Annotated in this window: 75 protein-coding genes, 1 pseudogene and 1 riboswitch; of the genes and pseudogenes, 40 read left to right on the top strand and 36 right to left on the bottom strand. The window is 66.5% G+C overall.

Going from position 1 to position 80931, the window contains the following annotated elements; all coding sequences use genetic code 11:
* From F615_RS0109870 to F615_RS0109825, 9 genes are all read right to left on the bottom strand, one after another.
* Positions 1 to 243, bottom strand: a 243-nt coding sequence (locus F615_RS0109870; protein WP_026330208.1) for a hypothetical protein, incomplete at its 3' end; no start/stop codon positions are given.
* A 203-nt stretch (positions 244 to 446) separates the two neighbouring features.
* Complete coding sequence (locus F615_RS0109860) at positions 447 to 1955, bottom strand: tripartite tricarboxylate transporter permease (RefSeq protein ID WP_019561019.1); 1509 nt, start codon at positions 1953 to 1955, stop codon at positions 447 to 449.
* Positions 1956 to 1980: 25 nt separating this feature from the next.
* Positions 1981 to 2445 carry a tripartite tricarboxylate transporter TctB family protein gene (locus tag F615_RS0109855; protein WP_026330207.1) on the bottom strand — a complete coding sequence of 155 codons (465 nt, stop codon included), beginning with the start codon at positions 2443 to 2445 and terminating at the stop codon, positions 1981 to 1983.
* A gap of 156 nt (positions 2446 to 2601) precedes the next feature.
* Positions 2602 to 4401, bottom strand: a complete 1800-nt coding sequence (tfpB, locus tag F615_RS0109850; RefSeq protein WP_026330206.1) for a type IV pilus assembly ATPase TfpB — start codon at positions 4399 to 4401, stop codon at positions 2602 to 2604.
* A complete protein-coding gene (locus F615_RS0109845) occupies positions 4398 to 5171 on the bottom strand; it encodes a methyltransferase domain-containing protein (protein ID WP_019561016.1) in 774 nt (257 codons plus the stop codon). The genes tfpB and F615_RS0109845 overlap by 4 nt, the downstream gene beginning before the upstream one ends.
* A complete protein-coding gene (locus F615_RS0109840) occupies positions 5168 to 5671 on the bottom strand; it encodes a DNA-deoxyinosine glycosylase (protein ID WP_019561015.1) in 504 nt (167 codons plus the stop codon). Before F615_RS0109840 ends, F615_RS0109845 begins: the two co-directional genes overlap by 4 nt.
* Positions 5668 to 6474, bottom strand: coding sequence for a TatD family hydrolase (locus F615_RS0109835; protein WP_019561014.1), 807 nt, complete (start codon positions 6472 to 6474; stop codon positions 5668 to 5670). Before F615_RS0109835 ends, F615_RS0109840 begins: the two co-directional genes overlap by 4 nt.
* Before the next feature lie 13 nt (positions 6475 to 6487).
* Positions 6488 to 7162: a lipoprotein-releasing ABC transporter ATP-binding protein LolD gene (gene lolD / locus F615_RS0109830; protein ID WP_026330205.1), complete on the bottom strand. Its 675-nt coding sequence runs from the start codon at positions 7160 to 7162 to the stop codon at positions 6488 to 6490.
* A complete protein-coding gene (locus F615_RS0109825; protein ID WP_019561012.1) occupies positions 7155 to 8411 on the bottom strand; it encodes a lipoprotein-releasing ABC transporter permease subunit in 1257 nt (418 codons plus the stop codon). The genes lolD and F615_RS0109825 overlap by 8 nt, the downstream gene beginning before the upstream one ends.
* Positions 8412 to 8494: 83 nt before the next feature.
* Here F615_RS0109825 and F615_RS0109820 point away from each other — a divergent pair, with 83 nt between their 5' ends.
* The 6 genes and pseudogenes from F615_RS0109820 (at position 8495) to F615_RS0109790 (ending at position 15493) form a co-directional block, all read left to right on the top strand.
* Entirely contained in the window at positions 8495 to 9427 is a 933-nt protein-coding gene (locus F615_RS0109820; protein WP_019561011.1) for a hypothetical protein, read from the top strand.
* An 8-nt stretch (positions 9428 to 9435) separates the two neighbouring features.
* On the top strand, positions 9436 to 11148 hold the full coding sequence (gene recJ, locus F615_RS0109815) for a single-stranded-DNA-specific exonuclease RecJ (RefSeq protein ID WP_019561010.1): 1713 nt from the start codon (positions 9436 to 9438) through the stop codon (positions 11146 to 11148).
* Positions 11149 to 11242: 94 nt separating this feature from the next.
* Complete coding sequence (locus tag F615_RS18185) at positions 11243 to 12460, top strand: PQQ-dependent sugar dehydrogenase (RefSeq protein ID WP_019561009.1); 1218 nt, start codon at positions 11243 to 11245, stop codon at positions 12458 to 12460.
* A 73-nt stretch (positions 12461 to 12533) separates the two neighbouring features.
* Positions 12534 to 13630: pseudogene (locus F615_RS0109800) on the top strand (PQQ-dependent sugar dehydrogenase).
* 46 nt (positions 13631 to 13676) lie between these two features.
* On the top strand, positions 13677 to 14552 hold the full coding sequence (locus tag F615_RS0109795) for a 3',5'-nucleoside bisphosphate phosphatase (protein WP_019561006.1): 876 nt from the start codon (positions 13677 to 13679) through the stop codon (positions 14550 to 14552).
* A 14-nt stretch (positions 14553 to 14566) separates the two neighbouring features.
* Positions 14567 to 15493: a DMT family transporter gene (locus tag F615_RS0109790; RefSeq protein ID WP_026330204.1), complete on the top strand. Its 927-nt coding sequence runs from the start codon at positions 14567 to 14569 to the stop codon at positions 15491 to 15493.
* A gap of 10 nt (positions 15494 to 15503) precedes the next feature.
* Here the strand turns inward: F615_RS0109790 and F615_RS0109785 are convergent, their stop codons facing one another.
* Positions 15504 to 16472 (bottom strand): LysR family transcriptional regulator, encoded by a 969-nt coding sequence (locus F615_RS0109785; RefSeq protein WP_019561004.1) that lies wholly within the window; start codon positions 16470 to 16472, stop codon positions 15504 to 15506.
* Between the two features lie 120 nt (positions 16473 to 16592).
* Here F615_RS0109785 and F615_RS0109780 point away from each other — a divergent pair, with 120 nt between their 5' ends.
* Together F615_RS0109780 and F615_RS0109775 are read left to right on the top strand one after the other, a co-directional pair.
* Positions 16593 to 17192 carry an FMN-dependent NADH-azoreductase gene (locus tag F615_RS0109780; protein WP_019561003.1) on the top strand — a complete coding sequence of 200 codons (600 nt, stop codon included), beginning with the start codon at positions 16593 to 16595 and terminating at the stop codon, positions 17190 to 17192.
* 33 nt (positions 17193 to 17225) lie between these two features.
* Positions 17226 to 18098, top strand: coding sequence for a pirin family protein (locus F615_RS0109775; RefSeq protein ID WP_019561002.1), 873 nt, complete (start codon positions 17226 to 17228; stop codon positions 18096 to 18098).
* 9 nt (positions 18099 to 18107) lie between these two features.
* Here the strand turns inward: F615_RS0109775 and hpaR are convergent, their stop codons facing one another.
* From hpaR to gntR, 5 genes are all read right to left on the bottom strand, one after another.
* Positions 18108 to 18623 carry a homoprotocatechuate degradation operon regulator HpaR gene (gene hpaR / locus F615_RS18180; protein WP_019561001.1) on the bottom strand — a complete coding sequence of 172 codons (516 nt, stop codon included), beginning with the start codon at positions 18621 to 18623 and terminating at the stop codon, positions 18108 to 18110.
* A 76-nt stretch (positions 18624 to 18699) separates the two neighbouring features.
* Positions 18700 to 20355, bottom strand: coding sequence for a sensor domain-containing diguanylate cyclase (locus tag F615_RS0109765; protein ID WP_019561000.1), 1656 nt, complete (start codon positions 20353 to 20355; stop codon positions 18700 to 18702).
* A gap of 209 nt (positions 20356 to 20564) precedes the next feature.
* Positions 20565 to 22604, bottom strand: coding sequence for an NADPH-dependent 2,4-dienoyl-CoA reductase (locus tag F615_RS0109760; RefSeq protein WP_019560999.1), 2040 nt, complete (start codon positions 22602 to 22604; stop codon positions 20565 to 20567).
* Between the two features lie 180 nt (positions 22605 to 22784).
* A complete protein-coding gene (locus tag F615_RS19415) occupies positions 22785 to 24422 on the bottom strand; it encodes a GGDEF domain-containing protein (RefSeq protein WP_019560998.1) in 1638 nt (545 codons plus the stop codon).
* Positions 24423 to 24530: 108 nt separating this feature from the next.
* Positions 24531 to 25556: an HTH-type transcriptional regulator GntR gene (gene gntR, locus F615_RS0109750; protein WP_026330203.1), complete on the bottom strand. Its 1026-nt coding sequence runs from the start codon at positions 25554 to 25556 to the stop codon at positions 24531 to 24533.
* 205 nt (positions 25557 to 25761) lie between these two features.
* Here gntR and F615_RS0109745 point away from each other — a divergent pair, with 205 nt between their 5' ends.
* From F615_RS0109745 to F615_RS18170, 5 genes are all read left to right on the top strand, one after another.
* Complete coding sequence (locus F615_RS0109745; protein WP_026330202.1) at positions 25762 to 26250, top strand: gluconokinase; 489 nt, start codon at positions 25762 to 25764, stop codon at positions 26248 to 26250.
* Positions 26247 to 26780, top strand: coding sequence for a TRAP transporter small permease (locus F615_RS0109740; protein WP_019560995.1), 534 nt, complete (start codon positions 26247 to 26249; stop codon positions 26778 to 26780). The genes F615_RS0109745 and F615_RS0109740 overlap by 4 nt, the downstream gene beginning before the upstream one ends.
* A 16-nt stretch (positions 26781 to 26796) precedes the next feature.
* Entirely contained in the window at positions 26797 to 28077 is a 1281-nt protein-coding gene (locus F615_RS0109735; RefSeq protein ID WP_019560994.1) for a TRAP transporter large permease, read from the top strand.
* A 64-nt stretch (positions 28078 to 28141) separates the two neighbouring features.
* Positions 28142 to 29152: a TRAP transporter substrate-binding protein gene (locus F615_RS0109730; protein WP_019560993.1), complete on the top strand. Its 1011-nt coding sequence runs from the start codon at positions 28142 to 28144 to the stop codon at positions 29150 to 29152.
* Positions 29153 to 29281: 129 nt separating this feature from the next.
* Positions 29282 to 29905: a DUF502 domain-containing protein gene (locus F615_RS18170; RefSeq protein ID WP_019560992.1), complete on the top strand. Its 624-nt coding sequence runs from the start codon at positions 29282 to 29284 to the stop codon at positions 29903 to 29905.
* Positions 29906 to 30486: 581 nt separating this feature from the next.
* On the opposite strand, the gene F615_RS18165 is transcribed toward F615_RS18170, so the two are convergent.
* Positions 30487 to 31632: a response regulator gene (locus tag F615_RS18165; protein WP_019560990.1), complete on the bottom strand. Its 1146-nt coding sequence runs from the start codon at positions 31630 to 31632 to the stop codon at positions 30487 to 30489.
* Positions 31633 to 31861: 229 nt separating this feature from the next.
* Between F615_RS18165 and F615_RS0109710 the strand changes: the two genes are divergently transcribed.
* From F615_RS0109710 to gloA, 3 genes are all read left to right on the top strand, one after another.
* Positions 31862 to 33520: a methyl-accepting chemotaxis protein gene (locus F615_RS0109710; RefSeq protein WP_019560989.1), complete on the top strand. Its 1659-nt coding sequence runs from the start codon at positions 31862 to 31864 to the stop codon at positions 33518 to 33520.
* A gap of 77 nt (positions 33521 to 33597) precedes the next feature.
* Complete coding sequence (locus F615_RS0109705) at positions 33598 to 34419, top strand: SDR family NAD(P)-dependent oxidoreductase (protein WP_019560988.1); 822 nt, start codon at positions 33598 to 33600, stop codon at positions 34417 to 34419.
* A 69-nt stretch (positions 34420 to 34488) separates the two neighbouring features.
* Positions 34489 to 34884 (top strand): lactoylglutathione lyase, encoded by a 396-nt coding sequence (gloA, locus tag F615_RS0109700; protein ID WP_033371204.1) that lies wholly within the window; start codon positions 34489 to 34491, stop codon positions 34882 to 34884.
* 3 nt (positions 34885 to 34887) lie between these two features.
* On the opposite strand, the gene eda is transcribed toward gloA, so the two are convergent.
* Together eda and edd are read right to left on the bottom strand one after the other, a co-directional pair.
* Entirely contained in the window at positions 34888 to 35523 is a 636-nt protein-coding gene (gene eda, locus F615_RS0109695) for a bifunctional 4-hydroxy-2-oxoglutarate aldolase/2-dehydro-3-deoxy-phosphogluconate aldolase (protein ID WP_019560986.1), read from the bottom strand.
* A gap of 2 nt (positions 35524 to 35525) precedes the next feature.
* Positions 35526 to 37337 carry a phosphogluconate dehydratase gene (gene edd, locus F615_RS0109690; protein ID WP_026330200.1) on the bottom strand — a complete coding sequence of 604 codons (1812 nt, stop codon included), beginning with the start codon at positions 37335 to 37337 and terminating at the stop codon, positions 35526 to 35528.
* Positions 37338 to 37571: 234 nt separating this feature from the next.
* Here edd and F615_RS0109685 point away from each other — a divergent pair, with 234 nt between their 5' ends.
* On the top strand, positions 37572 to 38204 hold the full coding sequence (locus tag F615_RS0109685) for a gamma-glutamylcyclotransferase (protein WP_019560984.1): 633 nt from the start codon (positions 37572 to 37574) through the stop codon (positions 38202 to 38204).
* Positions 38205 to 38217: 13 nt separating this feature from the next.
* On the opposite strand, the gene F615_RS18160 is transcribed toward F615_RS0109685, so the two are convergent.
* Positions 38218 to 38862 carry a nucleotidyltransferase family protein gene (locus F615_RS18160; RefSeq protein WP_019560983.1) on the bottom strand — a complete coding sequence of 215 codons (645 nt, stop codon included), beginning with the start codon at positions 38860 to 38862 and terminating at the stop codon, positions 38218 to 38220.
* Positions 38863 to 39046: 184 nt separating this feature from the next.
* Between F615_RS18160 and pdxH the strand changes: the two genes are divergently transcribed.
* Positions 39047 to 39688 carry a pyridoxamine 5'-phosphate oxidase gene (gene pdxH, locus F615_RS0109675; RefSeq protein ID WP_019560982.1) on the top strand — a complete coding sequence of 214 codons (642 nt, stop codon included), beginning with the start codon at positions 39047 to 39049 and terminating at the stop codon, positions 39686 to 39688.
* Between the two features lie 7 nt (positions 39689 to 39695).
* Here the strand turns inward: pdxH and F615_RS19410 are convergent, their stop codons facing one another.
* From F615_RS19410 to msrA, 6 genes are all read right to left on the bottom strand, one after another.
* Positions 39696 to 42392 (bottom strand): PAS domain-containing hybrid sensor histidine kinase/response regulator, encoded by a 2697-nt coding sequence (locus F615_RS19410; RefSeq protein WP_019560981.1) that lies wholly within the window; start codon positions 42390 to 42392, stop codon positions 39696 to 39698.
* Positions 42393 to 42467: 75 nt separating this feature from the next.
* Positions 42468 to 42989 (bottom strand): DUF3299 domain-containing protein, encoded by a 522-nt coding sequence (locus F615_RS0109665; protein WP_019560980.1) that lies wholly within the window; start codon positions 42987 to 42989, stop codon positions 42468 to 42470.
* A 9-nt stretch (positions 42990 to 42998) separates the two neighbouring features.
* Positions 42999 to 43259 carry a hypothetical protein gene (locus tag F615_RS0109660; RefSeq protein WP_026330198.1) on the bottom strand — a complete coding sequence of 87 codons (261 nt, stop codon included), beginning with the start codon at positions 43257 to 43259 and terminating at the stop codon, positions 42999 to 43001.
* Positions 43260 to 43359: 100 nt separating this feature from the next.
* Positions 43360 to 44565, bottom strand: a complete 1206-nt coding sequence (locus F615_RS0109655) for an ABC transporter permease (protein WP_019560978.1) — start codon at positions 44563 to 44565, stop codon at positions 43360 to 43362.
* On the bottom strand, positions 44562 to 45203 hold the full coding sequence (locus F615_RS0109650; protein ID WP_019560977.1) for an ABC transporter ATP-binding protein: 642 nt from the start codon (positions 45201 to 45203) through the stop codon (positions 44562 to 44564). The genes F615_RS0109655 and F615_RS0109650 overlap by 4 nt, the downstream gene beginning before the upstream one ends.
* Entirely contained in the window at positions 45200 to 45742 is a 543-nt protein-coding gene (gene msrA / locus F615_RS0109645) for a peptide-methionine (S)-S-oxide reductase MsrA (protein WP_019560976.1), read from the bottom strand. Before msrA ends, F615_RS0109650 begins: the two co-directional genes overlap by 4 nt.
* Before the next feature lie 130 nt (positions 45743 to 45872).
* On the opposite strand from msrA, the gene F615_RS0109640 reads away from it, so the two are divergent.
* Entirely contained in the window at positions 45873 to 46685 is an 813-nt protein-coding gene (locus F615_RS0109640) for a YdcF family protein (RefSeq protein WP_019560975.1), read from the top strand.
* Between the two features lie 245 nt (positions 46686 to 46930).
* Here the strand turns inward: F615_RS0109640 and ubiD are convergent, their stop codons facing one another.
* Positions 46931 to 48508, bottom strand: coding sequence for a 4-hydroxy-3-polyprenylbenzoate decarboxylase (gene ubiD, locus F615_RS0109635; RefSeq protein ID WP_019560974.1), 1578 nt, complete (start codon positions 48506 to 48508; stop codon positions 46931 to 46933).
* 292 nt (positions 48509 to 48800) lie between these two features.
* Between ubiD and F615_RS18150 the strand changes: the two genes are divergently transcribed.
* From F615_RS18150 to F615_RS0109590, 9 genes are all read left to right on the top strand, one after another.
* Positions 48801 to 49661 (top strand): transglycosylase SLT domain-containing protein, encoded by an 861-nt coding sequence (locus F615_RS18150; protein ID WP_019560973.1) that lies wholly within the window; start codon positions 48801 to 48803, stop codon positions 49659 to 49661.
* Positions 49662 to 49749: 88 nt separating this feature from the next.
* Positions 49750 to 49879: riboswitch (ZMP/ZTP riboswitch) on the top strand.
* A gap of 84 nt (positions 49880 to 49963) precedes the next feature.
* The gene (gene glyA, locus F615_RS0109625) at positions 49964 to 51211 is read left to right on the top strand and encodes a serine hydroxymethyltransferase (protein WP_019560972.1); all 1248 of its coding nucleotides are present in this window, start codon (positions 49964 to 49966) and stop codon (positions 51209 to 51211) included.
* A gap of 19 nt (positions 51212 to 51230) precedes the next feature.
* Entirely contained in the window at positions 51231 to 51689 is a 459-nt protein-coding gene (gene nrdR / locus F615_RS0109620) for a transcriptional regulator NrdR (protein WP_019560971.1), read from the top strand.
* A gap of 103 nt (positions 51690 to 51792) precedes the next feature.
* Complete coding sequence (locus F615_RS18145) at positions 51793 to 52365, top strand: GspH/FimT family pseudopilin (RefSeq protein WP_375060593.1); 573 nt, start codon at positions 51793 to 51795, stop codon at positions 52363 to 52365.
* On the top strand, positions 52284 to 52814 hold the full coding sequence (gene pilV, locus F615_RS0109610; protein ID WP_310732000.1) for a type IV pilus modification protein PilV: 531 nt from the start codon (positions 52284 to 52286) through the stop codon (positions 52812 to 52814). Before F615_RS18145 ends, pilV begins: the two co-directional genes overlap by 82 nt.
* 83 nt (positions 52815 to 52897) lie before the next feature.
* Positions 52898 to 53932 carry a PilW family protein gene (locus tag F615_RS0109605; RefSeq protein WP_026330197.1) on the top strand — a complete coding sequence of 345 codons (1035 nt, stop codon included), beginning with the start codon at positions 52898 to 52900 and terminating at the stop codon, positions 53930 to 53932.
* A 12-nt stretch (positions 53933 to 53944) separates the two neighbouring features.
* On the top strand, positions 53945 to 54511 hold the full coding sequence (locus F615_RS0109600) for a pilus assembly PilX family protein (RefSeq protein ID WP_083932448.1): 567 nt from the start codon (positions 53945 to 53947) through the stop codon (positions 54509 to 54511).
* Between the two features lie 40 nt (positions 54512 to 54551).
* Positions 54552 to 59336, top strand: a complete 4785-nt coding sequence (locus F615_RS18140) for a pilus assembly protein (RefSeq protein ID WP_019560966.1) — start codon at positions 54552 to 54554, stop codon at positions 59334 to 59336.
* A 6-nt stretch (positions 59337 to 59342) separates the two neighbouring features.
* On the top strand, positions 59343 to 59822 hold the full coding sequence (locus F615_RS0109590) for a type IV pilin protein (protein ID WP_375060592.1): 480 nt from the start codon (positions 59343 to 59345) through the stop codon (positions 59820 to 59822).
* Here the strand turns inward: F615_RS0109590 and F615_RS0109585 are convergent.
* On the bottom strand, positions 59753 to 60307 hold the full coding sequence (locus F615_RS0109585; protein ID WP_026330195.1) for a GspH/FimT family pseudopilin: 555 nt from the start codon (positions 60305 to 60307) through the stop codon (positions 59753 to 59755). The genes F615_RS0109590 and F615_RS0109585 overlap by 70 nt on opposite strands.
* Positions 60308 to 60533: 226 nt before the next feature.
* Between F615_RS0109585 and ribD the strand changes: the two genes are divergently transcribed.
* Together ribD and F615_RS0109575 are read left to right on the top strand one after the other, a co-directional pair.
* Entirely contained in the window at positions 60534 to 61616 is a 1083-nt protein-coding gene (gene ribD, locus F615_RS0109580) for a bifunctional diaminohydroxyphosphoribosylaminopyrimidine deaminase/5-amino-6-(5-phosphoribosylamino)uracil reductase RibD (protein ID WP_019560963.1), read from the top strand.
* 56 nt (positions 61617 to 61672) lie between these two features.
* Positions 61673 to 62290, top strand: coding sequence for a riboflavin synthase (locus tag F615_RS0109575; protein WP_026330194.1), 618 nt, complete (start codon positions 61673 to 61675; stop codon positions 62288 to 62290).
* A gap of 37 nt (positions 62291 to 62327) precedes the next feature.
* Here the strand turns inward: F615_RS0109575 and F615_RS0109570 are convergent, their stop codons facing one another.
* The 9 genes from F615_RS0109570 to F615_RS0109530 all read right to left on the bottom strand — a co-directional run bounded on the left by F615_RS0109570 (position 62328) and on the right by F615_RS0109530 (position 72198).
* Positions 62328 to 63272, bottom strand: a complete 945-nt coding sequence (locus F615_RS0109570) for a PfkB family carbohydrate kinase (protein WP_026330193.1) — start codon at positions 63270 to 63272, stop codon at positions 62328 to 62330.
* Positions 63273 to 63306: 34 nt separating this feature from the next.
* The gene (xylB, locus tag F615_RS0109565; protein ID WP_019560960.1) at positions 63307 to 64794 is read right to left on the bottom strand and encodes a xylulokinase; all 1488 of its coding nucleotides are present in this window, start codon (positions 64792 to 64794) and stop codon (positions 63307 to 63309) included.
* A 38-nt stretch (positions 64795 to 64832) separates the two neighbouring features.
* Positions 64833 to 65759 (bottom strand): AraC family transcriptional regulator, encoded by a 927-nt coding sequence (locus F615_RS0109560; RefSeq protein ID WP_019560959.1) that lies wholly within the window; start codon positions 65757 to 65759, stop codon positions 64833 to 64835.
* Between the two features lie 21 nt (positions 65760 to 65780).
* Positions 65781 to 67190 (bottom strand): D-arabinitol 4-dehydrogenase, encoded by a 1410-nt coding sequence (dalD, locus tag F615_RS0109555; protein WP_019560958.1) that lies wholly within the window; start codon positions 67188 to 67190, stop codon positions 65781 to 65783.
* 34 nt (positions 67191 to 67224) lie between these two features.
* The gene (locus F615_RS0109550; protein WP_019560957.1) at positions 67225 to 67965 is read right to left on the bottom strand and encodes an SDR family oxidoreductase; all 741 of its coding nucleotides are present in this window, start codon (positions 67963 to 67965) and stop codon (positions 67225 to 67227) included.
* Entirely contained in the window at positions 67962 to 69026 is a 1065-nt protein-coding gene (locus tag F615_RS0109545; RefSeq protein ID WP_019560956.1) for an ABC transporter ATP-binding protein, read from the bottom strand. The genes F615_RS0109550 and F615_RS0109545 overlap by 4 nt, the downstream gene beginning before the upstream one ends.
* A gap of 20 nt (positions 69027 to 69046) precedes the next feature.
* Positions 69047 to 69883, bottom strand: coding sequence for a carbohydrate ABC transporter permease (locus F615_RS0109540; RefSeq protein ID WP_019560955.1), 837 nt, complete (start codon positions 69881 to 69883; stop codon positions 69047 to 69049).
* Positions 69884 to 69890: 7 nt separating this feature from the next.
* Positions 69891 to 70751, bottom strand: coding sequence for a carbohydrate ABC transporter permease (locus F615_RS0109535; protein WP_026330191.1), 861 nt, complete (start codon positions 70749 to 70751; stop codon positions 69891 to 69893).
* Positions 70752 to 70893: 142 nt separating this feature from the next.
* On the bottom strand, positions 70894 to 72198 hold the full coding sequence (locus F615_RS0109530) for an ABC transporter substrate-binding protein (protein ID WP_019560953.1): 1305 nt from the start codon (positions 72196 to 72198) through the stop codon (positions 70894 to 70896).
* 275 nt (positions 72199 to 72473) lie between these two features.
* On the opposite strand from F615_RS0109530, the gene ribBA reads away from it, so the two are divergent.
* The 10 genes from ribBA (at position 72474) to tolA (ending at position 80568) form a co-directional block, all read left to right on the top strand.
* Positions 72474 to 73577 carry a bifunctional 3,4-dihydroxy-2-butanone-4-phosphate synthase/GTP cyclohydrolase II gene (gene ribBA, locus F615_RS0109525; protein ID WP_019560952.1) on the top strand — a complete coding sequence of 368 codons (1104 nt, stop codon included), beginning with the start codon at positions 72474 to 72476 and terminating at the stop codon, positions 73575 to 73577.
* Positions 73578 to 73604: 27 nt separating this feature from the next.
* On the top strand, positions 73605 to 74069 hold the full coding sequence (gene ribH / locus F615_RS0109520) for a 6,7-dimethyl-8-ribityllumazine synthase (RefSeq protein ID WP_019560951.1): 465 nt from the start codon (positions 73605 to 73607) through the stop codon (positions 74067 to 74069).
* Positions 74066 to 74542 carry a transcription antitermination factor NusB gene (gene nusB, locus F615_RS0109515; protein WP_019560950.1) on the top strand — a complete coding sequence of 159 codons (477 nt, stop codon included), beginning with the start codon at positions 74066 to 74068 and terminating at the stop codon, positions 74540 to 74542. Before ribH ends, nusB begins: the two co-directional genes overlap by 4 nt.
* 12 nt (positions 74543 to 74554) lie before the next feature.
* Complete coding sequence (locus F615_RS0109510) at positions 74555 to 75721, top strand: pyridoxal phosphate-dependent aminotransferase (protein ID WP_019560949.1); 1167 nt, start codon at positions 74555 to 74557, stop codon at positions 75719 to 75721.
* 120 nt (positions 75722 to 75841) lie between these two features.
* Positions 75842 to 77536 carry a serine/threonine-protein kinase gene (locus tag F615_RS20650; RefSeq protein ID WP_019560948.1) on the top strand — a complete coding sequence of 565 codons (1695 nt, stop codon included), beginning with the start codon at positions 75842 to 75844 and terminating at the stop codon, positions 77534 to 77536.
* Positions 77537 to 77618: 82 nt separating this feature from the next.
* Positions 77619 to 78017: a TssQ family T6SS-associated lipoprotein gene (locus F615_RS0109500; protein WP_019560947.1), complete on the top strand. Its 399-nt coding sequence runs from the start codon at positions 77619 to 77621 to the stop codon at positions 78015 to 78017.
* Positions 78018 to 78082: 65 nt separating this feature from the next.
* Complete coding sequence (ybgC, locus tag F615_RS0109495) at positions 78083 to 78505, top strand: tol-pal system-associated acyl-CoA thioesterase (protein WP_019560946.1); 423 nt, start codon at positions 78083 to 78085, stop codon at positions 78503 to 78505.
* Positions 78502 to 79218 carry a protein TolQ gene (gene tolQ, locus F615_RS0109490; RefSeq protein WP_019560945.1) on the top strand — a complete coding sequence of 239 codons (717 nt, stop codon included), beginning with the start codon at positions 78502 to 78504 and terminating at the stop codon, positions 79216 to 79218. Before ybgC ends, tolQ begins: the two co-directional genes overlap by 4 nt.
* 13 nt (positions 79219 to 79231) lie before the next feature.
* Complete coding sequence (locus F615_RS0109485) at positions 79232 to 79660, top strand: biopolymer transporter ExbD (protein ID WP_019560944.1); 429 nt, start codon at positions 79232 to 79234, stop codon at positions 79658 to 79660.
* A gap of 23 nt (positions 79661 to 79683) precedes the next feature.
* Positions 79684 to 80568, top strand: coding sequence for a cell envelope integrity protein TolA (gene tolA, locus F615_RS0109480; RefSeq protein ID WP_019560943.1), 885 nt, complete (start codon positions 79684 to 79686; stop codon positions 80566 to 80568).
* Positions 80569 to 80931: the final 363 nt, after the last annotated feature.

The following is an 80931-nucleotide window of genomic DNA, read 5'->3' as shown; positions in this document are numbered from 1 at the left end:
CAGCGCATGGCCCACCCAGTGCTGCACGGGCAGCCCCGCGGCCGGGCTGAGTGCTTCGATGTCGATGTGAAAGGGTTGGCTGAGGCCTTCTTCGATGCGCACGCGCTGCGCCACCAGCCCCGCCGGGGCCACCCCCGGCAGCGCTTGCGCGTGCAGCCTCAGCAAGCGGCGGTCTTGCTCGATGGGCACGCCAAAGAGGGCCCGCGCGGCTTGTCGCGCCGCGGCGGCTTGGGCCTGGTCCATGCATCCTCCCTGTGGATGGTGTGCTGCTCGCCGTGGCAAGCGGCGCGCAGTATGAGAGAAGGGAGGCGCTCAGGGAAGAGCGGGCAGAGGTGTTTTACAACGAGTTTCCGATCGTATGAACTGGTTACAACGGGACAAGGGCCGCTCAAAAAACCAAGGCCGCCCTCGGGCGGCCTTGGCAGTGGCAGGAAGCCGTCGTCGCGTCAATCTGCTTCCTGGAAGGCTTCCTCACGCTTGCGTCGGATGCTGGGCAGCGCCACGATCACCACCATCGCCAAAGCGGCCAACAACAAACCGGCCGACAGCGGGCGGGTAGCAAAGGTCGTCCAGTCGCCGCGCGACAGCAGCAAGGCACGACGCAGGTTTTCTTCCATCATGGGCCCAAGGATGAAGCCCAGCAGCAGTGGCGCCGGCTCGCAACCCAGTTTGTAGAAGGCATAGCCGATGACACCGAACAGCGCCCCCATGTACACATCGAACGGGTTGTTGTTCAGTGTGTACAAGCCGATGCAGCAAAACACCATGATGGCCGGAAAGAGGAAACGATAAGGCACGGTCAGCAGTTTGATCCAGATGCCGATCAGCGGCAGGTTGAGCACCACCAGCATCAGGTTGCCGATCCACATCGAGGCGATCAGGCCCCAGAACAACGAGGGGTTGCTGGTCATGACCTGCGGGCCGGGTTGGATGCCCTTGATCGTCATCGCCCCCACCATCAGCGCCATGACCACATTGGACGGGATGCCCAACGTGAGCATGGGAATGAACGAGGTCTGGGCCCCAGCGTTGTTCGCAGACTCGGGACCGGCCACGCCGCGGATGTCACCCTTACCGAAGCGGCTGGAGTCTTTGGCCAGCTTTTTCTCCAAGGTGTACGACGCAAACGAGGACAGCAGGGCGCCGCCGCCGGGCAGGATGCCCAGGATGGCGCCCAGTGCCGTGCCGCGCAGCACCGCCGGCGCGGCCTGCTTGAAGTCCTCTTTGCTCGGCCACAGGCCACGCACGTCACGCGTGAACACCTCCCGCGCGTGCGAGGGCACCGACAGGTTGGCGATGATCTCGCCGAAACCAAAGATACCCATGGCGATGACGACGAAGTTGATGCCGTCAGACAGCTCCGGAATGTCGAACGAGTAGCGCGGCACCCCCGAGATCACATCCGTGTTGATCTGCCCGATCAGCAAGCCCAGCAGGATCATCGCGATGGCCTTGATGAGCGAGCCCGAGGCCAGCACCACCGAGCCGATCAGGCCCAGCACCATCAGCGAGAAGTACACGGCCGGACCGAACTTGAAGGCCAGCTCGGTCAGCGGCGGCGCAAAGCCGGCGATGATCAGCGTGGCCACCGAGCCCGCGAAGAACGACCCGAGGGCCGCCGTGGCCAGCGCCGTCCCGGCGCGGCCCTGGCGGGCCATTTGGTAGCCGTCCAGCGCGGTGACGACCGAGGACGATTCTCCCGGCACATTGATCAAAATGGCCGTGGTCGAGCCGCCGTACTGCGCACCGTAATAAATGCCAGCCAGCATGATCAGCGCCGGCGTGGCGTCCAGCGCATAGATGGACGGCAGCAGCATCGCAATGCTGGCGGCCGGGCCCAGGCCAGGCAGCACGCCCACCAAGGTGCCGAACAAGGCGCCGATGAAGGCGTACCCCAGGTTTTGCAGCGACAGCGCAGTTTCAAACCCCAGCGCGAGATTGGAAAGCAAGTCCATGAACAGAGCTCCTCGGGCGTTTGATTTACTGCGACAGCCAAGCCGGCCACAAGGGAATGACCAAGTTCAGCGCCCAAGAGAACACGAACCAGGACAACGCCGTCAGCACCAAGGCGGCGATGATCGCATCACGCCAGTTGAATTCATCGCCGGCCAGGCTGGCCACGATGACCAACAGCGGCAACGCAATCAACAGACCCAAACGGGGCAATGCCGCGGCAAACAGCACCACCGAGCCAACGATGATGAACAAGGGCTTCCAGCCGATGTGACCAATGGGCTCACCGTCCTCGGTTTCGATGGTCAAGGAACCGAAGGTGACCAACGCCCCCAAGATGGCCAGCAAGATGCCCAGGCCAAAGGGGAAATACCCCGGGCCCGGCCGCGCAGAGTCGCCAAAGCTGTATTCGGTCGCGCCCCAGGCAAAGGCGATGCCCACAATGATGAACATCAGCCCGGACGCGAAGTCCTTCTGACTTTTGATTCTCACGGTTGCTCCTCAGACGAATCGATGGTGTGAATGGATTTTCTGGATCCGACGGCGTCCGGACCCGTTCGCCCCAAAGGTGAAACTGCCGGGGATTCTAGGGATCGCCCCTTGCGGCGGTCCTGTGGAATACACGTAGCACGGCGCTGACCGACGGTCTCAATGCTCCCAGGCAGGGGTGGCACGCAGCACTTCATCCAAGGTCGTCAGCCCTTCGGCCACCTTCATGGCGCCCGCCAGACGCAAAGGGCGCATGCCGTCCTGGGTGGCTTGTTGTCGCAAACGCGACAAGTCGGGAGTCTGCGTGATGAGCGGTCGAAGCGCCGGGCTGACGGTCAGAAGCTCGTACAGGCCCGAGCGCCCCAGAAAGCCGGTCATGCGACACTCGATGCAGCCCACCGGCCGGTACGGACGTAGGGGACCGTTGATGCGCCACGGTGCAATTGCCGCGGCCAGGGTGTCGCGGCTGAAATCCGCGTCGGGCTGCTTGCAGTGCGGGCACAGCGTGCGCACCAGCCGCTGCGCCAGCACACCCAGCACGGTGGCGCCGATCAGGTAGGACGGCACGCCCAGATCCAGCAGCCGCGTGATGGCCGATGCGGCATCGTTGGTGTGCAGCGTGGTGAACACGAGGTGTCCGGTCAATGCCGCCTGGATGGCCATCTCGGCGGTTTCCAGGTCGCGCACCTCGCCCACCATGATGATGTCGGGGTCCTGGCGCATCAGGGCGCGCAGTCCGTTGGCAAAGTTCAGATCGAGCTGAGGCTGAACCTGGGTTTGGTTGAAGGCCGGCTCGATCATCTCGATCGGGTCTTCGATGGTGCAAACGTTCACCTCGTCGGTGGCCAACCGCTTGAGCGTGGCATACAGCGTGGTGGTCTTGCCCGAGCCGGTCGGGCCGGTGACCAGGATCACCCCGTGCGGCTGCGTGACGAGCTGCTCCCAGCGCTGCGCGTCGTGGCTGGAGAAGCCCAATGCATCGAGGCTCTTGACCGTGGTATCGGGGTCGAAGATGCGCATCACCAACTTCTCTCCGAAGGCGGTGGGCAGCGTGGACAAACGCATCTCGACCTCCTCGCCACGCGGATTGCGGGTCTTGATGCGCCCGTCCAACGGGCGGCGCTTTTCGACCACGTCCATGCGGCCGAGCAGCTTGATGCGGCTGGTCATCGCGGCCATCACGGTCAGCGGCAACTGGTAGACGGTGTGCATCACGCCGTCGATGCGGAAACGCACCGCCCCCATGTCGCGGCGGGGCTCCAGATGAATGTCCGAGGCACGCTGGTCGAAGGCGTACTGCCACAACCAGTCGACCACCTGCACGATGCTTTGATCATTGGCGTCGAGATTTTTGGCCTTGCCCAGCTCGACGAGTTGCTCGAAGTTGGCCGGACCACTGAGCTGACCGTTCTTCGCCGCGGCCTTGACCGATTTGGCCAAGGTGTAGAACTCGGTGGTGTAGCGTGCCAACTCGTTCGGGCTGGAGACCACCAAACGAACCTTCTTGCGCGTGTGCGCCTCGATTTCGGCCACCCAATCGGTGTCGAAAGGCTCGCAGGTGGCCACGGTGATCTCGCTCAGGCCAATCTGCACTGGCAGACAGCGGCGGCGCTCGGCATAGTTGATCGACATCACGTCGGCCACGCGCCCCACGTCCACCTTGAGGGGGTCGATGCGCAGGTAGTCCAGCCCGGCTCGGCCCGCCAGCCATTCGGTCAGGGTCTCGGTATCCAACGGCTTGCCGCTGACGGCATGCACCAGCCCCACATGGGCCAAGCGGATCAACGGGTGCTGGGCACTTTTGCCAGCGGCCAAACGCTGCTGGGTGCGTTGGGCGTCTGCCTCGGTGATCAGCCCATCTTCCTTCAGCCATTGGAGCATGACAAGCCAGTCCAAGCGGCCTGCAGGCACAGTTTGACGAGAGCGACGGGCGCCGGCGAGTTCAGGCTTTGCGGTCATGCGGGATCGACGAGTTTCATCATGCGCGGCCATTTGCGGGCCGGCAAACCCCAACGAGTTTCAATGTTTTCGGCGCGCTCGACAAGCTCAGCGCGGCTCGGTGGCGGCACGCCGCGACACGCCAGCACGATGGTATTGCCCTCACGGGTGGGCCGCAGGCTCCACAGGGTTTCGCCGGCAAAGGCCGTGGCGATGCGCGACAGACTGCGCTCGAAACTGGCGTCGCGTCCGAACAGGTTGACGCTCATCACACCGCCGGGGGCCAACAGGCCGTAGCAAGCACGATAGAAGTCCTCGTCGTCGAGCACGGGGCTGGCCGCTTCGTGGTCGTAGAGATCGACGCACAACGCATCGGCCACCCCTTGATGAGCCGGGTCGGCCACATAGGCCGCCGCGTCGGCTTCGATGACGCGCAAACGCTCGCCGTCGGCAGGCAAACGAAACCATTGCCGGCAGACGCGAATGACTTCGGGGTTCAGCTCCACCGCGGTGCAACGCCAGCGCAGCTTCCTGAGACAAAACTTCGTGATTGCCCCGGCCCCCAGTCCGAGTTGCACGGCATGACCCGCGTCGAGGGCCTCGGCGGGACGCAGCAGCATCCAGGCCATCATGCGCTGCACGTAGGCCAGCTCGATGTCGTCCGGCTTGCGCACCCGCATCGCGCCCTGAACCCAAGGCGTGTCCAAGTGCAGATAGCGCACCCCGTCGGACTCGGACAGCGTCACGCTCGGCAAACGGGGAATGCTCTTGCGAGAGTTGGAAAGACTCATGCCAGCTCGTACTGCTCGAAAACGGCCCGCCAGGCGGCCAGCTTGCGCTCGAAGCTCCAGGAGGCATTGGCCGGGCTGCTGGAGGGCAGGCGATGCACGGGCAAACCCAGCTGACGCGTGATGCGCATGGCCCGGGCGGATTCGCCGCCGTTGTGGGCCACGGCCCGCAAGGCGGGGGCCCATTCGCGCAGACGCCTCAGGGGGTTGAGCTCAGCCTCCTCGATCGCGCTGTCCAGGCTGCCCTGGCGCCGGCAGCTCGCATACACATCCCATATGCCCAGCCCGCGCTCGCGCACGATGTCCAGCCGTTGGGCATAAGGCAGGGCTCGCAGATCCAGCCCCCACAATGCCGACAGGATGGGCCAGAATTGATTGCGCGGATGCGCGTAGTACTGCTGCTCGCACAGCGAGGCCACGCCGGGAAAACTGCCCAGCACCACGAGCCGGGTGTGCGGCGCCAGCACGGGCGCCAAGCCGTGCAAACGAACGGAAGCCTTCATGCCGGCGCCAAACCCAACACTTGGCGTGCATTGGCCGAGGTGGCATGCGCCACGGCCTCCACGGCGAGGCCGCGCAATTCGGCCAGGGTGTGGGCTATGCGCGGCAGCTGTGCCGGTTCGTTGCGGCAAGTCTGCCCCGCCGCACGCTGCGCCGCGGTGCGGTACAGCCATTGCGGCGGAATGTCCGGCGCATCGGTCTCCAGCACCAGGGCCTGCAGTGGCAGCTCGCGGGCCAAGGCACGAATGCGCAGCGCACGCTCGAAGGTCATGGCGCCGCCAAAGCCCAGTTTGAAGCCCAGGTCGATGAACGCCAGCGCTTGCTGCAAGCTGCCATTGAACGCATGCGCGATGCCGCCTTTGACACGCAGGCGTCGCAAGTGTTTGAGCAACGCATCGGCCGAGCGGCGCACATGCAGGATCACCGGCAGATCGAACTCACGGGCAAGCTGCAACTGATCCACGTAGAACCGCTCTTGCACCTGGCGATCCAGACCCGGCACGAAATGGTCCAGCCCGATCTCGCCCACGGCCACCAGGCGGTCGTCGTCACGATGGCGCTCAAGCGCCGCCCGCAGCATCGCCACGGCCCCGGGCGGCTCGGCCTCGACATACATCGGGTGCAAGCCCAGGGCGTAGAAGAAGCCATGGGCATGGGCCAGTTCACGCACGGCATCGAGATTGGCGGTGCTTACGGCCGGCAGCACCATGCAGCCCACCCCCTGGGCCTTCGCACGTGCGACCACCGCGTCGCGGTCGGCATCGAACTCGGCCGCATCGAGGTGGCAATGGGTGTCGATCCACATGGTCCGTGACGGTTCAAACGAGCACCCCCGCCCGCAAACGCAAGCGACGATCGCAGCGCGCCGCGAGCTCTTCGTCGTGCGTGACCACGACGAAAGCCGTGCCCTGATCGCGCGCCAACGACAGCATCAGCTCGAAGACGGTGTTGGCCGTCTCTCGATCCAGGTTGCCGGTGGGCTCGTCAGCCAGCACGCAGGCCGGCTGCGCCACCAACGCGCGAGCAATGGCCACGCGCTGGCGTTCACCACCGGACAATTCCGCCGGGCGATGCTGTGCGCGCTGAGCCAGGCCCACCCGGTCGAGCATGGCCAAGGCCTGTTCGTGCGCCGCAGCCACCGGCATGCGTCGGATGCGTAGCGGCATGGCCACATTGTCCAGCGCGGTGAACTCCGGCAGCAAGTGGTGAAACTGGTAGACGAAACCGAGATGTCGGTTGCGCCATTGGCCCTGCTGGGCCGCTCCCAGGCGGGCGAAATCCTGCCCTTGCAGCACGACCCGTCCGTGCGTGGGTGCATCCAGCCCGCCCAGCAGATGCAACAGCGTGCTCTTGCCCGAGCCCGAGGCGCCCACGATGGCCAAGGTTTCACCGGCGTGCACTTGCAGGCTCACGCCACGCAGCACGTGCACATCCAGCGGGCCTTCGTGGTAGCGCTTGTGCAGCGATTCGGCGCTCAATACCGGCTCACTCATAGCGCAGGGCCTCCGCGGGCTGAACACGGCTGGCGCGCCAGCTCGGATACAGCGTGGCCAAGAAGGCCAGCGCCAGGGAGATGAGCCCGATGGGCACGATGTCGCCCATCTGCGGGTCGCTGGGCATGCGGCTGATCAGGTAAATGCTGCCAGGCAGGAAGCTCGCGTTGAACAGCCGCTCGATGGCCGGCACGATCACGTCGATGTTGAAGGCCACCAGCAGCCCCAGCAGCAGCCCGCCCAAGGTTCCGATGATGCCGCTGGCGGCGCCTTGCACCATGAAAATGCCCATGATCGAGCGCGGCGTGGCGCCCAGGGTGCGCAAAATGGCGATGTCAGCGCGCTTGTCCGTCACCGTCATCACCAGCATCGACACCAGGTTGAAGGCCGCCACCGCCACGATCAGCGTGAGAATGATGAACATCATGCGCTTTTCGAGCTGCACGGCGTCGAACCAATTGCGATTGGTGCGCGTCCAGTCTCGCAAGTAGAGTTCCCCGCTCAATTGCAAAGACAGCTCCTGCGCCACTTGCCGAGCACGTTGCACGTCGGCCAGGCGCAGCTGCACGCCGGTGGGGCCGGCCACCCGGAAGAGCTTGGCCGCGTCCTCCAGGTGCATCAACACCAGGCCACTGTCGTATTCATAGTGGCCAGCCTCGAACAGGCCCACCACCGTCACCTGCTTCAGACGGGGCACCACGCCGGCGGGCGTGACCTGCCCGCTGGGCGAGACGATGGTGAGGCGGTCGCCTTCGCGCACGCCGAGTTGGCGGGCCAGCTCCACGCCCAAGACCACGCCCCAGCCCTCGGGCCGCAGGCGGGACAAGACGGTGTCTTTTAGCTGGGCGGCCAGCGGTGTCACCGCAGGCTCGTGCTCGGGCGAAATGCCGCGAATGATGGCCCCGCGCATGTCCTCCCCGCGGGCCACCAGCGCCTGAGCCGCCACGTAAGGCGCCGCCCCCAGCACCTGGGGGTTGGCCAAGGCTTCGTGGGCCGTGCGCTGCCAGTCGGGCAAGGCCTGGCCGTCGGTGGAGAACACCTCGATGTGCGCAATCACCGACAGCATGCGGTCACGCACTTCCTTCTGGAAGCCGTTCATCACCGACAGCACGATGATGAGCGCGGCCACCCCCAGCGCGATGCCCAACATCGACACAGCGGAGATGAAGGATATGAAGCCATTGCGCCGGGTGGCGCGGCCGGCGCGCGTGTAGCGCCAACCAATCTGCAGTTCGTAAGGCCAATTCATGGATGACACGGACAGGAGGGGGACGCCCATGGGCAAGCGCCCGATGCTACCCGAGCTGGACTGCGCCCCGATAATGGCGGGCCATGCATGTGCTGATTCCCTATGCCTCGGCGCTGGCCGAGGCGGCCCGCGCGGCGATTCGCGATCTGTCCTTGCCCCATCTGGGCCGCCTGTTGGCCCGCCTTGGGCCGGTCTGGCGCAGCGAGGGCGACGAGTACAGCCTGTCCATGCCCCATGAGCGCGCCCTGGCCTTGGCCTGGGGCTATGCGGGCGCTGACGGCGCTCTGCCCTGGGCCGCCCACGCCGCAGCGGCCGACGGCATCGCCACCGACGACCTGTGCTGGGGCTTGCTGACCCCCGCCCATTGGCACGCCGGCGCCGACGAGGTGACCATGCTGCCGCCGGAGTCGTTGCAGCTGGACGAAGCCGACTCGCGCGAGGCGCTCGAAGCCGTGCGCGAACTGTTCGAATCCGAGGGATGGGTGCTGGTCTATGGTGCGCCCTTGCGCTGGTATGTGGCCCATGAGAGCCTGGCCGAACTGCCCACGGCCTCGCTGGACCGCGTGATCGGCCGCAACGTGGACTTGTGGATGCCCGACTCCCCTCAGGCCCGCGTGGTGCGCCGACTGCAACAGGAAGTTCAGATGCTGCTCTACACCCATCCGCTCAACGAACGTCGCGAAGCCCAAGGCTTGCTGCCGATCAACAGCTTTTGGCTCAGCGGCTGCGGCCCCCGCCAACCCGCGCGGCCCACGCCCGAGTTGATCGTGGACGCACGATTGCGTGAGGCGCATCTCCACGGCGACTGGCCCGCCTGGGCGCAAGCCTGGCAGGCGCTGGATGCGGGCCCACTGCGTGAAGCCTGGGAGCAGGTGCGCGCCGGGCATCCGGTGCAGCTGACCCTGTGCGGCGAACGCCATGCACAGACCTGGGGCCAGGCCGCACGCCCTTGGTGGCAAGCCTTGCGGGCCCGCTGGGCGGCGCCCTCGCCAGCGGACGTGCTGCTGTCCTTGTGAGCCCGGCCATGAGGATCATCACCCGCGATGTGCCGCCCCGCGCGGCCTGGGCCTTGGAACAAGCCGGCGTGCACCCGCTGCTGGCCCGCCTGTACGCCGCCCGCGGCATCCGCAGCGCCGACGAGCTCGACGACTCGCTGGCCCGCCTGCTCCCGCCCGAGCAGCTCAAAGGCACCGCCGAGGCGGCGGCCTGCTTGGCCGACGCCCTCACGGCCGGTCAACGCATCTGCGTGGTGGCCGATTACGACTGCGACGGCGCCACCGCCTGCGCCGTGGCCTTGCGCGGGCTGAAGCTGTTGGGCGCGCGGCCCGACACGCTCGGCTACGTGGTGCCGGACCGTGCCGTGCACGGCTATGGGCTGACGCCGGCCATCGTCGAGCTGGCCCTGGCCCAGCGCCCCGACGTGCTCGTCACCGTGGACAATGGCATCGCCAGCTTGGAGGGCGTGGCCCATGCCCGTGCGCGGGGGCTGCGCGTGGTGGTGACGGACCACCACCTGCCCGCGCAAGTCCAGGGCCAGGTCGTGCTGCCCGAAGCCGACGTGATCGTCAACCCCAACCAGCCGGGCTGCCCCTTCGAGAGCAAGCACCTGGCCGGCGTGGGCGTGATGTTCTACGTGCTGCTGGCCCTGCGCGCCGAGTTGCGTCGCCGAGGCGCCTTCGACCGCGCCGCTCAGCCACGCCTGGACAGCCTGCTGGACCTCGTGGCCCTGGGCACCGTGGCCGACGTGGTCAAGCTCGACGCCAACAACCGGCGCCTGGTGGCGCAAGGTCTCAAGCGCATTCGCGCCGGGCGCATGCAGCCCGGCGTGGCCGCGCTGTTTGCCGCCGCCGGACGCCGCCCCGAGCGTGCCGGCGCCTTCGACTTCGGCTTCGCCCTGGGCCCGCGCATCAACGCCGCGGGCCGCCTGGCAGACATGACGCTGGGCATCGAATGTCTGCTCACCGACGATCCCGGCCGAGCCGCCGAATTGGCCCAGCAGCTCGACGGCATCAACCGCGAGCGCCGCGGCGTGGAGGCCGGCATGCGCGAGCAAGCCGAGGCCTTGCTCGAACGCCTGATGCCCCAAGGCGAGCCGCCACCGGCCATTGCGCTGTACGACCCCGACTTCCACGAGGGCGTGGTGGGCATCGTCGCCTCGCGCCTCAAAGACCGCGTGCACCGGCCCACCTTCGTCTTCGCGCGCGGTCAGGATGGCCTGCTCAAGGGCTCGGGCCGCTCCATCCCGGGCTTCCACCTGCGCGATGCGCTGGACCTGGTGAGCAAGCGCCACCCCGGCGTGCTGCGCAAGTTCGGCGGCCATGCCATGGCCGCTGGTTGCACCGTGGCGCAGGCCGATTTCGTCACCTTCGCCCAGGCGTTTGTCACCGTGGCCAGCGAATGGCTCGACGACACCTTGCTCGCCCGCACCGTGGCCACCGATGGCCCCTTGGAGCCACAGTGGTTCGCCCCGGAGGTGGTGCAGATCCTGGACCAAGAGGTCTGGGGCCAGGCCTTCGAGGCGCCGTTGTTCTGCGACGAGGTCGAAGTGGTGTCGCAGCGCATCGTCGGTGAACGCCACCTCAAGCTGTCCGTCCGGCATGCGGGCCAGCTTCGCGACGCGATCTGGTTTGGCCGCTGCGACCCCCTGCCCGAGCGTAGCCGCCTGGCCTACCGCTTGTCTTTGGACGAATTCAACGGCCAGCCACGCGTGCAGATGGTGGTGGAGGCCCAGGGCTGACCCCCGACTCGGGGGGGCTGTTGCGACTGGTCACACCTGCGCCGCGGCGCAGGTCGTAGCCTGTGAGGCTGCGCATGTCGAGGAGCCCAGCACCATGCCGGACCGGCCATTGCCCTCTGAACCCGCCGATGCTCGACGGCGCGAGCTCTTGTGCCACGCGGTTCGTTATGCCGCGGCCTGTGCCACGGTGTCGGCCTGTGGCGGAGGCCACGGCGACCCTGGATCCCCCTGGCCCGCGCCGGCGCCCTCGCCGCCAGCGGGACCACCAGCGCGCCTCACACGCTGGGTCACCGGGCTGCAGCAGCCCTGGGGGCTGGCCTTCCTGCCCGACGGCAGCGCGCTCGTGACCGAAAAGCCCGGACGGCTGCGCCATGTCGACACCGAAGGCACGCTGTCGGCCCCGCTCTCGGGGGTGCCGGGGGTGTACAGCGGAGCCGACACCCAAGGCGGCCTGCTCGATGTGGTCATCGACCCGAACTTCACGGCCAACCGACGAATTTATCTGTCGTACGCCGAGCCCGACCAGGGAGGCGCCTACACCGGGATCGGCACGGCCGTGGCCCGCGCCGTCCTGAGCGCCGACCTCAGAAACCTCGAAGCCGTGACGGTGATCTACCGACAAACCCCCCGCTTCAACGGCGACGGCCATTTCGGCTCACGTTTGGTCTTCGGACGGGATGGCCACCTGTTCATCACCCTGGGCGACCGCCAGGTCCAAACCGAGGCCCCGCAAACCACCGACAACCACCTCGGCAAGGTCGTGCGCATCACCACCGACGGCGGCAATCCCGGCAACAACTTCAGCGGCCTGATCTGGAGCGTCGGTCACCGCAACCCGCAGGGTGCCGCCATCCACCCCGATACCGGCGAGCTGTGGATCAGCGAGCATGGCCCGCAGGGCGGGGACGAGATCAACCGCGTGCTGCGCGGCGGCAACTACGGCTGGCCGCGCGTGAGCTATGGCTGCCCGTATGGCCAGACGCCGGGCGAGGCCTGCCGCATCGGTGGCGGCACGCACGCGCCGTCCTTCGTGGAGCCGGCGTGGTATTGGGTCCCCATCTCCTGCGCCCCCTCGGGCATGTGCTTCTACACCGGCGACCGTTTCCCCGAATGGCGCGGCAATTTGTTCGTCGGCACGATGGCCGACCAGCGCTGCTTGCGACGCTTGACGCTCAACGGCCCCACCGTGACCAGCGAGGAACGACTGTTCCGCTCACTCGATGTGCGCATGCGCGACGTCAAGCAAGGCCCCGATGGCTGGCTGTACGTCTTGGACGAGACCAACGGCCATATCTTGCGCATCGACCGCTGAAGCCCCCAACGATCGCAGGGAACCCTTGCTCGGTGGCAGACTCCGAGCCGATTCACCCCTTCCTGAGTCGCCCATGATCTTGTTGCGCCTGCTTCTGGCTGCCGTCCTTGGCCTGGCCGCGCTTGGGGCCCAGGCCCAGCCGCTCAAACCGGTCAGTGTCGCCCGCGGCCTGCAGCACCCTTGGGGCTTGGCCTTCCTGCCCGACGGGCGCCTGCTCGTCACCGAGCGACCAGGCCGGCTGCGCATCGTCTGGCCCGATGGCACGCTCAGCCCCCCGTGGCCGGGGTGCCGCCCGTCGATGCCCGTGGCCAAGGCGGCTTGCTCGACGTGGCCCTCGACCCTGACTTTGCCACCACCGGCCTGGTGTACCTGAGCTACAGCGAACCTGGCCCGGGCGGCAACGGCACCGCCGTGGCCCGTGGTCGACTGGAAGGCCATGCGCTGACCAACGTGCAGGTGATCTTCCGCCAGCAGCCCAAGATCGACAGCGCAGCCCACTTCGGCTCACGTCTGGTGTTCGGACGCGATGGGCGGCTGTTCATCACCCTGGGCGACCGCTTCGGCCAGCGTGACCAGGCGCAGAACCTGGCCAACCACATCGGCAAGGTGGTGCGCATCGAACGCGACGGTCGCGTGCCCGCGGACAACCCCTTCGTCGGCCGCGACAACGCCCGCCCCGAGATCTGGAGCTATGGCCATCGCAACGTCCAAGGCGCCGCGCTGCACCCGGTCACCGGCGAACTCTGGACCCACGAACATGGCCCCCAAGGCGGTGACGAGCTCAACCTGACCCTGGCTGGCCGCAACTACGGCTGGCCCGTGGTCACGCACGGCCGTGAATACGGCACCGGCTTCAAGATTGGCGAAGGCACGAGCAAGGCCGGCATGGAAGACCCGCTGCGCGTGTGGGAGCCCCGCTCCGTGGCCCCCAGCGGCATGGTGTTCTACACTGGCGATCGCTACCCGCAATGGAAGGGCCACCTGTTCATCGGCACCTTGCGCGAACAGGCCCTCATCCGCCTCGAACTCGACGGCACCCGCGTGGTGCGTGAGGAACGCCTGCTGACCCAGCTGCGCGAACGCATCCGCGACGTGCGCCAAGGGCCCGATGGATGGCTTTACATCCTGACGGACAACAACGACGGACAAATCCTGCGGCTGGAGCGCTGATACCCTGAAGCCAACGCGACAGTGGCCGCCGGCCTAGAATGCTGAAGTGAACCTCTCGCCCAGCGGCGTGCTCAACGCCGATCTTCATTGCCATTCCAATGTCTCCGACGGCACGCTCAGCCCCGAAGACTTGGCCGCACGCGCCCATGCCAACGGGGTGGAGCTGTGGGCCTTGACCGACCACGACGAAGTGGGCGGGCAACGGCGGGCCCGGGCGGCGGCCTTGAAGCTGGGGCTGCCTTACCTCACGGGCACCGAGATTTCCGTGACCTTCGCGGGTGAAACCGTGCACATCGTGGGCCTGGGGTTCGACCCGGACGACCCCGGCCTGGTGGCGGGCTTGGCCCGCACCCGCAGCGGCCGGCAAACCCGCGCGCTGGAGATGGCCGAAGGCTTGGCGCGTGCGGGCATCCCTGGGGCCTACGAAGGCGCGCTGAAATACGTGGGCAACCCGGACCTGATCTCGCGCACGCATTTTGCGCGTTTTCTGGTGGACATCGGTGTGTGCCGCGACACCTCGGAGGTGTTCCGTAAGTTCCTCACCGAGGGCAAGCCCGGCTATGTGCCGCATCGCTGGGCCTCCTTGGGCGAGGCGGTGGGCTGGATCCGCCAAGCCGGCGGCATGGCCATCATCGCCCATCCCGGGCGCTACAAATTTACGCCGAACGAGGAGTACGCATTGTTCAGTGAATTCCGCGAGCATGGCGGGCTCGGCGTGGAGGTCGTCACCGGCAGCCATACGGCGCAAGACGCATCGAAGTACGCCGATTTGGCGCAGGAGTTTGGACTGTACGCCTCACGCGGTTCAGACTTCCACAGCCCTGGCGAAAGCCACACCGACCTGGGAGCCCTGCCCTACCTGAGCGGCACCCTGCGTCCGGTGTGGGAAGCGCTGGCCGATCGCATCCACTGGCCCGCGTGAGCTGCAGCCCTCCCATGGCAACGCCCTCCCGGGTGCTGTCCGGCATTGGCTTGACCGTGCTGGCCGTGGCCTGTTTCGCGACGCTGGACAGCGGGGTGAAGCATCTGAGCCTCGTGCTGCCGATGCTGGTGGTGGTGTGGTTCCGCTATGCGGTGCAAGCGGTGCTGATGGGCGGCTGGCTGATGCTGCGCGGCGGGGCGCGCCGCTTTCGCGTGCAGAACTGGCGCTTTCAAGTCCTGCGCGGCATGTTGCTGCTCCTCACCAGTGTGCTGGCGTTTTATGCGCTGCGCGTGATGCCGCTGGCCGAGTTCACCGCCGTGGTGATGCTTTCGCCGATCTTCGTGACGCTGCTGGCCCCTTGGGTGTTACGCGAGAGGGTCTCGGCGCTGCGTTGGGCCTTGGTCGTGGTGGCGTTCTCGGGGGCCTTGTTGGTGATTCGCCCAGGCAGCGGACTGTTCGGCGCCGCGGCGCTGCTGCCGCTGATGCTGGCATGGAGCCATGCGTTCTTCCAGCTCCTGACCAGCCGCATGTCGGCCTCGGAATCGCCCATGACCACGCATTTTTACACCGGTGCGGTGGGCGCCGCGGTGCTGAGCCTCGCCTTGCCGATGCAATGGGGCGAGGCGGCGCAGGCGCTGGAGCGGATCGGCCCGGCGCAATGGGGAGTGCTGGCCGTGGTGGCCTTGATGGGCACCTTCGGTCACTTGGCCTTCATTTACGGGCTCGGACGCGCACCGGCGGCGGTGTTGATGCCTTTCACCTATGCACAGATCGCGTTCGCCACGCTGTGGGGCTGGGTGCTTTTCTCGCAAGCGCCCGATGCCTGGGCCGTCGCCGGCATGGGCCTGATCGCCGGCAGCGGAGCGGCCTCGGTGTGGCTCAATCTGCGCGCACGCTCGTCATCGGCCAAGCCGGTCCACGCCGACACGTGGGCCGAGTGAGTCGCCGCGCTCAACCGGCCGCGGGCCCGCGGCCGCGCCATGGTGCCAAGCCGGCCTCGATGCGATGGTGCTCGGCCTGACAGGTCTCGCTGCTGAATTCGCGCTCCAGTGCGTCGAGCAGCGCGCGCGTGCGCGCCGGCATCAAGCGCCGCCCCGGAAACACCGCCCAGGCCACGGCGGCCGGCAGGCGCCAGTCGGCCAACAGGGGTTGGAGCTCCCCACTGTGGACATACGGCTCGGCAAACGCATCGGGCAAGGGGGCGATTCCCACCCCGGCGCGGGCCAAACGCATCAACAGCTCAGGGGAGTTGATCGCGGCCCGCCCGGGCGGAATGCCTTCCCAACGCATCGGCCCGCGGCTCAGCACCCACGGCGCCGGCTCGCCATGGCGGCTGAGCAGGTGCAAGGCATCGTGCTCCATCAGGGCCTCGGGCTCCTCGGGCCGGCCGCGGCGCGCGATGTAAGCCGGCGAGGCATACAGACCCACCGACAGCACGGCCAGACGGCGTGCGGCCAGCGAGGCATCGTCCGACAGCTCGCCCATGCGGATGGCCAGATCGAAGTTCTCGCCGATGAGGTCCACCCGCCGCGGGGTGATGTCCACCTCCAGCGTGAGGGCCGGGTAGCGTGCGATGAAGTCGGCCAGCACCCGGCTGAGGACCAGATTGGCAAAGTCCCCCGGCATGGACACCCGCAGCCGGCCGCTGGGCTCGACCTGGCGATGCTGAGCCAGCAGCACCGCGGCGTCCACCTCATCGGCCACCTGCCGCGCATGGGCCAGCACCTGGTGGCCGAAATCGGTCAGGCTGAGCTTGCGTGTGGTGCGCAGCAGCAGCCGCTCACCCAGTTGCGCCTCCAGCGCGGCCACCCGGCGCGACACGGTGGACTTGGGCAGGCCGGTGCGCTCGGCCGCCCGACTGAAGCTGCCGGCGTCGACCACCCGGGCAAACAACAGCAAGTCATCGGCCTGAAGTTTCATGGACGGATGATTGTTCCATTGACGGTTCTATGTTATCCAGAATTTGATCTTCTATGTCGATTTTGGAACAGATAAAGTCTGAGGCATGGAAACCACTGACGCATCGCAAGGAGCATCACGATGAACATCCTGCAAGTGAATTCGAGCGCCCGCACCGAGGGCTCGCATTCGTCCCGGCTGGCGAGCCTGCTGGTCGAACGGCTGCGCCAGCGCCACCCCGAGACACGCGTGACCGTGCGCGATTTGGCCCGCGCGCCGCACCCGGTGTTGGATGAGGCAGCCCTGACCGCCTTGTTCACCCCAGCCGAGCAGCGCAGCCCCGAGCAAGCCGCCCGGGTGGCCCTGGACGATGCGCTGATCGCCGAAGTGCAAGCCGCCGACGTGGTGGTGCTAGGGGTGCCGATGTACAACTTTGGTGTGCCCGTGCAGCTGAAGAATTGGATCGACGCGATCTCCCGCGCCAAGGTGACCTTCCGGTACACCGAGCATGGCCCGGAGGGGCTGCTCAAGGGCAAAAAGGTGTATGTCGTGCTCACCCGCGGTGGCATTTACCGCAACCAGCCGTCGGACAGCCAAGTGCCCTACTTGAAGACCGTGCTGGGCTTCCTGGGCATGACCGATGTGGAGTTCATCTACGCCGAGGGGCTGGCGCTGGGCGCCGAGGCCGAGCAACGGGCATTGGCGCAAGCGCAAGCAGACATCGAGGCCGCGCTGGCCTGAAGCCCCGTCCGTTCATCGCGAAAGGAACCCGCCATGACCGCCATCCTTGCGACCTCCCCTTTGGAAAGGGTTGAGCAGCCCCGCCGCGTGGAGCGGCTGGTGGCCGGCGTGGCCACCTCCGATGGCGCCGGCGTGAAGCTCACCCGTGTGCTGACCTCAGATCTGCAGCATCGACTCGACCCCTTCCTGATGCTCGATGCCTTCGGCACCGACCGTCCCGAGGATTACATCGGGGGGTTTCCAGACCACCCGCATCGCGGCTTCGAGACGGTCACCTACATGATCGCCGGTCGGATGCGCCATCGCGACAGCGCTGGCCACGAGGGCCTGCTCGGTCCGGGCGACGTGCAATGGATGACCGCCGGCCGCGGCGTGATCCACTCCGAATTGCCCGAGCAAGAGGAAGGCCGCATGGAGGGTTTCCAGCTGTGGCTGAACCTGCCGGCTCGCGACAAGATGTGCGAACCGTGGTATCGGGACATCCGCAGCCAAGACATCCCTGAGTTCCAGGCCGAGGGCGTGCGTGTGCGCGTGATCGCCGGACGCAGCCATGGCGTGGCCGGTGCGGTGCAGCGCCCAGCCACGGCGCCGCTGTACCTGGACGTGCACCTGGCCGCCGGAGCGCACCTGGCTCAGCCGCTGCCCCCCGAGCACAATGCCTTCGTCTACGTCTACCGTGGCCAAGTGAAGCTCGGCGGCACCGAGGTGAATGCCGGCCGCATGGCCATCCTGCACAACGAAGGCGATGGCGTGGTCTTGCACGCCAGCACCGACAGCCGCGCCCTGCTGCTGGCGGGCAAGCCGTTGCGCGAGCCCATCGTGCAATACGGCCCCTTCGTGATGAACAGCCAGGCGCAGATCATCCAGGCCGTGCAAGATTTGCATGCCGGCCGTTTCGGCCGCTGAGGCGTGGGCTCAGGCGGCATCGGCCACCGCCGGTCCGTCAGTGGCCTTGGCTTTCGGCCGGCGCCGCACCGGCAGCTTCACCGGCGCAGGGGCCGCCGGGTCGGGCAAAGCGGCCACGCGCTCGAGCAGGGCATGCAAGGTGTCGAGCGTCTGCGCCCCCAGTTGAGCCTCGATGACCCGGTAGCGTTCATCGATGCGACTGAGCATGCGCTGCACCAGACGGCGGGCCTTGGGTGTGAGCTCGACGATCACCTTGCGCTGATCGGTCGAGATGCGATAGCGCCGCACCCAGTCATCGCGTTCCATGCGTTCGAGCACGCCGGTGAGGCTGGGCCCAGGGATGCAGGCAGCTGCCGCGATCTGCCCCACTTCCAGATCACCCCGGTCGGACAGCACGCGGATCACCCGCCACTGCTGCTCGGTCACACCGGCCACCTTGAGGTTGGGACGGAAATACCGCATCACCGATTCACGCGCGCGCAGCAGCGCGTCAGGCAGATTGCGGTGGCCGATGACAGCGGGCATGGGCGTCCTTGATTCGGCAACAAGAAGCAATTACTTCACATATTCTAAGGATCACCTCAGGTTATAAACAAATGCCTCAAGATGCGGGCATCTGCGGCTCCAGCGGCAAGCGACACCAGCGGGACTTGCCTTCGGATTTGGCCCGATACAGCGCCTGGTCGGCGCGCGTCCAGGCCGTCTGCAATGAGATTTGCGCGTCGCTGCGCCACACCACGGCTCCGACGCTGCCGCCCAGGGCAATGGTGAGCGCGCCCACACGTGCCGGCTCGCCCAGCGCCCGCACGATGCGCGCGGCCATGGTGTCGGCCAAGCGCGGTCCGTCGCCCGGCGCGGCCTGCGCCAGCACGAGGAATTCGTCACCGCCCAGTCGCACCGGCACGTCTTGCTCGCGCAGCAGGCTGCGCAGCCGCCGGGCCACCTCACACAACACGGCATCACCGACCTCATGACCATGGCGGTCGTTCACGCCCTTGAAGTCGTCGAGATCCATGCACAACACCACCAGCTCGCGCGTTTCTTGCACGGCCGCGGTCGCCTGGTCGAGCAAGGCCGCCAGATAGGCCCGGTTGGGCAAGCCGGTGAGCGGATCATGCGTGGCCTCGTGGCGCAGCCGACGCACTTCGTGCTCGCGCACCGCCAAATCTCGGTCCATGCGCTGCATCAACTCGGCGACCCAGCGCACATCCACCTGACGCCGATCCGCGCCCATGCCAGCCCCGGAGCCGGCATGCTGCAAGCCCCCTGTGCTGCGCAGCAGCTGATGCACCGGTTGCGACACCCGGCGCGCCAGCCACAGCCCCAGCGCCAGAAAGGCCAGCCCCACCCCCGCGCCCCAGGCGACGATTTGCTGGCCGGCCTGACGCGCTTGCCCCAGGGCCACATCGATGGGCTGGCGCACCACCACACGCCGGCCCAGGCCAGGGAATACCCCCTGTGGGCCGCTGTTGGCCACGGCCGTCATCGCTTCGGTGCCATCGTCCCAGCGCAGCAAGCGATAGGGTGATCCCGGTGCTGGCAAGACGCGTGGATCGACGGGCACGGGCCGCTGGCGCATGGCTTGCGGCCCGAGGATCACCTGCCCCTGTGCATCGACGATGAGCACCTCCAGCCGATGCCGGTTTTCATAGGGACGCAAGACATCGACGGCCACCTCTTGCGCCCAGCGCCACCCCAGGTGCGCCGCCAGGACACCGCGCAGACGCCGCTGCGCATCGTGCACCGGCGTGGCCACATCGACGAATCTCAAGGTCTCGCCCCCGTGGGGCTGGAGCAGCCGCTGCAACACCACCGCCGGATGCACATCCCCAAACCACAGCCCCTGGCGCCCTTGCATGAACACGGGCCGATGCGCCAACAGGCTGCCTTCGAGCAACCCGCCGGTGGCCGCCAGCACGCGGCCTTCCGCATCGAGCCAGCCGATCCACGCGTAGCTGGGCACATGATGCTGGAGCAATTCGAGCTGATGGCGCACCTCATTGGGTGCACTGTCAGGTTGCTGCGCACGGATGGAGGCCAGCAGCTGCACCTCCGCCCCCCGCGCGGCCATCTCTCGCGAGAGCCGTTCGGCCACGGCCATCGCCACGCTGGCCACTTCCCGCCCGGCCTCCTGCACGATGCGCTCGCTGGTCAGATGAACCTGGGCCCAAGCCACCACCAGGGTCACGCCGATGCTGCCGAACGCGGGCAAAGCAGCCACCTTCCATCGAAACGGCACCGCGCGAAGGTGCAGCATGGCGGCTTCTCCAGGACTGCGCTTCCACCTGCGAAGGAGTCTAGGGGCGTGCCCCGCGCCAGCGTTCATCGCCCCGCTCCCGCCCCCCACGTTCCGGGGCTCGGGTTTGCCCTCATCCGCCCATGGCCACGCCGGCCCCAGCGCGCAGGCCGGCCCGCCGCGACCTGCCCGCCCCGGGTGAGCACGCCCTCGATGGCCCGGCCCACCGGTCACAAGCTCGCCGCCAAGCGGGTGCCTTGGTCGATGGCGCGTTTGGCATCGAGCTCGGCCGCTTCGTCCGCCCCACCGATCAAATGCACGCGGACCCCGGCATTGCGCAAGGGCTCGGCCAGATCGCGCAACGGCTCTTGGCCCGCACACAGCACGATGTGATCCACCTCCAGCCAGGTCGGGTTTTCGCGCGCGGGACCATGGCTGATGAGCAGACCGCGGTCGTCGATGCGTTCGTAATGGACGCCCCCCATCATGCGCACGCCCTTGTGCTTGAGCGTGGTGCGGTGGATCCAGCCCGTGGTCTTGCCCAGGCGTTCGCCCAGCTTGCCGCTGCGGCGCTGCAACAGCGTCACTTGGCGGGCCGGCGGTGACACACGAGGCGAGACCCCCTCGACCCCGCCGCGCGCCTGTGCCGGGTCGCCCACACCCCATTCGGCCAGCCATTCCTGCAGATGCAGCGTGGGCGAATGGCCGTCATGCACCAAGAACTCGGCCACGTCGAAGCCAATGCCACCGGCACCGACGATGGCCACGCGCCGACCCACCGCAGCACGATGGCGCAGCACGTCGATGTAGCTGAGCACCTTGGGATGGTCCTGCCCCGGGATGCGCGGATCGCGCGGGCGTACCCCGGTGGCCAGCACCACCTCGTCATAGCCGGCCTGCACCAACGCATCGGCCTGCACCGCCGTGTTCAAGTGCAGGCGCACGCCGGTGAGTTCGAGGCGGCGACGGAAGTAGCGCAGCATCTCGTGAAACTCCTCTTTGCCCGGCACGACCTTGGCCATGTTGAGCTGGCCGCCGATTTCGCCGGCCGCCTCGAACAAGTCCACCTCATGCCCCCGCTCGGCCAACGTGGTGGCCGCCGACAAGCCGGCCGGGCCGGCCCCCACGACCGCCACGCGCTTGCGCACGGATGCTGCGCGGATCACGAGCTCGGTCTCACGGCAGGCGCGCGGGTTCACCAAGCAGGAGCTCAGCTTGTTGACGAAGACATGATCCAAACAAGCCTGGTTGCAGGCGATACAGGTGTTGATCTCGTCGGCGCGGCCTTCGCGCGCTTTTTTCACGAACTCGGGATCGGCCAGCAGCGGCCGCGCCATCGACACCATGTCGGCGCAGCCCTCGGCCAGGATCTGCTCGGCGACTTCCGGTGTGTTGATGCGGTTGGTGGCCACCAACGGCACCTTCACCGCGCCGCGCAGCTTCTTCGTCACCCAGGCAAATGCACCACGCGGCACGCTGGTGGCAATGGTCGGAATGCGGGCCTCGTGCCAACCGATGCCGGTGTTGATGAGGGTGGCGCCTGCGCGTTCGACCGCCTGGGCCAAGCGCACCACCTCGTCCCAGGTGCTGCCACCGGGCACCAGGTCCAGCATCGACAACCGGTAGATCAGGATGAAGTCTGGCCCCACGGCCTCGCGGCAGCGCTGCACGATCTCCACCGCCAGGCGCATGCGGTTCTCGTAGGAGCCGCCCCATTCATCATCACGATGGTTGGTGGCAGCGGCGAGGAACTGATTGATGAAGTAGCCCTCGCTGCCCATGATTTCCACGCCGTCATAGCCCGCCTCGCGGGCTAGCACGGTGCAGCGCACGAAGGCACGGATCTGGCGTTCGATGCCGCGCGCACTGAGCTCGCGCGGCGTGAAAGGCGAAATGGGCGACTTCAGCGGCGAGGGCGCCACCGCCAGAGGGTGGTAGGCGTAGCGGCCGGTGTGCAGGATCTGCAGCGCGATCTTGCCGCCTTCGGCATGCACGGTCTGAGTGACCACCCGATGTCGCCTGGCCGCCCCGTGGGTGGCCAGGCGGCCGGCGAAGGGCTTGGCCCAGCCTTCGATATTGGGCGCAAAGCCACCGGTGACGATCAGCCCGACCTCGCCACGCGCCCGCTCGGCGAAATAGGCGGCCAGCTTGTCCAGCCGCCGGCCATCTTCCAGGCCCGTGTGCATGGAACCCATCAGCACGCGGTTGCGCAACGTGGTAAAGCCCAGATCCAGGGGCTGAAGAAGATGCGGGTAGGCAACGAGGCTCAAGGCGGGCTCTCCGTCGTTCGAAGTCTCACACGGGAGCCAAATTATCGAACGATCGTTCGAAAATTGAGCCGGTATCGACTGCGCGTTTTCCCGAGTCTTGGCTGCGGCCGCGCATCGGGGCGGCCTGCGGGAGTGCGCCGCCGGGCCACGCGCAAGGTGCTCGGTGGCCGCTGCCGTGGCTCAGAGGCGCCGGCGTGCGGCCTTGGCGCCGTACATGGCCTCGTCAGCGCGGTGCACGAGCTGGGCGATGGTATCGCCTGGGCGGGCCTGGGCCACGCCCACGCTGATGCTCACACGCAGGCCAGGCGAGAGGCTGTCCCAATCGTGATCGACCACGGCGGCCTCGATGCGCTCACAGGCCTGGCGAGCCACACGCTCGTCCGAGTCCCAAAAAGCGACGACGAACTCGTCGCCGGCCAAACGCGCCGGCAAATCGTTCTCGCGCACATGGCTGCACAAGATGCGCGCAATGGTGCACAACACCTGATCACCCACGCGGTGCGAGTGCCGGTCGTTGACCTGCTTGAAGTCATTCACATCGATCAGCGCAATCGACAACGGCCGGCCTGCCAAGGCCCGGCTGCGCAGGCGCTCGGCCGTGCGCCATTCGAAATGCCGCCGGTTGGCAATGCCGGTGAGCGCATCTTCGAGCGAGAGCCGCTCGAGCTGCTCGGACGATGCTTCGAGCTGCTGCAAGGTCTGCTCGCGCTCGCGCAGCTCGAGTTGCCACTTCACCACGCGTGCGCGGCTCTCCAGGCTCTCGGCGCGGATGAGCTCTTCGCGCCGTCGCAGCAGCTTGAGGTCTTCCAACGCCCCGCGTTCGTCGCCTTGGCATTCGTGCAACTGCGCCAGCAGCAACTGCCCCACGCAAGCCAGTTCCTCGTGCTCCACCCGGATGGCCGCATCCACCATCAGCGCGGCGCACTGCACGGCTGGCCCCAATCGGCCGCGGTCCCAAGCCCATTCGCATTCCACCCACAGCTCCAGGGCCTGCAGCCAGGCGCTGGCCGACGGCTCGCGCGACCACCGCCGGGCTTCGGACAACTCTCGCTGCGCCAGCGTGGCCTCCCCTCGCCAACATGCCGCAAGCCCGCCCAGTGTGGCCAGCAGCGCACGGTGCATGCTCAGCAGCCCGGGCTGAATGCCCTCGGCCCCGGTCACGTGAGCCAGCTGCACGCAACGCGCCAGCAGGGCTTCGAAACACGCACGATCGGGCAATTCGCCTTTGAAGAAACGCTCGCCGACCAGACGCAGTGCCTCTGCATGCGCCCGTTGCAGCAGGATCTGCAGCGTGGGTTCCGGAGGGTCGCACTGCGCAGCCACCTGTTCGGCCCGATCGAAGGCTTCGGCCGCGGCCTCGAAACTGCGGCTCCAGGCATACGCCTGGGCCAAGGCGTGGTGAGCCAGCACGGCCGACGCCGAAGACGGCATGGGGTCCATCAGACGCACGGCCAACAGCGCCGCCTCGACCGCTTCTTCATGGTGCCCCAGACAGCTGGCCGCCCCAGCGAGCGTGACCAGCGCATCCACCTCCCCCGGGGTGTCGCCCAGCAGTTGGAACAACTGCGCGGCACGCCGGCTGCTGGCCTGCGCGCGCCGGAAGCGGGACGTGAGCCAGTCGCAATACGCCAGGCAGGCCAACGCGCGCGCCTCGCTGGGCCGATGCAGACAGGCTTGCGCACCGGCCAGCGCCCGTTGCGCCAACGAGCGGGCGCGATCCGGCTGGCCGGTTTCCAACGCGCGACGGGCCCGCGCCAACACATCGTCCAGCTCCCCGGGCGATGGAGGTGCGGAATCGGTCTTTTCGGTTTCGGACATCGAACCGCAATCGGCGGCGCGGCACGCGCCGCACCTCCCCTTGGGCCGACGCGTCGTACCGCATAGAAGTGACAAACCGTGTAGTGTCCTTGAAAACCGAGCGAAGACTCAAGTACTTTGCCGCACCACCACCTCATAGCCCAGACGGACACACGGCTGGGCAGGCCGCTGGCCGCCCATGAGCTGCAACAACATGCGCGCGCCTTCGGTGCCCACCTCGCAGCGCGGCGTGCGCACGGTGGTCAATGGCGGCAGCATTTGATCGCTACCGGCCAGATCGTTGAAGCCGGCCACGGCTAGCTGTTGCGGCACCTTCAGCCCCAGGCGCTGTGCCGCCAACAAGCCGCCTTGGGCCAAGTCGTCATTGTTGAAGAACACCGCCTGCGTGTCCGGCCGCAGGCGCAGCAACTGCTCCAACAGCTGCGCCCCCAGGGCGATGGACGACCGTTGCGGACTGAGCAGCTCCAGCGAAGGGTCGTAGCATTGCGCCTGCCGCAAAGCACGGCGATAGCCCTCGGCGCGCTGCATCGTGCGCGGGTCGAGCTGGGCGGCGATGAACGCGATGCGCCGATGGCCGCGCGACAACAAGTGGCGCGTCAGATCCGCCCCGGCCTCGGTCTGTGAGAAGCCCACGCAATACACGCCTGGCGCCTCGGTGGTTTCCATCAAGTGCACACAAGGCACGCCGCTGGCGGCGATCAAGCGCCGAGCCGCCTCGGTGCGATCGAAGCCGGTGACCAACAGGCCGGCAGGCCGATGCGCCAGGTAGCTGCGCAGCAATTGCTCCTCCTCCTGCGCGTCGTAGTGGGTCACGCCGATCATCGGCTGGTATCCGGCAGGAAACAGCACCCGATGCACCGCCTCCAGCACATCGACGAACAGGGCATTGGACAGCATGGGCACCAGCACCGGCACCTGCGTGCCACGCTGCGAGGCCAAGGCCCGCGCCGCCGGATCGGGCACATAGCCCAGGCGATCGACGGCGGCGCGTACCCGCTGCACCAATTCCGGGGCGACCCCCCGCTCGCCACGCAGAGCCCTGGAGGCGGTGATCGGGCTGACCTGCGCCTCGCGGGCCACGTCTTGCAAGGTGACACGACCGCTGGAGCGGCGTTTGCGGGAGGAGGAATCCAAGGGTTAACCCTAGGTAACGCGATGAAAACTTGGTCTAGGATAGCGCTACCAAGCACCCTGCACAACCCCTCGATCCCGTCATTCACCCTCCCCTGGCCTTCTCCTACGTGATTTGGCCGCACAGCCTGCCGATCCGATGCATCGATCTTTGTTGGACAGCGCTACCAATCCGCCTTCGGCCCCGACGGCCACCGCCCTGGTGGTGATGGGTGTGGCCGGCTGCGGCAAATCCAGCCTGGGCCGCGCCTGCGCCGAGGCTTTGAATTGGCCTTTGCTGGAAGGCGACGATTACCACTCGCCCGAAAGCGTGGCCAAGATGAAAGCTGGCATTGCCTTGACCGATGCCGACCGCCAAGGATGGCTGACGCGGCTGGGGCAGTTGCTGGCCGAGCGGCCCGATGGCGTGGTGCTGACGTGTTCGGCGCTCAGACAGCGCTACCGGGATCGGCTGCGTGCCGCCCGGCCCGGTGTGCATTTCGCCTATCTCGAACTGGACGAGCCCACCGCCCGGCAGCGCGTGGCCGCCCGTGCGGGGCATTTTTTCTCGCCCAGCCTGGTGGCCAGCCAGTTCGCCACGCTGGAATCCCCGGTGGGAGAGCCGGGCGTGCTGCGTCTGGACGCCACCTTGCCCTTGGAGCGCTTGCGCGAACAAGTGCTCGCTTGGTTGCATCAACCCTCCGAGACTGCCGCATGAAGCCTGCTGTCCCCACCCCGGAGTTGCCACCGCCCCCACGGGCCGCGCTGCTGCTGCGCCGCTTGGCCGAAGCTGCCATGGCCCTGAGCTTGGCCGGCATGGTGCTGGCCGTCTTCGTCAATGTGGTGCTGCGCTATGCCTTCGACACCGGGCTGGCCATCTCGGAGGAGCTGTCGCGCTTGCTGTTCGTCTGGCTGGTGTGCATCGGCGCGGTGCTGGCCATGGCCGAAGGCAAGCACCTGGGCTTTGACATGGTGACCAGCCGCTTGCGCGGGCGCAGCGCGGCCGTGTGCCGCTGGCTGACCCGCGCGCTCATCGCAGTGGCGCTGTACTACCTCATCACGGGTTCGTGGCAGCAAGTCCTGGCGGGGATGGACTCGCGCAGCCCGGTGATGAACTACCCGCTGGCCCTGGGGGCCGCCGGCACGCTGGTGATGGGCGTGGCCATGGCCGTGTTGTTGCTGGCCGAATCCCTGGCCGCGCTGCGCCGTGGCGAGCCCGCCAGCTCAGGCGCCTCGCATCTGGACTGAGAACCCAAGCCGCCCCATGACGATCGCTCTGTTTCTTTGCGTGCTGTTTGCCGCCATGACGGTGGGCGTGCCCATCGCGTTTGCGCTGATGCTCACCGCCCTGGCGCTGATGGTGCAGCTGGACTTCTTCGATGCGCAGCTGCTCGCACAGAACGTGCAAGCCGGCTTCGACAGCTTCCCGCTGCTGGCCGTGCCCTTCTTCATTCTGGCTGGCGAGCTGATGAATGCCGGGGGACTGAGCCGGCGCATCATCGAGCTGGCGCGCGTCTTCGTGGGCCATATCCAAGGTGGCCTGGGCTATGTGGCCATTGCCGCCGCGGTGATGTTGGCCTCGATGAGCGGCTCGGCCATCGCCGACACCGCCGCACTGGCCACCCTGCTGTTGCCGATGATGCGCAAACAGCATTACCCCGATGGGTCCAGCGCCGGCTTGATCGCCTCGGGCGGCATCATCGCGCCGATCATCCCGCCGTCGATGCCCATGGTGATCTACGGCGTGACCACCAATACCTCCATCAGCAAGCTTTTCCTGGCTGGCATCGTGCCAGGCGTGTTGATGGCCGCGGCCCTGGTGCTGGTGTGGCGGCGCATCGCCGGCCGCACCGCGCTGCCGGTGGCCGAGAAAGCGTCGTGGACCCAGCGCTGGCATGCCCTGGCCGGCAGCGTGTGGGCCTTGATGCTGCCGGTCAGCATCATCGGCGGCTTGCGTTTTGGGCTGTTCACGCCCACCGAAGCCGCGGTGGTGGCCGCCGTCTACGCGCTGCTGGTGGCCACCGTGGTCTACCGCGAGTTGCGCCCGGCTGCGCTGTACCAGGTGTTCGTCTCGGCCGCCAAAACCACCGGCGTGGTGATGTTCTTGTGCGGCGCGGCCACCGCAGCGTCCTACATGATCACGCTGGCGGACCTGCCCGGCGAGTTGGCCCGCAGCTTCGGCCCGCTGCTGGAGCACCGCATCCTGTTCATGCTGGTGGTGGCCGTCTTCCTGCTGGCCGTGGGCATGGTGATGGATCTGACGCCCACGATCCTGATCCTGGGCCCGGTGTTGGCGCCCTTGGCCGCCCGTGCCGGCCTGGACCCGGTGTACTTCGGCTTCATCTTCATCTTCATCGGCGGGCTGGGCCTGCTGACGCCTCCGGTGGGCACGGTGCTCAACGTGGTGGCTGGTGTGGGCCGGTTGCGCATGGAGCCCGTCGTGCGCGGCGTGTTGCCCTTCCTGGCGGTGTATCTGGCCCTGCTGCTGTTGATGATCCTGTTTCCTCCGATCGTGCTGGCGCCGCTGCGCTGGCTCGGCGGATGAGTGTGTTCCGCTGGCAACTCAGGTTGCCTTTCCCGCCCTTTGCCACTGAAGAAGGAGACTTCGCATGAAACTGAAACTCGCCATCGCCGCCCTGGGTGTGGCCCTGCTGGCCGCCGGCCAGGCTTGGGCGCAGGACATCAAGCCACGCATGATCCGCTTCGGCTACGGCCTCAATGAAGAATCGAACCAGGGTCGGGCCGTCAAGCTCTTTGCCCAAGAGGTGGAAAAGCTCTCCGGCGGCAAGATGCGCGTGCGCGCCATCGGGGCGGCCGCCTTGGGCTCGGACGTGCAGATGCAGCAAGCGCTCATCGGGGGCGCGCAGGAAATGATGGTGGGCTCCACCGCCACCCTGGTGGGCATCACGAAGGAAATGGCCATCTGGGACACGCCCTTCCTGTTCAACAACAGCGCCGAGGCCGATGCCGTGCTCGATGGCCCGGTGGGCAAAAAAGTGATGGACAAGCTGCAGGAAAAGGGCTTGGTCGGCTTGGTGTACTGGGAAAACGGTTTTCGCAACCTCACCAACAACAAGCAGCCGGTCACCAAGCTGGAGGACCTGCAAGGCATCAAGCTGCGCGTGATGCAAAACAACGTCTTCCTCGACAGCTTCAAGAGCCTGGGGGCCAACGCCATTCCGCTGCCCTTCTCGGAACTGTTCACCGCGCTGGAAACCCGTGCGGTCGATGGTCAGGAGAACCCGTACAACACCATCCTGTCCAGCAAGTTCTATGAGGTGCAGAAGTACCTGACCATCACCAACCATGTCTACAGCCCCTGGATCGTGCTGGTGAGCAAGAAATGGTGGGACACGCTCAGCCCGGCCGAGCGCAAGGTGCTGCAAGAGGCGGCCATCAAGAGCCGTGACTTCGAGCGCAAGGACACCCGCGAGGAAGCCGCCCGTGCCTTGGCCGAGCTCAAGGCCAAGGGCATGCAGGTCAATGAGTTGTCGCCGGCCGAAGCCAACCGCATGCGTGAAAAGCTGACGGCCGTGCACGCCAGCATCGCCGAGCAAGTCGGCCGCGACCTGTGGGCCGAGACCCAGGCCGCGCTGACCAAGCTGCGCGGCGGCAAGTAAGTCCCCACCGGCCTTCGCGCACGACGCCCGCGGCCTCGGCCCGCGGGCGTCGCCTTTGGGGGCGCCTCCAGCAGCTGCCAACGCTCGCTGCTATTCTGCGCAAGTCGTGGTTGTGCCCTTCATTGCGTGATGAACCCCTTGATCAAGCGTTGGACCCAGTACTTCGTGCGGGGTCTGCTGGCCATCTTGCCCCTGGCCCTGACCATCTATGTGCTCTATGTCTTCCTGGCCTGGACGGACAGCATGGCCCGTTGGCTGGTATCTCCGCTGTTCGGTGACACCTACATCCCCGGTCTGGGGCTGCTGCTGGCCGTGGTGGTCATCGGCGCCCTGGGCCTCGTGATTTCACTGCCGGCGGTGCGCAGCCTGGCCTCGTTGATCGAGTTTCCGTTCACCAACCTGCCGGTGGTCAAAAGCATTTACAGCTCGCTCAAGAGCTTTGCCGACTACTTTGCGCCCCAGCACAACCAAGCCGCCCAGCAGGTGGTGGTGCTGCGTTTTCCAGGCGGTGGGCTCGAAATCATTGGCTTGATCACGCGCAACAGCCTGGACGGTCTGCCCGAAGGCGTCAGCAAAGACGACCGGGTGGCCGTCTATCTGCCCATGGGCTACATGATCGGCGGCTACACCGTGTTCGTGCCACGGGCCTGGATCACGCCGATCGCGATGACGGTGGAAGAAGCGATGCGCTCGGCCTTGATCGCCTGGATGGCCCGCACCGGCCAGCCTCCGGCGCCACCGACACCGCGCTGACCCGACGCTCGCCTGCCGTTGCCCCCCGTGCGCGCCCACCGCCTGTTGCGACGAAGCGCCGCTGGCCCCTGGGCGGTGCTGCTGGCCGCCAGTCCATGGAGTGCGTGGGCCCAAGACACCGACGCCGCCCCCCGGCACAGGCAGGCGCTGGGCCCCATCGTCGTGACCGGCGCGCGCGAGCCCACGCCGCTGCGCGCCCTGCCCGCGGCCATCGACACCGTCGAGGCCGCCGCCGTGCAAGCCGACTCCTGGGGCGTGAACATCTCCGACGCGCTGCAACGTGTGCCCGGGGTGCTGGCCCTGTCCCAGTGGCTCGCGCCGCTACGCTCGCCACAGCGCGATGCCGGGCTTGAACGTGGAGGGACACCCTGGCTGGCATGTCCATGCCAGCACAGGGCGTGGGATGGAATGCCTCCTGGCAGGCCGGCTGGTCGGTGCGCTGGGAAAGCCTGCTGTCGCTGACCTGGCGGCCAATGAACAGTTCTTCGAACCGGCGGCCAGCCGCCGCTTCAGTGTCGGCCTGGGTCTGGGCAGGTCGTGGCGCTGAAGAGGTTTGCCGGCGCGCGCGCGTGCGAACCGGCTCAAGCCGGCACGTCCTTGGATGCGGAGTCCGCAGGACCGGACGCATGGCCGGCCTCGTCGATCCAGCGCTGCATCTCCTGGGCATCGTCGGCGTAGCGGGCGGCCACCTCCCGAATCGCCTCGTGCTCGCGCTCGAACGCTTCCACCAGCAACGGGTCGAAATGCGTGCCCCGGCAGCCGCCGATCACGGCCACGGCCGTGTCATGCGGCAAGGCTTCTTTGTAGCTGCGCACGCTGATCAACGCGTCATACACCGTGGCCAGCGCCACGATGCGGCCGGACAGCGGAATCGCTTCACCGGCCAAGCCCTGGGGATAGCCAGACCCATCCCAGCGCTCCTGGTGCGTCAAGGCGATCTCCTGCGCCATGCTCAGCAAGGGGCAGGGTTCGTCGAGCTGCGCCTGCGCGCGGGCCAGGGCGGCATGGCCGCGCAGCGTATGGGTTTTGACGATGGCGAATTCCTCCGGGGTCAGACGACCAGGCTTGCGCAGCAAATGCACCGGAATTTCCAACTTGCCCAAGTCATGCAAGGCCGAGGCCCGCGCCATCAGGTCCAGTCGCTCATCGTCCAGCTCCGCCCATCGGCCACTGAGGCGGCGCCAGCCCTGTCCGAGCACCCGCACATAGCCTTGCATGCGCAGCCGATGTCGGGCGGTTTCATGGTCGCGCCGCTCGGCCAGCAGCGCCAGCGTCCACAGCAACGCATCACGCTCCAACGCGACGGTGTGAACGCGCTGTCGCAATGCGTCCTCGAAATGCTGCTGTCCTTGCCGCAGCAGCACCGACACCTGGTGCAATTGCGCATAGGGTTTCAGTCGGGCGCGCAGCCGTGCCTGCGACCACGGCGGCGTCAATACATCGCTCACCCCCAAGCGCAGCCACGATTGCAGCGTCTGCTCCTCCACCGGCTCGGCCATGACCAACACCGGCGCAGCTCGGCACACCGGATCGGCCCGCAGCACTTGCATCCTCGACGCCAGCTTGGACGGCTGATGCAGCGCATCGATCAAGATCATGGCCGGGGCCGTGTCCTCATCCCAGGTCTGCACGACACAAAACTCCGGCGCCAACCATTGCGCCAGCTCCGCCCAGTCCTTGCCCTCGCGGCCCACCACGAGCACGCGGGCCGGCCATGCGTCGTTCATACTTTTTTCCCTCAGTTCGGCGGATGCTGCGTGCGTCCTGCCCCCCTGACAAGGCGCCCCCCTCCAAACGGGGGGAGGCCCCGGCGACGGCGCATGACACGGCCGCCGGTGCACATTCCTTCACGCGGCAAGCTTGATCGACATCAATCCCCCCTCTCAAGGGGGGTGTGCCCCCGGGGTGCCGCGGCCGATACAACGGCATCGTCCCGTTTCGCCTCAGGGAGGCCCCATGCGCGTCAACTTGCCTGTTCATGATCGCGAATACCCCATTGCTCCGGGGGAAACGCTCGTCTCCACCACCGATCTACAAGGCCGCATCCTGTATTGCAACCCGGCCTTCATCGAAGTCAGCGGCTACACCCGGGAAGAGCTCTTGGGCCAGCCGCACAACCTGATCCGCCACCCGGACATGCCCAAAGAAGCCTTCCGCGACTTGTGGGCCACCATCCAGAGTGGCCTGCCCTGGCGGGCCATGGTCAAGAACCGCCGCAAGGACGGCGCGTACTACTGGGTGATGGCCAACGTCACCCCGCTGATGGAGGCCGGCCGCCCGGTGGGCTACATGTCGGTGCGCACCGCGCCTTCGCGCGAGGAAGTGCGCCAGGCCGAGGCGCTGTACGCCCAAATGCGGGCCGAAGCGGCCGCCGGGCGGCGTGTGCATGTCTTGCATCGGGGCCAGCTGTTGCGCAACACCTGGGCCGGTCGGCTGGCGCAGTGGACACAGCTGGGGTTGACGGCCAAAGTCTGCGCAGTCTCGGCCGCCGCAGTGGCTGCCGCATATCTGTTGGGCACACACGCCGCATCGTCGGGCTGGGCGGGTGAGGGGGCGATGCAAGCGCTCACCGGGACGGCCTTGGCCGCTGGATTGGCCCTGCTGATGCGTCACTATCTGCGTCACTTGCTGATCCTGCCGATGCACGAGATGCTCACGGTGGCCAACCGCATGGCCGCCGGCGACCTCACCCAGCGCATCGACGTGCGGCGGCACGACCTGATCGGCCACTTCGCCCAGGCGATGAACCAGCTCAATGTCAACCTGATGTCCATCGTGCGCGACGCAAGGCGCGAGGTCGAACGCATCCAAGCCGCCGCCGCCGAAATCGCCGCCGGCAGCCAGGACTTGTCGGCACGCACCGAATCACAAGCCAGCAGTCTGCAAGAGACGGCCTCGTCGATGGAGCAAATCACCGGCACGGTGCGCAACAGCGCCCACTCGGCCGCCCAGGCCGCCGAGCTGTCCATCGAAGCCGGCCGCGTCACCGAGCGCAGCAGCCAAGCGGTCAATCAAGTCACCCTCACGATGCAGGCCATCAGCCAGTCCTCACATCGCATCGCCGAGATCATCCAGGTGATCGATGGCATCTCTTTCCAAACCAATATCCTGGCGCTCAACGCCGCCGTGGAGGCCGCACGCGCTGGCGAGCAGGGCCGCGGCTTCGCCGTGGTGGCCGGCGAGGTGCGCGCCCTGGCCCAGCGCACCACGGCCGCAGCCAGAGAAATCAAAAAGCTCATCGAGGAGTCCGCCCAGCACGTGGGTGACGGCGAGCAGCAGGTGCGAGCCGCGCGATCGACCATGGACGAGGCCTTGCAAGCCGTCGAGAAGGTGCGCTGCCTGATCGCCGACATCAGCACCGGCGCGCAGGAACAACTCAGCGGCATCTCCCAAATCAACGAAGCCGTGGCCCAGATGGACGGCATCACGCAGCAAAACGCAGCGATGGTCGAGCAGCTGTCCTCGGCGGCGGCCCAGCTCAAGCATCAAGCGCAAGTGGTGGCCAGTGCCGTGGGCGTCTTCCGTCTGGACGGCAGTGACCACGCCGCCCTGCCCGATGCGGTGAACCTGCGCAAGCAGATGAAACGCTTGCGAGCCGCGGCCCAGCCGGCCTAAAAGGCCCACTACACTGTATGCACCGCCCTGGTGCGCACCGATCGCGCCAGGGCTGGCTTGCATTCAGGAGACAGCACATGCCTCAACCGAACAAGGACACCCCGGTCCGCTTCGGGCTGCGAGATCGCGTGGTCGTCATCACCGGCGCAGCCCATGGCATCGGCCTGGCCTGCGCCGAACGCCTGGCCGACGAAGGCGCTCGGCTGGTCTTGCTCGACATCGACGACGACGCCGGCCACGCCGTGCAGCAGCGACTGTGCGCCTTAAATGCCGCCGCCTTCTATCAGCAATGCGACGTGGGTGACAAAGCCCAGGTCGATGCGGCGGTGGCCGCCGCCGTGCAGCGCTTTGGGCGCATCGACGTGCTGGTCAACAATGCGGGCATCTTCCGGGCTGCGGACTTTCTCGACATCACCGAAGCCGATTTCGACGCGGTGCTGCGCGTCAATCTCAAAGGCGCCTTCCTGATGGGACAGGCCTGTGCACGCCAAATGGTGCGCCAAGGCCAAGGCGGCGCCATCATCAACATGAGCTCGGTCAATGGCGTGATGGCCATCCCCAGCATCGCCAGCTATAACGTCAGCAAAGGCGGCATCGACCAGCTCACCCGCGTCATGGCCCTGGCCTTGGCCGACCACGGCATCCGCGTCAATGCCGTGGCACCTGGCACCATTGCCACCGAACTGGCACGTCAAGCCGTGCTCGGCAGCGAGGACGCCCGCCAGCGCATCCTCAGCCGCACGCCGATGAAGCGCCTGGGCGAGCCGCAGGAAGTCGCCGATGCCGTGCTCTACCTGGCCAGCCCAGCGGCCAGCTACATCACGGGCGAGATCCTGTATGTCGATGGCGGGCGCCGGGCGCTGAACTACACCGTGGCCGTCCCGCCATCGGCCGGGTGAAGCCAGACGTCACGTGGGGAAAACTTTCTGCTGGCACACTGTGATGTGCATCGAGAACATCGACCCACCATGAGAATCCTGCACACCATGCTGCGCGTGGGCAACTTGCAGCGCTCCATCGACTTCTACACGAAAGTGATGGGCATGCGGTTGCTGCGCACCACCGATCGACCCGAACAGCAGTACTCGCTAGCCTTCGTCGGGTACGGCACCAACCCCGAGCATGCCGAGATCGAGCTCACCTACAACTACGGCGTCGAGCAGTACGAACTGGGCACGGCCTACGGCCACATCGCCATCGGCGTGCCCGATGTGTATGCCACTTGCGAAAAAATCCGCGCCGCCGGCGGCCAGATCACGCGCGAACCCGGCCCGGTCAAAGGGGGCACGACGGTCATTGCCTTCGTGACCGACCCCGACGGCTACAAGATCGAATTGATCGAACGCAAAACCGAGACCGTATGACCCTCAGGCCGCCGCCCGCAGCGCCGCGGCCTCGCGTGCCAACTGCGTGATGCGCGTCCAGTCGCCGGCGCGGATCGCCTCCGGCGGTGTCAGCCAAGAGCCGCCGCACACCTTCACATTCGGCAACGCCAGGAACTGCGGGGCCGTCTGCGCGGTGATGCCACCCGTGGGGCAGAACACCACGTCATGGAAGGGGCTGGCCCAAGCCTTCAGCAAAGGCAGGCCGCCAGCGGCGGTGGCCGGGAAAAACTTCAAGAAAGACCAGCCATCGGCATGGGCGGCCATCACCTCGCTGCTGGTGGCCACCCCTGGCAGCAGCGGCAAGCCGGCGTCGCGGCAGGCCTGGCCGATCTCGTGCAAATAGCCCGGGCTGACGGCAAAGCGGGCACCGGCCTGCACCGCGGCCCGCACCTCCTGCGGCCGGCGCACCGTGCCCACCCCGACGATGGCTTCGGGCACCTCGCGCGCGATGGCCTGCACACATGGCAGCGCCACCGGGGTGCGCAGCGTCACCTCCAACACCTTCACCCCGCCGTCGACCAACGCGCGCGCCAGCGGCACGGCATCCTCGACGCGGTCGAGCACGATCACGGGAATGACGGGGCCGTGGTCGGCCAGCTCCAAAGGATCGATCATCATGTTCACAACCAAGTACAGGCGCCCTCTTCGGCGCTCAAGACATTGCGCCGCATGCCGGCAAACAAGTCGCGGCCCAAGCCGCGGCCATGGGAATGAAGCTGCTCGGCCGTAGGCTGTGCATTCTCACGCGCGGCCCACTCGGCCTCGCCCACCAACGCATCGAGCGTGCCGGCCACGGCATCCAAACGGATCACGTCACCATCACGCACCTTGCCCAGTGGCCCGCCGGCCAGCACCTCGGGGCTCACATGGATGGCCGCCGGCACCTTGCCCGAGGCACCGCTCATGCGCCCATCGGTCACCAGCGCCACCTTGAAGCCCTTGCCCTGCAGCACGGCCAACGGCGGCGTCAGCTTGTGCAACTCGGGCATGCCATTGGCCCGCGGCCCCTGGAAGCGCACCACCACGACCACATCGCGTTCCAGCTCACCGCGATTGAAAGCCGCCAGCATGTCCTCCTGGCTGTCGAACACACGCGCCGGGGCCTCCACCACATGCCGATCCTCGGGCACGGCCGAGGTCTTGATCACCGCACGCCCCAGGTTGCCACGCAGCAGCTTCAGGCCGCCAGTGGGGCTGAAGGGGCGCTCGGCACGGCGCAGCACCGTGTCGTCGCCGCTGTCGCGCGGCAGGTCTTGCCAAGTCAGGCCGGCAGGGCCTCGCACCGGCACGCGGGCATAGGCGGCCAGCCCCCCCTCGGCCACGGTCACCACATCGGCATGCAAACAGCCCTGCTCGATCAGCTCGCGGATCACGAAACCCGGGCCACCCGCGGCCTGGAATTGGTTCACGTCCGCGCTCCCATTGGGGTACACCCGTGCCAGCAGCGGCACTTCGGCCGAGAGGTCGGAAAAATCGTTCCAGTCGATCAACAGGCCGGCTGCACGGGCCACCGCCACCCAGTGGATGAGGTGATTGGTGGAGCCGCCCGTGGCCAGCAATGCCACCATCGCATTGACGATGACGCGCTCGTCGACCAGGCGCCCGATGGCGCGTTGCGGCTGGCTCACGCAGCGCAGCGCCGTGCGCACCGCCTCGCGGGTGAGCTCCTCGCGCAGCTCGGCCTGCGGATGGATGAAGGCCGCCCCCGGCACATGCAGCCCCATCGCCTCCAGCAGCATCTGGTTGCTGTTGGCCGTGCCATAAAAAGTGCAGGTGCCCGGTCCGTGGTAAGCGGCCGATTCGGCCGCCAACAGCGCCTCGCGACCCACCAGGCCTTGCGCGAATTGCTCGCGCACCTTGGCCTTCTCGCTGTTGGACAGCCCCGAGCTCATCGGGCCAGCCGGCACGAACACACAGGGCAGATGGCCAAAGTGCAGCGCACCGATCAGCAAGCCGGGCACGATCTTGTCGCACACCCCCAGCAGCAATGCGGCATCGAACACATCATGCGACAGCGCCACGGCCGTGCCCATGGCAATCGTGTCGCGCGAAAACAGGCTCAGCTCCATGCCCGGCTGGCCTTGGGTGACGCCATCGCACATGGCCGGCACGCCACCGGCAACCTGCACCGTGGCGCCCCGACGGCGCGCTTCATCACGGATGACGGCCGGAAAGCCCTCATAGGGCTGATGTGCCGACAGCATGTCGTTGTAGGCCGTCACGATGCCAAGGTGCGGCGCCCGCTCGGCCACGACCCGCAACTTGTCCGACGCCGGCAACGCCGCAAAGGCATGCGCCACATTGGCACACCCCATGCGGTCGGCCCCGCGGGGCCGACGGGCCATGTCCTCGACGAGCTGGAGATAGGCGCGTCGCGTGGCCGCACTGCGCTCGGCAATGCGCTGAGTCACTTCTCGAATGACGGATTTCATCGCAGGGTGGGCACGCCCAAAGCGTGCGGTTGTAACCAATACCTCAATTCTTAGGTAACTTGGTTACAACGTCAAATCAAGACGCCCGCCCCTGCGTCGGGGTGGACTTGTGTCACGGCGGCGATGTTCGCCCGGCCGTGGCCCGCCTCCCACGGTGCCTCCAATCGAAACCCACGAACTTGCAGTACAACTGAGGACCAGACCCTGCATCCTCAGCCGCTGCTCGACGCGCCCATGCGCCCTCCCTTGGCCCACTTCTCCGACCTCGGCCACGTGCCCATCCTGCGCGACCCCCAGGTCCTGTTGGAGCACACGCTGGCGCAATGGCCCTCCGCAGCCGACCTGTGGGTGTTCGGCTACGCCTCGCTGATCTGGAACCCGGAGATCGAGCACGATCTGCGCCTGCCGGCCTGGGTGCACGGCTATCACCGGCGGCTGAGCATGTGGTCGCGCATCAACCGGGGCACGCCCTTGGAGCCCGGCTTGGTGTTCGCGCTGATGCCCGGCGGGGCGTGCCGAGGCGTGGTGTTTCGTGTGCCACGCGCCATCGCGCGGCGCGAGCTGGACAAGCTGTGGCAACGCGAGATGCCCACCGGGGTCTACGACCCGCGCTGGCTACCGTGCCGCACGACCCAAGGCACGGTGCGCGCCCTGGCCTTCACGCTCAGCCGAGACAGCCCCAATTACACCGGCACGCTGGACGAGGCCCGCCTGGTGCACATCTTGCGCCACGCCCGCGGTCGCTATGGCTCGACGCTGGACTACGTGGTGCGCACGCAGCGCTGCCTGCAAGAGCAAGGCATCCACGACCGCGCACTGGCCGGGCTGCTGGCCTTGGCCCGCCGTCACGGCTTGCTGGACGACTGACGCGGCGCAGCGCTCAAGGCGGCTGCCGCTCCCGGTGGGCCGCCAGCACCGCGCCCGACGGCGGCAGGCGGGCCTGCACCGACAGCAAATCGGCTCGGGTGTCGATGTCCACCAGCACCCCGGGGTCATCGACCTCCACCGCCGCAGCCGGATAACGTGCCAGGATGCGGCGGGCGCCCTGGTCCCCGTCCAAGACGGCGAGCTCCGAATACAGCTCCGCGGCAAACCCCACCGGATGACCCCGCCGCCCCTGGAATTGCGCATACGCCACCGGATGGGCACTGAGCGCCATGGCCACCGCTCTCAAGGTGGACGGACGCACCAATGGCATGTCGCCAGGCATCACCAACCAGCCGGAGGCATCGCCGCGCGCCCGCACGCCGGCGGCAATCGAATAGCCCATGCCCAGGTGCTCCCCAGCCCCGTCCGAGCCCGCGGGGACCACGACGACGTCTTGCGTCGCGACCCAGCCTTTGACCATGTCTCGCAAGCCGCTGGTGGTCACCACCACCAGCCGCAGACGGCTGGCCAGCACTTGTTGCAAGGTGGCTCCCAGCACCGTGGTGGAGCCCAGCGCCTGCGTGAGCTTGTGCCCCGCGCCCTCGAAGCGCGAGCCTGCCCCGGCGGCCAGGACGATGACCACGGGCGAAGACGACATCAGATTCCTCCTGGTTGAGATGGTGCACGGGCGCAGCGGCCGGATGTTCTCCTATGGAAGCCCAGTTGGAGCGCCGGCGCCACTGGGGACAGCCCGGTTGGGGACAAGCCCTAGGGAGCGACCCGCTTGGGGTTGGCTCCGATGGTCGGCGCGCCGCGCGCGGGCGGTGCCTATACTGCCGACCATGGACAAACGTCTGGCCGATCTGCGCAAGAGCTATGAACGCGCCGAGCTCGATGAACGGCATGCCGACCCCGATCCGCTGCGCCAGTTTCGCCGCTGGCTCGACGAGGCCCTGGCCGCGCAACTGCCCGAACCCAATGCGATGACGCTGGCCACCGTCGGCGCCGACGGCCGGCCTTCCACCCGCATCGTGCTGATCAAGGGCTGCGACGAGCGCGGCATCGTCTGGTTCACCAACTATCGCAGCCGCAAGGGCCGCGAGCTGGAGGTGCATCCCTACGCGGCCTTGCAATTCCATTGGGTCGAGCTCGAACGCGTGGTGCGCATCGAAGGTCGGGTCGAGAAAGTGTCCGAGGCCGAATCGGACGAATACTTCCGCTCGCGCCCGCTGGACTCGCGCATCGGGGCCTGGGCCTCGCCTCAAAGCGAGGTGATCCCCTCGCGCGCCGTGCTGATGGCCAATGCCGCACGCTATGCGGCGCAATTCGCCCTGGACCCTCCGCGGCCGCCGCATTGGGGCGGCTATCGCCTGGTGCCGGATCGCTGGGAATTCTGGCAGGGCCGCAAATCCCGTCTGCACGATCGGCTGCGCTACCGCCTGGACGAGCACGGCCAGTGGGTGCGCGAGCGACTGGCGCCTTGAGGCATGCTCACCCTGCCGCAGACGCGCCGTCCGCGCGCGCCTGGAGCAGGCGATCGATGGCCGCCAGAAAGCGCGCCACCTCGATGGGCTTGGTCCAGTACTCGGCAAAACCGGCGGCCAAGGCCCGCTGGACATCCTCGGGCATGGCGTTGGCCGACAGCGCAATGCAGGGCACGGCCGCAGTACGCGGGTCGGCACGCAGACGGCGCAGCACCTCGTGGCCATCCATGTCCGGCAGGTGCATGTCCACCAGCACCACATCGGGCCGCACGGTGTGGACCAAGGCCAGGCCGCCGGCCCCATCCCCGGCGACGCTGCAGCGAACCGCCGGTCGCAGCGCCAAGATCTCGCGCACCAGCGTGACATTGACGTCGTTGTCCTCGATATAGACCAGTTCGAGCCCGGGCGGCGCCGGCCCGTGCGCGGCTTGCGGCGTCACCGCAGGCGCAGCCACCAGCGCGGGCGCGGCCGGGTCGGCCTCGGCCGGCTCGGCCCTGGGCAACCACACCTGGAACTCGCTGCCCTGGCCCAAGCGGCTGCGCACCTCGATGCGTCCGCCCATGTGGGCCACGAGCTGGCGAGCGATCGACAACCCGATGCCCGTGCCTTCGATGCCCTCACGCTCCATGCCCAGGCGATTGAAGGGCTCGAACAAGCCCCGCACCTGGTCCTCGCTCATGCCCCGGCCGGTATCACGCACGACCAGGACGCACTCCTGCGCCGTTTCGTGCGCGGCCACGTCCACCCGCCCACCTGCGCGGTTGTACTTGATCGCATTGGACACCAGATTCATCAACACCTGGCGCAGTCGCTGCGGGTCGGCCAGCACCCAGCCGGCCAGGGAGCCCATGCGCAGCTCGATGCCCTGCGCCCGGGCCATCGGCGCCACCAGGCCCAGGGCATCGGCCAGCACGGCGCGCGCCTCCAGGGGCTGCAGATGCAAGGTCACCGCGCCAGCCTCGATGCGCGCCAGGTCCAACATGTCCTCGATGAGGGTCAGCAAATGCCGGCCAGCGGCCTCGATGTGGTGGACCCGTTGCCGCTGGGCCGGGCTGAGCACTTGCGTCGTGTCGGCCAGCAAGATCTGCGTGAACCCCAACACGGCATTGAGGGGGGTGCGCAACTCGTGGCTCATGCGCGCCAGGAACTCCGACTTGGCCCGGCTCGCCTGCTCGGCCGCGGCCTTCTCGCGCCAAGCCTGCTCGGCGCGCTTGGCCTCGGTGATGTCCCAGTTGACCCCGAGCATGCGCACCGGCTGACCGCTGTCGTCGCGCACCACGTGTGCGCGCGTGGCCAGCCAACGCTCGCTGCCGTCAGGCCACCGGACACGGAACTCGAAGGCCGTGCGGTCCAGCGGGCCGGCGCGAACCTGCTCGTAACGCTCGGCCATCGCGGCCCGGTCTTCGGGATGCACGCAGCTCATGCGCAACGCCTCCACCGGGCGCGGATCGTCCGGAGACAGGCCGCGCAACAAATACATCTGCGCATCCCAGTGACTGATGCCCCTGCTCAAATCGCGCTCCCAGGTGCCAACGCCAGCCTCGCGGGTGGCCAAGGCAGCACGCGCCTGCGCCTGTTGCAAGGCCAGCTCGGTATGGCGGCGTTCGGTGATGTCCATCGCCACCCCCAGCACTGCCACCACCTGCCCGGTCTCGTCACGCTGCGCCGCGCGGCGCGTCAGCAGCGTGCGATACACGCCTTGGCCGTCGAGATAGCGGGCCACGACATCGACCGCTTGCCGGCCCGCCAGCGCGCGACGCAGCCCCTCGGCCAAGGCCTCGCGGTCGTCCTCGTGCACACGGGCACGCACTTCATGCAAGGGCAGCACCACCCGCCCCGGAAAACCGAGCATCGCCGCCGCCCGTTCATTGACATGCAGCTCGTCGGTGGCCAGGTCATGCACCCAAAGGATCAACTGGCCCAGCTCCACCGCCAGTTCGAATTGCGTGCTGAGCTTGCACACTTGCGCGCCCTGCTCGAAGCTCTCGGTGTCATCGACCAACACCCCCTGCACGCGCTGCGGCCGTCCCCGCGCATCGGCCACCACCTGCCACAGCGAATGCACCATGCGCATGCCACCGGCGCGTGGCACGAGGCGGAAGCGCACCTGATAGGCCCCAGGCGTGCGAATGCTTTCATGCCAGCTCTGCCGGACACGCTCGCGGTCGTCGGGATGGATCAACGCCCAGATCGTGTCCAGATCGGGCGCCCGGGTTTCGGGCTGCAGCCCAAAGAACCGGAACATGTGCTCATCCCAAAACGCCTGCTGGTCGTCCAGATGGCGCTCCCACACCGCCAAGCGCCCGAAGTCCTGCGTCATCGCCAAGCGCTGCGCCAGCCCAGGCGTCCCGTCGTGATCGGTCTGCGGCGAGGCGTGCGCCACCGACAAGCGCCCCAACCAGGCGCCCGCCCCGGTCGGCCCGCGCCAGCGACGCAGCTGCAGCCAGCTCCCACCGAGCCTCACCGGCGGCGGCTCCTGCGTATCCTGCGACGACATGCGGGCCTGCACCACGGCCCTGACCTCGTGCTCCCCCTGCGCCTGGCGCTGGGTCCAAGCCTGCCAGGCCGCATTGCCATAGACGATGCGGCCCAGATCATCGGCCATGAACAAAGGCTCGGAAGCCAGGTCCATCAAGGCCCGCGCAGCCGCCTTGATGAACGAAGGATCGAAAGGGAGAGCGCCGGCTGGCGAAGGGCAGGACATGTGAGCCTGAAGGGCAGTATCTGCCCAGTGTAGCGAGTTCACGCCCCCGCTTGGGCGCCCCCGGCAGGGACGCGCTCAGCGCGCCGGCTGCGCATCGGTCAGACGGTAGAACAATCCGTAGGGGTCGTTGTCCAGCACGGACAGCCGCCCTTGGACCACCACCGGATCCACGCTGTAACGCACCGGCGTCTTGGCCCGCACCTCGACCAGCCCTTCCGGGCCGGCGGGAATGCAAAACGAGCACGTCGTGGGCACGGCCGACAACAAAAAGTGGTACTGACGCTCGCTGGCGTCCAACGGCATCATGAAACCCTGCACCTTGACGATCTGCTGGTCCAGCGCCTTCACGTCGGCCGGGAAGATCGGCCGCAGCCGCTGGCGTTCGGCCCGGGTCTGAACCGCAGCGAGCCGCTTCCAGGACAGCACCCCCTCGCGCTCTTGCAAAGGAGGAATCGGGCTGTCCGGGCTGTGGTAGCCCGGCCCGCTACCCAATGGCGCCACCAACCCCGCCGCGCCTCGCGCTGGGGCCGACTGTGCCCAACCCCCACGAGCCGCCAGAAGCAGCAAGCCAGCGACCACGCCACGACGGTCGATCATGAGCCCGACTCAATGAACGTGGCGCATGCCACAGTACTTGCCGATGCCCAAGCCCTTGCAGGCCGCCTGCAGCTCTTTCAGGCAGGACTCCTCGCTCTTGCCAGACTCCAGACAACGTGCCGCGGCCTCATGGGCAGCGGCCATCGCACGGTGGCGCTCGATGTCCTTCTTGACATGGTCCGACAGCGCTGGGGCCGTCTGGGCCCAGGCCAGGGCGCCCCCCGAAGTCAACGCCAAAGCCAGCAACAAAGACGGGAACCTGGATTTCATGCGACGACAGCCTTCACACATCATCAAAGACACGGCTCGTTTCATCGACCCGCCGCCGGCCCAAAGGTTCATCCGGTGCCACTGGGCCGGCCCGAGCCTCTCAGCGCGGCGCTTGCAACAGCCGCATGACGTCGAGCCGGTACGCCTGCCAAGCCGGCAAGGCCGCACAGCACACCGCCACGGCCAGAGCCCCGGCCACCACCGCCCACTCGGCGCTGAGCCACGTCCAGCCGCTCAACGCCACCGAGGCACGCTGCGCCAGGAGCCATCCCAACCACGCGGTCAGGCCATGACCCAGGGCCAAGCCCAACAGCAAGCCGCCTGCGACCAGCCACAACGCCTGGGCCAGCACCACGGCGGCCACCCTGTGCGGCGGCGCCCCCAGCATGCGCAGCATGGCCAAATCGTAGGCCCGCTCCCGCACGGCATGGTACAGACCCATGAGCACCGACAGCGCCGCCACGGCCAGCAGCACCCACCCGAAGCCACGCACCACATCGACGCCCACGCCGACGATGCGCAACAAGCGGGCCGTCTCCTGGGCCGCAGACGCGGCCTGCAGCGCCGTCTCGGCATTGATCAGCCGCGGCAGGCTCACGGCCGCCAGCGGGCTGCGGTAACGCAGCAGCAGGAGCGTCACCTCTCGCTCGGCTTCCAGCTCGCGCCGATCGGCCTCGTCCAGCGCGGTCGCGGCCTCATGGACCTCCCAGACCGACTCGGTCGAGGTAAGGATCAGCCGGTCCAGCACCCGCCCACTGCGTTCGAGCACCCCCACCACGGTGTAGGGCGTCTCACCATGGGCTTCGCCCTCGCCGCCCAAACCATGCACGCCGACGAAGCGGTCGCCCACCCGCAGCCCCGTGCGTGCGGCCACATCGGCGCCCAGCACCGCCTCCAGCGTCTCGCGCCACACACGCCCCTGGGCGAACCTCGCACCATAATGTGTCAGGTACGCAGGCTCGGTGCCCACGATGCGAAACCCCCGGTAGCTGTCGCCCAGCGACACCGGAATGACCGCCTCGACCAAGGGATGCGCGCGCCAGCGCTGCACCTCTTCGGCCGGGATGTTGCCCGTGGGCACGTCCAAATGGAACACACCGGCCAAAATGAGCTGCATCGGGCTGCCCTTGGCCCCCACCACCAGGTCGATGCCGGCCAAGTCGCGCTGCAGTCCTTTCTCGATCTGCTCGCTCACCAGCAACACCAAGGTGATGGAAGCCAAACTCAAACTCAGCAGGCCCAGATGCAGCAAGGTCGCCCAAGGGCGTGCCCACAGGTAGGTCCAGGACAGACGCGCAAGATTCACAGCCGCATCTCCACCGGATCGTCGGCCGCCAGCGCCTGCACGACCCGTGAGTCGTGGGTGGCGATGACCAGGGTCGCGCCCCGTTCGCGGCTCAGCTCACGCAGCAGCGCCAGCACATCGGCGGCCGATGCATCGTCCAGGCTGGCGGTGGGCTCGTCGGCCAACAGCAGGCGGGGCTCGCACAGCAGCGCACGCGCCAAAGCCACCCGCTGCGCCTGCCCCACGCTGAGCTCATGCGGTCGGCGCCCGGCCAGATCGGCCACGCCCAAGCGCTGCAACACCTGCGGCACCCGCTGGGCCGCTTGATGCGCCCGCCCCCCGGCCCACAGGGCCAAGGCCAGATTGTCGGCCACGCTCAGGCTCTGGCTCAAATGCAGCCGCTGCGGCAACACACCCAGATGCGCGGCGCGCCAGGCATCGCGCTGGCGTGGGGTCAAGCGATGCAGCGGCACGCCATCGACCTCGATGTCGCCGCTCGTGGGGCTCGACAAGCCGGCCAGCAAGGCCAGCAAACTCGACTTGCCGGTGCCCGAGGCGCCACGCAACAACAGCGTGCGCCCGGTGTCGAGCTGCATGTCGGCAAAGCGCAGCCACGGACCGCGCGGATACTGCACGCTCAGGTCGCGCCAGGCGATCATCCCTTGCGCACCTTGTGAGCAAAGCGTCGGCGGAACTCCTCCACCTTGGGCGCCACGACATGCACGCAATAGCCTTGCTCGGGATGCTTCAGGAAATAGTCCTGGTGATAGGCTTCGGCCGGCCAATAGTTGTCCACCGGAGCGACCTCGGTCACGATGGGATCCTTCCACACCCCCGCTGCGCTCAGCTCGGCGATCAGCGCACGCGCCACACGTTCCTGTTCGGCCGTGTGGAAATAAATGCCCGAGCGGTACTGGGGGCCCACGTCGTGGCCTTGCCGGTTCAGGGTCGTCGGATCGTGAATCGTGAAGAAAATTTCCAGAATCTCGCGCAAGCTGATGCGCTGCGGATCGAAGCGCACACGCACGACCTCGGCATGACCGGTTTGGCCCGAGCACACCTGCTCATAGCTGGGGCTGTGCCAGCTCCCATTCGAATAGCCCGACTCCACGTCGAGCACACCCTCGACACGGTCGAACACCGCCTCCAGACACCAGAAACAGCCGCCAGCCAGCGTGATTTCTTGCGCTTCGGACATCGCCAGACTCCAAAGCCGACAAGCTTAACGAAGTGCAGCACCGATCCTGCCTTGGGGCGGCAACTTGCAGGGGCTTTCCTGCACAATCCCAGCAGCACAATCCAGCATCCCATTGCCTCGACCGCCGTCCATGACCGACAGCCTCGCGCCCTACCTTCCCTATGTGCTGGCCTTGGTGCTGCCGCCGGGGGCATTCATCGTGCTGCTGCTCATTGGCCTGCGCCAACTGCGCCCACGTCGCGGCCTGGGCATTGCGCTGGTGTTGCTGGCCTGTGCAGGACTGTGGCTGGGCTCGACCACCGGCTGGGCTTGGATCACGCAATCCTTTGTGCTGCGGGTGCCGCCAGCGCTCGGCCCCTTGGACCTGGACGAGTTGAAGACCCAGGCCAAAGCCCAAGGCAAAGCACCACCGAGCGTGGCCATCGTCGTGCTGGGCGGCGGCCTGGTGCCGCGCTCGCCCGACTACCGACTGTCAGACCTGTCCGACACCGGCCTGCAACGCCTGCGCTACGGGCTGTGGCTGGCGCGGCAGACCGGCCTGCCCGTGGCCTACAGCGGCGGCATCCCGCATGGCCTGCCTGAATCCGTGACCCCCGAAGCCCGTGTGGCCGAGCGCATCGCCCGGGAGGAATATGCCGCAAGCTTGCGCTGGGTGGAAGACACTTCGCGCGATACCCGCGAAAACGCCGGCCGCACTGCAGCATTGCTGCGCCATGCCGGTGTGCGCAAGATCGTGCTGGTCACCCATGTCTGGCACATGCCGCGCGCGCAACGCGCCTTCACCGAAGCGCTGGCCGGCAGCGATTTGACGATCCAACCGGCACCCATGGGGCTGCTTCCTGCGCAGACCTCGCACCTGGCCCACTGGACCCCCAGCCTCCTCGGCCTGCTGGAAAACCGCCATGCCTGGCGCGAATGGCTTGCCTTGAGGCTTGGCTACTGAACGACCGCGAGCCCCCAAACAGAAACCCCTCCGAGCCGTGGCGGCCGGAGGGGGGGTGGCGTGACGCCACGTTTCGGGGCTCCGGAGGGAAGAAGTCCGGGGCTCCTTACGCGCAGAGACTGCGCATCGGAAACACCTGCATTCCAGCAGGCGTCAAGACGATACCGCAGCCTCGGCCTGGACGCCAGTTCGCATTTCCAATCAGAACACACGCCCCCATTACCGGGCGCCATCACCGGGCACCATTACCGTGGGCCATCATCAGCCGCCGCCGTGCAAAACAAGCGTTCGTACAGGGCATCCATGCGCGCGCGCACTTGCGCGTCCATCGTGATCAAGCGGCCCCATTCGCGCTGCGTTTCACCCGGCCATTTGTTCGTCGCATCGATGCCCATCTTGCCGCCCAAGCCCGACGTCGGCGAAGCGAAGTCCAAATAGTCGATCGGCGTGTGCTCCACCAAGGTGGTGTCGCGCACCGGGTCGGCCCGGGTGGTGATGGCCCAGATCACATCGGCCCAGCAGCGGATGTCCACGTCGTCGTCGGTGACCACGATGAACTTGGTGTACATGAACTGCCGCAAAAAACTCCACACCCCGAACATCAGTCGCTTCGCATGGCCCGCATAGGCCTTGCGCATGCTCAGGATCGCCATGCGGTAACTGCAGCCCTCCGGTGGCAGGTAAAAGTCCACGATCTCGGGAAACTGCTTGCGCAAGATCGGCACGAACACCTCGTTGAGCGCCACGCCCAGCACCGCGGGCTCGTCGGGCGGTTTGCCGGTGTAGGTGGAGTGGTAGATCGGCGCATCCCGCATCGTGATACGAGACAGCTCGAACACCGGAAACCAGTCCTGCTCGTTGTAATAGCCCGTGTGGTCCCCAAAAGGGCCTTCCAAGGCGTGCAGATATCCCCCCTTTTCCTTCAACGGCACGCCATGGGCCGACGTGCCCGTGTAGCCTGGGGCGGCCACCGGGATGTGCCCCTCCAAAACGATCTCGGCGCTGGCGGGCACTTGCAGCCGCACCGATCCTTCCCCGACCCCCGTGGCCACCACCTCGGTGCGCGAGCCGCGCAACAGCCCGGCAAACTGGTATTCCGACAGGCTGTCGGGCACCGGCGTCACCGCCCCCAGGATGGTGGCCGGGTCCGCCCCCAGAGCCACCGCGATCGGAAACGGCCGGCCTGGGTTGGCCAGCGCGAAGTCCCGGAAATCCAGCGCGCCGCCCCGGTGGGCCAGCCAGCGCATGATCAACTGCCGCGGCCCGATCACCTGCTGACGGTAGATGCCCAGGTTCTGGCGCGTGCGCGGATGCGGCACCGACTGCGGCCCGCGCGTCACCACCAAGCCCCAGGTGATCAGCGGCGCCACGTCCCCCGGCCAGCAATGCTGGATGGGCAGGCGCGACAGATCGATGTCAGCCCCCTCCCACACCACGGACTGGCACGGTGCCCGCCGCACCACGGCCGGCTTCATGTCCCACAGCGCTTTGGCCATCTGCACCAGCCGGCCGGCGTCTTTCAGCCCGCGCGGCGGCTCGGGCTCCTTCAGCCGGGCCAACAGCTCCCCGATGCCCCGCAAGGCCTGTACATCGTCCTGCCCCATGCCAAGGGCCACCCGTTTGGGGGTGCCAAACAAATTGCCCAGCACCGGGATGCGATGCCCCACCGGCTGCTCGAACCACAGCGCCGGCCCCCCGGCTTTGAGCACGCGATCGCACAACGCGGTCATTTCCAAGACCGGGGACACGGGCTCGTGAACGCGCCGCAGTTCCCCCATGGCCTCCAGCCGGCTCAAAAAATCACGCAAATCCCGGTACTTCATAACTCATCATAATTACACGTGTAATCTATAGGCTTGACTGGTTATTTCGAGCCTTCCTAGAATCCGGCCGTCTCCCATCAGGGATAACCCGCACCGGCTGCCGGTGCACTTCACGCTGCCCATGCCCTCGATCGCCACCCGGGCCTTGCATTCTGCAGGCGCCTGACTTTCTAGGGTGGCCGGGCATTATCTCCGCGGCTCAGGCCAGGCCGAGACATCGGCCTTCCAGGCCCCGCGGACCGAAAGGAGTGACATGACAGCGAACCATCCCTTGCGACACCGGGTGTCGCAGATGACGCAGTCGGTGGCCCGCAGTGTCTCGGTCTTCTTCCGGGACGTTGGACAGGGCCTGCTCGATATCAGCCACAACGGCCTGGCGCTGCTGGGCCTGCTCGTGCTGGGCGCGGCCCTCTTTGGCCTGGGCCGGCCGCAATGGCGCGAACAACTGGAGCAGCAGGCCCTGGGCTGGCTGCTCCAGCGCCAGGAAGCCCGCCTGAGTCAAGACGAAAGCCTGGTGGCCGCGCTGGCCGATCCCGAGGCCATCCGTCGCGCCACGGCGGCCGACCCGCGCGAACTTGGCAAGGAACAAGCCGCCATCGTGCAATGGATATCGCGGCGCTACCGTGTGGCGCCCGAGCCAGTGGCCCGGCTGGTCCAAGAAGCCTGGGATGTGGGCCAGCGCACCGGGCTGGACCCGACCTTGCTGCTGGCCGTGATCGCCGTGGAGTCCAGCTTCAACCCCTTCGCCCAAAGTCCGGTGGGCGCCCAGGGCTTGATGCAGGTGATGACCCGCGTCCACGATGACAAATACGAGGCCTTTGGTGGCACCCATGCGGCCTTCGATCCCGTGAGCAATCTGCGCGTGGGTGCCCAGATCCTGCACGAATACATCCAGCGTGCCGGCAGCCTCGAAGGCGGCTTGAAATGGTATGTGGGCGCGGCCAACCTGCCCGATGACGGCGGTTACGCGGCCAAGGTGCTGGCCGAGCGCAACCATTTGCGCCAAGTGGCCCAAGGCCGTGCGGTGCCCGTCACGGTGCCGCTGCTGGTGCGCACCAGCAGCCCGACCACGGCCCCGGCCGCGGCCTCTGCCCCCGAGGCCAAGGCCACGCGACAGCCCGACGCAGACACCCGGGTGGCTCAAGCCTCCTGAGTCCAGCCTCCTGAGCCGCGCAAGGCCTCGCGCCCATGGGGCGCCTGCACCATGGGCCGGGCCGGCGTGGGCGTTCTCCAGTACACTGCGGGCGTTGCACAACTGGCGATAAGGCCCCCTCGCCTGCGAGGTGTGCGCCCGAGGTGGTGAACCACCGGGAAGTGCAGCCGGCGGCCGCATCCAGCCCCGCCGTTTCGCCGTTCGCCTGGGCAGCCCTCCGATCCAGCACGCGGCATCTCGGGTGCGTCAGCGCAGCCGCCGCCGGTGCGACGAGGGACTTCATCGCATTGAAGAGGACTGCCATGTTCGACCGATCCACCTCCACCCTTGCCAACGTCGATCCCGACATCTGGGCGGCCATCCAACAAGAAAACCAGCGCCAAGAAGACCACATCGAGCTGATCGCCTCCGAAAACTACGCCTCCCCGGCCGTCATGGCCGCGCAGGGCAGCCAGCTGACCAACAAGTACGCCGAAGGCTATCCCGGCAAGCGCTACTACGGCGGCTGCGAGTACGTGGATATCGTCGAACAGCTGGCCATCGACCGGCTCAAGCAGCTCTTCGGCGCCGAGCATGCCAACGTGCAGCCCAATTCCGGCTCGCAAGCCAACCAAGGCGTGTTCTTCGGGCTGCTGCAGCCGGGCGACACCATCATGGGCATGAGCCTGGCCGAAGGCGGCCACCTCACCCACGGCATGCCGCTGAACATGTCCGGCAAGTGGTTCAAGGTGGTCAGCTATGGCCTGAACGAGAAGGAAGAAATCGATTACGACGCGATGGAGCGGCTGGCACACGAGCACAAGCCCAAGCTCATCATCGCCGGGGCCTCGGCCTATAGCCTGCGCATCGACTTCGAGCGCTTTGCTCGCGTTGCCAAGGCCGTGGGCGCGTACTTCATGGTGGACATGGCGCACTATGCCGGCCTGATCGCCGGTGGCGTCTACCCCAACCCCGTGCCCCATGCCGACGTGGTCACCTCCACCACCCACAAGAGCCTGCGCGGCCCGCGTGGCGGCATCATCCTGATGAAGGACCATGTGGCCAAGCAGATCAACAGCGCCATCTTCCCCGGCATCCAGGGTGGCCCGCTGATGCACGTCATCGCCGCCAAGGCCGTGGCCTTCAAGGAAGCCCTGTCGCCCGAGTTCAAGGCCTACCAGCAGCAGGTGGTCAAGAACGCCCAGGCCCTGGCCGAAACCCTGATGGCCCGCGGCCTGCGCATCGTCAGCGGCCGCACCGAAAGCCATGTGATGCTGGTCGACCTGCGCCCCAAGGGCCTGACCGGCAAGGAAGCAGAAGCCGTGCTCGGCCGCGCGCACATCACCTGCAACAAGAACGGCATCCCCAACGACCCGCAAAAGCCCATGGTCACCAGCGGCATCCGCCTGGGTTCGCCGGCCATGACCACCCGCGGCTTCACCGAGGTCGAGGCCGTGGCCACCGCCCACCTGATCGCCGACGTGCTGGACAAGCCCCAGGACGAGGCCAACATCGCCGCGGTGCGTGCCAAGGTCCACGAACTGACCCGCCGCTTCCCGGTCTACCGCTGAACCCGACCCGCCGCCTGCCATGCGCTGCCCCTTCTGCGGCCACGAGGAAACCCAGGTCGTCGAGACCCGCGAGTCCGACGAGGGGGACGTGATCCGGCGGCGGCGGCGCTGCATGGGGTGCGACAAGCGCTTCACCACCTACGAGCGCGCGGAGATCGAATACCCATCCATCGTCAAGAAGGACGGCCGGCGCACCGAGTTCGACCCGGCCAAGCTGCGCGCCTCGATGACGCTGGCTCTGCGCAAGCGCCCCGTCAGCGCCGAAGCGCTCGACCAGGCCGTCTCGCGCATCGAGACCTCGCTGCTGCACAGCGGCGAGCGCGAGGTCAGCAGCACCCGCGTGGGCGAATGGGTCATGCGCGAGCTCAAGCGCCTGGACAAGGTGGCCTACATCCGCTTTGCCTCCGTCTACCGCAGCTTCGATGACGTCAGCGAGTTCATGAACGCGGTGAGAGAAACTTCACGGCGCGGTCGCTGAGGCCGCACTCGCCGTTCCGTACGTCGGGATCGGGCCGCCATTCGTCGCTCTGGCCACCGCGAGGCCGACCCATGGTGTTACCTTCCGCTCAAGGAGGCCGCCTGTGCGCTCACACGTGTCTGGATTCACCTTGGTCGAGCTAATGGTCACGATCGCTGTGCTTGCGGTCCTGGCCGTAATCGCTGCGCCCAACTTCAACGACTTCTTCACCCGAAATCGGCTGGCCTCACAGTCCAACGAGCTGATTTCGGCGCTCAACCTGGCGCGCTCCGAGGCGATCAAACGCGGAGTTCGCGTCACCGTCTGTCGCACCAACGACGCCACCGCTGCGTCACCGGCCTGCGCCGGCGGGTCGGACACCAGTTGGGCCAACGGCTGGATCGTGTTCGTAGACAACACCCATGTGGGCGGCAACACGGCCGGGGTGATCGACGCCGACGACGAGGTCCTGCGGGTGTTCGGCGCCCTGCGCGCCTCGACCCTGACGGCCAACAACGACTTCGCCCGCGGCCTGTCTTTCCGCCCGGATGGCAGCTCGCTGGGCATCAACGGCTCCGGATCGCTGGTGACGGCTGCCACGGCCAGCTTTTCCCTATGTCTCGACGGGCAAGGACGCAACATCGAGGTCAACACGATGGGGCGTCCCCGCCTGGGTTCTACCTCCTGCACCGGCTAGGGCATCGCATGCGGACATCCCGGTCTTCCCGCGCACCCCGCTCGCATGGCATGACCATGATCGAGGTTCTCGTCACGATCGTGATCCTCTCGTTCGGCCTGTTGGCGCTGGCCGGCTTGCAGGTCAGCGCCTTGGGCGGCAGCAAGAACGCCAGCAGCCGCACGGTGGCCACCCTGCTGAGCTACGAGATCCTCGACGCCATGCGGGCCAACCGGCAGGCCGCCCTGGCCGGCAACTACAACCTCGGACTCACCGCCGCGGCCCCCACCGGCACCAGCCTGCCGGAACGCGATCTCGCCCGTTGGCGTGCCGAGCTGCAACGTCGGCTGCCCGCCGGCACCGGGTCGGTCCAGGTGGACAACGGGAACATCGTGACAGTGACGGTCCAATGGGACGACAGCCGCGGAGCCGGAACTCCCACACAGTTCGATGTCCAGGTCCGTTTGTGAGGCGCCCCGTCGTGAGTCCACACCATTCATTCATCGTGCACTCGCAACCACGGCGGGTGCCTCGCCCCCAGGGGAGCTCTTGTTTGCGTCGCAGTCTTGGCCTGACGCTGGTGGAGTTGATGGTGGCATTGGTCATCGGCCTCATCCTCATCCTGGCCATCTCGGCGGCTTACGTCGGCAGCCGGCAGTCCTATCGCTCCGGTGAAGGCATCTCCCGTCTGCAGGAAAGCGCCCGCTTCGCATTCACGTTCCTGGCCAGAGACATTCGGCAAGCCGGCTACTTTGGGTGTGTAGGCGGCAGTGCGACCCTCAACAACACGCTGAACAACGCCTCTAGCGCGGCTTTCGACTTCCAGCGCCCGGTCAGCGGCTATGACGCGAGCGTGGGAGGCAGCACGTGGTCACCGGCCATCCCTGCGGGTTTGACCGGAACGGTCGCGCCGGTCGCCGGCAGCGACGTGCTGATCGTTCGGTCACTGTCCGGTCCGCTCTTGCCCGTGCGTGCGCATCCCGGTGGCAATCCGCCAGGCTCGGCGGCCATCTTGGTGGATGCCAACAATGGCCTGGCGCAAGGCGACATCGTGCTGGTATCTGACTGCGTCGCTGCGGCCGTTTTCCAGATCTCCAGCGCCAACCCCAACACCAGCGGATCCTTGGCACACAACACCGGCACCGGCGATCCCGGTAACGCCACCACCGCGCTGGGCAAAGAGTTCACCGACGGCGATATCGTGCGAGTAGCCTCCTTCCTCTACTTCATCGGTACCAACCCAGCAGGACGACCCGCGCTGTATCGACGGGAGGTGTCGCGCAACGCAGCCAATGCAGAAGAACTGGTCGAAGGTATCGAAAACCTGCAAATCACCTACGGCGTCGACACCAACGCGGACCGGGCCGCGGACACATACTCCCGCGCCGATCAGGTCCAGGCCGCCGGTCAGTGGGATCAGGTCGTCGGCGTGCGTGTCGAAATGCTCGTGCAATCGCCGGAGGACAACATCGCCACCGAACCGATGTCTTATGTCATCGGGGGCGCAACCACCGCGTACACGTCGACGGATCGGCGCCTGCGCCAGGTGTACTCCACCACGATCACGCTGCGCAATCGGGTGGAATGAATCTCGACTTTCATGTCTACGACCATGCGCAACATTCACCGCTCCTCCAAGCAAGGCTCACGAGGCTTTTCGCTGGTGATGGTCCTGATCTTCCTGGTGTTGCTGACCATCCTGGGCGTAACCGCCATGCAAATGAGCACACTGGAAGAACGAATGGCGGGCAACCTCAGGGATGAAAACCTGGCCTTCCAGGCTGCGGAGTCCGCGCTCCGAGAAGCCGAAACCTTCCTGAGCAGTGTGACCCTGCCGGATTTCGGCACCACCTCATCCACCACGCCAGGGCTGTACCACGCCCAGAGAAATCCATGGCCGGGGCGGGACAATCCGCAAGCCTGGGCCGGCTGGAATGCAGCCCCCAGTTCCAATGGGTACCGGGTGTACGGCGGCGTGCTCAATGGCGTGGCCACGCCACCGCGCTACGTGATCGAGCAGCTCCCGCCGGTGACCGTGGACCCTCAAAGCTCTGTCAAGCTGGGTGATGGCGTGGGACAGTTTGCCCAAGTCTTCCGGATCACTGCACGAGGCACTGGGGGCACCAACAATGCCGTCGTCTTCCTGCAAACCACCTTCTGGCGCTGAGCACTCGCCCGCACCAGCCCAACCGCTCTGGGACCTCGACATGAAATTGCGCGCTGCCCTGGCCTTCCGCCACACCCTGTCCGTACTGCTGCTGACGAGCGCAGCTGGCGCCAGCGCCCTGCCCATCTCGGACCGGCCGCTGTTCTTGACGGGAGATACCCCCCCGATGGTCATGCTCAACCTGTCCAAAGACCATCAGCTCTCCTACAAGGCCTACAACGACTACACCGACCTGGACGGAGACGGCACCCCGGACACCACTTACAAGCACAGCTTCAACTATTACGGCTATTTCGACCCCTTCAAGTGCTACACCTACAACACGTCCCATCAACGGTTCGTGCCGGCAGCGGTGTCGACGGACAAATACTGCAACGTCGGGGGGGCGAGCGGCCAGTGGAGCGGCAACTTTCTCAATTGGGTGTCGATGACGCGCATGGACATCGTGCGCAAAATCCTCTACGGCGGCATGCGAAGCACCGACACCTCTTCACTGACAGTGCTCGAGCGAGCCTACCTGCCGACCGATGCCCACTCGTACGCCAAGTATTACAACGGCGACGATATCGCTCGGCTGACGCCGTTCTCCTCGGTCTTGAACGACCCGGCCACCTCCACGTCGACCAGCTCGGTGAGTTTCACTGCGGGGAACAAGACCGTGGTCACCTCGGTGAACTACGAAGTGGGTGACCAGATCCGTCTTGAGGATGTTTCCAACAGTTCGCGCTGGATGATCGGCGGTGTCTCTGCGAAGAGCGGGACCACAATGACCCTGACGGTCGAAAGCACGGGAATTGCTCCGGGGGCGACGGGCAGTGCCAGCAACTGGCGGGTCATCAACCTCAGTTCCACGGGCATCACCTTTTGTAACACGACGATCGGGCGTGGCGACTCGAACAGTGCCAACCGCCTCTCGCATACCAACACCAACCCCCCACTGATTCGTGTGGCCCGCGGAAACTTCACTTTGTGGGGCGCCAACGAGAAACAGCAGTGCCTGTGGGCTGAGGAGAGAAGCAATCTCCAAAGCGGTTTTGCTGGCGGCTTCCGCAGCAACGGAAACCGTGCTGCCCTGTCGGGCATCCTGGCGAGCGCCGAAAACCCCTTGCGAGAAGTTCATGGCCTGGGAACAGGCACTGCACGTGGCGCTTACATTGCCCGGGTCGAAGTCTGTAACAGCTTGCTCTTGGGCAACGAGACCTGCAAACGTTACCCGGCCGGCAACTACAAACCCACCGGCTTGCTACAAGAGTACGGCGACGATGGTCAGATTCTGTTCGGCTTGATGACTGGGTCGTTCCAGAAAAACGTCTCTGGGGGGGTCTTGCGTCAGCCGGTCTCCGATTTCGGCTCAGGTGTCAATCATCGCAGCACCGATGCCGTGCGCGACGGGAGCTTCAAGACCGATGCCACGGGAAGGCCCACCAACGGCATTGTTCGCAACCTCAATGCCTTGCGGATTTACGGGTACAGCTACCAAAACGACGACAGCTATGGGTCAACTGACGGCTGCACATACCAACGCACGGCCATTCGTGTAAGTGGCGCGTCCGATCCAGAAGTCAACCAGGGCAATTGCTCCTCGTGGGGTAATCCCATGGCAGAGATTTACTTGGAGTCTTTGCGCTACTTGGCGTCCTCGACGACTACACAGCCCACCGCAGCCTTCACATACTCTCAAAGCAACAGCAAGGACGCTGCGCTGGGCTTGACCGTCGCAACCTGGACGCCGCCGCTGAACGACGACAACTATTGCTCGCCACTCAGTGTGCTCAACTTCAACGCCAGTGTGTCGAGCTACGACGCCGATCAGGTCAGCGGCCTCGCCCCGATCCAATCGACCTCGAGTGCCTCACAACTGACCGATGCGGTTGGCGGGTACGAAAACATCAATGGCGGCAGCTGGTTTGTCGGCCGAGTGGGCTCCACCGGCGACAATCTCTGCTCGGCCAAGACCTTGTCATCATTCGGAGAAGCCCTGGGGCTGTGCCCTGAGGCGCCGACCCTTGAGGGGTCGTACCTGATGTCAGGTCTGGCGCATTTCGCACGCACCAACCGCATCAAACAACTTCCAACGGGCGTCAGTGGCACCGACTTCCCCAACGCGCTCAAGGTCGAGACCTATGGCGTGGCCCTGGCCACCAATGTGCCCCGCATCGAGCTCAACGCCAACGGCAACCGAGTGACCATTCTCCCGGCTTATCGCTTGGACCGATCCTCTAACGGCAGTGGTCCGTTTGGGGGTGGGACGCTCGTCGATTTCAAGATCGTGGAACAGACCCCGACCTACGGCAAGTTCTACGTCAACTGGGAAGACAGCGCCTTCGGGGGTGACTACGACCAGGACATGTGGGGCATCATCGAGTACCGGGTCAGCGGCAATTCCGTGAAGGTCACCACCAAGGCCGTCTCCGCCTCGACGGCCAATGGCCAGGGCTTCGGCTACATCATCTCCGGCACGAACAATGACGGCCCCCACTTCCACTCCGGCATCTACAACTTCGACTACACCGATCCGCGCAACGTGACGGTCATCCGTGAAGACACCAACACGGTGGCCAATGGCAGCACCGGCTTCATCAATGCCTCTGGCGGATGCCGCAACTGCACCGTGGACAATCCCCCCACCTCGGTGACTTACACCATCACCGGCAACGCTGCGGGCTCGCTCAAAGACCCGCTGTGGTATGCAGCAAAGTACGGTGGCTTCCGCGACACCAATGACAACAACGTCCCAGACCTGCAGAGCGAATGGGATGGCGACGGCGACGGCAACCCGGACAACTTCGTTTTCGCCAATGATCCGGTGCGCTTGGTGGAGGGGCTGGCGCGAGCCTTCGAGCAGATCGGTCGGCGCCGCTCCTCGGCGGCCGCGATTGCTGCGAATTCCACGCAGCTGAACACGGACACGGCCATCTTCCAGGCCCGCTTCGACAGCACGCGTTGGAGCGGCAGCCTGCGGGCCCTGCAGCTACTGCCCAATGGTCGCGTGGGCAACCAGCTCTGGGACGCAGCGCAGCAGCTGCCAGCAGCCGACCAACGCAACATCCTCACGCACAACGGCACCACGGGCGTCAGCTTTGCCTGGTCCAATTTGTCCTCGGCGCAACAGGGACACCTCAACACCGGTCCCGGGAATGTGGTCGATACGCGAGGTCAGGATCGACTCAATTTCCTGCGCGGCGACCGCAGCCTGGAGCGGTCCAGAAGCACCACTGGGATCTTCCGCGACCGTGATCAGGTGCTCGGCGACATCATCAACTCCGATCCGTTCTTCGTGCAGCAGCAGTATTTCGGCTATGAACGCCTGCCTGGCTCGGAGGGGTCGAGCTACTACGCCTTCGTCACCGCCAACGCCAACCGCACGCCCATGGTCTACGTCGGCGCCAATGACGGCATGTTGCATGCCTTCAACGCCGAGAACGGCCCGAACGGCGGACGGGAGGTCTTCGCTTACGTCCCCAGGGCGGTTTACCCGAAGCTGTGGGAACTCACCGACCCTGACTACAACGACCGACACCTCTTCTTCGTGGACGGATCGCCTTATGTGGGCGAGGCCTACATCAACGGCGCTTGGGGCTCCTATTTGGTGAGCGGTCTGGGCGCGGGCGGCCGGTCGATTTTCGCGATCAATGTCACCAACCCCACGGCCGTCACCGCCAGCAATGTGATGTGGGAGTTCACGGATTCGGAGCTGTGCTACACGTTCAGCCAACCTCAGATCGCTCGCTTGCCCAATGGAACGTGGGCTGCCATCTTCGGCAATGGCTATCCCAAGACATCGGGCAGCTACCAGTGCACGACGTCGGGGGCCTTCCTGTACGTGGTCGATCTCGCCTCGGGCAACCAGATCGCCCGACTCGGCATCGATGCGGGAAGCACAGCCTACAACGGAGCCAACAACGGGTTGTCGACGCCCGCCTTGGTGGACACCGACGGAGACCGCATCATCGACACGGTCTACGCTGGTGACCTTTACGGCAACGTGTGGAAGTTCGATCTGTCCAACAGCAACCCGTCGAACTGGCGCGTGGCCAACCGCAGTGGCTCGCGCGATCGCCCGTTGTTCAGCGCACGCAACGCCAGCGATCAACGTCAGCCGATCACCGCACCTTTGGAAGTCGGACGGCACCCTAACGGAGGGTTCATGGTGTATTTCGGCACTGGACGCTATGTGGCGGAGGGCGATCCGACCGACCTGACCGTACAGAGCTTCTACGGCATCTGGGATCGACCTGACACCGGGCCATCTAACGAAATCACATACACCACCGCCACTCGTTCTTCGATCCTGCAGCAGCAAACCCTGTTGTCGGAAACCACAGTGGCAGGTCGCGAGGTTCGCACAGTCAGCGCGAACAACGTGAACTGGTCGACTCAGCGCGGATGGTTCCTCGATTTGATCCAACCCACGACTCCGCCGACCGCTCAGGGCGAGAGGGTTGTAGATCCACCGCTGTTGCGTTTCGGCCGTGTAATCTTCAACACCCTGATTCCGTCGACATCGTCATGCAGCTTTGGCGGCACCAGCTGGTTGATGGAGTTGTCGGCCGTCACCGGTCAGCGCATCAATGAAACGGTGCTAGACGTCAATGGCGACGGGGTTTTCAACGCCGACGACTACTCGGGTGGAAATCCTGTCAGCGGGATGCGCAGTTCGGTGGGCATCACGAGCACTCCAAGAGTGATCTCCGCGGGCGCTCTAGAGTTCAAGCTCCAGTCCGGCAGCGACACCACCGGCACCAATGAAGGCATCCAAGTCACGACGGAAAAGGGTGGCGACCGCCCGCCGCGCGGCTCGTGGCGCCAGCTCATCTCCAGGTAAGGCAACATGAACATGAAACGGTCTTTGCACGCTCACCGAAAGACCGGTCCCGTCGGGATCGTTCGCGGCTTCACGCTGATCGAGGTGATGATCGTGGTCGTGGTGGTCGCAATCCTTGCCGCGGTGGCCTACCCAAGTTATATCGAGCAGGTCCGCCGCGGGCACCGTGCGGACGCCAAGGCTTTGCTGCTGGAGGCCGCTCAGTTCATGGAGCGCAACTTCACCGAAAGCAACAGCTACGCCACGACCAGTTCGGGCGCATCGGTGACCCTGCCGTTTTCGCAATCCCCCCGTAGCGGCACGGCGCGCTACACCATCGCTTTTTCAGCCGGCAGCCCCACGGCCACGAGCTTCCTGATTCAGGCCACACCGACCGGATCGATGAACGGCGATCCCTGTGGGACGCTGGGCATCAATCAACTGGGCCAAAAAACGAAGACCGGGGGAGACGCATCGCGCACCGCTGCCGATTGCTGGGACCGTTGAACACCGCTGACACGGGGAACAGGACAGGGCCCCCAGCGAGGCTCGGCACGCACGCGCCCTGCAGCATTCATGACCAGGGCGGTGAGCCGATCGGTCGACGGCGTGCACACGAGGAAGGCGGAGGCGAGGAACGCCCCGTTGTGCTGGATGGGCCGACCGCTCGGATCGAACAGCACATAGCGCTGGGCAGCCCCTTGGGCCTGGATGCGCACGCGGCGATCCCCCTCATGAAGCGCGAGCACTGCCTCGCCTTCGTCCCACTGTCCGTTGGCGTTGGGATCGAGGTGGACACGCCATCCCGATTCCCAGTGCATCGACTGCGGTGAGATCGCCACGGGCTGGCCTCTTGCGATGGCCGAGGCCCGGGCCAACGCAAGATGCGAGGACAGCTGGGCGCTGATCGTTCTCGTCCGGGTGAAATGCACCCAGTCGCGTGCCGCCGGATAGCCGATCGACGCCAGGATCGCCAAGATGGCGATCGCCATCAGCGTCTCGATCACCGACCCTCCCCGCCCCACACGGCGCGGTCTCGGATAAGCTTTCATTTTTTCCCCCTGAGGAAATGGCAAACCTTCCGGTCTGTGCCGGTCGTCCCGATGGGGCGCCTTGTCGTGGGCGCTGCCAGCGGTGCATGAAGCTCGGTCGGGAGTCTATGTGGATGCTTCGGTGAGTTCTCTCCCTCAGACAGGTGATCCCGTCGATGCGCAGCACATGCGCGAGGCCCTGGCCCAGGCGGCGCAGGCGCTGCGGGTGTGCCCGCCCAACCCCGCAGTGGGCTGTGTCATCGTGCTGCCCGACGGCCAGCGGGTGGCCGCCCACACACAGGCCACCGGCCAAGCCCATGCCGAGGCCCAGGCCCTGGCCTTGCTGCGCGCGCGCGGGCTGTCGGCGCGGGGCGCCACGGTCTATGTGACGCTGGAACCCTGCTCCCACCATGGCCGCACCCCGCCGTGCGCCGATGCGTTGATTCGCGAAGGCGTGGCTCGCGTGGTGGTGGCCGTCCAAGACCCCAATCCCCTGGTGGCCGGTCGAGGCATCGAGCGGCTGCGTGCCGCCGGCGTGCAAGTGGATCTGGGGCTGATGGCCGAGGAGGCACGCGAGCTGAACATCGGCTTTTTCTCCCGCATGCTGCGTGGCCGCCCATGGGTGCGTCTGAAAGTGGCGGCCTCGCTGGATGGCCGCACCGCGCTGGACGATGGCCGCAGCCAGTGGATCACGGGTCCCTCGGCCCGGGCCGATGGCCACGCCTGGCGCGCCCGTGCCGGCGCGGTGCTCACCGGCATCGGCACGGTGCTGGAAGACGATCCTCGCTTGGATGTGCGCGCGGTGGACACGCCCCGCCAACCGCTGCGGGTGATCGTGGACTCGCGGCTGGAAACCCCGCCGACTGCCCGCCTCTTGGCGCCACCTGGCGAGGTGCTGATCTACCATGCCGACGACGCCCCACCGCGGCGCACCGCCCTGGAAGCGGCCGGCGCCCGGTGTGTTCGGTTCGCCGCGCCCCACGGCAAGGTGGACTTGGGCGCGATGCTGGCCGATCTGGCGCGCCGCGGCATCAACGAGCTGCACGTCGAGGCCGGGCACAAGCTCAACGGCTCGTTCGTGCGCGAAGATCTGGTGGACGAATACCTGGTCTATCTGGCGCCCCGACTGATTGGCCTAGGGCGGGAGATGATGCGCTTTGGCCCGCTGGCCTCGCTGGACGAGGCCGTGGCGCTGACCTTTCTCGACGTGGAACGCATTGGCCCGGACTTGCGCCTGCGTGCCCGGCCCCCGGGGCGCGAGCGCTTCTGACCGTGCCTGACGCCCTGCCGCGACACAGCGGCCGCCAGCCTGCGACAATGCAGCCCATGTTCACCGGCATCATCAGCGGCATCGGCCGCATTCTCGAGGTCACGCCGCTGGGCGACAGCGCCGCCCATGGCAAGCGCCTGTTGATCGAAGCGCCCGCAGGCTATCTGGACGATGTGCAGCTGGGCGACAGCATCGCGCTCAATGGCGCGTGCATGACCGTCACCAGCTTCGACCCCAAGGCCGCCTGTTTCACGATCGACATTTCGGCCGAGAGCCTGTCCAAGACCGCGGGGCTGGATGCCCCGGGCTGGGTCAATCTGGAGAAGGCGCTGCGCGCGCAGGACCGTCTCGGCGGGCATCTGGTCAGCGGCCATGTGGACGGCCTGGGCACGGTCACGCACCTGGCGCGAGTGGGTGAGTCTTGGGAGCTGCGCGTGCTCGCCCCGCGCGAGTTGGCCCGTTTCTTGGCGTACAAGGGCTCGATCACGGTCCATGGCGTCAGCCTGACGGTCAACCGCGTGGACGACCGGCCCGACGGCACCGAAATCAGCATCAATCTGATCCCGCACACGGTCGAGCACACGACGCTCGGACGGCTGGCGCCCGGCGATCGGGTCAACCTCGAGATCGACCTGATCGCGCGTTATGTCGAGCGCATGCTGTCTTCAAGATGACGACAGGCCCAACCCTGCCGCCCGAGGCTGAATCGACTCAACCCAGCTCATGAGCCCATGGGGGCTGACAGCCCCGCCGCGAGCAATTGATGGCCGCGGCGCGCAGCGCGTGCTGCAAGGTGGTGTGCACCTGCCCAGCCGCCGCCGGGCCGTGGCGCATCCACGCCGCCAAACACCAGCCCCAGAAGGTATCGCCCGCCCCCACGGTGTCCACCACGTCCACCGTCGGGGCTGCGGCCTGGGCGCGCGCGGCATCCACCTGCAAGCAAGCGCCTTGGGCGCCGAAGGTCAAGGCCACGTGGCGCACCCCGAGCTCTTGCAGGGCCTGCAAGGCTGGCTCGGGTCGGTCGGGCGACAACACACCGCCGGTGAGCAGGGTCCAGTCTTCCTCGCTGGCCTTGACCCAATCGGCCGCGCGGATCAAGGTCCACACGGATGCGCGATACGCCTCCAGATCACGGGCCACACGGGGGCGCAGGTTGATGTCCAGACTGATGGTCCAGCCCAACGCGCGGGCGGCCTGCACCACCTCGAGCACGCGCCCATCGTCCGGCGGCATGATGGCCAAGGAGCCGGTGTGCAACACCCCGGCGGGCCCGGCTCGCAAGCGCTCGATCAGCGCATCGGGCTGCCAATCCCGATCGGCCACGCCCTCGCGGTAAAAGCTGTAGCTCGGCTGACCGTCTTGCACCGTGACCATGGCCAAGGACGTGGGGCAGGCACTGTCCGGGGAACACACCTGCACGCCGTCTTGCTCGGCGGTCTGGCGCAGCCGCTGGCCAAAGCGGTCGGACGAAAACGGGGGCAAGTAACCCACCCGCGCCCCAGCGCGAGCCGCGGCGCGCGCCAAGTTGAACGGGCTGCCACCTTGCAGCGGCACGAGGCTGCCGTCGGATTGCTCGACGCAGTCGATCAAGGCTTCCCCCAGCACGCACAGAGCAGGCGCTGGGGACGGGGGGGCGAGAGGAGTTCGTGAGTCCATGAGGTCGTCGATCGCGAAAGATGAAGCTGCGCGCTCAGGTTTTGGCAGGGGCCTGAGCGGCCCATTGCGCACGCACCTGGGCATACAGCTGAACGAAGCGCGCATGCCGCTCCATCACATCGGCGCTGCGGATGCTGTCAGGCCGCACCACTTGGCGCACGGGCGGCGTTTGGCACACGTCCGACACCGAGGCGCCCACACTCAGCCAGGCCAGACGGGCCGCCCCCAAGGCCGCCCCGGTATGACCGCCTTCATGGAGCTGCAGCTCCACACCGAGCACGTCGGCCAACAGTTGGGCCCACCAGAGACTGCGCGAGCCCCCACCGACCAGCGACAGGCACGCCGGCGCGTCCGCTTCGGGCCGATCCAGCGTCAGCCACCCATCGCGCAGGCCGAAGGCCACACCCTCGGCCACCGCGTAGATCAGGTCGGCGCGCGTGTGGGAGGCCGTCAGGCCAAACCACACACCTTGCGCATGGGGATCGTTGTGCGGCGAGCGCTCGCCATTCAAATACGGCAGGAACAACGGAGCGCGCTGCGCCCGCGCCGGCTCCAAGGCTGCGGCCTCGCGCAAGGCCTCGGCCTCGCTGGCGTAGCCCAGCACGCGCGCGGCCCAAGTCAAGGCACTGGCTGCGCTGAGCATGACCGCCATTTGATGCCATTGCCGCGGCAAGGCATGGCAGAACGCATGCACGGCCCGCTCGGGGCGGGGCGCAAAGCCCGCCGTGCACAAAAACACCACACCCGAGGATCCCAAAGAGACGAAGCCTTGCCCGGCACGCACCACCCCCATGCCGACGGCGCTGGCCGCATTGTCCCCCGCCCCACCGGCCACGCGCACGCCGCGCGGCAAGCCCCAGCGGTCGCACCACGCCGGCAACACCGTGGCCGAGATCTGACTGCCTTCGACCAAAGCCGGCATGTGCGCGCGGCTCAGGCCGGTGGCTGCCAGCAAGGCATCGCACCAATCCCGCCGCGCGGTATCCAGCCACAAGGTGCCGGACGCATCGGACATGTCGCTGACCCTTTGCCCGCAGAGCTTCCAACGCAACCAGTCCTTGGGCAACAGCACGTGGGCCACACGGTCGAACTGCGCAGGCTCGTGGCGCTGCATCCACAACAACTTCGGCGCCGTGAAGCCCGGCATCGCCAGGTTGCCGGTCAAGGCGGGCAGCGACGGCACCCGTCGCATCAACTCGACGCATTCGTCCGCACTGCGTCCATCGTTCCACAAAATCGCTGGCCGAATCACCTCGCCGCGCGCATCCAGCGTCACCGCCCCATGCATCTGCCCGGCCAAGCCCACGGCCTGCAGCCGTGCAAGCGCCTGAGGATGCTCGCTGTGCAAGCGATCCATCACCTGCTCCAGGGCCTGCCACCACTGCTGCGGGTGCTGCTCGGCCCACAGCGGCCGCGGGTGCTCCAAAAGCAACGGAGCATGCGCCACACCGACGATGGCGTGTCGTTCATCCAGCAACACCGCCTTCAGCTCGGAAGTGCCCAGATCCAATCCCAAATACATGTCTTCGTGCCTTTGTGCCTTGCCCTGACGATGGCCGATCAACGGAAGCGCCCGGCCGCTTCACGCCGGAAGGCCGAGGGCGTGACGCCTTTGATCTGTTGAAAGCGGCGGTTGAAGTTGGCCACGTTGTTGAATCCGACCTCGAAACAAATGTCGGTGATGCGCTGATCGGTTTCCATTAGCAGCTGACAGGCGCGGTTGATACGAATGCGGTTGACGAACTCGGTGAAGGTGTTGCCCGTGGCTTTGCGAAAGAAGCGGCTGAAGCGGCTCTCGCTCATGCCGAACTCTGCGGCCAGCGCGGCGGCCGACAGCGGCTCGCTCATGCGCTGCATGACGCGGTTGACCACGACTTCGATCTTGTCCAGCGACGCTTCATCGTCGTCGCCCTGCAGTTGCACGCTCGACAGCAGCCGGTAGTCGGTGCAGGCGGCCAACTCGGCCAGAAAGGCGCAAAACGCCGCCAGGCGGCGCAAGCCTTGATGCTGCTTGACCTCGTGCCACAGGTGCTGCGCTCGCTCGCCCATGCCGAAAAACTCGATGCCGTGTCTGGAGCGTTCCAGCATGGGCATGACATCGGCCAGTTCGGGGATGTGCTGGGCCGCCTGGGCCAAAGGCTCGTGGGGAAACTGAATCACCAAATCACGTAGGGCCACCCCGCCTTCGGGCAAGTCGGTCGAGATCCAGTTGTGCGGCAAGCGAGGGCCCGTGAGCACCACATGGCCGGGCTGAAACTGACCGATCCAGTCCCCCACGAAGGCTTTGCCGCTGGTGGCGACGATGACATGCAGCTCGTACTCATCGTGGTAATGCCAGCGCGCCAAAGGCGTGGGAAAGCCATGCGCCAGGCAACGGATCATGCCGATGTCTTGCGAGGCTTCGTAGCCCAGCTCCGGCGAGCGGGAATACTCCCACTCCAATTCGGGCTTGGTCTGGCGGGGCAAGGGCCGGGTGCGCACGCTCATGAGTGGGCCCTCCGGGACGCGTCAGTGAGTCGGTTCGCCGTATTGTGCGACGAAGTCCTGCACACGCCCGAAAGCGCGCCGCACGGCCGCCTCCAAGCGCGCATCGCCGGCCAAGGCACCCCACAGCTGAGTGCAGCCGCACAGGGCGCGCACCGGATCGTCTGCGGTGCAGATCGCCCGTGCGACAGCCTCGTCCATGGCCTGATCTTGATAGGTGTATGGCAACTCCCCTCGATGCCAACGCTGCAAGAACGCCAAAAACAGCGCGGGCAGCATGGCCACGCTGTCGATGCCTTCGTCGCGAGCCAAGCGCTCGACCACCGTCGGCGCAATGAAACCCGGGATCTTGCTGAAACCATCCATGGCCACGCGCTGGTTGGTGTCCCGAATGGCCGGATTGCCGAAGCGCTCCAGCACCACGTCCCGGTAGCGCTGCAGATCGATCGGGCAGGGCTTGTCCGGCCTGTGCAGCACCGGAATCACATCATCGGTGACGTACGCATGGGCCATGGCCCGGATGCGCGGATCTTGCGTGCCTTCATGGATGTATTGATAGCCCACCAAGGTGCCAGCCCAAGCGATGCAGGAATGCGTCGCATTGAGCAGGCGGATCTTGGCTTCCTCGTAAGCGTCGACCGAGTCGACCAGCTCCACGCCAACGCGCTCCCAGGCCGGACGGCCGGCGATGAAGCGGTCTTCGATCACCCATTGAATGAAGCTCTCGGCCATCAACGCGGCTGCATCATCCACCCCCAAGGCCTGTCGCACGCGTTGGCGCACTTCGGGCGTGGGCCGGGGCGTGATGCGGTCCACCATGGCATTGGGACTGCTGGTGCACCGGCTCACCCAATCGTGCAAGGCCGCATCCCCCACAGCCTCGATGAATTGCAGCAAGCCGGCACGGAAGCGGTCGCCGTTGTGGCGCAGGTTGTCGCAATTCAACAGCGTCAGTGCCGCACCGCCAGCACGGCGCCGTGCGCGCAACAAGGCCACCAAGGCGCCGTAGATCGTCTGCCCAGGCTGGCCGTTGCGGGCCCGTTGCAGATCGTCGCGCAACTCGGCATGGGTGTCCCAGTCGAGCTGGTGTCGGTCATTGAGGTAATAGCCCGCTTCGGTGACGGTGAACGAGATGATGCGGGTCGCCGCATCGCTGGCCAGTTCGATCAGGCGGCGCAAATCGGGCGTGTACGGCACCACCTCGCTGAGCACATGGATGCGCTCGTAGCGGTGCTCTCCCGCTGGCGAAATGGTTTCCAAGGTGTACGTTCCGCCCTGGCGGCGCAAAGCCTCGATCGTCTCGATCATGTCCGCTCGCAGATTGCCTGCAGCCAAAGTCCACGAGGGATCGCCCAGGTCGTGCAGGCGCTGCAAATACACGGCTTGATGCGCGCGGTGGAACGAGCCAAGGCCCAGATGAAGGATGCGGTTCATGGTGCAGTGCAGTCGATGGAACGAAGCAGTCGGTTCAAAGGTCAAATGCCGAAGGCATCAGGATGATGTCGCGCACGGTGAGACCACGTGGTCGGCTCAGCATGAACAGCAAGGCCTGCGCCACGTCCTGCGGCTCGATCAAACTGCCCTCGGCCCGGGCTTGGGCGAGCTTGTCGGCAGGCCAATCAGCCAGCAGGCCGGTGACCACCGGCCCAGGCGAGAGCGCCCCCACCCGGATGCCATGCCGGAAGACCTGCCGCCGCGTCGTTTGCACGAAGCAATCGATGGCCCATTTGGAAGCCGCATACACCGGCTCCCAGGGCGTGGGGAAATGCGCAGCCAAGGAGCTGGTCACGACGATGTCGCCGCCGCCGTGCAAGCGCATGTGCGCCACGGCGTCGCGCACGTTTTTCATCACGACACCGACATTGAGCTGCACCAGACGATCGATCGCCTCGTGCGAGGCGTCCACCAGCTCGCCGCCGAGATACACTCCGGCGTTGGCATGCAGGATGTCCAGCCGTCCGGCCACACGCAGCACCTCGGGCACCAAACGCGCGCATTGCGCAGCATCGAGCAAGTCCAGCACCACGGGATGGGCCGCCGGCCCCAGGGCTTCACAGACCGCCTGCAAGGCTTGGGCCTGCCGATCGATCAAAACCACCGAGGCGCCGGCGCCGACCAGCGCCTCGGCGCAAGCCCGCCCAATGCCGCTGGCCGCGCCGGTGACGGCCGCCACCCGCCCCTGCAGCGCTGAACTTGCCCCCGCCGTCATGCCAGCGCCTCCGTCGGCGACACCGACGGATGGGCGACCACCCGTCCCTGCGCATCGAACCAATGAGCTTGCTCTACCGCGATGTCCACGCCCACCGTGTCGCCAGCGCGCAGCCCACTGCGTTGCGTGCTGCGGGCCACGAGCTGGCACCCCTCGGGAGTGCTCACGTAGATCAGCGTCTCGGCCCCCAGGGCCTCGACCAGCTCGACCTGCGCGGTCAGTGCACCCTCGCCGGCACGCTTCAGGTGCACGCTTTCCGGGCGCAGGCCGATGCTGCCGCCGGCCGCGGCCTGGGGAGCACGGCCGCGCAAGGCCGACGGCAGGCGCTGCAGGGGCGTCACGTTCATCTGCGGCGTGCCGATGAACTGCGCGACGAACTGATTGACCGGCCGGTCGTACAGCTCCAGGGGGCTGCCCACTTGCTCGATGCGGCCCTCGCGCAGCACCACCACACGATCGGCCAGGGTCATGGCTTCGACCTGGTCGTGAGTCACGTAGATCGTGGTGGCGCCCAGTTCACGATGCAGCTTGGCAATCTCCACCCGGGTCTGGCCGCGCAAGGCCGCATCCAGGTTGGACAGCGGCTCGTCGAACAGAAACACCTTGGGCGCACGCACGATGGCCCGTCCAATGGCCACCCGCTGGCGCTGCCCACCAGACAACTCCTTGGGCGTGCGATGCAAGTACGGCTGCAGATTCAAGATCTGCGCGGCACGCTCGACCTTGCCGCGGATCTGCTGCGCCGGCACTTTGGCCAGCTTCAAGGCAAAGCTCATGTTCTCGTACACGCTCATGTGCGGGTACAACGCATAGCTTTGGAACACCATGGCCAAGTCGCGTTTGCTGGCGCTCAAGTGGGTGATCTCGCGCCCGTCCAGCCACAGCGCGCCGCCGTCGATGGTCTCCAGCCCGGCAATCAAGCGCAACAAGGTGGATTTGCCGCAGCCCGACGGGCCGACGAAGACGACGAACTCCCCTTGCTCGATGGACAGGTCGATGCCCTGGATCGCGCGGTGGCTGCCGAAATACTTTTCGATGCCTTGCAGTTGCAAATAGGCCATGGGAACTCTCACCAAATGGGTTACTTCACGGCGCCGAAGGTCAAGCCCTGCACCAGCTGCTTCTGGCTGAACCAGCCAAAGACCACGATCGGTGCAATGGCCAACAAGGAGGCGGCCGACAACTTGGCCCAGAACAGCCCTTCCGGGCTGGAATAGCTGGCGATCAGCGTGGCCAAGGTGCCGCCCTTGGCCGAGGTGAGGTTGAGCGACCAGAAGGCTTCATTCCAGCTCAGCACCAGGCACAGCAAGCCTGTGGAAGCCAAGCCTCCCAAGCCCAGCGGCAGCAACACGAGTCGGAATTCCTGCCACAGATTGGCGCCATCCATGCGGGCGGCTTCCAGGATTTCATGCGGGATGTCTTTGAAATGCGAATACAGCATCCACACCATGATGGGCAGGTTGGAGGCCGTGAAGACGATGATCAGCGCCAGCGTGCTATCCAACAACTGGGCCTTTTGCGCCAGCACGTAGATCGGCACCAAGGCGCCCACGGCCGGCATCATCTTGGTGGACAGCATCCACATCAACAGGTCTTTGTCGCGCTTGCGCTTGAAGAACGCCATGGCATAGGCCGCCGGCGTGGCGATGATCAAACCGATGACGGTCGACACCACACTGGTGAGCACGGAGTTCTTCGCATACAGCAGGTAGTTGCTGCGCGCCTGCACCTCGTGAAAGTTCTCCAGCGTCGGCTCGAACACCAACAAAGGCGGCACGGCGATGGCTTGCAACTCGGTCTTGAAGGCCGTCAGCACAAGCCAGCCCAAAGGGAAGAACAGCAGCAAGGCCACCGACCAAGCCAGGACCGCGCGCACCCAGCGGCCCCAAGGAAATGCGTGATGCAATGCTCGTTGCATGGTCACCTCATCGGTCCAGGCTCTTGCCCACCAGGCGGATCATGAAGATCGCCGCGATGTTGGCCAGCAGCACCGCAAACAAGGCCCCGGCCGAGGCCACGCCCGCATCGAAGTTCAGCAAGGCCTGCTTGAAGATCAAAAACGCCACATTGGTGCTGGCATCGCCCGGCCCACCGCCCGTGGTGGTGTAGATCTCCGCGAAGATCGACAGCAAAAAGATCAGCTCGATCATCACCACCACGGCCACCGAACGGGCCAAATGGGGCAAATACAAGTAGCGCAGCTGTTGCAGATAGTTGGCGCCGTCCATGCGGGCCGCCTCGATCTGCTCGCGGTTCATGCTTTGCAGCGCCGTCATGAAGATCAGCGTGGCAAAAGGCAGCCATTGCCACGAGACCATGATGATCACCGACAGCAAGGGGTGATCGGTCAGCCAGTCCACCGGCTGCGCACCGAAGAACTGCCACACCTGCGCCAGCACGCCGTAGACCGGGTTCATCATCATGTGCTTCCACAGCAGCGCATTGACCGTGGGCATGACGAAAAACGGCGCGATCAGCTGCAGCCGCACGATGCCACGGCCGGGAAACGGTTCATCGATGAGCAAGGCCAACGCGATGCCCAAGCCCACGGTGATGACGATCACACTGCCCAGCAAGACCACGGTATTCCACACCGCTGGGCCGAACGACGGATCGGTGAAGAAGAACTCGAAGTTCTCCAGCCCGACGAAGCCGCGCACGTCCGGCTGCAGCAGGTTGTAGCGAATGAGGCTGAAGTAGATGGTCATGCCCAGCGGCACGATCATCCATAGCAGCAAGGTCGTGACCGCAGGGGCCAGCAGCATTCGGCGCAAAAGGCGGTTCATGGGCAAGATCTGACGTCAGCGCAAACACGACATCCGGGCCGATGCCACCGCCACACGGCGGCATCCGTAGGCAAGCCGAGGCGTCTCTCGGGGCGATCCGTAGCAGCCGCTGCGCCGCCACGGATCGCGCAGCTTCACCCCTTCACTTGTAATAGCCGGCTTTGCGCATTTCGCGGTCGGCCACCGTCTGCGAGGCTTTGAGCGCCGCCTCCACCGAGGTGCGTCCGGCCAAGGCCGCGCTCATTTGCTGACCGACGGCAATGCCAATGGCCTGAAATTCCGGAATGGCGGCGAACTGCACCCCCACATAAGGGCTCTTGGGCAAGGTGCTGTCTTTGGGGTTGGCCGTCTCGATGGCCTTGAGCTCGGCCGCCGCAAAGCGAGCCGCCTTCTGGAACTCGGGGTGGGCATAGGTGCTCTTGCGCGTGCCCGTGGGCACATTGGCCCAGCCATTGGTTTTGGCCACGAGCTGGATGTAGTCCTTGCTGGTCGCCCAGGTGATGAATTTCTGCGCTGCGTCGGCCTTCTTCGAGCCTGCCGGAATGGCGAGATTCCAAGACCACAACCAATTCGCGCCCTTGGGCGTGTGCATGATGGGCGCCTGCGCAAAGGCCATCTTGTCAGCCACTTTGGATTGCTTGGGGTCGCTCACGAAAGATGCCGCGATGGTGGCATCGACCCACATGCCACACTTGCCCTCGTTGGTCAGCGCCAGGATCTCGTTGAAGCTGTTGGCGCTGGAGCCCGGCGGGCCGTAGTTCTTCAGCAAATCGACATAGAAGGTGATCGCCTCCTTCCAGGGCTTGGTGTCGATCTGCGGCTTCCATTGCATGTCGAACCACTGGCCGCCGAAGGTATTGACCAAGGTGCTCAAGAACGCCATGTTGTCGCCCCAACCGGGCTTGCCGCGCAGGCAAATGCCATACACCCCGTTGGCCGGGTCGTGGATCTTCTTGGCCAGCTCGGCGACCTGCGGCCAGGTGGGGCGCTCGGGCAGCTGCACCCCAGCCTTGTCGGCCAGGTCCTTGCGATACATCAACATGGACGACTCGCCATAGAACGGTGCGGCATAGAGCTTGCCATCGACCGTCAAGGCACTGCGGATGGCCGGCAGCAAGTCGTCCACGTCGTAGGCCGCGTCGGTCTTGAGCTCGTGCAGCCATCCCTTCTTGCCCCAGATCGGCGCCTCGTACATGCCGATGGTCATGATGTCGAACTGGCCGCCCTTGGTGGCAATGTCGGTGGTGACGCGCTGGCGCAGCACGCCTTCTTCCAGCGTCACCCATTTGAGTCGGATGTCGGGATGGGCTTGCTCGAAATGCTTGGACAACTTTTGCATTTCGATCATGTGGCCGTTGTTGACGGTGGCAATCACCAGCTCGGTGTTGGCCTGGGCCCAGCCGGCCACCATCCACACCGCCAACGCCGCGGTCAGCTTCGATCTCATACCAGTCTCCTTCATGGGTTCTCGCATCGGTGATGCATGCAATCCGGCCCTGCGGCCGTGCCGCCGCATTGTCCTGACACCCATTGGTCACACTGGTACGCCCTTCCCGCTTTTCTATACTTTATTGCGCCATATACTCGGGATTTACCCCAGTAGACTGACAATAAGTTTAGAAACCCTGCGCCCCGAGGCCACGGCATCCCAGCCCCAGGCGTTTACCGGCGGCCTCCGGCCCCGGCACTGAGGACTGCGCGAGCCTCTACAATGCTGCGCTTATGCCCATTTCTCCGATTCCCGAGCTCATCGCCGAGCTGGCCGCCGGCCGCATGGTCATCCTCGTCGATGAGGAAGACCGCGAAAACGAAGGCGACCTGGTGCTGGCGGCCGACCATGTGACCCCCGAGGCCATCAATTTCATGGCCAAGTACGGGCGGGGTTTGATCTGCTTGACGCTCACGCGCGAGCGTTGCGAGCGCTTGCAATTGCCGCCCATGGCTGCGCGCAACGGCACCAAGCATGGCACCGCGTTCACCGTCTCGATCGAAGCGGCCACGGGCGTGACCACGGGCATCTCGGCGGCCGACCGGGCCCGCACCATTCAGGTGGCCGTGGCCCGCGACGCCAAACCCTCCGACCTGGTGCAACCCGGGCACATCTTTCCCTTGCAGGCCCAAGACGGCGGGGTGCTCATGCGTGCGGGTCACACCGAAGCCGGCTGTGATCTGGCCGGCATGGCCGGCCTCACCCCGGCTGCGGTGATCTGCGAGATCATGAACGACGACGGCAGCATGGCCCGGCTGCCCGACCTCGAGGTTTTCGCGCAGACGCATGGTCTGAAGATCGGGACCATCGCCGATTTGATCGAGTACCGCAGCCGCAATGAATCCTTGATCGAGCGGCTTGGACAACGTGCGCTGAACACCCCACACGGCCCGTTCGACTGCACCATCTACCGCGATCGCTCCGGAGGCGTGCATCTGGCCTTGGTGAAGGGGCGCTGGCTGCCGCACGAAGAGGTGGTGGTGCGTGTGCACGAACCGCTGTCGGTGCTGGACCTGCTCGACACCAGCGAATGCACGCATTCCTGGCCCTTGGGCCGCGCCTTGGCACGACTGCAGCAGGAAGAACGCGCGGTGGCCGTGTTGCTCAATTGCAGCAGCGACGGCCCGGAAGATCTGTTGCGCCGCCTGCTGCCCAGCGAGCCCGCCCTGGCGCCGCGACCGCCTGCGCAGATGGACTTGCGCACCTATGGCGTGGGCGCACAAATCCTGCGCGACTTGCAAGTGACCAAGATGAAGCTGCTGGGCAGCCCGCGGCGCATGCCCAGCATGGTGGGCTATGGCTTGGAAGTGACGGCCTTCATCGGCCCGGAACAGTGAACGATCTCGAACGAGAAAGGCACACGCATGCAAGGTGCTGACAAGGGTCGCGCAGCGCGTCTGGACGGCAAGGATCTGCGCATCGGCATCGTGCAGGCGCGTTTCAATGAGGCCATCACCAACGCCCTGGCGCAAGCCTGCCGTGCCGAGCTGGCCGCTTTGGGTGTGGCCGACAAACACATCGAGCACGTGACCGTGCCCGGCGCCCTGGAAGTGCCCGTGGCGCTGCAAGCCCTGGCCGACAGCGAACGCTTTGACGCCCTGATCGCTCTGGGTTGCATCATCCGGGGCGAAACCTACCATTTCGAATTGGTGGCCAACGAAAGCGGCGCGGGTGTGACGCGCGTCTCCCTGGACTATCAACTGCCCGTGGCCAATGCCATTCTCACCGTGGACAACGAGGCCCAGGCCTGGGCACGCGCCGAAGAAAAGGGGCGTGACGCCGCCCGCGTGGCCGTCGAGATGGCCAATTTGCTGGAAGATCTCTCGTGACCGCAAGCTCTGCCAAGCCCCGACGCGCCCCGGCCAAATCGGCACGTCGCCGATCGCGCGAGTTCGCCCTTCAGGGCCTGTATGAATGGCTGCTGTCGGGCAGCGATGTCGGCCTGATCGACGCGCATGCGCGCGAGCAGGATGGCTTTGCCAAGTGCGACACGGCCCATTTCGATGCCTTGCTGCATGGCTGCATCCAGGAGGCTGCCAGCCTGGACGCCGTGCTGGCTCGCCATGTGGACCGCAAGACCAGCGAGCTGTCACCAGTGGAACACGCCGTGTTGCTGATCGGCTGCTACGAGCTGCGCCACTGCGTGGACATCCCCTACAAGGTGGTCATCAACGAAGCGGTCGAACTGGCCAAGAGCTATGGGGGCACCGACGGACACAAATATGTCAATGGCGTGCTCGACAAGGCTGCAGCCGAGCTGCGCCCCGCCGAAGTGCAAGCCGCTCGGGCCTCGCGCGGCTGAGGTCTGCCACGCATGAGATTTGCCGCACGCACCGATCGCATCGCACCGTTTTACGTGATGGAGTGCGCCAAAGCGGCCGCCGAGCTGGCGCGCAGCCCGGCCTGCCGGCACCAGCCGATGATCTACCTCAACATCGGCGAGCCCGACTTCACCGCCCCGCCCTTGGTGCGCGAGGCGGCCGAGCGTTGCCTGCGCGATGGCCGCACCCAGTACACCGATGCCCTGGGCCTGATGCCCTTGCGCGAACGCATCAGCCACTGGTATGCACAGCGCTTCGGTCTGACCGTGCCGGCGCGACGCATCGTGCTGACGGCCGGAGCCTCCGGCGCCTTGCAGCTGGCCTGCTTGGCGCTGGTCGAGCCCGGCGACGAGATCCTGATGCCCGACCCGAGCTACCCCTGCAACCGACATTTCGTCTCGGCCGCAGAGGGGCGCGCGGTGATGCTGCCCAGCGGGCCCCAGCAGCGCTACCAACTCAGCGCTGAGGCCGTCGAGGCGGCCTGGAACGAGCGCACACGTGGGGTGCTGTTGGCCTCGCCGTCCAATCCCACGGGGACCTCGATCGCCCCCGACGAGATGCGTCGCATCGTCGCTGCAGTGCGCCGTCGTGGCGGCGTGACGATCGTGGACGAAATCTACCTCGGCTTGAGCTATGACGAGGCCTTCGGCGTGAGCGCGCTGGCCCACGGGGACGACGTGGTCACGATCAACAGCTTCTCCAAGTACTTCAGCATGACCGGCTGGCGCCTGGGCTGGATGGTGGTGCCCGAGCCCATGGTGGCCGTGGTCGAGAAGCTGGCGCAAAACCTCTACATCTGCCCGTCCACCGTGGCCCAGCATGCGGCACTGGCCTGTTTCGAGCCCGACAGTCTGGCCGAGTATGAACGCCGCCGTGCCGAGTTCCGTGCTCGGCGTGACTTTCTCGTGCCGGCGCTGAACCGTTTGGGGCTGACCGTGCCGGTGATGCCCGACGGCGCCTTTTATGCCTGGGCCGACTGCTCGGCCCATGCGCCTGACAGCTGGGACTTCAGCTTCGAGCTGATGCGCCGCGCCCATCTGGCCATCACCCCGGGGCGGGACTTTGGCCATGCCGACACGGCGCGCTATCTGCGCCTGTCTTACGCCACGGCCAGGGCCCAGCTCGAAGAAGCCGTGGCCCGACTGCAACGCTGCTTGTGAACGCATGCGTCCCATCACTGTTAGCCTGGGACACACTCCTTACCCGCAGAAGCACTTTTGGCGGACATTTCTCACACTGCGCGCCCACAGGGTGCCAAGCGCTTGGTCTAAGCTGCACACGTGGATTTCCAGAAGACCATCTTCGCACTGAGCCCGCATCAGGCCCGCTCGCGTCGCCCGAGCGATGGGCGTGACGCGTCGCCGGCCTTCGACTCCACCCAGCAGCTCGACTCCGCACACGGCTCCTTGTTCGGCGAGCAAGGCGAGCGCGCCGGCAGCTGCGGCTCCACGCGCGTGGACCCGGCCTCCGTCCCCCCCGACGAACTGCCCACGATCGGACACATCGGGCGCTATGCCCTGAAGTACCGTCTGGGTGAAGGCGGGCTTGGCACCGTCTATGCCGCGCAGGACCCGCTGCTGTCGCGCCTGGTGGCCATCAAAACCCTGAGCTTGGAACTGTCGGCCGAAGCCCGTGAGCGTTTCCATCGTCTGTTCCTGAACGAAGCCCGCGCGGTGGCCAGCCTCAACCATCCGCACATCGTCACCGTCTTCGATGCCGGCACCAGCCCGCAAGGCGCATACATTGCCATGGAGCTGCTCAAAGGCAAGGACCTGCGCCAGCTCCTCAAGGAAGGCTGGCGGCCGCGGCCGGTCGAAGCCGCGCTGATCGTGCGCCGTGCCGCCGATGCCCTGGCCTACGCCCATGCCAAAGGCATCATCCACCGCGATGTGAAGCCGGCCAACATCTTCATGACCGGCCGCACCCAGCCGAAGGTGCTGGACTTCGGCATCGCCCGCGTGGCCAGCCAGCAGGATGGCGGCCCCGAAGACGACTTCACCGCTGGCTCGCCGTACTACATGGCCCCCGAGCAAGTACGCCATGCCCCGGTGGACCGGCGCTGTGATGTGTACTCGCTCGGGGTGGTGCTGTACGAACTGCTGACGGGCGCTCGTCCTTTCCAAGGGGCCACCCTGTCCGAAATCGCCGAAGCGGTGTTGCATCACCAACCTCCGGCGGCACACGAAGTCAACCCCAGCGTGCCGCCAGCGCTGTCCCAGATCGTCGCGCGGGCCATGGCCAAAGACCCCGAGCAACGCTATCGCTCGGCACGGGCCCTGTCACGCGAACTGCGGCACTGGCTGCAAGAGCAGGTCGATGCCGACGAGCATGACGAGACGCCGTCCAGCCCGCATCGTGGCCCGCGCTGGCGCGCGCTGGCACTGGCCGTATCGGCCGGTGTGCTGGCCGGCGGCGCCCTGTGGCTGGGACTGGCCTCATGGACCGAAGAGCCGCACAACGCGGCGCCTGCAGCCGCACCGGCCCTGGTGGCTGTGCCCGCTGCACGGCCCGACGCGCTCACCAATGCCGCGCTGCCCGACGTGAACGAACCCTCGGCCTCTGCCCCTGGCGCCGACACGGCCGCCCGCGCGGAAGCAGAAGCGGCGCCCGCCACCCAGACGCCTGCGGCACCGGCCACCGCCCCGGCCCGTCCGACCCCCGCCCGCGAGCGTGCCAGCGCCTCGACGTCCCCCTCGGTGCGCGGGAGCCGCCCCAACGCCACGCCCGCCGCCGCGCCCACAGCCCCCTTGGCCACCGGCGAAGTGGTGCTGGCCATCAGCCCCTGGGGGCAGGTCGAAGTCAACGGGGCTCCAGCCGGCATCGCCCCGCCACTGACCCGCTTGAGCTTGACCGAAGGGCGACACACCATCACCATTCGCAACGATGCATTTCCGCCGCACCGGGTGACGGTGACCGTCAAGCCCGACCAACCTGTGGTGTTGCGGCACAAGTTCGAATCCGCTCCTGACCCCTAAGATGAAACGCCCCCCTGACTCGCTTCGCTCGCTTCCCCCCGAGGGGGTGGTCAGTTCTTTCGGGCGGCCGTGGGGAACTGACATGATCAAAGCGCTGACGAGCTCGATACTGGCCTTGGCCGCCCTGGCCGGTTGCGCCCAGTGGCCAGCCGCCCCCACGGTGGTTGGTGTCACCGAGCTGGCCGCCCGGCCCGCCGAGGGGGCCCTGCTGGCCGGCTTGAAGGCCTACGACGACGCCCAATATGCCGAGGCCGAGCGCCGGCTCAAACAGGCTCTGCAGGCCGGCTTGGCTGCTCCCAAAGACCAAGCCGCCGCGCACAAGTACCTGGCCTTCATCTATTGCACCAGCCAGCGGCAGGCTCAATGTGAAGCCGCCTTCCGCGCCGCGCGGGCCGCCGACCCGGACTTCGATCTGACCAAATCCGAAGCCGGCCATCCCCTCTGGGGGCCCGTCTTCCTCAAGAGCCGCCAGTCTCCCTGAGCCCTGCACGGCGATAATGTGGGCTTTTGCCGACCCGGCTCATCGCCGGGCCGCCTCCGTGGCCCATGTCAGCGTCCATCCCCACCCCCGTCTGCATCGTCCATCGCCACCCGGTGCGCGTGTACTGGGAAGACACCGACGCCGGCGGCGTGGTCTTCTACGCCAATTACCTCAAGTTCTTCGAGCGCGCTCGCACCGAATGGCTGCGTGCGAAAGGGTATTCGCAGGAACAACTGCGACGGGAACAAGGCGTGATGTTCGTGGTCAGTCACACGTCCGTGCGCTATCTTCAACCCGCCCGTTTGGACGACCTGCTTGAAGTGACCGTGGCCGTGACCGCGGCCAAAGCCGCCTCCATGGTCATCCAGCAGCAAGCGTTACGAGATGGCACCGTGCTGGCCGAAGGCGAGATCAGAATCGGGTGTGTCGATGCGCAGACCCTACGCCCGCACCGCATCCCCAAAGAACTGCTTCAGGAACTTGCATGACCCATCAGGATCTGTCGATCATCCAGCTCATCGCGCAAGCCAGTCTCATCGTGCAGCTGGTGATGCTGCTGCTCATGTTCCTCTCTCTGGCCAGTTGGACCGTGATCTTCGGGAAGTTCTTCGGCCTCAGTCGCGTACGCAGCCTCAATGACGAATTCGAGCGCGAATTCTGGTCGGGGCGCAACCTCCACGATCTGTACAACCTGGCCAGCGACAACCCCCGACAAGGCGGGCCGATGGAGCGCATCTTCGCCTCAGGCATGCGCGAATTCCTGAAACTGCGCGAGCGCCGCGTGGCCGATGCCGGCGCCCTGCTCGACGGCGCCCGGCGCGCCATGCGGGCGAGCTTTCAGCGCGAGATGGACGCCATCGAACACCACTTGTCCTTTCTGGCCACGGTCGGCTCGGTGGCGCCATACATCGGCCTGTTTGGCACGGTGTGGGGCATCATGCACGCCTTCACCGGCCTGGCCAACTTGCAACAAGTCACGCTGGCCACGGTGGCCCCCGGTATCGCCGAAGCCCTGGTGGCCACGGCCATCGGCCTGTTCGCGGCGATCCCCGCGGTGATGGCCTACAACCGCTTCGCACGCCAGATCGACCAAGTGGCCATCCGCATGGAGACCTTCATCGAGGAGTTCTCCAACATCTTGCAGCGCAACCTCAGCCACAGCGCGGCAGGGCAGCCTGCCGCAGGCACGCCGGCGCACTGAGCAGGAGGCCCCCATGCCAGCCGTTGTCTCCCGCTCCGGCACTCGTCGCCGCACCATCAGCGAGATGAACATGGTGCCCTTCATCGACGTGATGTTGGTGCTGCTGATCATCTTCATGGTCAGCGCCCCGCTGATCACCACGGCCGTGGTGGATCTGCCCAGCGTGGGCCGCGCAGCCGCGGCACCACAACGCGTCGTCGAAGTCGTGGTCGGCACCGACGAGAAACTGCGGCTGCGCGTGGACGGCAAAGAACGCGGTCGCACCACCTTGTCCCAACTCGAACGAGACGTGCACGCTGCCGTCCAAGGCCTCGACAACGTCCCCATCGTGATCTCGGCCGATCGCAACGTACGCTACGAAGCGGTCGTCAACGTGATGTCCCGACTGCGTGCTGGCGGATTCGAGCGCGTGGGCCTGCTCGTGCGCCAGCAAGGCAGCTGAAGTACCACCTGAGCCTTCCATTCATGACGCTGCCCAGCGAACGCGACGACCTGCTCCCCCCCTCGCCCGATGCCCGCGGCCGCGGCCTGGCCATCGCACTGGGCATGCACGCGGCGCTCATAGGGGCCTTGGCGCTGGGCGTCAACTGGAAGTCCAGCGCACCCGAAGCCGTGGAAGCCGAACTGTGGGCCGCGCTACCCCAGGCCGCCGCGCCACCGCCAGCGCCGACCCCTGCCCCTGCGCCCCCGGCCCCCCCGGCACCCGCGCCCCAGCCGGCCCCGGCGCCACCGCCACCGGCACCACCGCGCCAAGCCGAGCTGGCCATCGAGAAACAACGCAAGCAGGCCGAGCAGCAGCGCCAGCGTGAGCTGCAAGAAGCCGCCGAGCGCAAAAAGCGCGAGGAAGCCCAACGGCGCGAGGCCGAACGCAAAAAACGGGAAGAAGCCGAACGACTCCAACGCGAACAAGCCGAAAAGCAAAGACTTGAGCAACAACGCAAAGCCGAAGCCGAAAAGCGGCGTCAAGCCGAAGAAAAACGGCTGGCCGAGCTGCGAGAAGCGCAAATGCAGCGCATCATCAGTCAGGCCGGCAGCGGCACACAGGCCACTGGTGCCGCCCAAGGCAGCGCGGCCGGGACTCCTTCCGCCGGCTACGCCGGACGGCTACGTGCTCGCATCAAGCCCAACATCATCTTCGTGGACACGCTGACGACCAACCCGGCGGCCGAAGTCGAAGTGCGCGCCGCCCCCGACGGCACCATCCTCGGCGCCCGGCTGGTTCAGTCCAGCGGGCACCCCGAATGGGACCAAGCCGTGCTGCGCGCCATCGAACGCACCCAAACCCTGCCACGCGACGACAACGGCCGCGTGCCCTCCCCCATCCTCATCACCTTCCGACCCAAAGACTGACCCCCCATTCAGGGGGCATGCGCCAGTCGTCAGCGGCGTGGCCTCGCGCGGTTGGGCGCGCGCCTGTCACACCCTGTTTCCAAAACCTGCTGGTTTTGCAGGGGTGGGGCTTGCTAGCATCCGGCGGCCGTTTTGGAAGGCCCAAGGACAAGAGGGTCAAGGGCCACAAGGCCGAGGACGAGACAGGGAGGAGTTGCATGTCCGAGCCGAAGGAGATGGCGGCGCTGGCGGCGGGCTGGATGGGCTGGTGCGCCGAGGCGGGCCGGCTGCACCGCGTGCGAGGGCCGCGCCTGGGCGGGATGCTGCTGGAGAGCTTCGTGGGCTGGGAGGCGCTCAACGAGCCCTACGAATACCGCGTGCAAG

Origin of the sequence: Caldimonas manganoxidans ATCC BAA-369, from assembly GCF_000381125.1 — a bacterium.
Classification (GTDB): Bacteria; Pseudomonadota; Gammaproteobacteria; order Burkholderiales; family Burkholderiaceae_C; genus Caldimonas; species Caldimonas manganoxidans.
The sequence above is the reverse complement of the archived record's forward strand: the minus strand, read 5'-3'. Positions and strand labels throughout refer to the sequence as shown.

Coding starts and splice junctions, on each gene's coding strand:
- F615_RS0109860 (WP_019561019.1), bottom strand. CDS start 1,955: ATGGACTTGCTTTCCAATCTCGCGCTGGGGTTTGAAACTGCGCTGTCG.
- tfpB (WP_026330206.1), bottom strand. CDS start 4,401: ATGACCGCAAAGCCTGAACTCGCCGGCGCCCGTCGCTCTCGTCAAACT.
- F615_RS0109845 (WP_019561016.1), bottom strand. CDS start 5,171: ATGAGTCTTTCCAACTCTCGCAAGAGCATTCCCCGTTTGCCGAGCGTG.
- F615_RS0109840 (WP_019561015.1), bottom strand. CDS start 5,671: ATGAAGGCTTCCGTTCGTTTGCACGGCTTGGCGCCCGTGCTGGCGCCG.
- F615_RS0109835 (WP_019561014.1), bottom strand. CDS start 6,474: ATGTGGATCGACACCCATTGCCACCTCGATGCGGCCGAGTTCGATGCC.
- lolD (WP_026330205.1), bottom strand. CDS start 7,162: ATGAGTGAGCCGGTATTGAGCGCCGAATCGCTGCACAAGCGCTACCAC.
- F615_RS0109825 (WP_019561012.1), bottom strand. CDS start 8,411: ATGAATTGGCCTTACGAACTGCAGATTGGTTGGCGCTACACGCGCGCC.
- F615_RS0109820 (WP_019561011.1), top strand. CDS start 8,495: ATGCATGTGCTGATTCCCTATGCCTCGGCGCTGGCCGAGGCGGCCCGC.
- recJ (WP_019561010.1), top strand. CDS start 9,436: ATGAGGATCATCACCCGCGATGTGCCGCCCCGCGCGGCCTGGGCCTTG.
- F615_RS18185 (WP_019561009.1), top strand. CDS start 11,243: ATGCCGGACCGGCCATTGCCCTCTGAACCCGCCGATGCTCGACGGCGC.
- F615_RS0109790 (WP_026330204.1), top strand. CDS start 14,567: ATGGCAACGCCCTCCCGGGTGCTGTCCGGCATTGGCTTGACCGTGCTG.
- F615_RS0109785 (WP_019561004.1), bottom strand. CDS start 16,472: ATGAAACTTCAGGCCGATGACTTGCTGTTGTTTGCCCGGGTGGTCGAC.
- F615_RS0109780 (WP_019561003.1), top strand. CDS start 16,593: ATGAACATCCTGCAAGTGAATTCGAGCGCCCGCACCGAGGGCTCGCAT.
- F615_RS0109775 (WP_019561002.1), top strand. CDS start 17,226: ATGACCGCCATCCTTGCGACCTCCCCTTTGGAAAGGGTTGAGCAGCCC.
- hpaR (WP_019561001.1), bottom strand. CDS start 18,623: ATGCCCGCTGTCATCGGCCACCGCAATCTGCCTGACGCGCTGCTGCGC.
- F615_RS0109765 (WP_019561000.1), bottom strand. CDS start 20,355: ATGCTGCACCTTCGCGCGGTGCCGTTTCGATGGAAGGTGGCTGCTTTG.
- F615_RS19415 (WP_019560998.1), bottom strand. CDS start 24,422: ATGTCCGAAACCGAAAAGACCGATTCCGCACCTCCATCGCCCGGGGAG.
- F615_RS0109745 (WP_026330202.1), top strand. CDS start 25,762: ATGGGTGTGGCCGGCTGCGGCAAATCCAGCCTGGGCCGCGCCTGCGCC.
- F615_RS0109740 (WP_019560995.1), top strand. CDS start 26,247: ATGAAGCCTGCTGTCCCCACCCCGGAGTTGCCACCGCCCCCACGGGCC.
- F615_RS0109735 (WP_019560994.1), top strand. CDS start 26,797: ATGACGATCGCTCTGTTTCTTTGCGTGCTGTTTGCCGCCATGACGGTG.
- F615_RS0109730 (WP_019560993.1), top strand. CDS start 28,142: ATGAAACTGAAACTCGCCATCGCCGCCCTGGGTGTGGCCCTGCTGGCC.
- F615_RS18170 (WP_019560992.1), top strand. CDS start 29,282: ATGAACCCCTTGATCAAGCGTTGGACCCAGTACTTCGTGCGGGGTCTG.
- F615_RS18165 (WP_019560990.1), bottom strand. CDS start 31,632: ATGAACGACGCATGGCCGGCCCGCGTGCTCGTGGTGGGCCGCGAGGGC.
- F615_RS0109710 (WP_019560989.1), top strand. CDS start 31,862: ATGCGCGTCAACTTGCCTGTTCATGATCGCGAATACCCCATTGCTCCG.
- F615_RS0109705 (WP_019560988.1), top strand. CDS start 33,598: ATGCCTCAACCGAACAAGGACACCCCGGTCCGCTTCGGGCTGCGAGAT.
- gloA (WP_033371204.1), top strand. CDS start 34,489: ATGAGAATCCTGCACACCATGCTGCGCGTGGGCAACTTGCAGCGCTCC.
- eda (WP_019560986.1), bottom strand. CDS start 35,523: ATGATGATCGATCCTTTGGAGCTGGCCGACCACGGCCCCGTCATTCCC.
- edd (WP_026330200.1), bottom strand. CDS start 37,337: ATGAAATCCGTCATTCGAGAAGTGACTCAGCGCATTGCCGAGCGCAGT.
- F615_RS0109685 (WP_019560984.1), top strand. CDS start 37,572: ATGCGCCCTCCCTTGGCCCACTTCTCCGACCTCGGCCACGTGCCCATC.
- F615_RS18160 (WP_019560983.1), bottom strand. CDS start 38,862: ATGTCGTCTTCGCCCGTGGTCATCGTCCTGGCCGCCGGGGCAGGCTCG.
- pdxH (WP_019560982.1), top strand. CDS start 39,047: ATGGACAAACGTCTGGCCGATCTGCGCAAGAGCTATGAACGCGCCGAG.
- F615_RS19410 (WP_019560981.1), bottom strand. CDS start 42,392: ATGTCCTGCCCTTCGCCAGCCGGCGCTCTCCCTTTCGATCCTTCGTTC.
- F615_RS0109665 (WP_019560980.1), bottom strand. CDS start 42,989: ATGATCGACCGTCGTGGCGTGGTCGCTGGCTTGCTGCTTCTGGCGGCT.
- F615_RS0109660 (WP_026330198.1), bottom strand. CDS start 43,259: ATGAAATCCAGGTTCCCGTCTTTGTTGCTGGCTTTGGCGTTGACTTCG.
- F615_RS0109650 (WP_019560977.1), bottom strand. CDS start 45,203: ATGATCGCCTGGCGCGACCTGAGCGTGCAGTATCCGCGCGGTCCGTGG.
- msrA (WP_019560976.1), bottom strand. CDS start 45,742: ATGTCCGAAGCGCAAGAAATCACGCTGGCTGGCGGCTGTTTCTGGTGT.
- F615_RS0109640 (WP_019560975.1), top strand. CDS start 45,873: ATGACCGACAGCCTCGCGCCCTACCTTCCCTATGTGCTGGCCTTGGTG.
- ubiD (WP_019560974.1), bottom strand. CDS start 48,508: ATGAAGTACCGGGATTTGCGTGATTTTTTGAGCCGGCTGGAGGCCATG.
- F615_RS18150 (WP_019560973.1), top strand. CDS start 48,801: ATGACGCAGTCGGTGGCCCGCAGTGTCTCGGTCTTCTTCCGGGACGTT.
- glyA (WP_019560972.1), top strand. CDS start 49,964: ATGTTCGACCGATCCACCTCCACCCTTGCCAACGTCGATCCCGACATC.
- nrdR (WP_019560971.1), top strand. CDS start 51,231: ATGCGCTGCCCCTTCTGCGGCCACGAGGAAACCCAGGTCGTCGAGACC.
- pilV (WP_310732000.1), top strand. CDS start 52,284: ATGTCTCGACGGGCAAGGACGCAACATCGAGGTCAACACGATGGGGCG.
- F615_RS0109600 (WP_083932448.1), top strand. CDS start 53,945: ATGTCTACGACCATGCGCAACATTCACCGCTCCTCCAAGCAAGGCTCA.
- F615_RS18140 (WP_019560966.1), top strand. CDS start 54,552: ATGAAATTGCGCGCTGCCCTGGCCTTCCGCCACACCCTGTCCGTACTG.
- F615_RS0109590 (WP_375060592.1), top strand. CDS start 59,343: ATGAACATGAAACGGTCTTTGCACGCTCACCGAAAGACCGGTCCCGTC.
- F615_RS0109585 (WP_026330195.1), bottom strand. CDS start 60,307: ATGGCGATCGCCATCTTGGCGATCCTGGCGTCGATCGGCTATCCGGCG.
- ribD (WP_019560963.1), top strand. CDS start 60,534: ATGCGCGAGGCCCTGGCCCAGGCGGCGCAGGCGCTGCGGGTGTGCCCG.
- F615_RS0109575 (WP_026330194.1), top strand. CDS start 61,673: ATGTTCACCGGCATCATCAGCGGCATCGGCCGCATTCTCGAGGTCACG.
- F615_RS0109570 (WP_026330193.1), bottom strand. CDS start 63,272: ATGGACTCACGAACTCCTCTCGCCCCCCCGTCCCCAGCGCCTGCTCTG.
- xylB (WP_019560960.1), bottom strand. CDS start 64,794: ATGTATTTGGGATTGGATCTGGGCACTTCCGAGCTGAAGGCGGTGTTG.
- F615_RS0109560 (WP_019560959.1), bottom strand. CDS start 65,759: ATGAGCGTGCGCACCCGGCCCTTGCCCCGCCAGACCAAGCCCGAATTG.
- dalD (WP_019560958.1), bottom strand. CDS start 67,190: ATGAACCGCATCCTTCATCTGGGCCTTGGCTCGTTCCACCGCGCGCAT.
- F615_RS0109550 (WP_019560957.1), bottom strand. CDS start 67,965: ATGACGGCGGGGGCAAGTTCAGCGCTGCAGGGGCGGGTGGCGGCCGTC.
- F615_RS0109545 (WP_019560956.1), bottom strand. CDS start 69,026: ATGGCCTATTTGCAACTGCAAGGCATCGAAAAGTATTTCGGCAGCCAC.
- F615_RS0109540 (WP_019560955.1), bottom strand. CDS start 69,883: ATGCAACGAGCATTGCATCACGCATTTCCTTGGGGCCGCTGGGTGCGC.
- F615_RS0109535 (WP_026330191.1), bottom strand. CDS start 70,751: ATGAACCGCCTTTTGCGCCGAATGCTGCTGGCCCCTGCGGTCACGACC.
- F615_RS0109530 (WP_019560953.1), bottom strand. CDS start 72,198: ATGAGATCGAAGCTGACCGCGGCGTTGGCGGTGTGGATGGTGGCCGGC.
- ribBA (WP_019560952.1), top strand. CDS start 72,474: ATGCCCATTTCTCCGATTCCCGAGCTCATCGCCGAGCTGGCCGCCGGC.
- ribH (WP_019560951.1), top strand. CDS start 73,605: ATGCAAGGTGCTGACAAGGGTCGCGCAGCGCGTCTGGACGGCAAGGAT.
- F615_RS0109510 (WP_019560949.1), top strand. CDS start 74,555: ATGAGATTTGCCGCACGCACCGATCGCATCGCACCGTTTTACGTGATG.
- F615_RS0109500 (WP_019560947.1), top strand. CDS start 77,619: ATGATCAAAGCGCTGACGAGCTCGATACTGGCCTTGGCCGCCCTGGCC.
- ybgC (WP_019560946.1), top strand. CDS start 78,083: ATGTCAGCGTCCATCCCCACCCCCGTCTGCATCGTCCATCGCCACCCG.
- tolQ (WP_019560945.1), top strand. CDS start 78,502: ATGACCCATCAGGATCTGTCGATCATCCAGCTCATCGCGCAAGCCAGT.
- F615_RS0109485 (WP_019560944.1), top strand. CDS start 79,232: ATGCCAGCCGTTGTCTCCCGCTCCGGCACTCGTCGCCGCACCATCAGC.
- tolA (WP_019560943.1), top strand. CDS start 79,684: ATGACGCTGCCCAGCGAACGCGACGACCTGCTCCCCCCCTCGCCCGAT.